The organism is Nocardia pseudobrasiliensis NBRC 108224 (genome assembly GCF_001613105.1).
Lineage (GTDB): Bacteria > Actinomycetota > Actinomycetes > Mycobacteriales > Mycobacteriaceae > Nocardia > Nocardia pseudobrasiliensis.
This window is the reverse complement of record NZ_BDBS01000002.1, coordinates 393,928-508,527: the sequence shown is the minus strand read 5'-3', so window position 1 is coordinate 508,527 and position 114,600 is coordinate 393,928. Positions and strand designations below refer to the sequence as shown.

The window sequence follows — 114,600 nt, the reverse complement described above, 5'->3', positions numbered from 1 at the left end:
AACCACCAGGTGATCACGACCTGATCGCGGATTTGCTGCAGATCTCGGCCCGATTACCGACTGGTCTGGATCTGATGTCCGAAAATCGGCTGCTCGCCACTCGGTTCGCTCGCTAGCATCGCCTGATGACTCTGCGCGCGATCCCGGACCCGATGGACCCCACGGTGGTGGGATCGATCGATGCCGAACTGGATCGAGTCGCGCGCGAGCATCGCGTCCGGATCCCATTGGCTATCGAAAGTGGAAGCCGTGCTTGGGGTTTCCCCTCGCCGGACTCCGATTACGACTGCCGGTTCGTCTATGTCGCGAGCCTGGAGGTCTATCTGTCGCCGTGGCGCACCCGCGATGTGATCGAGACGCCGCTGGTCGGTCTGCTCGATGTGAACGGTTGGGATCTGGCCAAGGCGCTGCGACTGCTGGTGGGCGGCAACGCGGTTCTCATCGAGTGGCTGATGTCACCGATCGTCTACCGCGGCGACGCGTCGTTTCGCGAGCAGCTGCGGGCGCTGGCCGAGGAGGTCGCCGATCGCCATCAGGTGGCGCGGCACTATCTGCATCTGGGGGCGCGGCAGTGGCGGCTGTTCGGTGGGAGTGGATCGCTGAAGAAGGTGTTCTACTCACTGCGTCCGGCGATGGCGTTGCGCTGGCTGGCCGAGCATCCCGGGGCGTCGGTGGCGCCGATGCATCTGCCGACGCTGCTCGAGCAATGCGAGCTTCCGCCGGATCTGGTGACGGCCGTGCGGGAGCTGACCGAGCTGAAGTCGCGCACCCGCGAGATGGGCCGTGGTGGCGTGCCCGCGCCGATCGCGGCGTTCATCGAGGCCGAGTTCGAGCGCGCGGCGGACGCCTATCCCAGGACCTTCCGTGATCTCACGTACGCGAAGGCGGCCACGGCGGCGTTCTTCCGGCAGCAAACTTTTGTCAGCGCCGACGACTAGCGGGAGTTAGCCAGGTCGCGCCCATATTTCCATGGGCATCGGATCCGGCGGTCCCGTGATTATCCCGTGATAAGTGTCACGCCCTCGAAACCGGAGGCGCGAGAGCCGTATATGGAACGGTCCGACCATATTGACCCCAGAAATAGGGCTGCCCCGGGCAGATGCTGCCCGGGGCTGGCCTAATAGTCGCCTATGCGACTATATTCGCAGCTCAGCGACCGAAGGAGCCGGTCCACAGGGTGTCGAGAATGCCGTGGAAAGCGGCACCGAAGGTGCTGAACAGGCCGTTCAGAGCGGCGCTACCGGTGTCGATGATAACGGGGATCATAAATACCTCTCCTTGATGAAAGACCAGATTGACTGGCTGTCATCCACCATATCGAGAGGCCGTCGCCAGCCGTTAACAGAAAATTTCAGACGGTGATCCGGGCAACATTTCCCGCATTCGGGTGAACGGAGTCACCCCGGCAGGATGCGCACGTCCCTGGCCTCGGGACCGGCCTTGGCGCGGCGGATGTCGAACTCCACCCGCTGGCCCTCGATCAGCGAGCGGAAGCCCTCGCCGACGAGTTCGGTGTAGTCGACGAAGACGTCCGGCCCGCCGTCGTCCTCGGCGATGAAGCCGAAACCCTTCTTGCTGTCGAACCACTTCACGGTGCCCCGTGCCATCTCATGTCCTTCACGCGTCCGAGCTGTCGATCCCATCGATCCGGTCCTCGGCCAGTGCCTGCTCATAGGCCGCGCGTAACCGCTGCGAGGGCGGCGGACCACCGCGTTCGGGGCGCGCGAGACCCAAATGCAGCTCGCGCAGTTCGTCCATGAACTCCTCCCACAGCGCCGGCCCGCCCGCCTCGAGCAGCTCCGCGCGCACGCGCAACCGCTTGGTGGTCGGCCGATGCCGCAGGCCCCAGCTGCCCAAGTGTGCCATTACCGGCACGAGTTGGATGGCCGCCTCGGTGAGTCGATATTCGGCCTTCTGCCCCGGCCGGGCCTCGGCCCGGGTCAGCAGCCCCGCCGCCACGAGACGTTTGAGCCGGTCGGACAGGATGTTGGTGGCAATGCCCTCCTCAGATCCGGCCAGCAGCTCGCGAAAGAACCGCCGATTTCCGAACATCACATCCCGCAGCACGAGCAACGTCCACCGATCCCCGATCACCTCGATCGAGGCATTGATGGGACATCCGGACCGCGCATCCATCGCACACCTCCACAGCGTCCAAACCGATTGCGCTATGCAATCGCTGCGCCTATAGTACCGGGTGATTGCAAAACGCAACTGCTTTGAGAGGTGTAGGCCATGCCCAAACTCCGCGTCCACAACATCGCGATCTCCCTCGACGGCTACGTCGCAGGGTCGGATCAGAGCCTCGACAACCCCGTGGGTGTCGGTGGCGAGAGTCTGCACGAGTGGATGTTCCAGACCGCGTACGGCCGCGCGATGACCGGCGAGGCGGGCGGGGAAACCGGCGTCGACAACGACTTCCTGCACGCCGGCGACGAGAATATCGGCGCGACGATCATGGGCCGCAATATGTTCGGCCCGATTCGCGGCGAATGGCCCGACCACACCTGGAATGGCTGGTGGGGCCCGAACCCGCCCTACCACCACCCCACCTTCGTCCTCACCCACCACCCGCGCCCCGCGGTGGAAATGGAGGGCGGCACCACCTTCCATTTCATCGACGACACCCCGCAGGCGGCCTTGAAACGCGCCTTCGACGCCGCCGACGGCAAGGACGTCCGCCTCGCGGGCGGGGCAGCCACGATCCGCCAGTTCCTGCGCGAAAACCTGGTCGACGAACTGCATCTCGCGGTCGTCCCCCTCCTACTCGGCGCGGGCGAACGCCTGTACGACAACCTCGGCAATCTGCCGAATTACGAACTCGCCGAACATGTTTCCTCCGAGAGGGTGACCCACGTCCGCTACGTGCGCATCGCACACTGAGAGTGACAGGTTCGAGCGAGCCCTCGCGCCGACCTCGACTGCCTCCGGGGCAATCGAGGCGGCCTGGTTCAGCTCACCGCCTTCGCTGTATTCGTCTTCGCTACAGCGATTCCGCTGCATCGCGCCTTGATCGCTCGCGGGCACGGCGCTCGCAGCGCCGACGGGTTCGGGGGACGCTAGCGCAGTTCGACGGGGAGTGAATGGAGTCGGCTGCCCATGATGCCTCCCGGAGAGCTGTGCCGGAGGTCGGCGAAGGCGGTGCTGAGTCGGGCGCGGGGGTAGGTGGTGCGGAGGGTTTCGGCGAGGGCGCGGAGTTCCAGGTGGGCCAGTTGGGCCCCGATGCAGTAGTGCGGGCCCGCGCCGAAGGTGAGGTCATTGGCTTCGGGGGTGAGGTGGGCGTTGATGCCCTGGATGTCGATCAGCACTGGGGTATTGGCTGGTAGGCGGATGCCCGCGAGGTCGAGTTCGGTTGCAGTGAAGCGCCACAGGGTGAACGGCGCCGGTGGGTGTTTGCGCAAGGTCTCACGGACGAGTTGGTCATTGTCCGGAGAAGCCGTGGGATCGCCGAGCAGTCGGGCCACCAGGAATCCGACGGTCAGGTCGGTGGTGAGCTGTCCGGCGAACAGGAGGGTGAAGATCTGGTAGTGCAGGTCACGCGGGGTGCTGTCCGCGGGCATGCGTTGCGCGAGTTCGGTTGCGGGCCCGTCGGTGTGGTCGAGCGCTATGCTCGCGAGCTCCGCGAAGCCGCTCATCGCCCGGCCGACATTGGCCGGGTAGTCGACGTGCATGAGGTGGCAGGCCCCGATCGCGGCGTCGATGTGGCGCGGCGGAATGGCGAGTAGATCGCACAGGATGGTCAGCGGATATCGGGTGGTGAAATCGTCTACCAGGTCGACCTTTCCGGGCCCCAGATCGTCGAGCAGATTCTCGGCGACGGCCTTCATCCGCGGATAGGCCGCCCGCATACGAGCCGCACTGAACAGCGGCGCGAACGCGCGCCGCAATCGCATATGCGACTCCCCGTCGAGCGTGGTCACCGACATTTGTTCGGCCGCAGTCGGTTCCAGACCCGCCGTGCGGGCATCCCACCGCTCCGGCGCGAGCGCGGGATCCTTGGCGAACCGAGCGTCGGCCAATACCTCGCGCGCCAGCTCGGCATCGGTGACGATCCAGACCGACCCGCCCGCCGGGGCCTCGGTCCGAACGACGGGACCCCCTCGGCGCATCGCGATGCGTTCCGGGTCAGGGACATTCAGCGGACGGGCCTGGGTCGAGAACGGGCAACTCACGGTGGGCGAATTCGGCATGGCGACTTCCCTGTTGACGATTGCGACCCTCGAAAGATAGCTGCGTTACGCAGCGACTGCAATACACAGATTGTGCGTACTGCATCGACTGCGCAGCACAGTATGCTGACACACTCGAGGAGGCTTGATGACGCAATCGCAAAAGAACCTACGCACCGAGGTCCTGCGGGCCATCGCCCGCTGGCAGATCCCGATCGTCCAGCTCAACGGCATGATCGCCGAACACGTCGGCCTGAACTGGACCGACCTGCAGGCGCTCTACGTCCTGGCCAATCAGGGACCCGCCACCCCCGGCGAGCTGGCCCGCCGAGTCAATCTGACCAGCGGTTCGGCCTCGCGCATGATCGAGCGGCTGGTCCAATCGGGCTTCGTCCGCCGCATCCCCGACCGACACGATCGCCGAAAGGTCCTGATCGAACCGGACGACAAGGCGATCGAACGAATCGGCGCGCTCTACGACAACCTGAACAACAGCCACCTCCACGATCTGGAGGGCCTCGACCGATCCGAACTGACCACCTTGCTGCGATTCATCGAAGCCGCCACCCAGCGAACCGAAGACGAGATCCGGGACTTCCCGCACCAGTCCTGACCTGCGCGCAGAGATGCGGGAATCGGCGGAGCTCGCCAGGCTCGCCGATCAGGGACGGAGGTGTCGGATCTGATCGGGTTTCGACTGTTCCAAGGACGCACGGCCCGAGAGATGTTCCGGGACACCGACTTCCCACCAGGCGCCGGATTCGGTCCAGGCGGAGGGTTGGGTGCGGATGATCACGACAGCGGGCCGGGATTGGGCGACGGCGGCGGACCGGGCGTGGGCGTAGGCGTTGCGGAATCCGTTCAGGTCGGCGGCGGTGAAGACCGCGCAGCCCAGCGAGTGGGCGTGGGCGGCGAAGTCGACCCGCGGCGGGCGGGTGTGATTGGTGCGGCAGTCGGGATAGAAGTTGTTGAACGCGTTGCCGCCCTGATTCTCCTGCAACCGCGCGATGACCGCGTATCCGTCGTTATCGCAGACGACCGCGACCAGCGGATGTCCGGCGAAGGCCGCCGAGAACAGCTCGGAGTTGAGCATCAGATACGACCCGTCCCCGAGCATGGTGGTGACCAGTCCGCGCCGATGCGCCAGGGCCGCGCCCCACGCACCGGCGAGTTCGTAACCCATACAGGAGAATCCGTACTCCACGTCCATCGTCGGCTCACCGCCGTGCGCACGCCAGCCGCCGATCAGTTCCCCCGGCAGACCACCCGAGGCGGTCATCACATAATCGGTGGGTTCGCTCAGATCATTGACGGCCCCCACGATCTGGGCATAGCTCGGAATCCCCGCGGCCGGTGCCCGCAGCTTATCGATATAGCTGTCCCATTCGCCCCGTACCGCGGCGGCCCGCCCGGTCCAGCCCCGATCCACCTGCCAGTCGGCCATCGGCACAGCCAAATCCCCCAGCGTCGCACCGACATCGCCGACCACCGCCAGCGCGCCGTGTTTGACGGCATCGAAGCGGGCGGCGTTCACGCTGACCAGCCGGACATCCGGCGCGAAGACCGTCCAGGACGCGGTCGTGAAGTCCTGCAACCGAGTTCCCAGCGCAAGCACCAGATCCGCTTCGGCCGCAACGGTATTCGCCGAGGCCGATCCGGTGATGCCCAGCGGCCCGGCGTACAGCGGATGATCGTGGCGCACGAGTGTGCGCCCCGCCGTGGTCTCGGTGATGGGAATTCCGTGGCGCTCGGCGAAGTCCACGGCTCGCTGCCCCGCTCCGGAATAACGCACTCCGCCGCCGAGTACCAGCAGAGGCCGCTCCGATGCCCGCAGCGCCAGCGCGGCCTCGGCGAGCACCCGGTGGTCCGGTCGCACGCGCTGTACGCGATGTACGACCGGTTCGAACAAACTGTCGGGGAAATCGAAGGTTTCGGCCTGTACATCCTGCGGCAGTGCCAGGGTGACAGGTCCCGCGTCCGCGGCATCGGTGAGCACGCGGGCCACCTGCGGCAGGGTCGCGATCAGCTGTTCGGGCCGGGTGAGGCGATCGAAGTACCGGCTCACCGCCCGGAACGCGTCGTTGACGGTGGCGGTCGCGTCGCCGAAATGCTCCACCTGCTGCAACACCGGATCCGGCGCGCGGCTGACGAAGGTGTCGCCCGGAAGCAGTAGCAGCGGAAGCCGATTCGCATGGGCGACACCGGCGGCGGTCACCATGTTCAGCGCGCCCGGCCCGATCGAGGAGGTCGCGACGCCGACCTGACGCCGATGCGTCGCCTTGGCCAGACCGACCGCGGCCAGCGCCATCCCCTGTTCGGTATGCCCGCGCCAGACCGGCATCACATCGCGCCGCTCCTCCAGCGCGGTACCCAATCCGAGCACATTGCCGTGCCCGAAGATCGCGAAAACCGCCGGGAACAGCGGCACCTCGCGACCGTCCAGAGTTTCGGAATGCTGAGCGATCATCCAGGCGACGAGTGCTTGCGCGGTGGTCAGTTTCATCGGAATCGCCCCTCGTTCATGGAGTAGTTCGTCCGCCGGCATCGGTGACGGGGCATCGGATATCGGTCGCTACACCGGCCCAGCTGTCGCGTACCCAACCGTGCGCCGGATCGTCACAGAACGCCATCGACCGCTCCGGCGCGGGCCCGGCGAGGATGTTGAGGTAGTACATCGGATAGCCCGGTGCGGCGATGCAGGGACCGTGATAGCCGTGCGGCACGAGGAAGACATCACCGTCGCGGACCGCCACGTTCTCGTCCAGTGTGCCATCCGCGGTATAGGTGCGGTGCAGGCCGAAACCCTCCCGCGACGGGGTGATTCCGTCACGCCCGGCAATGCGGAAGTAGTAGATCTCCTCGTTGACCACCTCGCACTCGTTCGCCTCGTCGTGCTTGTGCGGCGGATAGGACGACCAGTTTCCGTCCGGGGTGATGAGCTCACAGGCGTTCAACTTGTCGGCGTGCTCCCACACCCCGGGCACCCCGAAATTGGTAACCTGCCGACTGGCCTGCCCCGCGCCGCGCACCTCGACCGGAACATCCTCTGCGGCACCGTATTTCGCCTCCAGCCGCCGCGTGCAGCGCGCCATCGGCAGCGCGATCTCGGCGTCTCGATCGGCCCACAGCTCCACCTCGGCCTCGCGCGGCACGTAGGCGAAATCGGTGACGCGGGTGAAAACCGAATCCCGCCCGGCCAATTCGAATACCAGACCGTCGACCCGCACGGTGCAGGAACCCGCCAGCGGCAGAACGAATGCCTCGTACTCCCCCGTGTGCACGACCCGCGCCCGCCCCGCCGTCAACCGCAGCACCCTGAGGCCGGTGTAGTTCCACCCCGCGCCCTCGGCGCTCAGCAGGATGGGATCGTCCCCGTCGCTCAGGGTTCCGTCGGGATGATGCAGTGTGCTCATTGCGCCTCCTTCAACACCCGCGCCGCCGCCTCGACCGCCCCGGCGACATCGCCGTCCGGCGGGTACAGCAGGCTGCGGCCGATGACCAATCCGCGAGCGACATCGTGTCCCAGGGCGCTACCCCAGGACGCCAGGTCGGCGTCGATATCACCCGATGGCGCGCCGCCTAGTACCACCACCGGAAGCGTGGTGGCGTCCAGTACCGAAAGATCCTCCGGAGCCGGGATTTTCAACCAGGTATGCGATGAGGTGACGCCCAGCCCCGAGGCGATGGTGATCGCCCGCTGCAGTGAAGCGGCGTCCTTGTGCATGACCAGCGAGCCGGACGAATCCCGGTGATAGGGCAGCGGTTCCACCATCGCCATCAACCCGTGCACGGCCAGTTCCGACACCGCCCGCGCACAGGCGTGCAGGGTGGGTATCGTCCCCGGATCCGAATCCACCAGTCGCAGCAGCATCTTTCCGCCGTCGAGACGGAATTGAACCAGGGATTCGGCATCGTAGCCGGTGAAGCGATCGTCGATCTCCCAGTCCGCGCCCGCCAGCCCGCCCCGGTTCATCGAGCCGATGACGACCTTGTCGTGCAGCGCGTCCAGCAGCAATAGTTCCTCGACGATATCCGGGGAGCCCAGCACCCCGTCGACCGCCGGATTGTCCAGCGCGATCAGCAGGCGCTCCAACAGCATTCGCCGATCCGCCATGGCCGTGCGGTCCGACCCCACCCCCAACGCGCCGCGCGCCGGATGGTCGGCCGCCACCAGGAACAGCGTCCCCTGCCCCGAAGGCAGAACGGGCCGTCGTCGCCGGTCCGCATAGGCCCGCTGCACCGCCCCGGGATCCGCGGCCCGCACGCGCAACAGTTCGTACCACCGTTCATCGGTCAGATACATGCCACCTCCCACGACCGCACCGTCAAGGCCGTCTCCTCTCCGCCACCTCGCCACCACATCGTCAGCCGCACAACATCTCCTCGATCTCCGCGGCGGTGGGCATCGCATCGGCGCAGGCCAATCGCGCGGCCACCAGCGCTCCCGCGGCATTCGCATACGACGCGATACGCCGCGGCTCCCAACCCGACAGCAGCCCGTGCACCAGCGCTCCCCCGAATCCGTCGCCCGCACCCAGCCCGCACACCACCTCCACCCGGCACGGCGACACGGTCCATCGCTCGGACGGGGTCGCGACCAGAACGCCGTCGGCGCCCCGTTTGATCACCGCCAGGTCGACCCCGCGGGCCAGCAGACGGTCGGCGGCCTCGTCGGGATCGGCACTGCCGACCGCGACCTCGACCTCGGTGCGATTGCCGACCACGGTATTCACGTGATCGAGCATCCAGCCGATCTCGCGCCGCGCGGTCGTCGCATCCGGCCAGAACATCGGCCGATAGTCCAGATCCAGCACCGTATGACCGAACTTCCCGCGACGCTCGAGAATCCGCCGCTGCGTCGAGCGGCCGGGTTCGGCGCTCACACCGGTCCCGGTCACCCACAGCAGCGGCACGGATTCGACCACGTCCCACGGCACTTCGTCCTCGGTAAGCGTGAGATCCGGCGCGATCGGGGCCCGATAGAACAGCAGCGGCGGATCGGCGGGCGGATTCAGCTCGCAGAACACCACGGGCGTCAGCAGATCCGGCGCGGTGCCCACATAGCGGGCCGAGACGCCGAAATCCTCCAGTGCGCCGCGCACATAGTCCCCGAACCCGTCGGGCCCCACCTTCGTCAGCACCGCGCTGCGCCGTCCCAATCGGGCCGCGGCCACCGCCACATTGGTCGCGGTCCCGCCGAGTGATTTCGCGAACGACTGCACCCGCGCCAGGCTCACCCCACTCTGTTGCGGATACAGGTCCACCCCGACCCGCCCGATCGTCAATGCCTCGAGGCCGGTCACTGCACAACCCTTTGCAATTCGTGCTGCAGCGCGTCCAATTCGGCCCCACCGGCCATCTGCCTGGTCAGCTCCGGCAGATCGATATCGGACTTCTCGTAGGCGCCGAGCATCGCGCCGCGCTTGAGCAGCAGGAACCGATCGCCGACCGGATAGGCGTGGTGCGGATTGTGAGTGATGAGCACGACGCCGAGCCCGCGGTCACGAGCCTGTACGACGTAGCGCAGCACCACCCCGGCCTGTTTGACGCCGAGCGCCGCGGTCGGCTCGTCGAGGATCAAGACCTTCGCGCCGTAGTGCACCGCCCGCGCGATCGCGATGCACTGACGCTGACCGCCGGACAGCGTGCCGACCGGCTGCTCCATATCGCGCAGCTCTATACCCATGTCCGACAGGGCCTTCCGGGTGATCTCATGGCCCTTGCGTCGATCCAGAAATCGCAGCGGACCCAGGCCGAAGGTGGGTTCGGACCCGAGCACGAAATTGCGCCACACGCTCATCAACGGCACCACCGCGAGATCCTGGTACACCGTGGCGATGCCCCGGTCCAGGGATTCGCGCGGGGAGGCGAACTTCGTGACCTGGCCGTCGATCTTCAGCTCGCCCGCATCGTGCTGATGCACCCCCGCCAGAATCTTGATGAGCGTCGACTTGCCAGCGCCGTTGTCACCGAGCACACAGGTCACCTCGCCCGCGTTGACGACCGTGGACACATCCTGCAGCGCGACCACGCCGCCGTAACTCTTTCCGATACCGATGGTTTCGATCAGCGGAGCCGTCATCGACGTACCCTTTCCGCGCGCTTCTTGAATGCGTTGTTCACCAGCACCGCCGACAGCAGCAGTACGCCGAGGAACAACATGAACCAGTCGCTGTCCCAGCGCGCGAATACGATGCCCTGGCGCGCCATGCCGAAGATCAACGCGCCGATCGCCGCGCCGATCACCGACCCGAAGCCGCCGGTCAGCAGGCAACCACCCACCACCGCCGCGATGATGTACTGAAACTCCAGTCCCACACCCTGATTGGCCTGCACGCTCGCGAACCGCAGGATATTGCAGGAGCCGACCACCCATCCGGCGAAGGCGGTCGTCATGAACAGCAGGATCTTCGTCCGCACCGCCGGAACACCGACCGCGCGAGCACTGACCAGCGACCCGCCGACCGCGAAGATCCAGTTGCCGAACCGGGTTCGCACCAGTACCAGCGCCGCGATGGCGGTGAGCACGATCCACCACACCACCGACGCCTGGATGCGGGCGTCGCCGATATTGGTGGTGGAGGCGAAAACCCATCCCGCCGAGGAATATCCGGGGGCCGATCGAATACCGGAGACCTGCACGGTGCCGGTGATCAGCCGGGTGACGCCGAGATTGAGACCCTGCAGCGCGAGGAAGGTGCCCAGAGTGACGATGAAGCTGGGCAACCCGGTCCGCATCACGACCCAGCCGTTGAGCGCGCCCACCGCCAGCGCGAACAGCAGCGAAACCAGGAGCGCCAACCAGACGTTCCAGCCCGCGTGCACCGCGAGCAGCGCGGTCACCAGTGCGGTGGACGCGGTCATCACACCGGCGGACAGATCGAATTCGCCGCCGATCATCAACATCGCGACCGCGACGGCCATGATCCCCAGCGTCGACGCGTCGTCGAGCCAGGTGGCCACGCCGAGCGCACTCAGGAATCGGTCGGTGATGATCGAGAAGAACAGGAACACCACCAGCGCACCGAGCGCGGACCCGATCTCGGGTCGCACGATCATCCGGTTCAGCAGCGACGGTCCGGGTTCCGGTTTACTGGGTGCCGGCTGGGAGACCGTTGTGGCAACACTCATTTCATCCACTCCTGTCCTCAGCGGGTGCCCTGGGCGACGAGCTTGGCGATGGCGTCGACATTGCCCTTGTCGACGAAGGCCGGTCCGGTCTGCACCGGCGCACCGCCACCGACCGTATTGAGATTGGTTCGGTAGGCCTGCAGCATCACCACCGGTAGATAGCCCTGCTCGTACTGCTGCTGATCCACCGCGAACAGCAGTTTGCCCGCCCGGATCGCGTCCACCACATCGGAGTTGAGATCGAAGGTGGCCACCGTGGCCGTGGCATGCGATTCGTCGACCGCCGACACCGCCCGTGCGGCGATCTGCGAATTGAGGGTCAACACCGCGTCGATGCCGCGGTCGGCCTCGAGCGCGCCCTTGATGCGCGATTGCACATCGGTGGGGTTGTTGATGTCGACCTGCAAGGTGGCGGCATTGCCGAAACCCTGGGTCGCGCCGGCGCAGCGATCGTTGGCGCCGATATTGCCCGCCTCGTGGATGACGCAGAGCATCTTCGTCTTCCCGGCGTCCTTGAGCCGCTTACCCGCCGCCTGTCCCGCCGATCGCTCACTCTGCCCGACATGGCCGATGGCGCCGAACGCCGCACTGTCGGATTCACCGGAGTTGATGGTGACCACCGGGATTCCCGCGGATACCGCGCGCTCCACCGACGGGCGCAGCGCCTCCGGATTGGCCATCGACACAACCAGACCGCCGACGCCCTGGGCTATCGCGTTATCGATGAGCTTGGCCTGCTGACCGGGATCACCCGCGGAGTTGTACTCGACGCGCACGCCGAGATCCTTACCCGCGGCCTCGGCGCCGTTCTTGACCACATTCCAGAAGGCGTCGCCGGGCGTGCCGTGCGTGACGACCGCGACCGAGCTCAATGTGCCCGCGGCGACGGGGGTCTCGGTCTGGTTGACAGGCGCGTCGGCACCCGGTCCGCTGCATGCGGCGAGTACCACACCGACGGCCAACCACGGCAGGCTGCGCCACCGGCGGCGCGCTGTCGACATCGTTGTCATGGATTCCTACTTAACTGAGTGCGGATTCGCACGCCGCGCCGACCCCCGCCAGATAACGCAGACTGCGTTCGGCATCGCGGCTCGAGCCCTCGGCCGAATCGCCCGGGTCCAGGGCCGTGTCCTGTTCGATCACAAACCAGCCCCGATAGCCCGCCGCGCGTAGGCACCGCACCAGGGACTCGATATCGACATCTCCCTCCCCGAGCGGGGCGTACAGCCCCCGCCGCACGGCGTGGCTGTACTCCATTCTCCCGCCCCGTATCTCGTCGATGAGGTCGTTTCGCACATCCTTGAGGTGGATGTGGCCGATCCGAGCGGCGTGCCGGCGGGCCAGTGCGACCGGATCCGTCCCGCCGATCAGCAGATGTCCGGTGTCGAGGCAGATGTCGAGATCGGAGTCGGCGAGGAACCGCTCCACTTCCGCCTCGGTCTCGACATGGGTGCCGACATGCGGATGCAGCACCGCGCGCAGACCGTGTTCGATCGCGATATCGCGAATGGTCGCGGCCGTATCTATGAGGGTGCGCCATTCGTAATCGCTCAGGGCGGGCCGGGAGTCATAGCCGTCGAGGCCGGTAGCGGCGGCCAGCACCAGCACCTCCGCGCCCGCGGCGGCGAACAACTCGGCGCTGCGGCGGGCCGCGGTCAGTGCCGCACCGGGCGCGGCGTGCAGCGGCAGCGCGAGGAATCCACCGATCGCGGCAATACCATAGGGGCCCAGCAGCTCTCGCAGTTCACGCGGCTCGGCGGGCAGATATCCCGGCGGGCCGAATTCGGTCGCCGTGAGTCCGAGGGCGGCCATCTCCGACAGGACGGTCTGCGCCTCGAGCACATGCCCCCAGCCGGGAACTTCGCACACTCCCCAGGAGATCGGTGCGGCGGCGACGCGCAGCGGCTGCAACGTTTCGGACATCGGGATCACTCCGCCCTGTCGATGCGATTGGAGCGCTCCAACGCGTTGGAGCGCTCCAACTATGTAACCTGGATCACGGAAGTGTCAAGAGCCGAATGTCTCTCGAAAACGGCGTGTCTACCTGGCGCGACAAGGACTTCCAGGTCGCACGCGGTGTTACCCACCGGAAAAGAATGTCCGATTAGAGCGCTCTATTGATTGGAGCGCTCCAACGCTGTAACGTGCGACACACGATCCGGCGCGCTACCAGGAGGCCACCCACCATGACGCGACCCACGATGGAGGACGTTGCCGCCCGGGCAGGCGTCTCCCGCGCGCTGGTCTCGCTCGTCATGCGCGGATCGCCGAAGGTCAGCGAGCACCGCCGCAACGCGGTCCTGGCCGCGGCCAAAGAGCTGGGCTACCAACCGCATGCGATGGCCCGCTCGCTGGCCAGCCGCACCTCCAACATCGTCGGCGTCATGGTCTCCGATCTGCGCAACGCGTTCTTCGCCGATGTGGTCGACGGTATGGACGCCGCCGCGCAGGAGGCGGGGCTGGAGTTGATCCTGAACACCGGCCGCCGCAGCGCGTCCCGCGAACGCGCGGCTCTCGAAAGCCTGCTGGCCTTCCGGCCCGGCGGCATCATCCTGCTCTCCCCGGTACTACCCGCCTCGGCGATCCGCGAGGCCGCCGAGCAGTGCCCGCTGGTGATGGTGTCGCGTAGTTCGGTGGCCAGGAATATCGACACGGTCAACGACGACGGCATGACCGGCGTCCGGCTGGCCGTGGATCATCTTGTGGCACAGGGGCATCGCAGGATCGTCCACTTCGACGGCGGCGCCGCGTTCTCGGCCGCACCGCGCCGCAAAGGCTATCTGGCCGCCATGGAGCGCCACGGCCTCGAACCCATGGTCATCGCCAGCGAGCATACCGGCGACGCCGGTATGGCCGCGGTGCACAGACTGTTGAAACTGTTCCCGCGCAACAACTTTCCCACCGCCCTGGTCTGTGGTAACGACTTCAACGCGATCGGCGCAATGTCCGCGCTCGACGATGCCGGACTGCGCGTCCCGCACGACGTGTCGGTCATCGGCTACGACAACTCGTCGCTGGCCTCGTTGCGAAATATCGCACTCACCACCATCGACCAGCCCCGCATCCAGATGGGTCAACTGGCCATCGATGCGCTGGTCGAACGCCTGCGCGACGGCCGAACCGAACCGGTGCGCAGCCGGGTGATGCCGTTGCTGGTCATCCGCTCCACCGATGCCCCACCCGCCAAGTAGATCCGCACTCGATCCTCCACCGACAGGAGCTCTCATATGACCATCAGGTTGGGCCTCGCCGGCACGGGTCGCATCGGCGCCTCACACGCGGAGACGCTCAAGGCCCTGCCCGGCGTCGCGAGCGTCGTCGTCGCCGACGCCGATCTCGAGCGCGCCCGCACGACGGCCACCAAGCTCGGCGTCGAATTCGCCCCCGATATCGAGACCCTGCTCGACTCCGATATCGCGGGTCTGATCGTCACCACGGCCACCGATTCGCATCCGGAACTGATCACCCGGGCCGTCGACCGCGGGATCCCGGTGTTCTGCGAGAAACCGGTCGCCGCCGATATCGCGGGCACCCTCGAGGTCATCCGACGTGTCGGCAGTTCCACGGTGCCGGTGCAGATCGGCTTCCAGCGCCGCTTCGACGCCGGATACCAGGCTGCCCGGCGGGCGGTGTCCTCCGGCGAACTCGGTTGGCTGCATACGCTGCGCGCGACCACCCTGGATCCCACGCCTCCACCGGCGGAATACATCGCGCGGTCGGGCGGGCTGTTCCGCGACTGCGGCGTACACGATTTCGACATCATTCGCTGGGTGAGCGGACGCGAGATCACCGAGGTCTTCGCGTTGGGAGCCAACCGCGGCGAACGCTTCTTCGTCGACGCGGGCGATGTGGACACCGCGACGGTAGTCATGCGCCTGGACGACGGCGCGCTCGCGACGGTCTCGCTCGGGCGCTACAACCGCGCGGGTTACGACGTGCGGCTCGAGGTGCTGGGCTCGGAGGGCAATGCCATTGTGGGCCTTGACGATCGCGCTCCGCTGCGATCGGTGGAACCGGAGTACCCCGCCTCGCCGTATCCGGCCTACCCGGGTTTCATGGAGCGGTTCCGCAGCGCCTATACCGAGGAGCTCGCGGTCTTCCTGTCGGTAATCGCGGGCAAGGTCGACAACCCGTGCACGCCGACCGATGCGCTCGAGGCCTTCTATATCGCCGAGGCCTGCGAACTCTCGCGCCGCGAACATCGGCCGGTATCGGTGGAGGAGGTCCGGGTCTGATTCCCGGTCACATTCCGCTGAACTCGAGATCGGCGACCACGCCGTAGTGGTCGCTGGCCTGCACCCTTTCGTCGGATTTGTCGAATGCGAGTGCGGCGCTGTGGATTCGGGCGTAAGGCTCGGGATGCGTGTAGGGCCCGCCGACGAAGATGTAGTCGATGCGCCGACGGTGTCCGGGCTGGCGGACCAGCTTTCGATATCGGCGGCGGCGTTCAGGTTGTCTGCGGTCCAGGTATGTCCCGGGCCGTCTCCGACCGCTTCCCAGACGTCGCGGTAGTAGACGCCGCGGCCCGACAGTGATTGACGACCGGTGAGGAATCGAATGCTCGCGGTGTCCGGTGCGGCGTTGAAATCGCCGGCCACAAGGGTGGGAAGTTCGGTGCGGCGCCTGGCATCCAGATCGGTCAGCGCCAGCGCGCGCCGTTCCCGTTCGGCCGCGCCGTCCAGGTCCGGCAGTGGCATCAGCGCTGCCAGGATGAGCCGAGGGATGTGGGGTGCACCGGTTCCGCGTAGATCCAGCGTCTCCACGACGCGATATGGCCGGCGGCTGGCCACGACGGTGCCCCCGTCCCTGTCCCCGCCGGGCGGGGTCGTCACACGCACCTGTGCCTGGTGCGTGGCGTGCAGATCGGTTCCGGCGAACAGCAGTGCCAGCTGCTCGGACAGAACCTCCTGCAACGCAGCGAGATCGGGGGCCGGTCGCCGTGATTCGGTGTTGACGGCCGCCGGTCGCGCCGCCGCGTCGCCCTCGTCGTTCCAGATGTCGAGTGTCACGACTCGAAGCTGCAAGGCGATCGGATTGCCGCGGCGCGGTACCCGAAACCGCCGCGGCGCGACCGGAAGTCGGCTACTTCTCGATGTTCTCGAAGTCGAACAGGCCACTCCAGGCCAGCGGCGCCTTCTTCACCTTGTCGGAGTGTCCGGCGTTCGAGACGTAGTTGAGCACCGGAATATCGGGCATGTCCTTGAGCATCAGCGTCTGCGCCGCGGCGATCTGCTTGTAGGACTCCTCCGGAGTCGGCGCCGCCTGGGCGGCCGCGATCAGCTTGTCGTACTCCGGGTTCTTGTACCCGACGTCGTTGGTTTCCGAGTCCGACAGGAAGTTCGAGGTCAGGAACTCCAGCATGGACGGGTAATCGCCCTGCCAGCCGTACCGGAACGCCTTGCCGATGGTGTGCGAGGTGATCGCGTCGCGCTGCTGTTTGAACGTCGGGTACGGGGTCGCGACGGCCTCGATGCCCAGGGTGTTCTTGATGCTGTTGGCAACCGCCTCCAGCCACGCCTGATGACCGCCGTCGGAGTTGTAGGCGATCTCGTAGCGGCCCGACCACGGGGACATCTCGTTGGCTTGCGCCCACACCTTCTTGGCCTCGTCCGGGTTGTATACCAGGACGTCGACGCCGGGCAGGTTGTTGTTGAAGCCGGGCAGGGTGGTCGCGGTCCAGTCCCGAGCCGGGGTCTTGGTGCCGTTCCAGATGGTGTCGCAGATCTGCTGGCGATTGATCGCCATCGAGATCGCCTTGCGCCGCAGCACGCCTTCGGGACCGCTGAAGTGCGGCACGTTCGGCTGGATGCCGATGCGCTCGTTCTGTGCGGTCGGCTTGCTGATCGCGCGGTCGCCGAGATCCTTCTTGTAGGTGGCCAGCGCGCTCGAGGGCATGGTGTCCAGGGCGTCGAGGTTGTTGGCGAGCAGATCGGCGTAGGCGGTGTCGTAGGACTGGTACATCACGAACCGCAGGCCCTTGTTCTTGGGCGGGCGGCCGCCGTGATAGTCCGGATTGGGGACGACCTCGATCTTGACGTTGTGATCCCAGGTCGTGAGCTTGTACGGGCCGTTGCCGACCGGGCGCTCACCGAAGGCCTTGAGATCCTTGTACGCCGACTCCGGCAGCGGATAGAACGGCGAGAAGCCCAGGGACAACTCGAAATCGATCGACGGCTGCTTCAGGTCGATGGTGAAGGTCTTGTCGTCGACCACCTTCAGGCCCGACATGGTCTTGGACTTGGGCGGATCGGCCGAGACGTCCTCGTAGCCCTGGATATTGGTGAAAACCCAGTTCATCAGCTGGGCATTGCTGCCGAGCGCGCCGTAGTTCCACGCGTCGACGAAGGATTTGGCGGTCACCGGTGTGCCGTCGGTGAACTTCCAGTCCTTCAGGGTGACCTTGTAGTGCTGCCGGTCGGTGGTGTCGATCGATTGCGCGACCTCGTTGTAGGCCTTGCCGTCGGCGTCGTAATACTTCAGCCCGGCGAACAGCCGGTCGACCACGCGACCGCCCATGTTCTCGTTGGTGTTGGTAGGCACCAACGGGTTCTGCGGCTCGCCGGCGTTCACGGTGACGAAGCTGTCGTCATCGCTGCTGCCGGACGAACATCCGGCTACGGTCAGACCGGTCGCCACCACCAATGCGGCGACCAGCGCACCCCATCTAGTGAATCTCAACTCTCTCTCCGTTCTCGAGATGGTCGAGGCCCTGCCGGACGGCCCCAATTGATCTCGGACAGTAGCCATTTGCCGGATGGTTGTCATGCTTATCGACAGTTTCCGACAAGTCGTCTGCTCAGTATGACCACCGTGATCGCTCTCACCCTTCCACAACAACTAGAGCGTGTGTTCCAATTCGATATAGAAGGTTCGCTCCAGAAGAAGGGGCCATCATGGATGTTGTCAACGTTCACACGCGACGGCTAGCAGGGACAGAGGCCGAGGCCGGGGCGCTACTCGACGGGCTCGCCGGTGAGCACGACCGGCTGTGGCCCACGGACCACTGGCCGCGAATGCATTTCGATCGACCGCTCGAGGTCGGCGCGATCGGCGGTCACGGCCCCGTCCACTACACGATCGAGAAATACGAGCCCGGTCGGTGGATCCGGTTCCGCTTCACCGAACCGCGCGGTTTCGACGGATTCCACGAGTTCACGATTACGCCGGACGGTCCGGACACGGTGACCCTGCATCATCTGATCGCCATGCGAGTTCACGGATCCGCGCGGCTCATTTGGCCGCTGATGATCCGCTGGCTGCACGATGCGTGTGTGGAGGACGCCTTCGACCGTGCCGAGCGAGCGATAACCGGATCGGTGCGCCGCCCGGCCAGGTGGAGCCCGATCGTGCGGGCGCTACGCGCGCTCCCCCGGCCCACGGGAGGTTCGTGATGACCGTCGGTTTTCTCGCCCTGCACTATCCGGCCCCCGATCACCTCGAGGAGTTCGTCGATCGCGTCCGCGCGGTGCGTGAGGTCCTGCGTGCGACACCGGGTTGCGTATCGGTCGACTGCTGGGTCAGCGATGACGGCACGGCCGTCGTATCGGCGGCGCATTGGGATTCCGAGCGGGCCTACGCGGCGGCCCTCGCGACCGTGCCGACCGCGAATGTGGATGTGGCCTTCGACGATCGCGAGATTCGCCCGCGCGAGATCGTCACACTGCGTTCCCGCTGACCCGCGTCGACCGAGCCGTCACGAGCTCGGCGCGACGAACCGCAAAGCCGCGATGAACCAGGTGAAGACCGGTGCGACCTCGGGCGGCGCGGGCCAGCCGTTCACGGTGGAGAGTAACCGCCAATAGCGTTCCACGCGTGGATCGTTCGCCACCTCGAGCCGTTCCAGGACCCACCGCCGCAGCGCCGGATCGTCGGGGTGGTCGAAGGTTCGGGCGTAGCGGCGCATCAGGTCGTCCACCACCGCTGCGCCCGTGACGGATTCGGGCGACGCACCCGCGGCGAGCGCTCGATTCACCTGTGCGGTCACCGCTTCGGTGAGCTCGTGGTGCAGGCCGGTGGTATCACCGGCGGCGCGTTCGCGGGCCTGATATTCGGCCATTCGCCGCACGGCCGCGCGGAAATCCGCGTCGCCGAGCAGTTCCGCCAGCTCCATCCAGGCGCGAAGCTGCCCGGGCGCGGGCTCGTCGGGTAGATCCGGTAGTGAGGACCGGATCAGTTCCACCAGCGCCGGATTCGCGTCGAGTCCGTCGAAGGCGGCGCTCACGAAATCGTCTACCAGGCGACGTCTTTCGTCGTCGGTCAGTCGCGCGAGGCGATACATCGTTCCCATCTCTCCTGTGTCGGTTCGGTGTTCGGCCACCGCTCGCAGTACCGAGCGGCGCAGCCGCAGAATTCGGATCTGGACGTCCAACGCGTCGGCATGCTTCGCGGCGACCGCGGCCACGTCGGTTTCCCGCTCGACCACTCGCCCGATCGTCGCCAGGTCCAGTCCGAGGTCGCGCAGGGTTCGCACCAGCTCGAGGCGCGCCAGGGCGGCCGTGTCGTAGAGCCGGTAACCCGCCGCGCTGTGGCAGGTCGGCGGCACGATTCCACGATCGGAGTAGAACCGGATCGCTTTGACCGTGGCTCCGGTCAGCGCGGCCAGTTCACCGATCGTGTAGAGCTCGTCGTCGTCCATGGGTTCAGCATCGTGGCTCCCCCAGGGGGAGACTCAACTGGATCCGCCGCGAAGTGGCGAAAGTTCGGGTCGGCAACCCCTATTGCCGATCTGTTTTCGTTCTGCGCGAAGGGAATTGAGGATTGGTCACGAGGCGGCGAAGTTAGCATGGGTGACGTTGCCGGGCCGGGCCGGTCCGGCCGTCCAGCATCCACCCCTCCGCATTTCCCTCCGAAGCGAGGTCGCTGTGAAACGACAACATCTACTGTCCGCGGTCATCGCCTGCCTTGTCGTGTCGCTGGGGCCCGGCTCGCTCGCGATCGCCGAACCCCAGCCTGCCGCTCCGGCACCAGGCGCCCAGGCCGAGCCCTATTGCTATGACGAACCCTCCACGCCCACAGCGGATCTGAGTGATCTACGCGCCAAATTCAACCGTTCGAACTGGATGCAGACCCTGCAGGCCATGTATCAGCGGCGCTGGCCCAGCGGCCAGAAATTGGCGATCGCGCAGGCCCGCGACCCCAATTGGAATCAGTTCGTGGAGACCAGCAGCTTCGAGGCCTTCGCCGAGTCGATGATGGTGGCCATCCACGAGGAGACCCATATGTGGGATCTCGACGCGGCGCGCACCGAATGGGACGATCACACCGCGGCGTGGGTCAACGCCTCCCAGCAGATGACCGGCATACCGCTGTTCAACGGTTTCCCGCGCCGGGAGATCCTGCCCTTGATCAAGGACAATCTGAGCAAGGATATGGATGACATCTACCTGCGCGATCAGGAGCAGGGCGATTATCACCTGCAGGGTGTGACCGCGGAACTGAACGCCGGGCTCATGGGCCTGCCCGCGGTCACCGTCGTACAGGAGTACATCAAGGGCATCGGCGCCAGCAATGCCCGCGATATCGCCGCGGCCAACCTCCGCTATCTACTGCTGTACCTGCGCGTCGCCAAGTCCAAGCACGCCGACTACTGGGCGAAGATCAAAAACGAGCCCAAGCTGCGCGATTTCGTACTGACCGAATTCCTGCGCACGGCCTACTGGCTGGAGAAATCCGCGCCCTACGGCAGCAAACTGGGCAGCCCCGCCGCCGATAAGATCGCGCAGCAGAACTATTCGGCGGAGAACATCTCGATACTTCAGGAGTTCACCGGCCGCAAGGTTCGGACGGACTCGCAGAAGAACTGCACGGCCTGAGAAACCCCGTCGGCGCGACCATCGCCCTGGGGCGTGGGGGCATTGTCGCCACGCCAGCGCGCCGACCGACCGGAGCCCGGAACGGATCCACCGAACCCGTTCCGGGCTTCGCGGGTCTCACCCGCCCGCGATCTCCCGCCGCGGACTCTGCCGAAAGTTCTTCTCGTCGAACAACACCCACTGCCCGACGCTCACCTCGTACATCCGCGACGCGGCCTCCGGCATCGCGCCGAGCACACCTGCGGCCCCCGGCCAACGCCGCGCGAATAATGCGATCTCCCCATCAATCCCGGTGCCTGGCAACTCCTTTGCGTAGCCGGTGAACGACACCCCGCGCCCCGTCAGCCCCAGTTCCGCCGGCGGATCCTTCAAAATCGCGCCACCGACAGCCCGATCACGCCGAATATTGGTCGAGTGCAACCGATCCCGTCGAGAGATGAATAACAACCGATCCGGCCGAAACATCGCGACATACCAGACCGTGCACACACTGGGCATCCCATCCTCCCGCACAGTCGCCAGTTGCATCAGCCCACCATCGGCGACGTACTCCTCCAGTAGCTCACGTTCGTCCATATGTGCATCATCCGGCTGTTCGGGAGGTTCTCGAAATCGAACAGGCTGGGCCTGATCGGCGCCGGTTGTTCGATCATCGCGAGCGGGCCCCGGCGGCGTAGTCGTCGACGGGAATGTCGACCATCACAGCCGAGATGGCACACTTCCCCAGTGGACAGCAATGACCCCGAGATGATCTTGCGTACGGCGATCTTCAAGCATCTCGACAAATTGGTGCAGGAGACCGGCGGTGTCGTGACGCGAGACCAGCTCTGGGACTTCACAATCGACGGCGAAACCCACCGGCTTGTGGATCGGAGCCGCGGAATCAGAAATCCGAGCAATCTGAAGGCCACGCTTTCGATCCTTTCCGATCCGAACGGCCGGTATTCGGACGAAGAGGTCGAGGGGAACCTGTTCGCATACGCATATCGAGAGGGCAGCACACAGGGAGACAATGCCAAGCTCCGGCGCGCATACGAGCTACGCGCGCCACTCATCCTGCTTCGCAAGCTGCGTGCGGGCCACTACACGCCGATATTCCCTGCGTATGTGGTGGCAGACGATCCGGAGCAGCGACGCTTCCTCATCGGGCTGGACGAGGATCTCTATTCCCTGCACGACCCACTCGAGCTCGAGCCCATCGAACGAAAATACGTCTCGCGGATGACCAGACAGCGGCTGCATCAGCCGGAATTCCGCGCGCGGGTGCTGCTCGCATACCGATTCCGCTGTGCCGTATGCGAAATCGGACACGGAGTGCTGCTGGAGGGTGCCCACATCATCGCGGACCGCAGGGAGCACGGCATTCCGCGGGTCGACAATGGTCTGTGCCTCTGCAAGATTCATCATGCGGCATTCGACTGCAACTATCTCGGCATCACCCCGGACTACGAGGTCCGCATCAAAGACTCACTGTTGCAGGAGGAGGACGGGCCGATGCTGCAATACGTCCTGCAGGACATGCACGGGCGTCGGCTCTCGGTACCGCAGCGCGTCGCGGAGCAACCCTCCCGGGAATTTCTTGCGGAACGATTCGCCGAATTCAGCTCAGCCGGCTGAACCCCTTGACCTGAACCAACCTCGAGGTTCTACGGTTCGGCCATGACCTATACCGAAGTCGAACGTGCTTACCTTGCCGGCCAACGCCTGGCCCGCCTCGCTACTGTCAGTCCGTCCGGGAAGCCCCAGATCGTCCCTGTCGGATTTCGGTTGAACCCCGACGGCACCATCGACATCGGTGGACCTAGGCCTACTGCCGCGCGTTATCGCAATGTGCGGGCGAATCCGAATGTCAGCCTGGTGATCGATGATTTGACGCCGGATGATCCGCGGGAGGTGAAGCCCGGGTGGGGGCGGGGGGTTGAGATTCGGGGGGTGGCGGAGGTGCTCAGGGTGGAGGTTCCGCCGGTGGCGCCGGAGTGGTTCTGCAAGGAGGTCATTCGGGTTCGGGCTCGGCGGGTGCGGAGTTGGCATATTGATCCAGGGAAGCCGGAAGGGGAGGTCAGGGACGTGGGGTGAGGTGGGGTCGGGGTCTTCCCCGAGGGGGGTCATCCCGGGGGATGAAATGCACCCGGACCTCGTGCCAACACCAGTGACCGACGCTGCGCGCTGCGTCAGAGTGGTTGCAGCGGAAGAGTGTTGGGAGGTAACCACCTTGTTCTCGAATTCCAGGCGCGCGGTGGCGCGAGTGATGGTGGCGGGGGTGCTCGCGGCCGTTCCGGTTGGGGCGCTTGCGGTTTCGGCTCAGGCCGAGGCTACGCCGCCGCCGACCGCGACCGAGATCAGGCATGACCATTGGAATAATCCGTGGGACCAGCCGGGGTTGTGGGACTGGGACCGTAACAATCGTCGGGACGACTGTGATCGCCGTGATCGGCGCCACCACCATCCGGGTCAGGGGTGGCAGCGGGTCGTTCCGCCGGGCTGGTTCGGCAGTAGCTGAATCGGCCGTCGACGGCCCGGCGTTCCCATCCCAAGCAGGCGCCGGGCCGTTCGGCCTTTGCGGAGTTCAGACGAAGGTCGCGTCGATTTCCTTGATGAGGCCGCCGGGGACCTCGAAGCTTTCGGTGACCTCGGCGGTCTTCAGCTTGACGCCGAACAGACCGGTGTCGAGCCAGTAGTGTGCGTCCACGTGGGTGCCGTTGGCGGTGACGGTCAGGTCGTGGATCGCGGTGATGATCCGGTACTGCGGGCCGAATTCGAGTTGAAACCGCAGGTCCGCGGCGGAGAAGCCGGTGGGGACGCCGTTTTCCACGCGGTGCGCGTCGGGGGCGAAGGGGACGTTGGCGGCGTTGTGCGACAGCAGCGCGGCGATGTAGGCGCGGGCGGCCGATTCGGCGGGCGAGATATCGGCGTGGGCCGTTCCGGGCACGACGGCGAGCCCGGCCAACGCCGCAATTGCGAGGGATTTGCGGATCATTCGCGTAGTTTAGACAAGCGACCACTTTCCTGCGCATCGGTGATCCTACGGAATGAGACAGGTCACGCCATACGCACAACGGCCCGGCGCCCCATCGGGCGTCGGGCCGTTGAAGGTCGAACGTCGTTGTGACGCAGGCCCTTACGCGGTCTCGGTGATGGGCCGGTCGACCCAGCTCATCAGGCCCCGCAGCTTCTTGCCGGTGACCTCGATCGGGTGCTCGGCGTTGGCCTTGCGCAGGGACTCGAGTTCCTTGTTGCCGCCCTCGACGTTGGCGACCAGGCGCTTGACGAAGGTGCCGTCCTGGATGTCGCGCAGGATGTCCTTCATGCGCTCCTTGGTGCCCGCGTCGATGACGCGCGGACCGGACAGGTAGCCGCCGAATTCCGCGGTGTCGGAGACCGAGTAGTTCATGCGGGCGATGCCGCCCTCGTACATCAGGTCGACGATCAGCTTGAGCTCGTGCAGGACCTCGAAGTAGGCCATCTCGGGGGCGTAGCCCGCCTCGATCATGACCTCGAAACCGGTCTTGACCAGTTCCTCGGTGCCACCGCAGAGGACGGCCTGCTCACCGAACAGGTCGGTCTCGGTCTCCTCTTTGAAGGTGGTCTTGATGACGCCCGCGCGGGTGCCGCCGATGCCCTTGGCGTAGGACAGCGCCAGCGCCTGGCCCTCACCCTTCGGGTCCTGGTCGATGGCGATCAGGGCGGGAACGCCCTTGCCGTCGACGAACTGACGACGGACCAGGTGGCCCGGGCCCTTCGGCGCGACCATGCCGATGGTGACATTGGCCGGGGGCTTGATCAGGCCGAAGTGGATGTTGAGGCCGTGACCGAAGAACAGGGCGTCGCCGTCCTTCAGGTTGGGCTCGATATCGGTGCTGAAGATCGACGCCTGCGCGGTGTCGGGGGCGAGCAGCATGATGACGTCGGCCCACTCGGCGACCTCGGCGGGGGTGCCGACGGCCAGACCGGCCTCCTCGGCCTTCTCCCGCGACTTCGAACCTTCCTTGAGGCCGACGCGGACCTCGACGCCGGAGTCACGCAGGCTCAGCGAGTGTGCGTGCCCCTGGGAGCCGTAGCCGATGACGGCGACCTTGCGACCCTGGATGATCGACAGGTCGGCATCGTCGTCGTAGAACATCTCGACTGCCACTGTTGTTGTGTCCCTTCTGGATTTCTTCGATTAAGCGTTATGGGTCCCGGCCAAGAGCATGCCGGGATGGCGGGGGGCGACGGGCCCCTGCGCCCGGTTACTAGCGCGTAGCCGTGATCGACTTGGGGCCACGGCCGACCGCGACCACACCCGACTGCACGATCTCCCGGATTCCGAACGGTTCCAGCATCCGCAGCAGCGCGTCGAGCTTCGACCGGGTGCCGGTCGCCTCGATGGTGAGCGCGTCGGGCGACACGTCGATGACCTTAGCCCGGAACAGGTTCACCGTTTCGATCACCTGGGTGCGCACGCTGGCGTCGGCGCGCACCTTCACCAGGATCAGCTCGCGGGCCACCGAACCGTCCGGGTCCTGCTCGACGATCTTGATGACGTTGACCAGCTTGTTGAGCTGCTTGGTGACCTGTTCGAGCGGCAGATCGTCGACCGTCACGACGATCGTCATGCGCGAGATGTCCTTGACCTCGGTGCCGCCGACCGCGAGCGATTCGATATTGAAACCGCGGCGGGAGAACAGGCTGGCCACGCGGGCGAGCACACCGGGTTTGTCCTCCACCAGCACGCTCAGGGTGTGTGTGGTGCTCATGCCTCCACCTCGCTGGCGCTCGGTTCCGGCATGACCACCAAGGTGGCTGTACTCATGTCTCGCTCGCTGCGCTCGCTCATTGCTGGATCCCCTTCTGGCCGTGCGACATCGCCTCGTGGATGACGGCCGGTTCCGCGGCCGACTCGTCGTCGTCGAACAGCGGGCGGATGCCGCGGGCGGCCATGATCTCGTCGTTGGAGGTGCCGGCGGCGACCATCGGCCACACCTGGGCGTCCTTGCCGACGATGAAGTCGATCACCACGGGACGGTCGTTGATGGACTGCGCCTCGCGGATCGCGGCCTCGACATCCTCTTCCTTCTCGACCCGGATGCCGTGGCAGCCCAGGGCCTCGGCCAGCTTCACGAAGTCGGGAATGCGCAGGGTATGGGTGCCCAGATCGGTATTGGAGTAGCGCTGCTCGTAGAACAGGGTCTGCCACTGGCGGACCATGCCGAGGTTGCCGTTGTTGATCAGCGCGACCTTGATCGGCACGCCCTCCACCGCGCAGGTGGCCAACTCCTGATTGGTCATTTGGAAGCAGCCGTCACCGTCGACCGCCCACACCTCTTTGTCGGGCATCCCCATCTTGGCGCCCATGGCCGCCGGGACCGCGTAGCCCATGGTGCCCAGGCCGCCGGAATTCAGCCAGGTGCGCGGCTTTTCGTACTTGATGAACTGCGCGGCCCACATCTGGTGCTGGCCGACACCCGCGCAGTAGATCGCGTCGGGACCGGCGAGCTGGCCCAACTTCTCGATCACGAACTCCGGCGACAGCGAACCGTCGCTCGGCGGGGTCCAGCCAAGCGGATAGCGGTCGCGGGCATTGCCCAGATAGGCCCACCACTCCGAAAGTTCCAGCAGCGGAGCGCCTTTGGCGGCCGGATCGGCCTTGAGGGTCTCGATCAGCTCGGTGATGACCTCGCGGCAGTCGCCCACGATCGGCACATCGGCGTGGCGGTTCTTGCCGATCTCGGCCGGGTCGATATCGGCGTGGATCACCCGCGCATTGGGGGCGAAGGACTCCAGCTGGCCGGTGACGCGGTCGTCGAAGCGGGCGCCGAGGGTGATCAGCAGATCCGAACGCTGCAGTGCCGCAACGGCTCCCACGGTGCCGTGCATACCGGGCATGCCCATGTTCAGGTGATGACTGTCGGGGAATGCGCCGCGGGCCATCAGGGTGGTGACGACCGGAATGCCGGTCAACTCGGCCAGTTCCAGCAGTTCCTTGGACGCCTCGGCCTTGATCACGCCGCCGCCGACGTAGAGCACCGGTGCCTTGGCGTCCATGATCATCCGGGCGGCCTCGCGGACCTGCTTGCCGTGCGGCTTGGTCACCGGACGGTAGCCGGGCAGGCGCATCTCCGGCGGCCAGCTGAAGGTGGTCTGGGCCTGCAGCACGTCCTTGGGGATGTCGACCAGGACCGCGCCCGGGCGGCCGGTCGCGGCGAGATGGAAGGCCTCGGCGATCGTGCGCGGGATATCGATCGCGTCGTTGACCAGGAAGTTGTGCTTGGTGATCGGCATGGTGATGCCGGAGATGTCGGCTTCCTGGAAAGCGTCGGTGCCGATCAGGCCGCGGCCGACCTGGCCGGTGATGGCCACCAGCGGAACCGAATCCATCTGCGCGTCGGCGATCGGGGTCACCAGATTGGTCGCGCCGGGGCCGGATGTGGCCATACACACACCGACCTTTCCGGTTGCCTGGGCGTAGCCGGTCGCGGCGTGACCCGCGCCCTGCTCGTGGCGGACCAGGACGTGACGCACCCGCGTGGAATCGAAGAGTGGATCGTAGACGGGAAGAATCGCACCGCCCGGAATGCCGAAGACCGTGTCGACGCCGAGCTCCTCGAGGGAGCGGACCACCGACTGCGCGCCCGTGACCCGCTCCGGCGGGACCTGGCGGCGGTTGGAGGACGCGGCGGCTGCCGGCGAAGCCGGCTGATTGGCCGAGGGCGCGGGCCTGCGGGCCGAGGGCCCGGGCCGAGCGGTAGGTGCGCTCACCGTCTTTTCCTTACTGCTTGTCGTTCCAGTACAGAACTTGCCTGAACACAAAAAAGCCCCCGACAGCCAGAGGCTGATCGAGGGTGGCGCGTCGCAGCTGCGAGCTCGAGTCGTAGACCGATCTCAGCGCTGGACGCGCCGGCCGATTACGAGAAGCTCGATTCGATTCACGCGGACGACGGTAAGTGCGCGAGAACCGATCCGTCAAATATTTTGACATTTGGGTCCCATCATGTGAGACGGGGCGGTTTCATGGGTATGTCTACCGTGATGCGAGGATGGATGTATGCCATCGCCGCATCGGTCCGTGCCACCTGCTCGATCGTCCCATACGCCCGACACCGGATCCGATACGGGTCGGGTGATCAGGATCTCCCGACTCGGCCATCTCGGAGTGTTCGTCCTGCTGTTCTGCGTGATGTTCGCCTTCTTCGGATGGCCGCAGGTGCTGTGGGTGCTGTTCGTGATTCCGATCGCGATCGCGGTGTGGGTCGAGCGGACGCGGACCACGGTGTCGGCGGCCGGTCTGGATCTGCGGACGGTCTTCGGATCACGGCATGTGGACTGGGATCAGATCAAGGGCCTGCGGATCCCCAAGCGGGGGTTCGTGCGGGCGCATCTGGCCGACGACTCCGAAGTGGCGCTGCCCGCCGTGGCGTACGACCGGCTGCGGCTGCTGATCGAGGCGTCCAACGGGCGGATCCCGGACCTTTTCACCGAGGCTGAGGACGCCGAGCGGGAGAAAGCCGCGCGGGAGCGGGCCGAGGCGCAGGCCGAACGGGAAAGCGCCGCGCAGAAGAAGGCCGAGGCGGAGGCCGAACGGGACAAGGCCACGCAGGACAAGGCCGACGCGGAGCCCGACCGAGAGAAGGCCGCGCAGGAGAAGACCGAGGGCGGATCGGATCCGACCGGTAGCGCGGCGGAAAAGTCGGAGAAGTCCGAGACCGACGCGCAGTAGGCTGAAACACATACGTGGCCGCCGGGAACAACTTCGGCGGTTGCGACGCTTACCTCGTTACCGCGAGTCCACTCCCCCGCTCGGCGAGCCGCCCACCGGCGCATTCGCCGTCATCGTCGCGGGAGTAACGTTGAGTAGCCGCCGTGATCTTGCGGTAGTCGCCGATCAGCCCCGACGACGCCAGGCGAGCCGACGGCCCCGAGCCGACCACACGAGGACCCAAACCCATGCCACCGCTTCGTTCACGCACCACGACCGCCGGACGCAATGCCGCGGGCGCCCGCGCTCTCTGGCGGGCCACCGGGCTCACCGATTCCGATTTCGGTAAACCGATTGTCGCCATTGCGAACTCCTACACCCAGTTCGTTCCGGGACATGTGCATCTGAAGGACGTCGGCGAGATCGTGGCCGCGGCGGTGCGGGCCGCGGGCGGGGTGCCGCGGGAGTTCCACACCATCGCCGTCGACGACGGTATCGCCATGGGCCACGGTGGCATGCTGTACTCGCTGCCCAGCCGCGAGATCATCGCCGATTCGGTGGAGTACATGGCCAATGCGCACACCGCCGACGCACTGGTGTGCATCTCCAACTGCGACAAGATCACCCCGGGCATGCTCAATGCCGCGATGCGGCTCAACATTCCGGTCGTGTTCGTCTCCGGCGGGCCGATGGAGGCCGGTAAGGCGGTCGTGGTCGGCGGTGTCGCGCAGGCGCCCACCGATCTGATCACCGCGATCTCGGCCAGTGCGTCGAGCCAGGTCAGCGATGAAGGGCTGAGCGAGGTCGAGCGCAGCGCGTGCCCGACCTGTGGTTCGTGTTCGGGCATGTTCACCGCGAATTCGATGAACTGCCTCACCGAGGCGCTGGGTCTGGCGCTGCCGGGCAATGGTTCCACCCTGGCCACCCACGCCGCGCGGCGCGCGCTGTTCGAGCGCGCGGGCACCACGATCGTGGAGATCGCCAATCGCTGGTACCGCGAGGACGACGCCTCGGTGCTGCCGCGGAATATCGCCAACGAGAAGGCCTTCCGCAATGCGATGGCGCTGGATGTGGCGATGGGCGGCTCGACCAACACCGTGCTGCACACGCTCGCCGCGGCACAGGAGGGTGAGATCGACTTCTCCCTCGAGACCATCGATGAGATCTCCCGGCGCGTGCCGTGTCTGTCGAAGGTCTCGCCGAACTCCGACTATCACATGGAGGATGTGCACCGCGCCGGTGGCATTCCCGCCATCCTGGGCGAGCTGCGTCGTGCGGGTCTGCTGGAGACCGATGTCAGCACCGTGCACACCCGCAGCTTCGACGAATGGCTCGACACCTGGGACATCCGTTCCGGCAAGGCTTCCGACGAGGCGATCGAGCTGTTCCACGCCGCGCCGGGCGGGGTGCGCACGACCGAGCCGTTCTCGACCGAGAACAGGTGGTCGTCGCTGGACACCGATGCAGAATCCGGTTGTATCCGCGATCTCGAGCACGCCTACACCGTCGAGGGCGGGTTGTGTGTGCTGCGCGGCAATATCGCACCGGACGGGGCGATTCTGAAGACCGCGGGTATCGATGAGGATCTGTTCACCTTCGAGGGACCGGCCGTGGTGGTCGAATCGCAGGAGGAGGCGGTCTCGAAGATCCTGGGCAAGGAGATCAAGGCCGGAGATGTGGTCGTGGTTCGCTACGAGGGTCCTTCGGGCGGTCCGGGTATGCAGGAGATGCTGCATCCCACCGCATTCCTCAAGGGCGCGGGTCTGGGCAAGGTGTGCGCGCTGATCACCGACGGCCGGTTCTCCGGTGGTACGTCCGGGCTGTCGATCGGTCACATCTCCCCCGAGGCGGCCAGCGGTGGCACCATCGGGCTGATCGAGAACGGTGATCGCATCCGGGTGGATGTGCATACCCGGGCGCTCGAATTGCTGGTCGCCGATGAGGTTCTCGCCGAGCGGCGGGCGAAAATGGAAGCGTCCGAACGGCCTTGGCAGCCCGCGCATCGGGATCGTCAGGTCACCACGGCATTGCGCGCATATGCGGCATTGGCGACCTCGGCGGACAAGGGCGCGGTGCGCCGCGTGCCGTAGGTGAGGCATTCGAAGGCCGGAATTCGCAATGGATTCCGGCCTTCGTCGTATTCAGCCGATGAAGCCGTCGAACGGATTGCCGCCGTGCAGGTAGACCCAGGAACCCGCGGCGGCCAGGAAGGCCAGGACCAGCACCGCCGCCGAGCCCCACGCCGGGCGGACCGCCCAGCCGCGGTTGCGATCGAAGGACAGGCGACCCGGGCCGGTGAGGATCAGGGTGGCCGACAGTGCGATCAGGATGGATTCCAATTCGACGGTCTTGTATTGGAATCCGGGGGCCATGCCCTGTTTCCAGAGCCAGGCGTCGGTGATCGAGGCGAGGACCGCGCCGGCGGCCAGCGGGGTGGCCAGGCCGAGCACGATCAGGACGCCGCCGCCGACCTCGGCGACGGTGAGCATGGCGCTGGACAGTTCGCCGTGCTTCCAGCCGCCCTGCTCGAGCATGTCGCGGGTGCCGTCCAAGCCCGGACCGTGGAACCAGCCCGCCAGTTTCTGCAGGCCGTGGTACAGGAAGGTGAGACCGACGACCAGGCGTAATGCCAGCAGGCCCAGATCCGTTGTGCCCCGCTGATATTCGCCGCGGCGGCGGAGCCGGGCGGTATCGCCCGAGGCCGTCGGTACCGGGGGGATGGTGGCGAAGGCGTAGGTGGGCGCGGCCGCGGTATCCGGCTCGCCGACGGCGGGAACCTCTGGCTCCAGGCCGAGTTCGTCGTCGGTGCGCGGTATGGGCGATCCCTGCACCACGGGCAATTCCCCGGTCGGGTTGTCGTAGGGGCTGGTGGCCGTCTGACCGGAGTTGGCGCCCTCCGGCTTTTCGTTCGGCTTGTCGGTCACGGGCTCAGAGTATGACGCGGCGAGCGCGTTCGTGCCGTGTACCGACGGCGTGTCCGGGCGAAGGGCGCGCCCGGAGGTGGTGGGTGGGGACGAGGGTGGTGGGGCCGGGAATGGGAGTGGGGACGGTAACGTCTGAAGCATGAATTTGGTTGTCGCCGGTCGCGTCGCGTCGGTCGTTGCCCTCGGCGCCGGGCTGCTGGCCGGGTGTGCGAGCTTCGACGACTCGGCGTCCAAACCGTTCACCCCCGCGCCGACCATTCAGCCCGAGGGGATGGGGCCCTCCTCGGCGCCGAAGACGCCGCCGTCGGCCGCGCCGCGGCCGACCGGGCCGTGTATCGATCCGGATCCGCTGGTGGTGGCGACATGCCTGGATACCACCGGTGGGGTGACGGTATTGCCGGACGGGCAGCAGGGGCTGGTCACCGAGCGGGTGAGCGGGCGGATTCTGCGGGTGACGGCCGTGACGCCGGATCAGCCGCAGCCCGAACCGGTCGAGGTGGCGCGGGTGGATGTGGATGCCGCCGGTGACGGCGGGCTCAGCGATGTGACATTGTCGCCGAGCTACAACCAGGATCAGTTGATCTACGCCTATGTCACCACGCCGTCGGACAATCGGGTGGTCCGGATCGCGCCGGGCGGCGCGCCCAAACCGATTCTGACCGGAATTCCCAAGGGCCCCACCGGTAATCACGGGGCGATCGACTTCGTCTCGCCGACGCAGATGCTGGTGCTGACCGGCGATGCCGGAAATCCCGGCGCGGCGGCGGATCGCGGATCGCTGGCGGGCAAACTGCTGCGCATCGATAATCCGGCCCCGGGCAATGCCAATCCGCAGGTGCTCGCCAGCGGGGTGGGCGTCGCCGGTGGCGTCTGCCCGGATCACAAGGACAGCATCTGGTTCACCGACCGCACCGCCACCGAGGACCGGCTGCAGCGCGTCGGCCCCGACGGCACGGTGAGCACGGCGTGGACCTGGCCCGACCATCCGGGCGTCGCGGGCTGCGCGGCAGCCGTCGACGGCGTGGCGATCGCCATGAACAATGCCAAGGCCCTCGCCTTCGCCGACGCCGATCCGACCACCCACGCCATCACCACCGCGCCCGCCATGGCCGTGCAGGACAAATACGGCGCGCTCAATGGCGCGTCCCTCGGCCCCGACGGTTTCGTCTGGGTCGGCACCACCAACAAACTGGGTGGCAAGCCCGGCCCGTTCGACGACCGTGTGGTGCGCATTCCGCCGCCGAAGGGCGGAGCGGGCGGCGGACCGGACTGATCCGAGCGGATCACGGCCCTTCGCGCACCGCGCGGGCGGCGTTGTCGAGCCATTGCACCACGCACCGCTTCGCCTGCTCGAGTTCGGCGCGGTGCCGTTCGATGAGCCGGTTCTGGTGCTCGGACAGGACCGTGACCCAGGTGTCGAGCAGGTTGGTACCGGCCCGGCATTCGGCGTCGGCCGCGGCCGTGAGCTTCTCGGCTCGGGTCGGATCCGTGTGATACCAGCCGTCGCGGCCGCGACGCCAGGCGCCGTTGCCCTGTTCGGCCAGCCAGGGGGCGTCGAATTTCATGCCCCGCTTGCGCATACACGCGCGCCAGTTCCCGATGGCGTCACCCACGCGCGGGTCCTGTTGCGCACGTTGTTGGGCCTCGGCGCCGAGCAGACGTGGATCAATCGGTAGATCGCCCGCGCCCTCCTGCAATTCCCGCAGGGCCGCGCCGGAACACCCGCCCTGCGGTACCGGGCGGTCGTTCACCGTCGGCACACTGCCCGCCATGGCCGATCGCTCCCGCGGATCGCGCGCGACATCGCGCTCGGCGGAGTCGGCAGCCGAGGCACGGTCGCCCGGCTGGTGATAGCCGTTCGCGCGTGCGGCGGCGGGGTCGAGAAAGCCGAGCAGCTGGTTCTTCGGCGTTTCGTTGTAGTCGACCGCGATGAGCCCGGCGAAATCGTCGCCTCGGAATCCGAGGCGGTGCATGCACCGGATCTCCAGGACACGACGCGCCGACAGAATCGTCCTCATCTCCGAGTCGGGCAGCTGATAGGACTCGAGCGGATAGCGCAGATCGGCCGCGGTGCGGATCTGCGAAACGGGTGCGGTGACGGGCCGTTCGGGCTCGTCACCGCAACCGGACACGGCCACCGCGGAACTCAGCGCCAGTCCCAGCCCGAGGTATGCGCAACGGCGAATCCACGGTGTACGCATGTCCTGGATCCCTACGTCAGTCCCACAGCTGGCTGTTGCACGGATCGCAGTCGCTGCGCACGATGACCTGGGCGTTGGTACCGCCGGACTGCAGGTACTGGCCGTGCGCCTGGTTCTGCAGATACCAGTGCCCGTTGGACTTTCCCTCTTTCCACTGCTGATTGCTGCCGCCGTTGCACTGCCACTGGATCACGGCCGCGTCGACCCGGCCCCCGGACGCGTCCAGGCACATCGTGAAGTTGCCGCTGCTGTCGGTGGTGTTCTGCGGCTGCTCCAGGAAATTGCCATTGCTCAGGCGGTGATCGCGCCAGGTCTGATTCTTGCCCCCGGTCTTCTTGTAGGTGATCACCCACGCGCCGTTGCTGTGGCTGTTCCCGGCGACGTCCAGGTACTGGTTCACATCGACGTTTCTCCACGTCACGTTTCCATCGGGCATGGGCGCCGCATTCGCCGTTCCCGCGACCAGCACGGTCGCGCACGCGGCGACGAAAAGACTTGTGCCGAAGCCCAAGCCGGACAACTTACTGAACACTGGTATTTCCTTTCCGAGATCCGGACGGCCTCGAGTGGGCCGCCTTCAGCCTCGGGTCGGCCCGCGGCGGCGACAAGGTTTCCCGCTGTTCGGATGTGTTCGGAACACGACACGAACGCATCCGAACGCGCGAACGCCCAGTCAGCTACCCCTATCTCGAATCCGTTGCGGCACAAGATCTCTGCCAACCAACCTCCGACGAACGCGGCGATCGGCCATGCTTGGACCATGGGGCGAGGGGAGGAAAGCCGCCGGGGCTCCCGGCGTGCGGGGGCACCGGAGCCGAACGAGATCGACTCCGTGACAAGTTTCGTCGCGGCGCTGCGCGGGCTGCGCACCTGGTGCGGGCTGACCTACCGGCAGTTGGAGGGCAAGGCGGCGGCGGACGGAAACGTCCTGCCGTCCAGCACTATCGCGACCACGCTCGGGCGCGCCACGCTACCGCGTGAGCCGTTCGTGGGCGCGTTCACGCGCGCCTGCGGACTCGACGAGGACGAGGTGAACCGCTGGCTCGACGCGCGTCGGCGCATCGCGGTGGGCCAGGAGTCGCAGACCGATGGCGCCACCGCACCCGAAGCCGCCGAACCCGTTGTCGCGCCGCCGGTTACGTCGCAGCGCCGACATTCGACATGGCAGCGTCGCTCGATCACATTGGTCGCTGGCGTGGGCGCGGGCGTCGCGGGAACGCTGGGCGCGATGTCCGGTCTGGATCGTTCGTCGAATGCTCCCATCCCGGATCCCGTTCCGGGACTACGCCTGCTCGCCGTGGGCAGCTGGGCGCGAATCCAGCCCGCGCGCACCCCGGAGCTGTGTGTCACCGAGGGGCGAGATCGCACCCAGCGGTACGGCACCGCCGTCGCGGTCCAACGTCCCTGCGATCAGTCGACACTGCCGCATGTGTACATCCGGCCGCTCGACCACGCGAACGTCCAGATTCAGTGGCACCACCCGAAATACGGCATCGGCTGTCTGACCGTCCTGCTCGACGGACCCGGCCGCGACCTGATCGAACCCCGCGACGACTGCGCGGAAGACGATCCGGCACAGCGCTTCCGGATCGAACCGGTCGGGCCGCCGCACGCGGGGCGCTTCCGCATCCGTCCCGACGCCACCGACGAATGCCTGGCGCTGCGCGACCAGGACACCGTCGAGAACGCGGAGATCGTTCAGGGCCGCTGTTCCGGTGCGCGGGATCAGGAGTTCCTGATCGAGCTGATCCCGCCCGGATGAACCGTCAGGCGACCCCGCAGGCGGTGAGGACCAGTTCGCGGACGCGGGCGGCGTCGGCCTGGCCGCGGGTGGCCTTCATGACGTCGCCGACGATCTTGCCCGCGGCCTGGACCTTGCCGGAGCGGATCTTGTCGGCGATATCGGGATTGGCGGCGAGGGCCTTGTCGACCTCGGTCTGCAGAGCCGAATCGTCGGAAACCATGCCCAGGCCCTTGGTTTCGACGATCTGCTTCGGGTCGCCCTCGCCCGCGAGGACGAAGTCGACGACCTGACGGGCCACCTTGCTGTTGACGGTCTTGGCGTCGACCAGGGCGACGACCTCGGCCACCTGGGCGGGGGTGATGGCCAGCTCCTCGAGGGAGACCTCGCGCTCCTTGGCCTTTTCGGTGAGGTAGTTGACCCACCAGGCGCGGGCCGCGTCGACCGAGGTGCCCGCGTCGACGGTCGCGATGATCAGGTCCAGCGCGCCGGCGTTGATCAGATCGCGGAACACCTCGTCGGACAGACTCCATTCGGCCTGGATGCGCGCGCGGCGCAGCCAGGGGTACTCCGGGATCGTGCCGCGCAGTTCCTCGACCCAGGCCGGGTCCGGGGCGATCGGCTCGAGGTCGGGCTCCGGGAAGTAGCGGTAATCCTCGGCGGACTCCTTGAGGCGGCCCGCGGAGGTGGAGCCGTCGGTCTCGTGGAAGTGGCGGGTCTCCATGGTCACGATGCCGCCGGTGGACAGCACCGCGGCCTGGCGGCGCATCTCGTAGCGCACCGCGACCTCGATGCTGCGCAGCGAGTTGACGTTCTTGGTTTCGGTGCGGGTGCCGAATTCCTTGGCGCCCTTGGGCATCAGCGAGACATTGGCGTCGCAGCGCAGCGAGCCCTGCTCCATCTTCACATCCGATACGTCGAGCGACTTCAGCAGATCGCGCAGCGCGGTGACATACGCACGGGCCACCTCGGGCGCGCGCTCGCCCGCGCCGGTGATCGGCTTGGTGACGATCTCGATGAGCGGCACACCCGCGCGGTTGTAGTCCAGCAGTGAGTGACTGGCGCCGTGGATGCGGCCGGTCGACCCGCCCACATGGGTCGACTTACCGGTGTCCTCCTCCATGTGCGCGCGCTCGATCTCGACCCGGAAGGTGCTGCCGTCGTCGAGCAGGACGTCGAGGTGACCGTCGTGTGCGATCGGCTCGTCGTACTGGCTGATCTGATAGTTCTTCGGCTGATCCGGGTAGAAGTAGTTCTTGCGCGCGAACCGGCCCCACGGGGTGATCGAGCAGTTGAGCGCCAGGCCGATGCGGATGGCCGCCTCCACGCCCCGCTGGTTCACCACCGGCAGCGAACCCGGCAGGCCCAGACACACCGGGCACACCTGGGTATTGGGCTCGGCCCCGAACGTGGTCGGGCAGCCGCAGAACATCTTGGTCCGCGTGCCGAGTTCGACATGCACCTCCAAGCCGAGCACCGGCTCGTACTTGTCGATGACATCGGCGTAGTCCATCAAGTCCACGGTGGGCGCGCTCATAGCCTGTAGTTTATGAGCCGCCCCCGACGCCCTCGCGGACGGTCCCGGACTACTGCTCCCCGCGGGCGAAGGCGGCGGCGGCCTGGATCGCCTTCTTGTCGACCCGCAGTTCGGGATTGCGCTCCTGGGCCTCCTGGAAGGCCAGGATGGTGTCCAGGTAGGAGTTTCGGTAGGCGGAGGTGATCAGTTCCTGGCGTAGGTAGTCGTCGAGCGACAGCTCGGCCGCCCGAGCTCGCTTGCGCATGGTGTCGACTACATCCACGGGCAGATCACGAATCGCGAAGTCGGCCATGCGGCAACAGTAGTCAGCGGGTGTCCCGGGGGCCAGTGGCGGTGCCGGTGCACACAGCATGTTCACAGCGTCAATCGGCGGCAATGGCCTCCACGATCGGCATTCGCGCAGCCCGCAGGGCCGGGGGGATCGAGCCGAGCATCGCCAGGATCAATGCGGCGACGGCATAGACGAGCAGCATCGGGCCCGCCTGATAGGTGACGTCGATGCTGGTGGCGTTGCCGAGGGCGAGGGTCGCCAGATAGTGGACGGCCGCGCCGATGCCCAGGCCCAGGGCCGCGCCGACGACGCCGATTCCGGCGGCCTCGGCCAGCACCGCGCGCAGCAGGAACCGTCTGCTGGTGCCCATCGCGCGCAGTACGCCGAGTTCGCGGCGGCGCTCCAGGACCGACAGCATCAAGGTGTTGAGCAGGGCCACGGTCGACACCAGCACCACGATCCACAGAATCTGGCCGCTGAGCGCCGTGCCCTGTTTCACGCCTCCGGAGATCGCGGCCACGGCATCGCGACCGAGGTCCACATGAATCTCGGGTGGAACGGCCGCGCGGATCGCGGCGGTCACGGCGGTCCGATCGACACCGGGGGCGAGATCGACGGCGAGGATGGTCTCGCCCGGACGCTGATACCACTGCCGCATGACGTCCAGATTCAGCACCACCACCCCGGCGATCGCCGAGAAGTACGGAATCACCTGCAGCACTTCGGTTTTCTTGACCCCGGTCGGGGTGGGCAGGCTCAGTGTCGAGCCCACCCGCACATTCTGGGCGCGGGCGACATCGCGGGAGATCACCACGCCCTCACCGCGCACCAGCCGATCGCGCACCGACCGATCCAGCGCCACGGGATAGGACTCGTCGTCATCCGGATAGCCCTGCAGCATCACCCGGCCGCCACCGAGGGTCGCGAAGGCCATCTGCGCGCTGCCCACCCGCGCGACGCCCGGTATCGCGGCGACCTTGTCGCGCAGATCCGTGGGCAGGATGGGCCCGGTCGGAAATTCCGCCCATGAGGTGGGACTGATGAATACATCGGAGCGACTGAGACTGTCGAAGCTGGCCCCGGCGGAATCGGCCAGATTCTTCGAGGCGCTGCCCATCGCGACGACTGCGGTGATGCCGATCATCACGGTCATGGCCGTTGCCCACACCCGACGCGGCGCGCGTTCGACCGTGGTGGCCCCCAGCGCCCCCGGTGCGCCGAACACCCGCGCCACCGCCGCCACGCTCCGCACGATCGGGGTGGTGAGCGCGAAGCACAGGCAGACCGCACCGGCGATCGAAATCGAAATGGACGCAATGGAATAGCGTCCGACATCGGCGCGCGCCAAGACGATCGATCCGCCGACCAGCGCCACACCCAGTACGACCGACCCCCAACGCAGCAGCGGGCTCGCCGTATCCGAACGCGACACCCCGATCGGCGCGAGCGCCTCGATGGGCGCGACCTTGTAGACCTGCCGCGCCGCGATCGCCGCCGCCAGCACACTGGCCGCGATACACGCCGCCACCGCGGCCGGTACGGCATAGGCCGGGACGATGTACTCCGGCCGCGCGTCCACCGACTGCACTATCGCCGACGGCAGCGCGGAAATGGCGTTGCGCCCCAACAACATTCCGATCACAGCCCCGACCAGACCGCCGAGCAGACCCAGCAGCGCCGCCTCCGCCAGCAGATCGCGCACCATGGACCGTCGCCGCCCGCCGATCGCGCGCAGCAGTGACAGCACCGGACGCCGTTGCGCCACCGCCATACTCATCGCGTTGTAGATGAGAAAGCCCGAAACGATCAGCGCCGCCGCCGAGGCCATGATGGTCGAGTACCGCACGAGCACCACCGCGCCACCGGCCTGGGCGGTGCGCAGGCTCGGATCGGCGACCACGGCCCGCCCGTCCACCGCGGCGGTGAGATCCGAACGCAGCCGCGCCACATCGGCATTCGCGGTCGGCACGATCTCGATGGTGTCGAGCTGACCGGTCCGCCCGACCAGTTGCTGGGCCACCGGCAGCGGCGCGATGACGATATGGCCCCGATCGAGTTTGTCCGAGGCCGCACCATCGAGGACACCGGCCACGGTCACGATGGTGTCGCCGATCCGGAACCGGTCACCCTCGCGATGGCCCATCGCCGCGCCCACCAGTACGCCGTGCGGCACCGTCAGTAGGCGGGTGGCCTGTTCGCGCAGCGGCCCGTCCAGTTCGCCGCCGAGCGCGGACACGCTGGCATCGGCGCCGACCAGCAGCGCGCGGTCGTCGTCTGCGCCGATGCGCACCCGCAGCATGGGCACCGCGGCCGATACGCCGGGCACGTCCCGAACCCGCTGCAGCAGTTGCTGATCGAAGCCCGCGTCGGTGACGCCGGTGACCTCGAGCGCCGCCTTACCGCCGAGGCTGTGGGTCAACCGGTCCACCGACCCGGTGATCGACTCGGAAATGCTCAGCGTCGCCACCAGCAGTCCGGCCGAGACGCCCATCACGACGAGTGACAGCAGCGTGCGGCCGCGGTGGGCCAGCAGTTCGCCGACATTGAACAGCCGCAACCGATCCCAGGCGGCGATCATGCGCGCACCGCCGACGCGTGGTTGGTGGAACCCGTGTGCTCACCGGCGGTGATCGAGCCGATCTTCCCGTCCCGCAATGTGATCACCCGATCGCAGTAGTGCGCCGCGCCCATGTCGTGGGTCACCATCACCACCGAATTCCCGGCGCTGGTGATGTCGCCGAGCAGCGACAGGATGGCCGCGCCGGTCTTGGAATCGAGGTTGCCGGTCGGCTCGTCGGCCAGGATCAGCGGCGGATCCATGATCAATGCCCGCGCGACCGCCACCCGCTGCATCTGCCCGCCGGACAGCTCGGCGGGCCGGTGCTCGGCGCGCTCGCCGAGACCGACCAGATCCAGCAGCTCCAGCGCACGGGGCTTGGCCTTACGTAATCCGGTGCCGTCCAACAGCTTCGGGATCGCCACGTTCTCCCATGCCGACAGCGTGGGCAGCAGGTTGAAGAACTGGAAGACGAAACCGACGCGGTGCCGCCGGAATTCGGATTGCCGATCGTCGTCGAGCCCGGCGATCTCCTCACCGCGGAAGGTGATGGAGCCGGAGTCCGGGGAGTCCAGCGCGCCGAGCAGATGCAGCAGCGTGCTCTTTCCGGATCCGGACGGGCCGATGATCGAGGTGAACTCCCCCGCCTCGATGCGCAGATCGATGCCGTCCAGGGCGCGCACGCGTTGGCGGCCCACCCGGTACTCCTTGATGACGTCGGTCAGTTCCAGCACGGCGTTCCCCGCCCTTTCGTAGTCGAATGATCAGTGGGTCAGCACGCGGCAGTCCTGCCAGCGGCCCACATCCTGGGCGTCGAGCACCGCGCGCAGCACCGGCTGTTCGGCGGCCAACTCCAGATACGCCTCCCGTGCCGACCGGCCCTCGAGCAATGCCTGATCGAGTTTGGCGTTCAGATGGTTGTCCCACTGGTACCGCAGGGCGGCCAGGATGCCCTCGGGCCCGCCGAACAGCAGATCGCTGTCCGGAAGGTCGTGCAGCAGCGCGGGATTGGTCGGATCGACGGCCGCCCGGGCGAGTACCTCGTGCAGGATTTCGGTACGAGCGTGCTGATTGCGCCACGACATCGGACCACCTCCTCCATTCGGGTGCCCGGCTTTCGGTCCCGGGCACTGTGCCACAGACGCTACGGCCGGAATCGGCCGCTGACGTCGTGCCGGGGACGCGACTTGCCCTCCTACCGGGGTAGGAGGGCCGCCCCGCTCGCGGGACGATGTACCTGCCCGAATCGAGTGGTTAGCCTTGCTCCATGGAGGTGCTCAGGGCGGTCGTCTACGTGGCCTGTGCCGGGCTGCTGCTGGGGGCCGCCTGGAAGGTCGTCGCCGGGTGGCGGTTCGCCCGCCAGCGCGCGGTCGACTTCTGGCGCGATCCGCGCGGCACCTTCCTGCGGCACCTCGAGGAACTGCCGTTCGACTATCCGCCCTCGGTGATCATGGTCGCGGATCTCGCGCTGTGGATCGCGGCCATGGCCGCGGTGTTGCAGCGCTGGGATTACATCCCCAGCAGCGTTCCGCTGATCGCCCTGCTCGTGGTGACGTTCGCCTTTCCGATACTCACCCTGTTCGGGGTCTCGCCCCGGCCGGTGGCGCTGTGCGTGGTCGGATTGATCGCCCAGGGCATGTTCCTGCTCCAGCCGGTGCCGCTGGATGTGTCGCCGTTCGTCTTGGTCGTGGTGGCGGGCGAGGTGGCGGCCATCGCGCCGAAGCGAATCAGCCTGCCGTTCACCGGTGCGTCCATCGGCGAGTTGCTGCTGTTCCACTTCGTGGGCCCGGGGCTGGACTCGCTGCCCAACTACATCGTCGGCATCATTCTCGGCGCCTTGGTCGGCCTCATGATGCAGTACCAGCGGATGTATCTGGGGCAGGAGCGGGCCAACCAGGAGATTCTGGCCGTGCAGGCCGCCGACGACGAACGCCGCCGCATCGCGCGCGAGGTGCACGACGTGATCGCGCATTCGCTGAGCATCACCCTGTTGCATCTCACCGCGGCCCGCCATGCCCTCGAAACCGACCGCGATGTCGACGAGGCGGTCGATGCCCTCGTCGACGCCGAACGACTGGGCCGCCAGGCGATGGCCGATATCAGGCATACGGTCGGGCTGCTGGATCAGCGGCCGTCGAGCCAGACACCGGAACCGAGCCTCGACGATATCGAAGCGCTGGTGGCGGATTTCGTGCGCGCCGGACTGTCGGTGGACTACGCGCTGACCGGCGATTCCGAGACCGTGACGGCGACAACCGGACTGGCGCTGTTTCGTGTCAGCCAGGAGTCGCTGGCCAATGTGGCCAAGCACGCCCCCGGCGCGCGAGTCGATCTCGCGATCGCGGTGGCCGAGGACGAGATCGCGGTGTCGGTGCGCAATACGCTGCCGCAGGGCGTACAGACCAAGCGGGGGCGCGGTATGGGCATTTCCGGAATGCGGCAACGGATCGGGCTGCTCGGCGGCACCCTCACCGCCGGACCGGACAGCGGATGCTGGCAGGTGCGTGCGCGCATACCGACCGACAGCGCGAAAACGGAGCCGGTATGCCCGACGACCGTGACCGAGGACTACATCCGCATGGTGCGCGGGGCCGTGACGTCTCTGACCCGGAAGATTCAGGAGGGCATGTGAGTTCGCCGACCACCCCGGCCATCGAGGAGGACACCGTCGCCGTCCTCGTCGTCGACGATCAGGAACTGGTGCGCGGCGGATTGCGCCGGATCCTGCGGCGGCGCGATGGATTCGTGGTCACCGAATGCGCCGACGGTGACGAGGTGCCCGCGGCGGTCGCCGCGCAGCGACCCGATGTGGTCCTGATGGATCTGCGGATGAAACGAGTCGGCGGTATCGACGCCACCCGGATGCTGCGCGCTCGCCCGGACTCGCCGCCGGTGCTGGTGCTCACCACCTTCGACGACGATCAACTGCTGTCGGGCGCGCTGCGCGCGGGCTCGGCCGGATTCATTCTGAAGGACTCTCCCGCCGAGGATTTGATCCGCGCGGTCCGCACGGTCGCCACCGGCGGCTCGTGGTTGGACCCTTCGGTAACCGGACGAGTGCTGTCTGCCTACCGGTCGGTTCTACCGGCGCCGGCCCAAGCCCGATCACGGCTGGACGAGCTCACCGCGCGGGAGTTCGAGGTGCTGAAGCTGATCGGTCGCGGGCGTGTCAACTCGGAAATCGCCGCACAGCTCGGAATTTCCGAGGGGACCGTAAAGAGCCACGTAGGACACATATTCGGCAAGCTCGGACTGCGCGATCGGGCGGCCGCGATCGTCTTCGCGTTTGACCACGGCGTGGTCGCACCCGGAGAATCGGCACTGTAGAGGGGCAGGCAACCCCGGTGTTACACCGGGCACGGGTTTCGCACCCTGCCCAGGGATGTGGAGGTTTCACCGGTGGACGCACCGCGGTCCCGGGCCGGGAGTAGATTCGGCCCGTACGAGCTGCGCTCTTTGCTCGGCAGGGGCGGGATGGGCGAGGTCTACGAGGCCTACGACACCGGTCGCGGCCGGCTCGTCGCTCTGAAGTTGCTGTCCGAGCAGCTCGCCCACGATCCGGGCTATCAGGAGCGGTTCCGCCGGGAATCGCACGCGGTGGCCGGGCTGAGCGATCGGCATATCGTCTCGATCCACGATTCGGGTGAGATCGACGGGGTGCTCTATATCGATATGCAGCTGGTGCGCGGGCGGAATCTGCGCACGCTGCTGCGCGAGGAGGGGCCGATGGCCCCCGATCGTGCCGTATCGATCCTCGCGCAGGTGGCCTCGGCGCTGGACGCCGCGCATGCGGCGGGGCTGGTACATCGGGATGTGAAGCCCGCGAATGTGCTCGTCACCGAGGAGGATTTCGCCTATCTGGCCGACTTCGGCATCGCCCGCAGCGACGGCGACACCGGAATCACCCTGGCGGGCACGGCCGTCGGCTCCTATACCTATATGGCCCCCGAGCGGTTCGACGCCGGGCCGGTCACCGGGCAGGCCGATATCTACTCGCTGGCCTGCGTCCTGCACGAATGCCTCACCGGCGCAACGCCGTTCCCGGTGCAGAGCGTGAGCGTGCTGATCCGCTCGCATCTGTCCGAACCGCCGCCGCGTCCGAGCCTCGAGCGTCCGGACGTACCCGCGGCTCTCGACGCGGTCATCGCCCACGCCATGGCCAAATCGCCCGCCGACCGATTCGCCACAGCCGGGGAGTTCGCGGGCGCGGCCCGCGCGGCCCTGGGCCTGAGCGCCGAACCCGAACCCGCCGCGGCGGATTCACAACCAGCGGTTGACAAACTGTTCCTGTTCGGCGAGCCCCTCACCGCCGACTCCCCCATCCCGGGCGCGAACCCCGCGGCCCGTCCGGTCCGGTCACTTCTCGGCCCGCCCCCGGCGCGACCCGCGGACCCGACCGCCACGACGTTCCTGCCGACCGGTCCCGCACCGAGCGGACGGCCCGACGAAGCGAGCGCTCCCGCCTCGGCGGCACCAACCCAGCGGTCCCCACAGGGTTATGAGCCCGATGAAACGACCGGTCCCACACCGGCCTATCGGCCCGATGAATCGACGACCGCTCCCGCGCCGACCCGTCGTTCAGACGATCCGAACACCTTCCAGCCCTTCGGACCCGAGGGCCCCACGATTCCGGCGCAGATGCGGCCGCGCGGTCCGGTGGCTCCCTCCGATCCCACCCGCGTCTATCCCACCCAGGCCCCGGCCGCGCAGGGCTATCCGGTCGGCGAGGACTCCGAGGAACCGACGATCGCTCAGCGGCGCGAACCCCCGGCCGCCGCCGGTTCGCCGACCATGGTCATGCGCACCGGCGCGGGTACCGGACAGCCCTCGACCGCGGATTCCGCGACGACCTTCCTCTCACGCGAGGGTCTGCCCGACGCGGAACAGCCGGGGGCGCAGGGCGATCCGGTGGAGTCGATCACGCGCGGCTACGAGACCACCGGCACGCTGCGGATCATCCCGCCGTCGGATCCGGATTCCGAGCACGACCCCACCGGTGATCTGCCGGTGATCCATCCGGCCGATCCGACGCTGGTGCGGCCCGAGGAATTCCAGTTCACGCCGCTGCCGCCGCAGGCCCAGGCCCGCCCGCCGGCGCCGTGGGAATTACCGCCCAGCCACGAGTTCCAGCCGCGCGGCGAGTACGCCTACGACGAGGACTACGACGACGCCGAATACGACCAGGAGGGCTACGCCCAGCAGGATCGACGGGAACGCAAGCGGTCCATCGCCGTTCCGATCGGGCTGGGCGTGTGCGGCGTGGTGCTGGCCGCCATCGCCGCAGCGGTCGGCTGGCATGTGGTGAACAAGCCGGACGACAATCGCGCCGCGGTCGCGACCGGTCAGCCCGCCTCGCAAGCGCCGCAGACGCGTACGACCGCCGCGCCCACCACGGCCGCGAGCCCGACCACATCCGGCGCCACCAGTGGGGCCGCGACACCGCCGGTGGGCGCGACCACCTGCCCGTCGACGTCCGCGGGCACGGCGCGGTTCGGCAAGACGGCCACCGGATCCTCGGTCACCAGTTGCCAATTCGCCGAGGAGGTCCGCAAGGCCTACGCCAAGGCCGCGGATCCGCAGGCGTCCAACTCCCAGTCCGCCGGAGCCAGCGGCTCCACCTCGGTGGTGGCCGTCAGCCCGGTCACAGGCCGCTCGTACACGATGACCTGCACGACCTCGGGTCAGCTCGTCACCTGTACGGGCGGCGAGAACGCGGTGGTGTATGTCTATTGAGGTGAAGACGGTCCGCCGCAAAGGTTTTCGACGGTCGTTGCTGGTGGTCGCGGCGTTGGCCGCCGCCGGATGCACCGCACACGCCGGGGTGCCCACCCCGGAGGTCGCGGCGATTCCGGCCCCGGCGACCACCCTCAAACCCGCCGCGGGCGCACTGTCCGGCGGCAGCGCGCTGGCCGCCGATTTCGCCCAGCTGCAAAAGGAACTGCCCGGCAGCGTGGGCCTGGCGGTAATGCCCGTCGGCAGCGAACACGCGCTCACCCTGGGCAATTGGAGCTCCGGCATCGCCTGGTCGACCATCAAGGTGCCGCTGGCCCTGGCCGCGCTGCGCCGCGATCCGGTCGGATTGTCCGATACCGCCTCGGCCGCGATCACCGCCTCGGACAACGATGCGGCACAGGCGCTGTGGGAGGCGCTCGGCAGCGGCGATCAGGCCGCCGAGGCCGTCGAGGCGGTGCTGCGCGAGGCCGGTGACGCCACCACCGATGTCGCCGACCGGCACAATCCGGAGGCGCGGGAGTCGGTGAACGATCCACTGGCCTTCGGCGCGACGGTGTGGACACTGCTCAATCAGGTCCGCTTCGCCGCTCGCCTGCCCTGTCTGCCGCACGCGGTCCGGGTCGTGAATCTGATGAGCGAGATAACCTCCAGCCAGAGTTGGGGTTTGGGCTCCTTCGTCGGCGCCGAATTCAAGGGCGGCTGGGGACCCGACGATGTGACCGGCGCGTATCTGGTGCGCCAATTCGGCCTCATCCCGACCTGGACCGGACAGCTCGCGGTGGCCATTGCCGCCCAACCGGATTCGGGCAGCTTCGACGATGCCACCGCCATGCTCGACAAGATGGCCGCACTGCTGGCCAGACACGTTTACGAGCTCGGCGGCGGAGAGTGCAAGCGGTGACCGCGATCTCGTCGCATATGTGACACCTCCGGTCACGTTATTTGACCCCGGCCGCGATCACGGCGAAGAATGCCTCGATTAGTGGGTGGCGCGGCAACGCCGCCATCCAATGATGTGGAGGTGAGCGGGTGGAGAGACCGCGAAGATTTCGGGCTGTGGCCGTCCTGTGCGGTATTGCGCTGGCGGCCGGAACCACGGCCTGTTCCTCGGCCTCCGACGGCCCTGCGGCCGAAACGATTTCGCGCCCGTCGACCATCGCGGGCAGCGCGGTGGTCGCCCTCCCCGGTTCGCTCGCAGCCGATTTCGCCGATCTGCAGCCCGGTCTCGGCGGACGCGTCGGCTTGGCGGTCGCCGCGGTCGGCGCCGATCGGGTCTCGGCCATGGGCGATTGGACCGACGGTCCCGCCTGGTCGACGATGAAGGTTCCGCTGACCCTGGCCGTACTGCGCAGCAACGGCAACACCAGCACCTGGCAGATGTCGGCGGCCATCACCGAATCCGACAACACCGCCGCCGACGGTCTGTGGCAATCGCTGGGCGCGCCCGACGCCGCGGCCCAGGCCGTGCAGTCCGTGCTGCGCGAGGGTGGCGATCCGACCACCACGGTGCCCGCCGCCCGGGCGCGCGCGGACTATTCGGCCTTCGGCCAGGCCGATTGGTCGCTGTCGGATCAGGCCCGCTTCGCCGCGAAACTGCCGTGCCTGCCCGACGCCGATTCGGTCACCACGCTCATGAGCAAGGTGGTGTGGGGCCAGCAGTGGGGACTGGGCCGCGTGGACAGCGCCGAATTCAAGGGCGGCTGGGGACCCGATGTCAACGGCAACTATCTGGTCCGCCAATTCGGCGTGGTGACAACGCCCAGCGGACAGGTCGCTATCGCGCTTGCGGCCCAGGCCGCCTCGGGCGGTTTCGACGACGGCACGCAGATCCTCAACAAGCTGGCGACGCTGGTGAACAAGCATCTGGGCGATCTACCGAGCGGTCACTGTCCGACGGGACGCTGATTTCTCAGGGGCCGGGGCTGCGCTCTCGCCGCGCGCCCGGCAAGATAGCCGGTATGCGCATCGGAGTCTTGACCGGAGGCGGGGACTGCCCAGGCTTAAACGCGGTCATCCGGGCCGTCGTTCGCACCGCGAACGGCCGCTACGGTGACGCGATCGTCGGGTTCCAGGACGGCTGGCGCGGCCTGCTCGAGGACCGCAAGATCAATATCCTCAACGACGACCGCACCGACCGGCTGCTCACCAAGGGCGGCACCATGCTCGGCACCGCGCGCACCAATCCGGATGTGCTGCGCGCCGGACTCGGCCGCATCAAGCGAACCCTCGACGACAACGGCATCGACGCGCTCATCCCGATCGGCGGCGAGGGCACCCTGACCGCCGCGAGCTGGCTGGCCGACGAGGGTGTGCCGGTCGTCGGCGTTCCCAAGACGATCGATAACGACATCGACTTCACCGACACCACCTTCGGCCACGACACCGCGGTCGATATCGCCACCGACGCCATCGACCGATTGCACACCACCGCCGAATCGCATCAGCGGGTGATGCTCGTGGAGGTCATGGGTCGCCACGCGGGCTGGATCGCGATCAACTGCGGTATCGCCTCGGGCGCGCATCTCACGCTGGTTCCGGAGGTGCCGTTCGATGTGGACGAGGTGTGCACCATGATCAAACGGCGTTTCCAGCGCGGTGATTCGCATTTCATCTGTGTGGTGGCCGAGGGCGCCAAACCCGCCGAGGGGTCGTTCACGCTCCGCGAGGGCGGGGTCGACGAGTACGGGCACGAGCGGTTCACCGGCGTCGCCCATCAGCTGGGCGTGGAGATCGAGCGGCGCATCGGCAAGGAGGTGCGCACAACTGTGCTCGGCCACGTGCAGCGCGGCGGTAAACCCACCGCCTACGACCGGGTGCTGGCGACGCGATTCGGCGTCCACGCCGCGGAAGCCGTACACGACGGGCAATTCGGTCAAATGGTGGCCCTGCACGGCACCGAGATCGATCTGGTTCCGCTGTCGGAGGCGACCAAACAACTGAAACTCGTCCCGGCGGACCGCTACAACGAGGCGGCCGCTTTCTTCGGGTGATGGGACGAACGCCCGAGCGTTAATCGGCCTGGCACGTTCCCGGCACATAAGTTTTCCCTGTTCCCGGCATGTCCTCCGCCGCAACCTCGTTACGATTTTCGGTGTCGGTTCACGCATTTGCACGGCACGCGAAGAACGCTGGGTTGTCACGATGATGTACATCTTCGACTGCACACTCGATCCCGGTCCGCTCACGCCCGAACAGGCGCACGAGGCGATGCAGATTCATATGTGCTGCACCGTCGACGATTGCAGAGTGCGAAGACGGGCCCGCCATATCCTGGTCGAGGGCGGGCATATGGTCCTCGACGAACGCGCTACACCGTAACCGCGACGCTCGCCGGATTCGATTCGGCGAGCCGACGGGTGCGATAGCGCACCAGCGCCCACAGCAGCAGCGCCTCGACAATGGCGGTGAACACCGTGAGGAACTGGCTGAAGTAGCTGGCCAGCACGTTCACCACGGTCAACGACATCACATCGGACCAGATGCCCAGGCGCACACCGAGTTCCTCGCTGCCACGCAGCCACGCGATCGCGCCGGCGGCGCAGCCGGCCGCGACCATCACCTCCGCCCCCGCGGCGATTCCCAAGCCGGTCAACGACTTCCAGCCATGCCCCTGGGTGACGTCCAGCATCCGATCCAGTTCGGACCACGGCGAATGCCAGCCGGAGATCACCACCAGCGCCAGCGCCAGCCGCACCGCGGTCCAGGCCGCATGGCCGATCAGAACCGCGATCAGCACCACGCGCAAGCCGGACAGCGGCACGTACCGATCCTCGAAGCGGCGACCGAGGCGGGCCAGGCGGCTGGTGAGGGTCGGCGCTTCGACGCACGGCACCGAATTCAGATAGTGCGCGAGGGCGTCGGCGAGTTCCCGCTGCGGCGACTCCAGCCGATCGCGATCGACCCGCTCGAGTTCGGCCAGCAGCACCCCGCGCCGATGCACCGACATGCGCGCGGCGACCATATCGCCGACCTCCTCGGTCAGCGCGCCCAGCGCCAGCTCCGGCGAATGCACCCGCCGCCGCGCGGCATAGCGGGCGACGGCCACGGTGAGTAGGAAGGCCAGATAGATGATCGGCGCGGCCAGCGGAAAGAAGTAGTCGTTGTCCGCGGTGATGAACTTGCCGACCTCATCGATGAACAGGCCGAGCCCCACCCCGGCGAAGACCGCGGCCCATACGATCGCCGTGCGCCCGGACGACAGCAGCTGCAGCACACACGCGATGACCAGCAGCAACCCGCCGAACAGCGCATGGGCGATGTGGTAGGTGGTCCCGCCGATCTTCGGATAACCCGAGGCCATCAGATACAACCGGGTGATCACCACGGTCAGGCCGAAGCCCACCGCCATCAGGGTCACCAACCGGCCCGCGTCCGGCCGCCACTGCACTCGCATCACCCGTGCGCCGATCATGAGACATCACGATGGCATGCCCGCGCGCCCGGCGCGAGCCCGGAAGACCACTCAGGTCCCGGTGGCGCTCAGCACAACGACCACGATCACGATCACCACGACCGCGACGATCCCCACGACCGCCAGCACCCAGCCCAGTGACCGACCCGATCGTCGCGAGACCTGTTGCGGCGCAGCGTGATAGCCGGGCGGCGGTGAATACGTTTGGGGCACGGCCTGATTGACGGGCGGATTCGGCGGCGGGGGCGGCGGCGCGCCGAAGGCGGGCGGACCCGGCCGCATCGACGGATGCGCTCCCAGGGCGACCGTCGCCTCCATCGAATACGGGATCGCCGGAACCGCGACAGATTGCGGCGGCAACATCGGCGGCGGCATCGGCACCCGTACGGTCAGCGCGCGCTTGGCGGCGGACGCGAAATCCGAACAGGTGGCGAAGCGATCGATCGGCCGCTTGGCCATGGCCCTCGCGATCACCGCGTCCACGGCCGGGGACAGTCCCGGCCGCCGCGCACTCGCCGAGGGCACCGGTAATTGCAGATGCCCGCGGATCACCTCGTCGGGATTATCGGAATCGAAGGCGCCCACGCCGGTCAGCATCCAATACAGCGCACACGCCAGCGAATACTGATCCGAGCGGTGATCCAGTTCGGCCCCGGTCATCTGCTCGGGCGAGGCGTAGGCCAGCGTCGCGGTGAACATACCGGCCTGGGTCAGATGGGTGGAATCCTCACGCAGCCGGGCGATTCCGAAGTCGGTGAGGAACACCCGCTCGCCCTTGCCACCGCCGGAACGGGCCAGCATGATGTTGGCGGGCTTCACATCCCGATGCAGCACACCGTTGCCGTGCGCGTAATCCAGTGCGGCGGCGACGCCCTCGATGATCTGTACCGCGCGTTCGGGCGGCATGCTGTACGGATTCACCGTGGCCGCGTCCACGCCGTCGACGTACTGCATGCTGATCCACAGCAGATCGTCCTCCACACCGCGGTCGTAGACGGCCACGATATTGGGGTGGTCGAGCTGGGCGGCCAGATCGGCCTCGCGGTCGAAGCGGGCGCGAATCTCGGCGTCGGTGAACAGCTCTCGATTGAGCAGCTTCAGCGCCGTGAGCCGGGGTAGTCGCGGGTGGCGCGCGAGGTAGACCGAGCCCATGCCGCCCTGGCCGAGCAGCCGCTCGATGGTGAAGCCGGCGAACACGTCACCGCTGTTCAACACCCTGCGCTCACCTTCCGTCGTCGGCGTGGAGACCGCGATCCTACCCGAGCGCGTCGCTCACCCCGGGGTGACCAGTCCGGATTCGTAGGCCAGGACCACCGCCTGCGCCCGGTCCCGCAGATTCAGCTTCGAGAACACCTTGGACACATGTGTTTTCACCGTCTGCTCGGCGACGAACAGCGCCTCGGCGATCTCGGTATTGGACATGCCCTTCGCGATCAGTTCCAGCACTTCGCGTTCGCGCGGGGTCAGCGCGTCCAGGGCCGGTGCGGGTCTACTGCGCGACCGGCGGCGCATGACATCGGCGATGAGACGGCGGGTGACCGTCGGCGCCAGCAGCGCCTGCCCCTCGGCGACCACCCGCACCGCGCGCACCAGCTCGTCCGCGGGCGCGTCCTTGAGCAGAAATCCGCTGGCGCCCAGGCTCAGCGCCTCGTAGACGTAGTCGTCGATATCGAAGGTGGTCAGCATCAGCACCCGCACCGGCGGGTCGAATCCGGCGGCCAGGATCGAGCGGGCGGCGTCCAGGCCGTTCATCTCCGGCATGCGCACATCCATCAGCACCACATCCGGGCGCAGCCGTTTGGCCTCGGTGACGGCGATCTTGCCGTTGGGCGCGTCGCCCACGACGCTGATATCGGGTTGCGCGGCGAGCAGGGCTCCGAAACCCTGTCGCACCATGGCTTGATCGTCGGCGATCAGAACGGTTATCGGCACAGGACGTCCTTACGCGAACCGGATGACGGACGCCAGCCCGACGACCAGGCAGTACACCGCGAACGGCAGCAGCGTGCGGGTTTGGAAGAACCGCTCCAGGAACCGCACCGCCAGCCATGCCGACAGACCCGCCACGATCGCGCCGACCAGCGCCTGGCCGTGGATCTGGGAACCCTGCGGGCCGAACAGCTCCGGAATCTTGAGCACACCGGCCGCGAGGATGACCGGGGTCGCCAGCAGGAAGGCGAATTTCGCGGTGTCCTCGTGGTCGAGTCCGCGCAGCAGGCCGCCGACCATGGTCAGGCCCGAGCGGCTGAATCCGGCCAGCAGCGCACCGGATTGGGCGAAGCCGATGCCGAGGGCGTCCTTGACGCTGAGCGAGGCGAGCCGTCGCTCCGATTCCAGGCGGGTGTCGTCCTCGAGGGCCACACCGCGCGCCCGGGCCTGGTCGCGTTCCTCGTTCTCGGCGAAGCGGCGGCCGTAATCGGCCAGGGTGGGACCGTTGCGCCGCTTCAGACCCTCGCCGACGATCAGCACGACGCCGTTGAGGGCGAGGAAGACGCTCGCGTAGATCGGCGTCGCGAACATCGTGCGCAGCGGATGTTCCAGCAGCAGACCGAGAATGCCGACCGGAATCGTGGCCAGCACGATCAACCAGGCCAACCGCTGCGCGGAGGTCTCGATGCGGCGGGTGCGCAGCGTGGTGACGAAGCCGATGATGATCTCGACCCAGTCGCGCCAGTAGTAGCCGATCAGAGCCAGCGCGGTGGCCACGTGCAGCGCGACCACGAAGGCCAGATACGGGGTGCCGTTATCGGAATCGCCCTCGGTGACGAGCTTTTCCCACGAGCCGCCGATCCAGGCCGGAACCAGCACCGAATGTCCGAGACTGGAGATGGGGAACAGTTCGGTGACGCCCTGCAGGACGCCGATGACGATGGCTTGGAGGTAGGTGAGCATCGAGACGAGTCTCCCACGGGCGCGCCGAGCCCGCCGCATCCGATCCGGGCTCGCCCGGCCCCCGATTACCGGGTCGCCGAATCCAGGGTCTCACCCGGCAGTACGGCGATCGCCCGGTCGTCGGCCGCCAGCGGTAGCTTCGCCCGCACCTCGAATCCGCCGTCCGCGCGCGGACCCGCGACGAGGGTGCCGCCGATGGCCTCGGCCCGAGTCCGCATACCCGCGATACCGGTGCCCGGCACACCCTTCGCGGCGGCCTGGCCGCGTCCGTTGCCCACCACCAGATCCGCGGCATCCGAACCGACCACCAGATGCACCAGCACCTGGGCATGCGGGGCATGCCGGGTGGCGTTGGACAGCGATTCCTGCAGGATCCGATACAGCGCCAGGCCGGTGGTATCCGGAATCGCCTGCAGCGCACCGTCGATGGTCCACTCCACCGCGACCCCGGCCCGGCGCACACCGTCGAGCAGGGCGAGGATGTCGACGGCGGCGGGCTGCGGCGCGTGTTCGGGCAGCTGACCGTCGCTGCGCAAGACCCCGAGCATGGACCGGATCTCGTTGAGCGCCTCGCGCGCCGAGGCCCCGATCGCTTCGAATTCCGCTCGCGCGGCCGGTGATACGTCGGCGACCCGATAGGGCGCGGTCTGCGCCTGCACCACCACCATCGACATGTGGTGGGCCACCACATCGTGCAGATCGCGGGCGATGCGGGCCTTCTCCTCGAGGATCGCCCGCCGAGCGCGTTCGAGTTCGTTCTCCTCGGCCTGCTGGGTGAGGGCCCGGCGCGACAGAACCAGCCAGCGGACCAGCAGGCCCAGTGCCACCAGGCCGGTCATGGCGATGGGCCAGCCGAACGCGGCCTCGGCGAACGAATCCTGGGTCGCGGCCATGGTGGTGGCCATCAGCAGGCTGCTGGCGGCCCAGGCCACCAGCACGATCTGCATCGGCGCGCGCACCGCGACCGCGAACAGCAGCGCGAACAGCACGAGGACGTGCACGACCTGGAACGGGAGGTCGTTGCCGGGTTGATGCGGGATCGCCAGCGCGATCAACAGCGCCGATCCGGCCGAGACCGCCCAGCCCAGTGCGGGATTGGCCCGGATCAGGGCGAGCGGGAACACCGCGAGACCGGCGATGAACGGCTGCGCCGCCACGGGAACCTGATGGGTGATGTGCAGCGTCGGCCACGCGATCGACATCAGGATGCCGAGGACGAGGACCGTGCCCACGTCGAACCACATCCGCCGCCGATTCGCATCCCGCGCCGTCCGCGTCACCTGCTGCGCAGTCCGCGCAATCCGAGCCATGATGACGACCTTAGAAACCCCCGCGCGCCCGCGTCCTCATACCCGCGGGTGAAATGCCACCCCATACCCCGGTACGAGAGACGACCGGAGCTCACCCGGCGCGCCGGTCCGGGAATCTATCCGCAGCGTGAGGCCCGGCTCGGCGGCCGATTCATAGCGTCTCGGGACATGAGCGAAGCAGTTTCGAACCCGTCGCCGTCGAGCACCGAGCGCGGTCTGCTGCGCCGCCTCGCGGGGGCGGCGGCGGTGGTCGGACTCGTCGGCGCGTCGGCCATGGCCTTCGTTCCGGCGGGTGCGGCCGCCGCGGCCGCGGTCGCACCGGCGGCGGAGAACGCGGACGCGCGGCGTGTGGTCACGGAACTGGGCGGTGTCAGACCGTGGTCCGCGGTGGTGCCCGGGGATTTCGCCGCAGGGGCGGGGTATCGGCCGACGGTGCGGGCGGGTCTGCTGGTGGATCCGGCCGGTGACTGCTCCTCGCCGATTCCGCTGCCCGCCGAATTCGATATCGCCTGCCAGGCCCACGATCTGGGATACGACCTGCTGCGCTATGCCGAGCGGCACGGACAGCCGCTGGGGCCGTGGGCGCGGCAGAGCATCGACGCCGCGCTGGAGCGGAATATGCACGCGGCGTGCGAGGTGCGCGCGGACGTCTTCGATCGAGCGCAGTGCAATGTGCTGGCAACGGTCGCGAGCACCGCGGTCGATCTCAACTCCCGCCGACAGGACTATGCGGCGCCGATGCCCGAATACCTGTTCGGCACCCAGCTTTCCGGCTCCGAGCTGGGCGCGCAGCTGTTTCGAGTGCTCGCACCGGCGGCGCTGTTTCTCGTCATTCTCGCCGCGCTGTTCGCCGTGCGGCGGCGCATCGACACCGTGAGGGGTGCCAAGTGACTTCGACCATTACCTCCGTGGCCGTGCGGCCGGAGCCCGTGCGAGGACCGTCGCGGCGGCCGAGGGCGCCGCGGATCGGGTCGAGTCTCGCGGTCACGGTCGGTCTGACCGCTTCGCTGGCGCCCGGGCTGTTGCCGCGAACAGCCGAGGCGCAGGCCGTGGTGAGCGGATTGCTGGTGGCGGTGTGCGTGGCCGTGGCCGGGGCGGCGCGAATGGTGTTGCGGCGCTGGGGCTTCGATATCAATCGGGCGTGGGCGCGTTATCGGCTGCCCGCGGCGTTGGTCGGGGTGGTGGTCGTGACGGGCGCTGTCACGCACGCCTGGCATTGGCAGAACGGTTTGCGGGCGGCCATGGATTTCGCACCCGTCGGGTTCGGGTACTGGGTGCGCTGTGGGTTGCTGACCGCGGTGATCGCCGGATCGTCGGTCGGTCTCGCGCGTGGATTGCGTTGGCTGGCGCGGCGTTTGGGCTTCGCTCGCAGCGCCGGGCTGGCGGTGGTGGCGGTGCTGGCGACCCAGTTCGCGCTGCTGCCGGCCGTGGTCGATTGGCGGCGTTCGGCCTATGCCGCCGCCAATGCCGAGGTGGATCCGACCTTGGTGCAACCGGTGTCGCACACCCGTTCCGGGAGTGCGGATTCGGCGGTCAGCTGGCCGTCGCTGGGTGCCGAGGGCCGCAAATTCGTATCCGGACAGCCCGCTCGAGGGGTGCGGGTGTACGTGGGCACGGAGTCCGCGCCGGATCTGAATTCCCGTGTGGCCCTCGCACTTCGCGAATTGGAACGTTCGGGTGGGTTGGATCGCGCCCATCTGGTCATGGTGGTGCCCACCGGATCCGGCTGGATCGACGCCAATGCCGCCGCGGGCCTGGACCAGCGTTTCGGCGGCGATGTCGCCCTGATCGGCCTGCAGTACTCCGAGGCGCCCAGCTGGGCCACGTTCATCTTCGGCCGCGCGGCAGCCGAACAGTCCGCCCGCGCCCTGTTCACCGCACTGGAACAACGCCTCTCGATCATGCGCCACCCACCCCGCCTCTACCTCTACGGCCAAAGCCTCGGCGCCACAGCGGGAAGCGCCGTCTTCACCGACGACCCCGATCAGCGCCACCGCCTCTGCGCGGCGCTCTACGCGGGCCCGCCCGCCGACCGCGTCCACCACGCCGGCGCCACCATCCTCGCCAACTCCTCCGACCCGGTAGTCCAGTGGTCCCCCCAACTCCTCTGGCGCGCCCCCAACCTCACCGACACCCGCCCCGACGCCCCACACCCCCAATGGCTCCCGATCCTCAGCTTCATCCAAACCTCCGCCGACCTACTGTCCGCCCTCGCCCCGTCCGCGGGTCACGGGCATCGGTACGGGACAGATCAAGGTACCGCCCTGGGCGCCTGCTGAGTCTTTGCCCGAGCGAAGGAAAAGACCAAGAGCACCACGCCGTTCCGTTAAGCGCTCATCACACCCCTGGCCAGCGATGACTCCATCCCGGACCAGCGCCCACTTCATCCCGGACCAGCGCCCACTTCATCACTGGCCCCGGCGCGCAGCGCCGGGGCCAGTGTCGTGGCTAATCCCGCACGGACACCAAGCCTTCCGGCGAGTCTTTCTGGTCGGCCACCGCGGGTACCGCGCGGCGGACCGGGATGGTTGTGGCGATCAGCGCGGCTACCACCGCGATGCCGCTGCCGATCAGCAAGCCGGTGCGGAAGCCGCTTTCCGTTGGGATGCTGTGGCCGCCCAGGGAAGTGCTCATCTGGGCGAGGACCGCGCCGATCACCGCGGCGGAGACCGACGTGCCGATGGAGCGCATCAGGGTGTTGAAGCTGTTGGCGGAAGCGGTTTCCGAGAGGGGAACCGCGCCCATGATGAGGGCGGGCATTGCGCCGTAGGCCAGCCCGACGCCGCCGTTGATGATGCAGACCGCGATGAGCAGGCCCCAGGTGGAACCCATGAGCAGGGCCGAGGCGCCGTAGCCGAGGGCGATGACGAGCGCGCCGACCGAGAGGGTGACCTTCGGGGTGGTCGCCGCCGACAGGCGCGCGCCGACCGGGGAGACCAGCATCATCACCAGACCGCCGGGTGCCATCCACAGACCCATCGCCAGCATCGACTGCCCCAGGCCGTATCCGGTGATCGTCGGCAACTGCAGCAGCTGCGGCAGGATCAGCGAGGCGGAGTACATCGCGAAACCCGTTGCCAGCGAGGCGGCATTGGTCAGCAGCACCTGCGGCCGGGCGGTCACGCGCAGATCGACCAGCGGATCCGAGCACCGCAGCTCCCACCAGCCCCACACCAGAGCCACCACCACGGCCGCCACGAACAGCCCGATGATCGAAGCGCTCCCCCAACCCCATGTGGCCCCCTTGGACACGCCGAGCAACAAACACACCAGCGCGACGCCCAGCCCCAATGCTCCCAGTGGATCGAATCTCCCCTTGGCCGCCACCACGGTCGGCGGCACAACGGCCCAGATCGCCACGGCCACAGCCACACTCAGCACCGCGGTCGCCCAGAACAGCACCCGCCAGTTCGAATGCTGCGCCACCGCCGCCGCGATCGGCAGCCCGAGCGCGCCGCCGATACCCAGCGAGGCGCTCAACAGCGCGATCGACGACCCGAGCCGCTCAGCGGGCAGCACATCACGCAGCGCGCTGATCCCCAGCGGCACGATGCCCATACCCATCCCCTGCAACCCGCGTCCGATGAGCATCGGCAGCAATGAACCCGCCAGCGCGCACACCACCGACCCGACGATCAACGGCACGGCCGAGATCAGCAACAGCCGCCGCTTGCCGTACAGATCCCCCAGCCGCCCGGCCATCGGCGTGGTGACCGCACCCGCCAGCAGCGTCGCCGTGACCACCCACGACGCATTGGCCGCCGAGGTATGCAACAGCTGCGGCAACTCACCGAGCAGGGGCACCACCAACGTCTGCGTGACCGCCGCGGTGATACCGGCCAACGCCAGCACGCCGACGATCCCGGTCCCGGATCTACCCCTGTCCACGCGAATCTCCCTAACCGTCGAAGCGATGATGTGCACAATACACATAGCGTGCATAATGCATATCCATGCCGTGACAGATATCGCATAAGGTTCATCCGAACAAGGGACCACCCGACCACACCGGAACGAGCCCGACGAACGACCGTTCGCGGCCGTCGCGAAGCGGAGGCCAAAATCCAGCCGAACATCAAGCCAACTCATATGGTCGAATTCGAGACCATGCTGCTCGGTCGCTACAGCATCGCCCAGCGCTATCGTCGCGGCGGCACGCGGCTGGATCGCAGTGCCTACATCCTGCTCAGCCGACTGGCCATCGACGGCCCGATGTCCCTCGGCGAACTCAGCGAGGCCTTCGGCCTGGACGTCTCCACCCTCAACCGCCAGACCGCCGCCCTGCTGCGCGCCGACCTCGTCGAGCGCATCCCCGACCCGCAGGGCGGTATGGCCCGCAAGTTCCGCATCACCCCGCACGGCGAGCAACGCCTCGACGAGGAACGCACCGCGAATATCGAAGGCCTGGAACGGGTCATGCGCGACTGGTCCCCCGAGGATGTCGCCGCCTTCGCGGGCTACCTCGAACGCCTCAATACCGATATCGAACGTCTCGACGGTCGCCCCTGGCCCAGACCCTGACGAGAGCTGTTCCGCCCCTTATGTTTCCGGCTCACGATCCGGTCGCGGTCCGAGCCACGACGGCACGACGGCACGACGGCACGACGGCACGAACGATCCTCCCCCGCCCGACCGATTCGCCTACTCCACTATCGAATACATGATCGTCGGCACGATTCTGGACCAACGATTCGGCATGCCCTGAGAAACGCTCAGGCGCACAGCGCTTTTCACGCCGCCCCGAATGACCTCGGCCGGTTTCGGCGCACCCGGCGATCCGGCGACGATCGACCCGCACTACCCCACCGATTTCCCCGCACGGCCCGCACCGCCCCACCGATTTCCCCGCACGGCCCGCCAGGGCCGTGCAGGGATCCCACTGCGGGACTAAGCGATCGGCCCCCGCGCGGCCTCATATGCCGCGCCCACTCGATACAGCCGATCATCAGCCAGCGCCGGGGCCATGATCTGTAGGCCGACGGGAAGATTGTCGTCCTGACTCAGGCCCGAGGGAACGGACATACCGCAGTACCCGGCCAGATTGGTCGGCAGCGTGCACAGATCCGACAGATACATCGACAGCGGATCGTCGACCTTCTCGCCGAGCTTCCAAGCGGTGAACGGGCTGGTCGGGGAGACCAGCACGTCGACCTGCTCGTAGGCCCTGTCGAAGTCCTGCGCGATCAGCGTCCGGACCTGGAGGGCCTTGCCGTAGTAGGCGTCGTAGTAGCCGGCCGACAGCGCGTAGGTGCCGATCATGATGCGGCGCTTGACCTCCGGGCCGAATCCGGCCTCGCGGGTGGCGGCCATGACCTGTTCGGCGCTGTGCGTGCCGTCGTCACCGACGCGCAGGCCGTAGCGCATGGCGTCGAAGCGGGCGAGGTTGGACGACACCTCACTCGGCAGGATCAGATAGTAGGACGGCAGCGCGTACTCGAAGTGCGGGCACGACACCTCGATCACATCGGCGCCCAGATCCTTCAACACCGCGACCGCCGCGTCGAAGGAGGCGATGACGCCGGGCTGATAGCTGTCGGAGTGAAGTTCCTTCACCACACCGACTTTCACGCCCCGCAGATCACCCTGCGCACCCTGGCGCGCCGCCTCGACGACCGGCGCGACCGGAACATTGCGCGAGGTCGAATCCCGCGGGTCATATCCGGCGATGACCTCGTGCAGCAACGCGGTATCGAGCACCGTGCGCCCGCACGGGCCGCCCTGATCCAATGAGGACGCGCAGGCGACCAGGCCGTAGCGCGAGACCGTGCCGTAGGTGGGCTTGGTGCCGACGGTGCCGGTCATCGCGGCGGGCTGGCGGATCGAGCCGCCGGTGTCGGTGCCGATCGCCAGCGGAGCCTGACCCGAGGCCAGCGCGGCCGACGAACCGCCGCCCGAACCACCCGGAATCCGTTCGGTATCCCAGGGATTGCGCGTCGGACCGTAGGCGGAGTTCTCCGTCGACGAGCCCATGGCGAACTCGTCCATATTGGTCTTGCCGAGAATCGGAATGCCCGCGGCGCGCAGCTTCGTGGTCAGGGTCGCGTCATAGGGCGACACCCAACCCTCGAGGATCTTCGACCCGCAGGTGGTCGGCATATCCGTGGTGGTGAAAACGTCCTTGAGCGCCAACGGAACTCCGGCCAGCGGCGAGGCGACCGTCCCGGCCGCGATGGCCTTGTCCACCTCGGCGGCCGTCGCGCGGGCCTTGTCACCGGCGACGTGCAGGAAGGCGTTGATATTGCCGTCCACCTCGGCGATGCGATTCAGGAACGCCTCGGTGACCTCCACCGAGGACATCTCGCGCGCGTGGATCTTCTCCGCCAGCTCGGCCGCGGACAGCTTGGTGACCTCGGTCATGCTGCGCCTCCTCGCGAATGAGTGGGGGCCTGCGTGGTTACACTCCGCTGCCGCTTACGGCCCTGACCACTCATTCGCCCTCTCCCAGAATCTGTGGAACCACGAACCGCTGTTCCTCGACCGCCGGCGCGCCCGACAGCGCCTGTTCGGGCGTCAGGCAGTCGTCGACCTCGTCCGGGCGGGTCACGTTCACGGTCGGATTCGGCGAGGCGGTGGCCGGAACATCGGCGGCGACCTGCGAGATGACCTGCACGTGGCTGAGGATGGAATCCAACTGGCCGGCGTAGCGGTCGAGTTCTTCCTCGGTCAGGGCGAGCCGGGACAACCGGGCGAGGTGAGCGACCTCGTCGCGGGAGATGGCGGGCACCGCGGGAACCCCTTTCGGCAGGATCGAGCAAACGATTCGCCCGGGGCGCCGGGCGAGACGGAATACAGCCTATCCCGGGGAATACGCGCCGGGATCGCGGGGGAAGGCAGGCAGGGAACATGAGCGCGAGGCAGTCCCCATCGCGAGGGAAGGCAGCGCCGGATCGCGAGGGAAGGTGATGACCTGGATCACGTGGGTTCGGGGCCGAATCATGGAGTGGGGCGGCCATAATCGTGGGGGCGGGTAGGGTACCGGGGTCGTGGTGGTCGGGTGGGCCGAACGCGCGGGGCCACGACTTGACAGGTCGATGTCCGCTGGCTTCCACTGGCACGATCCGGCCGGTTCGGCCGACAATGACCAATGGTCGCCGCGAATGGCCGGTCGATGGGCCAATCGCGGGTGTAAGTATCGCGAGACTCGGGTACCCGTCCGAGAGTCTCGGTCGCACAGGAAAGAAAGGAAGGCACGTGTCATTTCTGCTTCGCGTGCAACTTCCGGATCGCCCAGGAAGTCTCGGTTCACTGGCACTCGCGCTGGGCTCCGTCGGCGCCGACATCCTCTCGCTGGATGTGGTCGAACGCGGCGCCGGCTATGCGATCGACGATCTGGTGGTGGAGGTCCCACCGGGCGCGCTGCCGGATACGCTGATCACCGCGGCCGAATCGCTGGCCGACGTCCGGGTGGATTCGCTACGTCCCTATTCCGGGATGCTCGACACCCATCGTGAACTCGAACTGATCGACCAGGTGGCCAGCGCGCGCGACGACCGATTACAGGTGCTCGTCGACGGCGTGCCGAGGGTGCTGCGCGTCGGCTGGAGCACGATCATCGATATGGGCCCGCAGGGCGCGCACCGCGTGGTGGGCAGCCCGAGTGCGCCTGAGACACAAGCGGGTTCGGCTCCCTGGATGCCGCTCGAAAAGCCCGCGATCCTCGATCCGGAGGCCGACTGGGTGCCCCAGATCTGGAAGGATATGGACACCAAACTGGCCGCCGCGCCGCTCGGCAACACCGGTAAAGTGCTGCTGCTCGGCCGCCCGGGCGGACCGGATTTCCGCCCGTCGGAGGTCGCGCGCCTGGGCTACCTGTCGGGAATAGTGGCCACGGTTCTCACCTGACGCCACGTCACAGCCCGTAGCGCATCACGGGCAGCACCGGAACTCCGGGCCGTGGCGACCAATCCCGTTCGGGCACATGGACGAAGCCGAGCCGTTCATAGATCCGCCGGGCATCGGCCATCGGCGCCATGGTGGTCAGCACGATCGCCTCGAAGCCCTCGGCGCGGCCGATCTCGATCACCTCGCGCACCAGGGCGGTTCCCACGCCGAGTCCGCGCGCCCGCTTACCGACGGCGAGCATGCGGAATTCGAGCTCGCGTTCGCGCGCGACGGCCGCGTACGACGTGCCAGGCCGCGCGACCGTCAACGAGCCGAGCACATCACCGGCACGCACCGCCACCAGAACATCGACCACCGCGGCGCGGGTCTCGGTATCGGAAAGCTCCGCGACATAGGGACTTTCGGGATCTATATAACCCTCACCGACGTAGACGTCGAGTGTGAGCGCACCCACCGCCTCGTACTCCTCCGGCCGCGCCAGCCGTATCTCGAAGTCCGCCGCACCCACACTCACCACTCCATCCGAACCTGTGAACCGATAAATCCTCAGCGACCGTAGGACTTATCCCACAGCCTCGGGCCCGCCGTCCAACAGTTTCCGGAACCCGTCCTCGTCGAGAATCGGCACACCCAGTTCCTCGGCCTTGGCGGCCTTCGTGCCCGGGGCGTCGCCGATCACCACATAAGCCGTCTTCTTCGACACCGAACCCGCGGCCTTACCGCCGCGCACCAGAATCGCCTCCTTGGCCTCGTCGCGCGAAAAACCTTGCAGCGAACCGGTCACCACGATCGACAGACCCTCGAGATTGCGCTCGATCGACTCGTCGCGCTCGTCCACCATGCGCACCCCGGCCGCGCGCCACTTGTCCACGATCGCGCAGTGCCAATCGACCTCGAACCACTCCGTCAGCGCGGCCGCGATCGTCGGCCCGACGCCGTCGACGGCGGCCAGTTCCTCGGCGGAGGCGTTCTCGATCAACGCCATATCGGCGAAGGCCGCGGCCAGCGCGCGGGCGGCGGTCGGCCCGACGTGGCGAATCGACAGCGCGACCAGCACCCGCCACAGCGGCCGATCCTTGGCCGCCGCCAGATTGTCGAGCAGGCGACGACCGTTGGCCGACAGACTGCCGTTCTTGTTGACGAACAGCGTGGTGCCGAGCAGTTTGTCCTCGGTGAGATCGAACAGATCGCCCTCGTCGTGGATCGCACCCGACTTCAGCAGATCGACCGCGGCCTCATACCCGAGCGCCTCGATATCGAAGGCCCCGCGCCCGGCCACATGGAACACCCGCTCCCGCAACTGCGCCGGACAATCGCGCTGATTGGGGCAGCGGATATCGGCGTCGCCCTCCTTCTCGAACGCCAATTCGGTGCCGCATTCCGGGCAGTGGGTCGGCATCACGAATTCCCGCTCACTGCCGTCGCGCACATCCACCACCGGCCCGAGCACCTCGGGGATGACGTCACCGGCCTTGCGGATGGTGACCGTATCGCCGATCAGCACGCCCTTGCGCTTGACCTCCGAGGCGTTGTGCAGGGTGGCCATCGAGACCGTCGAGCCCGCGACGGTGACCGGCGCCATCACCGCGAACGGCGTGACCCGTCCGGTGCGCCCGACATTGACCTGGATGTCGAGCAGTTTGGTGGTCGCCTCCTCCGGCGGATATTTGTAGGCGATGGCCCAGCGCGGCGCGCGCGAGGTGGCGCCGAGGCGACGCTGCAGCGACATCTCGTCGACCTTGATCACCTGGCCGTCGATCTCGTGCTCGATATCGTGGCGGTGCTCGCCCCAGTAGCGGATCCGCTCGATCACCGCGTCCACGCCCCGCACCCGCAGGGTGTGCTCGGAAACCGGCAGCCCCCAGGCCGACAGCGCGCGATAGGCCTCGTACTGCGACGCGGGCGTGAAACCCTCCATGCGCCCGAAGCCGTGACAGATCATGCGCAGCCGCCGCCGGGCCGTGACCGCCGGATCCTTCTGACGCAGCGAACCGGCCGCGGTATTGCGCGGATTCGCGTACGGGGCCTTGCCCTCCGCGACGATCGCGGCATTGAGGTTCTCGAAGTCCTCGAGTCGGAAGTAGACCTCGCCGCGCACCTCGAGCAGTTTCGGAATCGGGAACTCGTCGCTGTCGGCGAGGCGTTCGGGCACATCGTCGATGCCGCGGGCATTGAGCGTGACGTCCTCACCGGTGCGGCCGTCGCCGCGGGTGGCCGCGCGGACCAGTCGACCATCCTCGTAGACGAGGTTGAGCGCCACCCCGTCGATCTTCACCTCGCACACATAGTGCAGATCGGGACCGGTTTCGGCCTCCACTCGGCTCGCCCAGACGCGCATCTCCTCCTCGTTGAACACATTGTCCAGCGACAGCATTCGCTCGAGATGGTCGACCGGGGCGAATTCGGTCGCGAAACCGCCACCGACCTGCTGGGTCGGCGAATCGGGCGTGCGCAGATCCGGATGCGCCTCCTCCAGGGCCAGCAGCTGCTGGAACAGCTTGTCGAACTCGCCGTCGGAGATGATCGGTGCGTCGCGCACGTAGTAGCGGAACTGGTGCTCGCGCACCTCTTCCGCCAGACGCTGCCACTCCGTCCGCTCGTCGGCCGACGCCGCGGCCATCTCGATCCCGGGTTCGTTCACCTCTGGCACATTAGCCCAGCCCACCGACAACCCCGAGACCCCAATTGCGCACGTCGCCCGCGTTTCGCGGCGGGGAACACCCGGTCCGGACCCGGGGTTGGATTCGGTATGGAACTCGATACCGCGCTCGACTTCGCCCGCACGCAACGGGACTCGGTGCTGACCACGATCCGCAAGAACGGCCGCCCGCAGCTGTCGAATGTCACGCACTGGGTGGGCCAGGACGGCGTGATCCGGATCTCCATCACCGCCGACCGCGCCAAATACTTCAATCTGCGCCGCGAGCCCTGGGCGGCGCTGCACATCACCCGCGCGGACTTCTGGGCTTACGCGGTACTCGAGGGCGAGGTGGAGCTGTCCCCGATCGCGGCGAGCGCCGACGACGCGACGGTGGAGGAGCTGATCGCCTACTACCGCGCGCTGTCGGGCGAGCATCCGGACTGGGACGACTATCGCCGGGCCATGGTCGCGGACCGCCGGGTGGTCGCCCGCATCACCCCGAACCACGCCTACGGCATGCTGAACCGATAGGGGTATCCGCAGGCCGCGGCGACGACCTCGCGCCGGATTCCGGCGACGCCCCGAATCCGGGGCGCACTCCAGACAGCGGTGGGCGAAAACTGTTTCGTTCGGCTACTTTTCGATGCCGTAGCCGCTCGCCTTCCGGCGCGTCGGGTCAGCACATCTGCGAGTACGACGCAATGACCGACTCTCCGTACCACTGCCCCGAAACGGACTCGAGAGTCTTTGCATCAGACCATAACCACGCCGCCGCGACGCAAACGGTGATGTAGCGCAATTTGTTTCGCTCATCATGTGCAGACCGCCGTGTTTCCATCTAGAAGCATGAGAGCAACACGCAAACGGGCGACCCGGTACGCCGCCCTGTCGATAATGACCTTGGCCACAACGATATTCGCCTCCACCACGGGAGCCTACGGTGAGCCGCCGTCGGCGCCGCAACCACCGTCCGGCAGCTCCGATCTGGTCAAGGCGCCCAAGCAGATCCTGAAGGATCCGCAGGGCACGGTTCGCCAGGTGGTGCCACAGCAACCCCTACCGGTACCGTCGGGCACCCCGCAGGGCGCGCCACAGGCCGCCCAGGCCCATACCCGGGGCGTGGAGCAGGTCTTCACCGGCGAGGCCGTCGGCAAACTCGTTGTCGACCAGGTGCTTCCGGTGGGCAAGGGTTCGACCGTGCGGCTGCGTCAGGAGATCGACTCGGTTCCGGTATTCGGCGCATCGGTATCGCAATCGCTGAACAAGGACGGTTCGCTGCTCGCGGCGACCGGCTCGCTGACGCAGAAGTCGCAGGGGAAGTTCGCCACCACCAAACCGTCGCAAGAGGTTTCGACCACCGCGCTGAAGGCCATCGCCGATCAGACCAAGTCCCCGCTGGACAAACTCGCCGTCGACGGGGTCAAGGCCTACTGGTACGACCCGAAGCTGGCCGCGGTCCCGGACGGTAAGAGCGTCGCGGTGCCCGCGTTCAAGGTCGATGTCAAGGGCGACGGCAAGGGTGACGCCAAGAACGAACCCGGCCGCTGGGTCGTGTTCGTCGACGCGAACAACACCGCCAAGGTGCTCGACAGCTGGAGCGACGCAAAGCATCTCAACCGGGTGATCTGTGACGCGCAGGATCAGCAGCTGGATCTGAACAGCCCGTACGATCCCACCCAGTGCGGCACCTCCGACGGATTCCAGGCCGTCCGCACCGAGGGGCAGCCCCCGACCGGCGTCCAGGACGTCGATCGCGTCTACGACTACTTCGGCAATACCGAGGGCTTCTACACCAAATACACTCAGCTGCCGGGCAATCTGACCGAATACATCGGCAACGACACCGGCGACGGCAATGGCAAGGCCCTGCGGGCCACCGTCCGGATCTGCGATCTGTCGGCATGCCCGTACGCCAACGCGTTCTGGAACAACGACCACATGGCCTACGGCGACGGCGTCACCACCGAGGACATCACCGGCCACGAGCTCACCCACGGTGTGACCCAGAACGTCAACGGTCTGGTGTACCGCAACGAATCCGGCGCGATCAACGAGTCGATGTCGGATATCTTCGGTGAGTTCGTATTCCTCACCGACACCGCCAACAGCTGCAACACCCCGGCCAACCGGTGGAAGCTCGGCGTCTGCAGCTCCCTCGGCGTCATCCGGGATATGAAGGACCCCAAATCGCATCGTCAGCCCGACACCTACCGCGGGACCTACTGGTACACCGGCAGCGGTGACCAGGGCGGCGTCCACACCAACAGCGGCGTCGGCAACAAGGCCGACGAGCTCATGGTCGACGGCGGCAGCCTCAACGGCGTCACCGTCAGCGGCATCGGAATCGAGAAGACCGCGGCGCTGTACTGGACCACGCAGACCATGCTGACGTCCAACGCCACCTACAGCTCGCTGGGCAGCGCCTTGAATTCGGCGTGCCGGACCAATGTGCAGAACGGCGTCGCGGGCACGACCGCGGCCGATTGCACCCAGGTCGCCAACGCGGTCAAGGCGGTCAAGATGCCCGTCCTGAACGTCGCGAGCTAGTCCCTTCGAAGCCGAGCCGGACGTCTCGTCGCCCTGGGCGAGACGTCCGGTTCCCGTTTCGGGCAGTAGGGGTTCCGGAATCGACGAAGATCATTGCGCGCGGAGAGTCGATGATCTAGGTTGCGCGACGCGCGCCGGTCTCGTGTCATGAAAGCTGTTTGATTCGACCAGCTCTCGCTCACATAAGCCCACGTCAGCTGGCCGGATGAGCCATTCTACGCGCGAGTACGCGACATTGATCCCCTCTTGATTTCACTGCGTCGAACCCGTTGCGGCCGAGGATATTTGCGTAACCGGCAAGTAACCCCCGATGTCGCGCAAGTGATTTCACACACAGGGCTTCGAGGCCCGTGCTTCCATCTAAAAGCATGAACCCAAGAAAACGGGCGGTGCGTTACGCCGCCTTATCGGTAATGACCTTAGCCACAACGATTTTCGCGTCGACGACGGGTGCCTACGGTGAGCCGCCCTCGGCCCCGCAGCCGCCGTCGAGCAGCTCGGATCTGTCCGTGGTGCCCAAGCAGGTCCTGAAGGACCCCGAGGGCACGATTCGCCAGGTGGTGCCTCAGCAGCCCGTGCCGGTGCCGGCCGGTACGCCGCAGGAAGCGCCCTCGGCCGCACAGGCGCACGCGCCGGGCGTCGAGAAGGTGTTCACCTCCGATCAGGTCGGCAAGCTCGTCGTCGACCAGGTGTTGCCGGTGGGCGAGGGCTCCACGGTGCGGTTGCGCCAGGAGATCGACTCGATCCCCGTCTTCGGCGCCTCCGTCTCGCAGCTGCTGGCCAAGGACGGTTCGCTCGTCTCGGCGACCGGATCGCTGACCCAGAAGTCGCAGGGCAAGTTCTCCTCCACCAAGGCGGCCCAGGCCGTGACCACGACTGCGGTGAAGGCGATCGCGGACAAGACCAAGACCCCCGCCGATCAGCTGGCCGCCGATGAGCCGCAAGCCTTCTGGTACGACGCCAAGCTGGCGTCCGTGCAGGACGGCAAGAGCGTCGCGGTGCCCGCGTTCAAGGTCGAGATCAAGGGCGACGGCAAGGACAAGGAGAAGCCCAGCAACTTCGTCGTCTTCGTCGATGCCAACGACAACGCCAAGGTGATCGACAGCTGGGATGCGGCAGCGCATCTCAACCGCGTCGTCTGCGATGCCAAGAACAAGCGCGTCGACCTGAACAGCCCCTACGACCCGACCGAGTGCGGGACCGCGCAGGGCTTCAAGGCCACCCGTTGGGAGGGCATGGGTCCGGTCGGTGTCGCCGATGTGGACAACGTCTTCAACTACTTCGGCAACACCGAGGGCTTCTACACCAAGTACACCCAGCTGCCGGGCAACCTGACCAGCTACATCGGTAAGGACACCGGCGACGGACACGGTAAGGCCCTGCGTGGCACCGTCCGGATCTGTGACCTGTCGGCATGCCCGTACGCCAACGCGTTCTGGAACAACGGCCACATGGCCTACGGTTCCGGTGTGACCACCGAGGACATCACCGGCCACGAGCTCACCCACGGCGTGACCGAGAAGACCAACGGTCTGATCTACCGCAACGAGTCGGGTGCGATCAACGAGTCGATGTCGGACATCTTCGGCGAGTTCACCTTCCTCACCGATACGGCCAACTCCTGCAACACCCCGGCCAACCGGTGGAAGCTCGGCGCGTGCAGCTCCCTCGGCGTCATTCGCGATATGAAGGACCCCAAATCGCATCGTCAGCCCGACACCTACCGCGGGACCTACTGGTACACCGGCAGCGGTGACCAGGGCGGCGTCCACACCAACAGCGGCGTCGGCAACAAAACCGCGCAGCTGCTGGTCGACGGCGGCAGCCTCAACGGCGTGACCGTCACCGGCATCGGCCTGGAGAAGACCGCGGCCCTGTACTGGACCACGCAGACCATGCTGACGTCCAACGCGACCTACCGCACCCTCGGCAGCGCACTCAACAACGCGTGCAAGGCCAACGTGCAGAACAAGGTCAAGGGCACCACAGCGGCCGACTGCACCCAGGTCGCCAACGCGGTCAAGGCGGTCAAGATGCCCGTCCTGAACGTGGCCAGCTAGTCCCTTACGAAACAGAGCCGGACGTCTCGCAGCCCTGGGCGAGGCGTCCGGTTTGTTTTGCGCCCCAAAGGTAATGCGCGAATACGACGGCTGGGAGAGCGTCGATTTCAACGCCCACGTGCAATCGGCATGCCGCGACGTTCGATGAGTTGGACCGTCCAGATGCCTGCGGCGTCGGTGGATTCCAGCAGCGCCGCGAGCAGTGCCAGACCGACGCCTCGGCCGCGGGCATCGGGGTGGACGTGACGAAGTGCTCGAAGGTGGTGCCTTCACGAACGGCGTCGGCGTGCGCAAGAGGGTTGTCGGTCATGGCGGTGCTCCGCGTTCAGTGCGGGGTGGTGATGCGGGAGAAGCGGTTTCGTAGCGCGAGGGAGACGTACACCAGGCCGACGAGGACGGGGACTTCGATCAGCGGGCCGACGACTCCGGCGAGGGCTTGACCCGAGGCAGCGCCGTAGGTCGAAGGAAGCGAACAGCCGGTGCGACCGACCCACTTGCATACGGATCAGGAGCAGCAGCTCGCACCGGAAGCGACAGCCTCTTCCGCAGTACCGCAGCACGTCTGCAAGGCCTCGGCATCGCCGAGTTCCGGTGCGGTGCCGAAGGATTCACCGTCGGCGAGCACGGTGTAGACCTCCCAGCGCTCGGTATCCGGCGCGGTGACCCAGACCTTGTCCTGGGTGGCGAAGCAACACGTGGTCGCGATCTGCTCCTCCGTGAACAGGCCCGCCTGGGACAGGCGCGCGATCTCGGCGCGCACATCGTCGGAGGACTCGACCTCTACGCCGAGGTGGTTGACGGTGCCGCCGTGCCCGCGGTTTTCGATGAGCACGAGCTTCAGCGGGGGCTCGATGACGGCGAAATTCGCGTAACCGGGCTTGCGCTTGGCGGGTTCAGCGTTGAAGAGGGTCGAATAGAACGTGACCGCCTGATCGAGGTCGTCGACGTTCAGAGCGAGTTGAATGCGGGACATGACGGGATCCTCCAGCTGTGAGACATATATCGAAGAACTGACGACAGGAGTGTGCACCGCCTCTTCGACATATGTCAATGAAGTCGGTAGAGTTGCCTCATGCCCAAGGCGCTGCCCGTGATCGATATGTCCGCCCCTGTCTGCTGCCCACCCGTGGCAGCCGCACCGGTCGACGACGCCGCCGCGCTCGAGGTGGCGCTGCGGCTCAAGGCGATCGCCGACCCGGTGCGAGTGAAACTGATGTCACTGCTACTGACCAGCACGACCGGAGAAGCGAATAGCGGAGACCTCGCCGCGACGGTCGGCTTGTCGGAATCGACCGTCAGCCATCACCTTGCCCAACTCCGCAACGCCGGGCTGATCGAGTCCGAGCGCAGAGGAATGAATACCTTCCACCACGCCCGTCGCGACGCACTGTCAGCGCTCTGCGCAGTCCTGGACCCCAACTGTTGCGGCTGACTCCGGCTCGTTCTTCGATCGTTCGCACGAGACGGCGGCAGCAAGATCAGGACTTGCCCGAAGCTTCCGGCTCCGGCAGCGTCTCACCGGTTTCCAGCAGAGTCTTGAGGTTGGCCAGGATGCCGGGCCAGCCCTGGCTGATGCCTAGCAGCACACCGCTGCCCGGCGCGAAACCGTCATGCACCACAGTGAGTTTCACGATCTCGCCCATCGGTTCGATCTCGAAGGCCACCTTCGAACGCGGCTCGCTCCCCCACGCAGCAACATCATCCGGATTCATCCGCATCGCCTCGGCGAAGGACGAATCGAAGGTGTGCCAGGTGTAAGACAGCCTCCGGTACGGATCGGCCTCCAGCACCACCTGCGCCGCGTCCTTACTGGACCAATCCTGTTGGTGCCAGACCATTTCCGAGCCGACCTTCCAGTCGGTGTCGAACGTCGCCCCCCAGTACCGCTTGGTGAACGCCGGTTCCGTAAGCGCCTGCCACAACAGGCGATCCGTGGTCTTGATGTAGGTCGTGTAGACGAATTCGTTGGTCATGGCCGTGCTCTCCAATGCGGTTTTCAGGTCGGCGAGGGCGTGGATGCGCCCGCGGTCGTAGCGATTGATCCAGCGGTCGGCGATGGCGTTGATGGGTTCGGCATTGAGGTAGTGCAGCTTCTCCCGGCCGCGACGACGGGTCGTCACCAGGTTGGCCGCCGCCAGTACGGCCAGATGCTTGCTGACCGCCTGCCTGGTCATCTCCAACCCCGCGCACAACTGGCTCAGAGTCTGGCCGTTGTGCGCGTTCAGGCTGTCCAGCAGCAAGCGGCGGCTCGGGTCGGCCAGCGCCTTGAACACCTCGTCCACATCACCATCCTCCATATGCAACCCCTTGGTTGCATAACTAGACAATAGGCATCCGTTTGGTTGCATGTCAAGCCGATGTCGCGCGATGTGGGCGCGGACGGCAGGATGGCACGGATGCTGCGCAGTTTTCAGGTGACCAATCACAGATCGCTGGCCGAATCGCAGGAACTGCGGTTGATCGGCAACCGGGCCGGCTCGCTACCGGCGCCCGTCACGGCCGTGCACGGGGCGGCCGCCAGCGGTAAATCCAGCCTGATCGATGCGCTGGCGCAGATGCGCGACGCGGTCCTGAATTCGGTCACCGGATGGGATCCCTACGCCGGACCGGTGCGCGCGCCGCATCTCGGATTCGCGGATCGCCCTTCGGAATTCGTCGCGACCTTCGTCGCCGAGGGCATTCCCTACAGCTACGGCTTCCGGCTCGACAACGCCGATGTGACCGCCGAATGGCTGCACAGTCATCCGCACAATCGCAAGCGCATCGTCTTCGAGCGCGAGGACGATCAGGTGCGCATCGGCCCGATGTTCGAGCCGGTTCGCTACGGCATCGGCGCGCTGGTGCCGCTGGTGCGCCCGAATGCGTTGCTGCTCAGCCTGTCCGGGCAGATGTACGCCGAGGCGCTGGTCCCGGCCTACCGCTGGTTCGCTACACAGTTGGAAGTGCTTCGCGGGCCCCAGGATTCGAGTGAGATCGCACACCGCCTCGGCAGTCACATCACGCGCTCGGCCGACAACGCCGCGCGGCTGCTACTCCTGCTGCGCTCGGCCGAGCTGGGGATCTCGGATCTGCTGATCGCCGACCACGACCCCATGTACGCCGACTACCTACGCGATCTCGACGGCGAAATCGCCACCCTGGCAAAGGAACTCGACTCCGCCATCGCCTCCCCCTCGCACGCCGCACAGCTCGAGAGCGACCACGGCCTCACTCCCCTGGCCCTGGAACGCGAGCTCGCCAATCTGCGCACCGCCCGCGACACCCTCTACGCCCGCATGGTCGCCCGCCGCGGCGTCGGGCTCGGCCTGGTGCACGAGGGCATCGAGGCGAGTTTCGACATCGCCGACGAATCCACCGCCACGCTGGCGCTGCTGCGGCTGCTGCCCGCGGTGCTCGACGCCCTGGACACCGGCCGCGTCCTGGCCGTCGACGATATCGATACCCATCTCACCGGCGATACCGCCGACCGCCTCATCCAGCTGTTCCAGAATCCCGAAACCAATTCCCGCGGTGCGCAACTGGTCTTCACCACCCGCCACCGCACCCTCGTCGACCGCGGCAACGGTCGCTCGCAGTCGCGCCGCACCACGGTCTGGCAACTGCGCCGCACCGCCGCCGGGACAAGCGAGCTGACCGCGCTGTAGATCGGCGGCCGCGGGGCAGCGCATAGCATGGGGGCATGCTGGAGTTCGCGTTCATCGTCATGCTTGCGCTGGTGCTGATCGGGCTGTTCACGGTGTATCGCCGCGGCCGGGTCGGCAAGGCGCCCGCACAGCCCGAGACCGGGACTCTGCGCGTCACCGGCGTGAGCCCGCGCCCGGCGGCCCAGGGTGAGCAGTACGTCACCATCACCGGGACCATCACCGGACCGACGGTCCCCGGTGAAACCGTCTACGGACGGTTCGCCTGGGACGTCAACCAGTGGCCCTCCCCCGGCGAGGACATCACCGTGGTCTATCCGATGGGCAAACCCGACCGCTGGCAGATCAACCACCCCGGCGCCCGGCCGTATCTGGGGTCCTGATCAGTCCGCGAAGGACAGCTCCTCCGGCTCCTCGCCGAACGCGCGGGCGACGTCGGTGGCCAGCGACAGCGAGCGGCGAGCCCAGCTCAGCGGGGCGGTCGACAGGCCGCAGGCGGGGCTGATCAGGATCCGCTCGGCCAGGGTACGACGGCGGAACCCGAGGCGGTCGATCAGGCGGACCGCCGGTTCGGCGACGGCGCGCCAGGTCGGCGGCGTCGCGGGCGCCTTGGTCGGAACCAGGCCCAGGGCCAGGAATTTGCCGCCGTCGAGCAGTTCGCCGACCGCGTCGAGGTCGCTCGTCGCGATGGTGGCGAGATCGAAACCGATTGCGGCCGCGGCGCTTCCACGAAGGAACTCCAGGGGCGGTGCGCCGGCGCAGCTGTGCACCAGGACGGGGGCGGACTGGGCGGCGATCACCGTGTCGAGAATGTGCAGGGCCTCGGGGCCGGGGAGGGCGGGCACGGTGTCCAGTAGGCTGGTGCCCTTCAGTGAACCGTTCAGGACATCGGTCAGTGACGGTTCATCCAGCTGCACAACGACATTCGCGCCCAATCGGCGGGCGACCTCGGCGGCGTGCCGGGACACGCCCTCGGCCAGTGATTCCGAAAGGTCGCGCACCGCACCGGAATCGGTGAGGATACGATGGCCGCCGGACAGCTCGACCTGAGCGGCCAGCGTGAGCGGGCCCGTCGCCTGCACCTTGATCGCGCGGCCGCTGTCGCCGAGACCCGCTGTCTCCCAGGCTTCTTCGAGCGCGTCCAGATCGGTGCGCAGCAGATCGTGGGCGCGCCGAGACACCGAACCGGGCCGCGGCGCGAGCCGGTAGCCCCGGGTCGTGGTATCGAAGCGCAGATCGATCAGCAGGGCGGAGGAACGGCCGATCATATCCGAACCCGTTCCGCGGCCGGGCAATTCGACCAGGTGCGGGAGATCGGACAGTTCACCGACGATCGTCGCCGCGGCCTCCCGCGGATCGACGCCGGGCCAGGAGCCGACACCGGTCGCGATGCCGCCGCGCAGGATCGGCTGTTCGTCGGATACCCGCACAGTCCCACCTCCCCGCGCGGTGTCGATACCGATCACCGCGCGCTCTCGGGCATCAGCTCGCCCGCGAGATTCTCGGCCCGATCACCGCTGGTTCCGCTGATCGTGCCGCTGCCGATCACCTGATCCCCCAACGCATCCGGACGATACAGCACCACGGCCTGCCCGCGCGCCACACCGGTCAGCGGTTCGCGCAACCGGACCACCAAGCCGCCTTCCACATCCTCGGCGACCGCGGGTGCGGTGCCGCCGTGCGCGCGCACCTGCGCGACGCATTCGATCGGGCCGGACGGTGTCGCGCCGGAGGTCCAGATCGCCCGATCCGCCAGCACGGTCCACACCTCCAGCTCCTCGGCGGGGCCTACGTGCACGGTGCCGGAGTCGGGGTCGATGCCGGTCACATAGCGCGGGCGGCCATCGGCCGCGGGTCCGGGCAGGCCGAGTCCCTTGCGCTGGCCGATCGTGAAGCCGTGCACGCCTTCGTGTTCGGCGATCTTGTGTCCGTCGGAGTCGACGATCGCACCGGGCCGGATGCCGATCTTCGCGCCCAGGAACGCGCGAGTGTCTCCCGACGGGATGAAACAGATGTCATGGGAGTCGGGCTTGTTCGCCACCGCCAGCCCGCGCTCGGCGGCCTCGGCGCGAATCTGCGGCTTGGGTGTGTCGCCGACCGGGAACATGGCCCGCGACAGCTGATCCGCCGTCAGCACGGCCAGCACATAGGACTGATCCTTGTCGGCGTCGACGGCTCGGCGCAGCACGCCGTCCTCGAGGCGCGCGTAATGTCCGGTGACCACGGCGTCGAAGCCGAGGGCCACCGCGCGGTCGGCCAGGGCGGAGAATTTGATCTTCTCGTTGCAGCGCAGACACGGGTTGGGCGTCTCACCGGCGGCGTAGGCGGCGACGAAGTCGTCGATCACGTCCTCTTTGAACCGATCGGCGAAATCCCAGACGTAGAACGGAATTCCGAGCACATCGGCGGCACGCCGGGCATCGCCGGCATCCTCCTTGGAACAGCAGCCGCGCGAACCTGTGCGCAGCGTTCCCGGATTCGCCGACAGCGCCAGGTGCACCCCGACCACCTCGTGTCCGGCTTCGACCGCGCGCGCGGCGGCAACGGCGGAATCGACTCCGCCACTCATCGCGGCGAGCACTCTCATCGGGTACCTCCCTTCGCCCCGGCCAGTCCGGCGGCCTTGGCGCGCTCCACCACCGGAGGCAGCGCGTTCAACAATGTCTCGACGTCGGCCCGAGTCGAGGTGTGCCCCAGCGAGAAGCGCAGTGAACCCCGCGCCTGCCGGGCATCCGATCCCATGGCCAGCAGCACATGACTCGGGGCGGCCACGCCCGCGTTGCAGGCCGACCCCGTGGAACATTCGATCCCGGCGGCGTCGAGCAGCATCAGCAGCGAATCACCTTCGCAGCCAGGGAAAGTGAAGTGCGCGTTACCCGGTAGCCGCCGCTCGCCCGGGGGGCCGTTGAGTATCACGTCGGGCACCGCCGCCCGCACTCCGGCGATCATGTCGTCGCGAAGTCGGGTCAATTCGGCTGTGCGCGTAGGCATTTCCGCGACGGTTTGGCGCAGCGCGGCCGCGAAGCCCACGGCCGCGGGCACATCCGAAGTGCCCGAACGCAGGTCGCGCTCGTGTCCGCCGCCGTGCAGCAACGGCACGCACGGCACCTGACGACCGAGGAGTAGGACACCCGCGCCGTGCGGGCCGCCGAGCTTGTGACCGGCGAAACTGGCCGCGGCCAAACCGGTTCGGGCGAAGTCGATGGGCAGCTGAGCCCCGGCCTGCACCGCGTCGCTGTGCAGCGGAATATCGAATTCCTGTGCGACGGCGGCCAATTCGGCGATCGGCTCGATCGTGCCGACCTCGTTGTTGGCCCACATGACGGTGATCAACGCGGTCTCGTCGGCATGGTCGGCCAGCGCCGCCCGCAGGGTGCGCGGGGACACCACACCGTCGCCGTCCACCTCGAGCAGCGTCACCCGCGCGCCCTCGTGCTGTTCGAGCCATTCGACGGCATCGAGTACGGCATGGTGCTCGATCGCACCGACCAGGATCCGATCGCGCCGCGGATCGGCCTCCCGCCGCGCCCGATAGATCCCCTTGACGGCGAGATTGTCGCTCTCGGTCCCCCCCGAGGTGAAGATGACCTCCGAGGGCCGCGCCCCCAGATCCGCCGCGACCGACTCGCGCGCCTCTTCCAGCAGCCGCCGCGCCGCCCGCCCCGACCCGTGCAGCGACGAGGCATTACCGGCCGTCCCCAGCACAGCAACCATCGCCTCGACAGCGGACGGGAACATGGGTGTCGTGGCCGCGTGATCGAGGTAGACCGTCTTGGGCACCGCACCGACCGGACCCGGGAAAGCCGACTTCATGACCGACAAAGCCTATCCCATCGTTGACCTGCGAATCCTTGGGGTCTCCCCCGGGGATCTACGAATTTTCTACGATTTACCCACGAGTCGTAACGGGGGTGCGGGGGCGGGGTATTCCCCGAGGCCTGGTCGAGGTGTGTCTTCGGTGGTGAACGCTGCGGGCTCGGTTTCGGTCGGGCCGCGAGCAGATCGGCTATGGGACGGCTGCCGTGCCGTGAACCATCTCTCGACATTCGACGGATACGCCGTGAGATGACGCATCACTACTACTGCGCATTCCACAGGAATCGAACGCGCGTTCGATAACCTCCAATCGGCGATCGAGTCCGCCTGACAGTCAGCGACGTACACGTTTTCGAGGCAGCCGAGCATCTTCCATAGGATCGATCAACCTGGTTGCTTGCGAAACGAACGACAATCATCGCCTACCGAGGACCGCCAGAGAGACTCGACCAGGACTCAGAGAGCCGATGAACGCCCGTCGGGAGCGGTGTCCAATCGTTTCGCCCGCCGAGCTTCACTGGGCACCGACAACTTCGCAATAACGCCGACGACGCCACGGAGCTGGGACGGCCTGCGGAAGGCCAGATCGAGCCTCAGGTGCACGACCGACCGGCTCATCACTTCGCCCCCTGCGGTCCACGACACGTCGAAAACCACCCCGCGTGCGCCACAGCACGGCCGATCACGAACACCATTACCGCCGCCACGATCACCAGTCACGACGGTCTGCCGTGCCCACCTGCGACGAACCCGAGCACCCTCACCGCTGGTAGCAGAAAAGGCTGACCGCGAGTGGAGCCGCGCGCACCCCGGCCCTGATGAGATCCAGGGGTCACCACGGCACTCGCGAGCGCGCCGTCCTTCTCAGCCGCCAGCGCCTTTCGAAGATGCCCCCGACCACGACCACCGGTCGCCCCCTCCCCAACAGCGGCCGTATCCCGTCCGAGCACCATGGCGACACGCTCCCCGACTCGACCCACGTGGAGGCTGTACACCGAATCTCGCCGCGAGTTACTCTGCGCGCGTGTCGATTTGACCGAGACACACGCGGACATGATCTTCCACCTCGGGAAGCTCAACAAGCCGAGGATGCCGAGCAAGATCGCGAGGCCGGAATTCGCCGATATCGACGATGCGGAGGCCGATGAAGCAATCTAGTTGTGGCACAGCACATGTGACCAATCATGCGAGGTCGCCGATCCCTGCGGCCGCCGACTTCTTTGGCCTCTAGGAGCCGGCCTCGCCGAGGGCTACACCCCGGAGAACGAAACCAGCCCGGCGAACGGTACTACGAGCGGCCGGCGATGCTGGAGCTCGCCGGAGACGTGGCCGGACGGCGGATCCTGAACGCCGGCTGCGGGTCGGTTCAGTTTCGCGGTGGTCGGCGGCAGCGGGAAACCTGTGGGTCATGTGACGGCGAAAGTTGTTGCCTCAGATGTCGCCGACGTCGCTATTGGACCGCAACCCCGCGCGCGGTCGAGGTGTCGCCGCCCGCGCCTTGGAGACATTGTCACAATGGGCGTTGGACGAGCAGCGCATGGTCGACCTCACCAGGCTCGAGCTGCTACGTGAGGAGGGCAACCACGCCTCTTGCCGAATGGCGGAGAAGTCCGGCTTTACTCTGCATGAACTGCGACCGGATCGGACTGCACGAACCTGCCCAGAATCGGCAGTTATGACCGAGCTCCCATTTCAATGGCTTGCTGACCGCCCAAGGCTGCGCGAGCTGATGGAACCGCGGATCTCGTCCGGTCCGGCGACATTCCAAACGGTCGCCGGGATCGACTCGGCCTACGACGAGGACAGCAATGTCGTCACCGCCGTGGTGGTATTGGATGCCACAACACTCGAAACTGTGGACACCGCCACAGCCAGAGGGCGCGTCACCTTTCCGTACGTGCCGGGGCTACTCGCCTTCCGAGAGCTGCCGGCCACCATCGCCGCACTCGAAAGGCTCGGAACCACACCGGATTTATTGCTCTGCGACGGCCAGGGGATTGCCCATCCTCGACGATTCGGACTGGCCTGCCATCTCGGGGTCCTGACCGGAACGCCGACGATCGGGGTGGCCAAAACCGTCTGGGGCGAGCACACCGCGCCCGGACGCAAGCGCGGCGCATCCGCCGATATCACCCTCGACGGCGAGGTGGTCGGCCGCGCGCTGCGCACCCGGGACGGCGTCAAACCGGTCTATGTTTCGGTCGGACACCGGATCGATCTCGACACTGCCTGCGCCGAGGTTCTTGCCCTCACCCCTAAGTACCGTCAGCCCGAGACCACACGTCGCGCAGACCACCTCTGCGGAACGTTGTTGCGCGGACGGTAGTAAGTGGAAGACTCTGGCCGTCGCGGTCGGGCACTCACTCCACCACCCAGTCCTTTAAAGCTCGTGCCGATTACACCGAATCCGACCGAAGCGACACCTGAAAAACTTTGCCGAGTTGGCCACCCAACGCGCACCAGCGATCTGGAGCGGCACATACCCGCCCGGTCACACCACATGAATCATGTGAATATTACAGGCGCACCGAGTGCGCTTAGAATGGCAGTCTCGAGTCAAATCGATGTCCGATGAAGGTGGATAATGAACCGTATCGACCTGACTTTCGATGAGGTCAGCTGGGATGATGATCTACGCCTGACGTACTGCGGCGAGCCTTACACCGGCGAGGCCATCGAGACGGTGGGCGGCGCGCAAGTGATTTCTCGAGACTTCTACGTCGATGGCGTTTTGCACGGCCCAACAAAACAGTGGTGGGCAGATGGACGAATCATGACGGAGGGTCAGATGCGTCACGGCCTCGCGGTGGGGGTCTTCCGCACCTGGCACAACAATGGTCAGCTCGGATCCGAGGTCGAGTTTTCCGACACTGGACAGGAGATATCCCGCAGAGAATGGGATGAAGCCGGCAAGCCAATACAGCGAATCAGCAGAATGGAACGATACATGAAGAGCAATGATCCTAGCTCTAGTTGTTTTCAACCTGGATCCCTTCGGGCCTGACAATATATAGACCGACAAGACCCTCCGACTGCGCGAGGGTCACGGTCTTGCTTTCGTAGAACCACTCCATTCGAGGCATATCGCCTTCGATATTCGATATCGGCGCACCCGACCCTTGCGCCCACTCTGTCTCGTCCGTGAATTCTTCGAAAGCGTTTCCGCGCGTCGATAATCCGTCCGAGCGGGACTACTCGCCGCTCGGGGATCGGCCGATCGGCGACTCGTCAGCGCACACGCGCCCACGACGCCCACGACGCCCAGTCTCCGAATAGCCGGAATCGACATTGCGGGCATTCGGCAAGCTGAGATGACCTCTGCCCGTCCCTGGATGGCCATCGACGAGATCCGGTCCGAGTCCTACTCGAGCGAGGGCGGGCGGCCTGGGCGACCATGCACGGCAACACATCTCGACGTATGCGATGCCCCGTGTCATTATCAGGGAATGTGGGATTTCGGGGTGGGATTTCTGGCGGGCGTTGTGCCACTGCTGCTCGTGCTGGCGGGTTTCGGCTTCCAGTACGGTGGCCCGCTCGCAGTGCTGACCGGCGAGCGCATGGTCCGGATGTTCGGGGCCGACAAGATCCGCTCCGGCTATTGGCTCTGGTTGAGAATCCTCGGTGCCACGCCCATCGTAAGCTGGGTCATCGGAATCGTTGTCGCCGCGGCTGCGCTATGGCAAGGCGGACTGGCTTTCGGTGCAGGTATGTTGATATCCCTCGCCCTGGTAGCCGCGCTCGCGGTCGCGGTCCACCCGCGGGTGATGCTGCACTACTTCTTCATGTGGACCGCGGATCCAGCACCGAACTCCTAACATCCCTGGGAGAGGACCTGTTTCGAGTGGCGGCCGTTGGCGGCGATCCTCAATCGGAAATATGGAGCCTTGAGCGGGCCGCGATGATCTGGGCCCGTTGCTCTTTCGGACGTGCCGCGTAGCCGCGTCGGAGCGCGCGGGATGCCGCTACTCAGTGTTGGCGTCAGGACCAGTTCCCGGCCAGGATCTGGTCCGGGTACCCGATGGGGGCGCTCTCCAAGCGGCTGCCCACCGTCATGTCCGGTGTGGCCCAATATCGGCTTGCCTTCCAACGGGTGCCGCGCCTGGAGTGGCTCTGAAGCCTCCTCACCACCGCGGCAGTCGCTCATGACTTCCCGATCAACAGCCAAAGACGCCAATGGAACGGGACCGCTGGCCGCGCCCTCGACGAACGAAGATCTCACTAGGGGTACTGCTCCCGTTCGGTAGAAACCGGGCGATTCGGGCAACCAGGGATTTACCGTGATCCTCGGACGTGTTCTGTTGCAACGGAACAGGTTTCGAAACCAACGTGGTACGTGCCTGCCGTTCGAGGTTATCAAAGAGGGGGACCAGTGATGTTCGTTGAGCAACCGCAGTCGCGGCGACGACCGGCTCGCGCAGCGCGCCTGGCGGCTGTCGCGGCGGTGATCGCTGCACTCACCGTGAGCGCAGTCGCGGCAAACGCGCAACCCCCCACCTCGAATCCATCGGGAACATCCACCACCGCATCCCCACCCGCGACGACACCACCGCCCCCTCCAACTACGGGCCCAAGCAGCACTTCCTCCGCGCCTCCCCGATCACGCTCGACCCAGTCACCAACGGCAGCGCCTCCGACAACCCCGCCGAGCACGAGCCCCTCGCAGACCACTCCAAAGACGACATCACCAACGATGCCAGCGCCGCCGTCGACGTCGAAAGCGCCTGTCGGTCGGTGGAAACCGACCGAGCATCCGAATGCGACGGTTGTGCCCGGGAAGATGCGGTCGGATCATGAACTGGTTCCCGGCGGATTCACCAAGGAGCAGGCCGACAAGGCCGAGACAATCGAAGCCGCCACGACCTCGCGCAATGCGCGGCGCCGGGTCACCGACGGGTGTCAGGTGTATTGGCCTGCACCGTACGAGGTGTGCGGGGCGATCCGCGACAAGTACAACGAGCTCGGCGGCCCGAACAGCTTTCTGCTGTATCCGACGAGCAACGAGCTGACCAATCCCGACGGTGTCGGCAAGCGGTCGACGTTCCAGAACGGCCCCATCTACTGGTCTTCCGAGGGCGGCGCGCATCCCGTGGTGAACCATTTCTTCGCCGCCTGGCAGCGCAACGGCTGGGAAGCCGGCCGGCTGGGTTATCCGACATCCGATGAGATCGTCAATCCGGACAACGTCGGTCGCCGCCAGTACTTCCAAGGCGGCACCATCTACTGGAAACTCAACGAGGCCTACTACGTCGCTGGAGCGATCCGCGACAAATGGGGTGAAACCGGTTGGGAGGGAGGTTTTCTCGGCTATCCGATGAGTGATGAGACCGGGACGCCGGACGGAATCGGCCGGTTCAATCGCTTCGAACACGGGGTCATCTACTGGACCGGCGCCTACGGCACACATCCGGTCAGCGGTGGGTTGCTGGACAAATGGGCAAAGTCCGGATACGAGAAGGGGCCCTACGGCTACCCCACCGCCGACCAGTACCAACGGGGTACAGCCTGGTATCAGGACTTCCAGTTCGGCACCATGGGCTGGCCCATCGATCCGGTCGCGACCACTGTCCCCACCGAACCCACGGTCGACGGCCGACCGAACACGGATCAGGATTTCGCCGTCGACGCCGCGCAAGGCACCCACAACGATCCGGTCTTCTCTGGACGTGCCTATACCGAAGATCCCTGCAACAAAGACACACCCTGCACCGGGCCGAGCGTCGCGTCGAAGGCGGCTCCCCCGCGGGGAGAAGACCTCTCGCCACGGGACAACGGCCCCGACGTGTTCATTCCGGACTGGTGCCTGAAGGGGCCCGGTGACGGGACCTGGGGGGTGGGAACGCAAGAAGGCGTGCACTACTTGGAACAGTTCTTACAACGTGTTCGACTCCAAAACCCACGAGATGCTCGGGAACATCCCGTACCACGTGCAAACCGGCGTCCTGTCCTCACATCGCACCGGTGAGATGCATCAGGAGTTCAAGATCTCTTTCGACGAGTTCCGGGGTGAGGTCGGCTCGCCGACGTTCAAATACAAGCCCGAGTACGTGGGTTTCGGCAGCGATCAGTTCAGCGTTTCCGGACCGGCCAGCGGAACATCGATCACAGCGCGCACCACGGTCACGCTGGTGATCGTGTGGAAAGAACACGACATGGCCGACTACGACATCGTCAACCGCGTCATGCGTCTGCACTGGAACTTCGGTAACCACGCGTCCAACATCTTCGACTCCACCTCCGGTCATCTGGAGGTCGATCAGTTCCGGTGCGACACGACGTTCAAGAACAACCAGCAGCGGCTGCAGCAAGGTTGCGTCGTGCCGAAACTGACTCCGCAATTCGAATTGACCGGGACGACACCCGAGTTGACCGGTCACGTGGAACGAGCGATAGCGTCCGGCCTTCCCGGCACCGCCGCCCGCCCGCTGCACCGGCAGACCGACCGGACAACCATCGATATCAACCGGCAAACGTCGTGCCCAGCCTCGGGACCCGTCCGCGACGGCCGCAGAATCGGAGACCGCCAATGCGACGAATACCCGATGGCCTCAACGACCGAAGGCGCAGCCTCGACCAGAGGCCCCGGCCGCACGTTCAACCCTGAATGCCACGTCCCAGACCTCGGCGCCAGCACCGATCCCAACGGGTACAGCGTCTGCATGATCAACAAAGATCACAACCAGGACGGTGGCCGCGCCCTGGGGACGTTCTACGCCGACAACCGCGTGGTCAACCAGGACCCGTTCACCGTCCACGCCTCCGGCGGCGTCCTACCCCCGATACCGTGACCTGACCTGCGCAGGCGGTCCCCGGTCCTACAATCAGGGCGGGGACCGCCCACCAAGGAGAGAACCGTGAACAGACGACACCTCTATCTCGCTCTCGCGGGAATCGCGGTCGTCGCGGCCGGAATCGGGTTGTGGACACAGTCGACCCCGAACGCCTCCCACCCACCCCGCAACGATTCAGCCCAACAAGAGAGTGGAGCCCCCATCCCCGCGCACCACGACCCCGGTTTCGACGAACCCACCATCGAGCCCGGAAAACCGTCCACCGCACAGGAATTCTACGAAGACTCCCGAAAAGGCGTCAGCCCCAACCAGCCCCCAGGCTTCGGCGGCTCCGTAGACACTGGCGACCTCGACGCCACGACTACGCCGTAGCGTCAGCACCAAATCGGATCGGCGGACATTCGCGAGGAAGTACGCACTCGCACCGGCACGGTTGACCGACTGCCACCACCCATACGCAGTCTGGCCAGCCCGCGGGCGGCCGGGTCCGCTACCGGCGCGTGCGCCACCACCACAGACCGAGTCTGTGGACGCTGTGCGAGGTCACGGCGCACTCGCGTCATCGCGGCTCGCCAATAGTCGGCCTATGGACGCCCTTGCGGCACACCGAGTTCCCGCCTGGCACGGCGCAAACACGGAATGCCGTAGAACGCGCCGCCGCGCTGCCGGGCGCTCTCGCCCCGCGCAGCCGCCGCATCTCAGAAGAGCCAGGGCCAGATACAGGCCTAGGGGGCGGCAGTACCGCGAATCACCTCTCAATGAGATGACACATCAAGAACCCAGCGTGTCACACACAGGTCGAACACGGGTTCGAGTATTCTCCAGCGCGTGGTAGAGGTCGGTGATCGAGTCCGCCTGACAGCCGGCGGCGTGCATGTTTTCGAGGTGGTCGAGATCGAAGACGAGCAGCGCGCGGTGGTCGTCGCCGTCGGCGACGCACCGGGCCGCTACCCCTTCAGCACTCAGACGAGATGGCTCGTCCCCGCAACCGACGAAGGCTGACCACGCAAGCACCACGACAGCCACATCAAGCGCCCCGAAGCCAACCCACCATGTCCGGCATATCTCCGCGGTCAAGCAAGTCCATCGCAACGCCTTGTTCAGCGCACCGTGCTGACCTGGCCGCGAAATGACCGAACACGCCCGGTTCACCGTCGTCACCGGGATCCCGGTCTACTTCCGCGACCCGAAAAGTCCCTGGCAGCGCGGTAGCAACGAGAACACCAACGGTCTTGTCCGCCAATACCTTCCCCGTACCGTCGACATGCGCGACTACACCCGAGCCGACCTCGACGCCATCGCCGACGAACTCAACCAACCACCTCGACAAACCGTCGGCCACAAGACACCATCAGAAGCACTCAACGAGGCGTTGCGATGACCGCCTGAAGCCGCAACCGGATGTTGGTGTGGTGTGAGGTCAACGGCCGGTGGGCGGCCCGCGCCGACGAGCAGGGCGCTCGCCGCACCGAGCAGGCACAGTGCCGCCGACAGGGTGAAACCCCACGCATAGCCCTGATGCGGGGTGGGTGCGCTGCCCACCAGATGTCCCATCAGGGTCGGCGCGCACATCCCGGCCAGTGCGTTCGGCACCGAGAAGGCGATGGTCAGCAGGAGTAGTGCGGTGAGCGTCCAGGTGCCTCTGGTCGTCGGCAGTGCCGCGCCTGAGCGAGCAGCGAGATCACGAACCATTAGGTAAGACTAACCAAAGTTGCTTGACGGCGTGCACTTTGGTTCGGCGGGCGGTGCGGTGCGTTTACGGGTGAGATCGACTGCGCCGCAGAACGTCCGGACATCAGCGTAAGTCGTTTTACATCAAGCAGTCATGCCGTCCCGGCCCCTGACTTCAGTCGACGCAAGTGCACGCACATGCCGCTTCCCGCGCTGTTCGCAGCGGGCTGCGCGGGCCGCCGAAAGATCAACAGGCCGAGGTCATCTCGACCTCGTGAACACACTGAAAGGCCGATACCCGCGCGTTTGTCCGCCGCGTGGATGCGGTGTGTCCTGTTGTCGCGGAACACTGGTGGTGGACCGGTCCTGGACGGCAGGATCGCGCTGACACATCGAAAAGTGTTTCAGCAGGTCCAAGCCGAGGCCGTCCTCTGGCGGTGCATTGTCAGGCGTTGGTGGTGCAGCCGGGGGGAACGAGGTTTGCTGCGAGCAGTTGCCCGGTCCAATCGGCGATTTGCGCGGTGGCTTGGGAATGGGCGCCGACGATGAAGTGCTCACCGGGCAGTATCTCCAACCGGGTGCGCGCGCCCTGACGGCACCAATCGTCGTGGAGGTTGCGCGCCCCGGTGAGGGGGATGAAGGTTTCGTCGGCGCCGTGATAGATGAATACAGGGGTCCCGGGCGCCGTGGCACCGAGGGTGTTCTCTGTCAGGATCTGTTGCACCCACGGCAATTTGAGCGGGTCGGGCACGGTAGTGAGCTGTTCGAGCTTGATCTCGCCCACCATACCGAGCGCGCCTACTTCTTCGACGCAGCTGTCGCGCAATGCGTGCGCCAGCCGCCACCCGTTGTCGTTGAGCAGTGTCAACAACTCTGGGTATTCCCGGGCCAATCCCAATGCAGCGGAGAGGAAGACGCCGGCGGCGAGATTGCCGTCCATGGCCCGCCGCAGCAACCGATAGTCGGCGGGCGTACCACCGGCCAGTGCGCCCGCCAGGTTCAGTTCGGGGGCGTAGTCGGCGGCCAGCTGCGCGGCCCAGCCGGTGGCGATGGCACCGCCGGAGTACCCGGTCAGCACGATCGGCGAGTCCGGCCGTAGATCGCCGAGCCCGATACTGGTTACCGCGCGCGCGGTATCAAGCACCGCGTGCCCCTCCATCCGCCCGGCCGCGTACGCCTGCCGAGGGCCTTGATGATCGGGCACGACGACCGCGTAATTGCGGGCGAGCAGCGTCGCCATCGGCAGTTGGTCGAGCTGGACCGCTTGCTTGAACTTGCGTGAAGGGGCGCAGGTGTTTCCGAGGGAGGAGATCGGAGAGTTGTAGGACACCAGCGGACGTGACCCCGGCCCCGTCCAGGGGGTGTCGGGCACGAACAAGGTTGCCACCACCGGCACGGGATTATTCTTGGCGTCCGCCGAACGGATCACCAGCTCGGTCGAGCGCGCCGTCGGCGGAAATAAGACCCCTGCCGGGCGACTTGCGAGAATCGTTCCGGGCGCGGTCGTTTCGAATCCCGGCCGGGGCGCGTAGAACGGGTCCGACGGCGGTGTCGGCAGCACCGAGGCGAGTTCGTGTGGTGGATCGACCAGATCGGCGAGCGGGTCAGCCCACCCGAGCACCGGAGCCGCCGTTGAGATCACAGTCAACGCCGCTACCGCCCATTTCCGAGCAGCAGCCCGCCGCCTACCCGCCACGTTCCGATCACTCCTCGAACTCGTCGCACACTGTCGGCCAGCACTTTGCACCATTGCTCGATCACACCGGACCCCCGCGCGCCTCGCCCTCGCGCGCCGAACCGCCGCGGCCACCCTAACCTGCGATCAATCCCAGTTCGTCGAAGTGACAGCGGCGCGTCGAGGACAAGACTCTCCGCAGCGATCCCGTATCTTCGCTTCGGCCATGCCGTGCACCGAGACTCTGACCCACGAGAACGATCGTCGAGCTCGAGCCGCGCGGACGATTTGTCGATCGCCACTCGGGAGCTGTTCGGACCTCTCATTCCAACGCGTGACGCTGGCAATAGTCAGGTCGCGTGCGCGCTCAGGCCGCTGGGCGCGCGTTTCGACGCGACCACGCGGCACTACCGAAAGATCAACGGGACGAGATCATCTCGGCCCGATGAACGCACCACATAGCCGAGTTCCGGGCAGTCTCTTGCACGTGGTGCCCCGAAAGCGATCGGCACGAAGATAACTTCGGTTGGAGGTTCGTTTATCGTGGCTGGGTGCCGTGCGGGCAGTCCCTGGAGTCATCGCGGTAAGTCCAGCGTGCCGAATCGCTGGTCGCGCCAGAGCATTCGGGAGCGCTGTTCGGGGTACTCGACGACGCTGGCGGCAGGATCATAGACGCGTGTGGCTCGTGTGCGGGGTCGATAGCGCGCCCAGCCCGGGTCTCCCGTGGCCGCGAAACACAGGTGTTCGGACCGCATCGTATTCGACAGCTTCCGGGCTTCGGCCTGAGTGTCCGCGCCTGTGGCGGTCAGACCGGTATCGATGTGCGCGGTGCCGAATACGAGCAGGGTATCCAGGCTGTGAGAAGCACCCTCGGGCCCGAATCCCCAGCGTAGTTCGTAGAGCCACACTCGTGCCCCGCCCGTGTGCGCTGCCTCGGCCAGGTGCAGTGCCGGCATCCGGAACAGCCAGTCCGACAACGCCGTCTCGCGCAGTTGCGGGGCAGACAGCAACGGGTACGTCGCGCGGTAGCGTGGCGCTCCCGGGGTCGGGGTCAGCCCGGCGATCAGGGCGTCGACTTCGGTGTCACCGATGTCGTCGAGCCGGGCGGCAAACAAGCTGAATTCGTCACGGGTGTGGCCGATGAGCAACTCGACCTCGTGGGCCGCGCCCCGGGCGAGCCCGGCCCACGGCGACACCGGCAGGACGGTGCCGTCCATGACCGGGGAAAACGGTGTGGGCGTGCTGGTCACCGCACCCCACCGGTGTGCGTATCGCGGAAGGCGCTCGGTCACCGACCGGGTCGCTGCGACCAGCATCTGCGGCGGTAGGTCGACGAGGTCGTCGACGCACGGACGGCGACCGAAGCCGGCGGTGATCTCACCGGCGATGTCGGCGGCGAGCTCGCGGGTGAAGTAGGTCCCGGGGATGCTCTGCAAGACGGCGCGGCGGAATAATCCGGACGCGGTCGGCATCACCAGCAGCGCGGCGATCGACCCGGCACCCGCGGACTGGCCCAGCACGGTGACGTTCGCCGGGTCGCCGCCGAAGGCGGTGATGTTATCCTGCACCCAGCTCAGCGCCGTGAGCTGATCGAGCAGGCCGCGGTTGCCGGGTGCGCCGTCGAGCTCGGCGAAGCCTTCGAATCCGGTCCGGTAGTGGGCGCTGACCACGACCGCGCCACCATGGGCCAGGGCCGCGCCATCGAGGTGTGGATTGGCGGTATTGCAATTCAGATACGTGCCGCCGCTGATCCACACGATCACCGGGAGTCCGGTTCGCCCAGGAGACGGAGTCCACACGGCCAGCGTCAGCCAGTCATCGCCCGTGGCCACGCAATTCGGCTGTGGCGGTGGCGGTCCGAACGCCGTGACATCGCGAATCCCGTCCCACCCCACTGCGGGAGCGGGCGCGGCGAACCGATGCGGTCCAACTGGCGGGGCAGCGAAGGGAACACTACGAAACACCGCCACCCCGCCTTCCCAACCTCCCCCGACCATTCCAGCGCAGGTGCGCACCCGAATATCCATGTCCTGCATCCTCACACCGGCCTGCAATGGCAGTCACGCGAATAATCCGACAGCTGACCTCACATACGCTGGTCGCAAGCACACCAGGTTGGGCACCAAACGATCTCACCGAACACACGGAAATGCCGCATGGAGCGCGGTTCGCATGTGACCATGCGGTAACCCCGGAAGATCAACGGGCCGAAATCATCTCGGCCCGCCGAACGCATCATATTGCCGAATGCCATACGGGCGCTGGTCGGGCCGACGGTGAGAGGATGCCCGAAAGATGTTGAACACCAACCGTTTCTGACATTCGTGTCGAGGATATCTGAAGTGGTAGACCTGGGATCCTGTCCGGCTGGGCAGTGGTCAACAACCGCCGCTGACCAAACGACATCTGTCAGGCCTGTCGTGCTCGGCACATCGTCAGACACACCCGCACCCGCAGGCCGCAACTCATCGAGTTGTATCGGGGTTGTCCGGAATATCGGTGGACAACTCGATGACCGAGGTCGTTGACCCGATAGGCTTCCATGCCGTCGTGCTCGTGGTCTCGATCTGTTGGTCAACGGTCAACCGATGATGGGCGGCCATCGGCAGCAACTCGGGATCGAGAGGGTGGGTTGCGTTGGGGTTGTGATAGACATCCATGCCTTCGGCCCAGGATTCGGGATAACCATCTGCCACGAAGTGCAGGAATGGGACCGGTGTCGTCGAGTCGGGATTGGGATCCCACGACATCCCGCTGCGGATCAGGACGACATCCTCGGATCCGAATCCTGCGGCTGTGCCCATCCGGTTGAATTTGGAAATGGTTGGTGCCCGGCAGCGTGTAATCGGGTTGTGGTGACGACAGGGCGAGGCTGCCCGTGATGAGCGACGAGATCACCGGTGGGTGTCTCGATGCCGCCTGGGGCTCGCCCCGACGTTCCACTCGACGCCCGCCGGTCAGGCGGCTACCGTCACCCATGGAACGTCCTCCTTGGGAGATGGGACACCAAGCCCGACAAGCGCGGGCCGAGCGGTTTACGGGTGAGATCGACTGTGTCGCAGAACATCCGCACATGCCGAATATCGTGAGGTCGACAAGGCGAGATCCGTTGTCGGGGATGACATTTCGGTCTGTGATCCACACTCTGGAGATGGACAGAGCATCCGCCGCTGCGGCTGAGCCGTCACCCACGTCGAGCGAGCTGCTCGGGCATCCTCCCGACGCGCGAGTACTGATCGTCAACTGCGACGACTTCGGGATGCACCAGGACATCAACACAGCGGTGATCGACTCGATCGAACAGGGGATCGCCAGCTCGTGCAGCCTTATGCGGGTGTGTCCCGCGGCACCGCAGGCCGTGGGGCTGTTGCAGAACAGACCACATATTCGGTTCGGGATCCACCTCACACTGGTCCGCGACTCCGCACAAGACCACTGGGAACCGCTGAGCCCGAACACGGCGGTACCCTCACTGCTCGACGACACCGGCCTGCTGCGCACGTTCACCCCCGCAGGGCGCGCCGAGTTGCTGGCGCGCGCCCGCCTGCCGGAGGTCGAGGCGGAGTTCCGGGCACAGATCAACGCCGTGGTGGACACCGGGCTCATGCCGACACATCTGGACTTCCACTGCTTGGCCGACGGTGGCCGCGCGGACATTCTCGAGTTGACCATGACACTGGCGGCCGAGTATGGCGTCGCCGTCAGGGTCTGGCTCGAACCAGGGCGACGGAAGGCCCGGCAACGGGGCCTGCCGGTGGTCGACCACGATTTCTTGGACAGCTTCGCTCTCGATGTCGCGGGCAAAGCGGCTCGGTACACCCAGCTGCTTCGCGATCTGCCCGCCGGGCTCACCGAGTGGGCGGTGCATCCCAGCATGGGCGGCGAGCAGTCCCAGATGATCGGCAGCGGATGGCGCGTGCGCCGCACCGACTACGAGTTCCTGGTTTCCAGGCAAGCTCGGGAACTTCTCGACCGGGAGGGCATCGTTGTGATCGACTACACCACGCTCCGCGATGCGTGGGTCCAGGCAGGCCCAACACCAACCGAGCGGTAGCACGTCGTGGATCAACGTCCCTTCTGCGGTTTGCGGGCGGCCATTGCCGCCGCGATCGACTGCGGCACAGAACATCTGCTATTGCTGCGGGTCGATCGGTTATACGGGTGAGATCGACTGCGCCGCGGAATCGGGCCCATGCCGAGCGTTGTGCTGTGGTTCCGATCGAGCACCGGACTCGCGGGTTCGGGCCTTTTCCGCAACAACAGGGCGCGTCGGGGTCCCGGTCTACGAATCACGTGAACCAAGGCCGGGACGCCCGACCGGATGTCGTCGGTCGCGCCTGTACTGGAAAGGCCCATACTGTGATGGACTCCTCTACGTTGCGCCGCAGGGCTGCTGTCGGTTCGCTGCGCGGTGTACTCACCATTCTGCTCGTCACGACAACCGCGGCCGTCGGTCTCGTAGCTCAGGCACCCGTCGCCGCCGCCGGTGTGTTCCTCGCTCCGGTCTTGGTCGGCAACAAGATCGACGAACCCGGCATACACGTCGCGCCGGACGGCACCCTCTACATCGAAGGGCCGGCCGGCATCCTGAACGGAATCCCCTCCGCCAGCACGATCTTCCGCTCAAACGACGACGGCGCGACATGGGCGCCCACTCCGCCCGGCCTGCGGGCACTGCTCCCCGGGGGCGGTGACTCGACACTCGCGATCGCACCCAACGGCGACCTCGCCTTCGCCGATCTCTGGGCGGGCAGTTCGACGGTTGCTCAGTCTGCCGACCGAGCCGACGGGTGGCTGGCGGTGCCCGCGGCCGGGCTGCCTATTCAGGACCGACCCTGGCTGGCCAACGCCGGGGGCTCCGATTACCTTGCCTATCACCAGCTTCCGAGCGGTGTCGCCGTCTCCAAGTCGATCGGCGGCGGTCTGGTGTATCCGCAGACTACCGAAGCCGCGACGATTCTCGATCAGGACGGATGTATCACCTGCGCGGCGGGCGGGATCATCGCGACCGCCGGTGGGACTGCGCTGACCGACCGGGTCGGCGTCATCTTCAGCGCACAGAACGGTGGGGTCAAGTTCAGTCGCTCCACCAACAGCGGCCTGACCTGGACGGTGAAAACCATTCAGCCCGGCGGGATCTCGAACGACACACTCGTTTTCCCCACGATCGCCGATGCCGGTGGCGGCCGCCTCGTCGCGGTCTGGTTGAACGTGACCGATACCCGCAGCACCGTCATGCTGGCAACCTCGACCGACTGGGGCGACACCTGGTCTGCGACCGACGCGATCGTCACCTCGGGCACTTCGGTATTCCCCTGGGTGGCCGCAAAAGGGGAGAAGGTAGCGATCTCGCTGTACTGGAACGCGAGCCAGGCCACGCCCGATACCAGCCCCGCGGATGCCGCGTGGTACGAGTCCTATCTCGAAAGCGCCGACTTCGCAACAACTTTCAGCCCGTTGACGCCCGCTGATCCGACACCGGTCAAGGTCGGCCCGATCTGCACCCAGGGAGCCCGCTGCCAGGGCAACCGCGAACTCGGCGATTTCCAGTCGGTGGCCATCGACAACCAGGGACGCGCCGACCTGGCCTACAACCGCTCCGTCGACGGTGGCGATGTCGAGGTCCGCTTCGTGCGCCACCGTTGAACTCATCGTCCTCGTCTGGCCGATCTGCACAGCGGCGACACATCACGTAATGCCGCTGGTCTGCGTGCCAGATCGACTGCGCCGCTGAACATCCGCCGGATGCCGAGCACGCTCACACGGGAATGGCGTGCTGGGTGACGTAATGCAGGATCAGCGTTTGGATCGATCGGTGGAAGGAACCCTGCTGCCTTTCGCTCAAAGTGCTTGCCAGATCGCCGATCTCGGCTCGGACCGCGTCGCGCACCAGATGCACGACGGCTCGGCCGGCGGCGGTGACGGTGACATGGACGGCGCGCCGGTTTCCGGGCACGGCGATCCGTCGCACCAGGCCGCGCCGCTCGGCACGATCGACCAAGCCGGTGACGCTGGACTTCTCCAGTTCCAGGATGCCGGCCAGCTGCTGCATGCCGATCTCGCGATCGTCGAGCACTGCGAGCATTCGCAACTGGGTGACCGATAGCCCCTGCTGGCCGGCGAGCCGGCCCAGGACCGCCTGAAGGATGAACGAGAGCTGGATCAGTCCGTCGACCAGGTCCGGCGCCGGGTCGGGTGCGTCAGTGGTCACAGTCAGTCACATTAGCTTGATACGGTTCGCGATACCAACTATTTTGATTCGCGACACGAACAGTATGTGTAACGAACATTCGAGAAGGTACGCAGGGATCGGCCGCACGCGGCGCCGCCGGGCTCGATACGACCGAGGAAGAGATAGTCCTATGACGGACAAGAAACGCGTCGCCGTCCTCATCGGCAGCACCCGCCCCACCCGTATTTGCGCCGGCATAGCCGCCTGGGCACGCGACGCCCTGCAGGAGCAGAGCGACCTCGACTATGACCTGCTCGATCTTGCCGAGGTCGCGTTGCCGTTCCTGGATGAACCCTGTCAGGCCGCGCTGCGGCAGTACGAGCTTGAACACACCCGGTCTTGGAGCCGGCTCGTGCAGAGCTACCACGGCTTCTTTTTCGTCTTCCCGCAGTACAACTGGGGCTACCCAGGGGTGCTGAAGAACGCGCTGGACTATCTCTACTGGGAATGGCGCGACCGGCCCGCGAGCCTGCTGACCTACGGCACCCACGGCGGCAGCAAGGGCGCCGAACAGCTCATCGGCGTCCTGCGCGGACTGCACATGCGCCTGCTCGATACACACGTCGAAGCGGTCATCACCGAGCGGGACGTGGACGAAAACCGGCAACTACGCGACCTCGACGCCACGCTCCACCCCAACCGAAAACTGCTGCGCACGATCGGCGCGGAAATGTCCCGCGCACTCGACAGCAACCCATGACCGCAGTCCTTGCGGAGAACGGAGAAACAATCATGACAACTCGCCAGGTGGGCTTCATCGGTCTCGGGAAGATGGGCGGTGCCATCGCGGGCCGACTGCTCGATGCCGGTTACGAGGTCACCGTGTGGAGCCGGACCGCCGCCAAGGCGGACGACCTGCTGGCGCGAGGCGCGACGCTCGCCGACCGGCCCGAGGACGCGATCGCCACCGGTATGGTCTTCTCGATGCTGAGCAACGAGGACGCGGTGCGGCAGGTCTTCACCGCGGACCGAATCCGCTCCGCGCCGGAGGGCTTCGTGCACATCAACCACGCGACCATCAGTCCGGCCGCGGCTCGCGAATTCGCCGCGGCCGGCGCGGGTTATCTCAGCGCCCCGGTAGTCGGCCGACCCGAGGCGGTGGTGGCCGGGAAACTCGCCGTGCTGATCTCGGGCGACGCGGACGTCCGAGCCGCGGCGGCACCGATGCTCGCCGCGATCGGCCGACGGGTGTGGGACTTCGGTGACGCTGTGGATGCCGCACCGACGGTGAAGATCGCGGTCAACTACCTGATCCTGCACGCGTTGCAGGCCCTGTCCGAATCGATAACCCTGCTGCAGCACGCCGAGTTGAACGCGGGGCGGTTCGTCGAGATGATCAACGATTCGATCTTTCCGGGTGCGGTGTACAGCGGCTACGGCGACGCCATCACGACTGGCACTTACACGCCGCCAGGATTCACCATCGCCCTGGGCTTGAAGGACCTGAACCTCGCGCTGGGCGCCGCCGATGAACTCGGCGTCGACCTACCGACCGGACCGATCCTGCACGACGTGTTCGCGACCGCGGTCGAGCAGATCGGCGCGGATCTCGACTGGGCGAGCGTCGCCGAAGTCACCCGGCAACGGTCCACCGGCCGGCGTCGATAAGCGGCTGTTCCAGCTCCAGGACATGCTCCGCAGGAAGGGTCTCGCCTAATCGCGTATCACCTCACCGAATCCCGCGATCGGACAACAGCATTGAGCGAGGCGATGCGAGTATCGGGGCCGGTGTCGTGCAGTCGTTCGGCGGATCTGTCTCACGGCAGGCGTTGGTCAATCGACCAAATTGACTGTCCGGCAGGGCTTCTCAACGTCCGGTATCGCCTGCGATCACAGGATGCCCCCGGAGAGCGTGATCGATTTCACCGTTGCGCCGCAAGCGGGTTCGACAGCGGCCAAGACCTGACGACCGGACATGGCCACACCTTCGAGGACCGCTCGGGACATGTCCCGGCGTGTGGTTGTCGCGCTGAGCCCGAGAAAGCTGCCACGCACGGCCGCGTCCCACAAGGTGCGCGTTCCCCCGACAGGTGCGGGGTGAATGCGACGCCGGACCCGTCGCGTGCGGCCTCGGCGTCGGCCGACACCTGCGCGACCGTCCGGCCGCACGTGCGACTCCACCAGTCGGCTGATTCAGTCCTCGCGGCGGCTGGCCGGTTCGCAGGAGAGTCGGATGCCGGGTGCGGCTGCTTGCTTAACCACACCCCGGCCTGCCGGGCCGCGGTCGCTTACCCGGCCGAGACCCGACACCATCGACATAACCCGCGCCACCGGTTGCCATGCACGACAGCCCGAGATTCTTGAAAAACCATGCAGCGGAGAAGGCGGGCGTCCGGCAGCGCGATACTGGTTACTGTGACCCCGCCCCCGCCCCCCGATTCCGGCGTGACCGCCGCGCCCCCCGGCCCGACGGTGGGCGGCTTCCAATTCTGGTTCGCCACCCAACGGTGGGAATGGTCAGCGGAGGTCTACCGACTCCACGGCTACACGCCCCGCCAGATCGAACCGACCACCGACCTGATGCTCGCCCACAAACACCCCGACGACCGCGACTCCGTCGGCGACACCATCGCCCGCTGCATCGAACACGGCGAACCGTTCTCCAGCCGCCACCGACTCATCGACACCACCGGCGCCGAACACACGGTGATGGTCCTCGCCGACCGCATCGTCGACGACCGCGGCCGCCCGGTCGGCACCGCGGGCTATTACATCGTCCTGGACGGGCTGCTGGCCGACACCGAACGCGAGGTCCTCGACACCGCGCTACCGCAACTCGTCGCCGACCGCGCGGTCATCGACCAAGCCGCCGGCGTACTGATGCGGGTCTACCGCATCAGCGCCGAACAAGCATGGAAAGTCCTGACCTGGCGGTCCACCGAAACCGGCGTGCCACTACACGCGTTCGCGGCGCAACTGCTCACCGACATCCAGCACGAACCGCCGCTGCCTTCGACGATCGTGACCGCCGCCGACCACCTGCTCCTCACCCTCCATCAACGCCTCCCAGCCGAGGGGTCGAGCTGACAACCCTGACCTGGCAACGAGTCCATCAGGACCGCAAGAGTTTTCCCATCGAGGACGACTGACGAGGTGTGGTCCCATACGCTCCGCCAGCACGTGCGCCGCCCGCGAGATCACCCCGCATCGATGCAAGGCCAGCATCAACAACTCGCGCAACCCTTCACGGAAGGGATGGGTTCGGCACAGCTCCATCAGTTCCGCCACTTCCTGTGCGTGGCGGCCCAATTCCAATCCGAACCGACAGTGCGCCTCCCGGATCGTCAGACACTTCTCGACCAGGCGGGTGCGCGGCGCCTCGGCCCACGGCGCGGCGATACCGGCCAACGGCTCACCGCGCCACAGCGCCAAGGCCTCGCCGAGCACCCGATCGGCCCGCCCGAGATCGCCGCCGGCCTTCGCCGCATCCGCTGCCGCCAAAGCGTTTTCGAATACAGGCAGATCGAACGAGCCCGCCGCCGGACGCCAGACATACCCACTGGCCTCGGAGAACAGCAGCGCGCCCTCCACATTGACGACCTTGCGCAACCGCGAAACATAGGTCCGCGCCACCTGCGCCGCATGCCGTGGCGGCAGCTCTCCCCAGAGCCCGTCCACCAGACGCTCGACACTCACCGGCCGCCCCCGTCGAGCAGCAGCATCGCCGCCACCGCCCGCTGCTGCGGCGACCCCAGATCCACCTCCACCCCGCCCCGCCAGGCCCTGACTGGTCCCAGTACCTCGAACCACATCTTCGAACGCCTTCGATGGCAGAGATAATGCGAATCGAAAGTAGTTGCTGTACTGGCTGATTGGCGCACATTCCCCGACATCGGACGGGCGCAGTGACGCAGATATGATCGCCCGACGAGCACGGGAGAAAAGGCAGCCGATCCGACGGCCTCCTGAGCGGACCCATCGCCATCGCCCGGACATCCATTACGTCATCGTGAGAATGCCTGTACCGCAGGCGCTCCGGCTGCCCAGGCGGGTGCGGCGCTGAATCGTTTCAGCGTCCGTGCCAGCTCGCGGTGCGGAAACACTCTGCCAGGCAGGCGATCTCACCGCGCAGGAAGGCGACGATCTGGGGTGTCGACGCTCCGGATGTGGAGTACTGCCAGGCGTTGGTCATGGCGAAGGCTCCGCCGGAGAGTTGATCCTGTTGGCCGGTCCAGGATTTCAGAACATCGTCGATGTGGGTGACCACCGATTGATACCGATCGAGTGAATCGGCGGGTCCGATCGACTGCACGAGACCGACCAGGGCGGTCAGGTAACCGCGGTAGAACTCCGACGGGCAGGTCGGATCGTAGCGGTCGCGCATCAAGGCACCGTCGAAGTGGGCGTAGTTCTGCATGGCGGCGATCTCGGCGTCGGTACACCAGTGATCGACCGTCACCGCGAAGACGGGATCCGCGGGCGGAGTCGCCGTTCCGCCAGGATGAACCGGTTCCGCAACGTCGCGCGAGCTCGAATGCGAACCCCGCCAGTCCTCGACGGTCCAGTCCGTGCCGGACTGGCGGCGGGCCTCCCGCTGGATCTCGATATCGATGCCGGGCGCGCTCGCCCGCTCCACACCGAGATATCCGGACGCGGCATTGACGATGTCCTGTTCGGACATATACGAACCGAGCGCCGAATCACGCGCTCGCTGGACGGCTTCCTGAATATCCTCCTGCACCCGAGGATCGCGTGGGTCCGGATACGTTGACATGCCCACCCTCCTTGCCTGGACGGGCCATCGAATTTCCTACCCCCAGCCTATCGCCGGACCGCTGCCGCTACCGCGTGTCGCGCAACCCGCACGAGTCCCATGTCCGAAGACCTGCACTCCCCCACAACCGACCGGGATGCCTCGGACGGTTAAGTTGTCAGTGGCGCGTTCACACTGCGCCGATAGGTGTAGTGGATGAGCCCCTCCTGAAACTTGCCCACCTTGTCGTACAGGGCACGAGCTGGGGCGTCTTCGAGCGTATTCCAGTAGAGGCCCGGGAAATCGTGATCCTCGGCGTCCTGTGCCACCCACTGGATCACCGCTGTCGCGACACCTCGTCGGCGAGCCTCCGCATCGACGAACAGGTCGGCCAGATAACACTTCCTGGAGTACCAGACGCTGGCGTGGAACACGTAGTGCGCGATACCGACCATCTGGCCGTCCAACCGGGCAGCAACCCCGCGTACCTGCTCATCGTCCAGTAGACGTCGCCAAGCGCGTTCGTAATCGTCGTCACCGCGTTGGACTTCGAAGTATGCGTCCTTAGCACGGGCCAGTGCTTCCCAGCCGGCACGATCGGATTCGGTCAACAGGCTGATCTCCACCACGGGATGAGTACAAGGCAAACAGTTCTGCGTCAAGCGAATTCCGACACATCCGCATGGTCGGCGACAGGGCGGGCCGAACCCATGGAGTGCCTCGAACGTGTTCCATGTGAAAGTGTTCGCTCACAGGAGGAATCATGAGAAGAATCGTCGCGGGGGCTGTGTTCGCAGGTGTGATCGCGGCGGGCGTCGCGATCACGGCGGGGGCGGCTGTCGCCGACAACGGTGTGATCCATATGGAGGGGACGGGCAGCCACTCGGCAGCGCCGCACGTCGCTTCGGCCACGCCCGATGCGACGGCGATCGAGTACGCAGGGCTTGGAAGGGTGTCGCGGTCGGGCTGCGCACACGGGGCGAGTGACGCAACGGCATGACCGTCATTCGCATGCGCGACTGGTGAAGTCGAAGGAGTCGCCGTCGATGCCCCAGGAGATGATGCGGTCGGGGTGAATTCGGATGACCGCGCGCTCCTGGATTCGAAAGGGCGGTTCCTCGTCGTCGAGAGCCGCGGCGGTGCCGCGCACCTCGATGCCGCGGATCACGTAGGGGTCCAAGGACACCTGCTGGTCGACGACGAAGGACACGCGGCTACCCGCCTCGACATTGCGGTATTTGCGACTGGTGCGCATACGCATACCGCCGATATCGATCGTGCCGTCGCTGTTCACGCGATAGTTGGTCGGGTTGTTCTGCACCACCCCGTCGGGCGACACCGTGGCCAACCGTCCGATTCCGGCCTCCGCGAGGAACTTCTGTTCGTTGGTGGTGTAGGTCATGTCGGCCCGCTTTCCAGAATCTAGCACTGTTAGGAACTGGAGCAACGGTAGCATTCGTCAGCTACATTGTCTAGCGCCGCTAGATTCCAGACCACTCCCGCACGAGCCGCCCCACCCACGCCCGCGGCGGCCGCGTCGTCGCCGTCGGCACCACGGTCACACGGGCCCTGGAGTCGGCCGCCGAACCATCCGGTCGCGTCCGTCCCGGGACCGGGTGGACCGATCTGGTTCTCGACCGCGCCCGACCTGCCCGGACGGTCGACGCACTGATCACGGGCTGGCATGAGCCGGGGGCCTCGCATCTGCACCTGCTGGAAGCGGTCGCGGGTGCGGAGTCGGTCCGCGCCGCCTATCGGGCCGCCCTCGAAACCGGTTATCTCTGGCATGAATTCGGCGACACCGCGCTGCTGTTCGCTCCCAGCTCCTGGCAGAGTGCTCGGATATGACTGCCTCCGACGCGAAAGCGGATCTGCATCGTTATCTACGCTCCGCGCGTGAAGCCATGCTGTGGAAGCTCGATGGTTTGTCGGAGTACGACGTGCGGCGGCCGATGACTCCCACCGGTACGAATCTGCTGGGCTTGGTGCGGCATCTGGGCACCGTCGAGTTCGGTTACTTCGGCGATACCTTCGCCCGGCCGTACGACGAACCGCTCACCGAACACGACTTCGAGGCGGACCCCACGGCCGATATGTGGGTCGGCCCTGAATTCTCGCGTGCGGAGATCATCGAGTTCTACCGTCGGGCCTGGACGCACGCCGACGCCACGATCGATGATCTCGACCTCGCCGCCGCGGGGGCGGTGCCGTGGTGGAACGAGGAGCACCGGTCCGTCACCCTGCACCGAATCCTGGTGCATGTGATCGCCGAGACCAATCGGCATGCCGGACATGCCGATATCGTTCGTGAGCTCATCGACGGAGCGGCCGGTCTGCGCGACGACAACACCAATATGCCCACCGGTGACCCGGACTGGTGGCAGCGCTACCGGATCGAGGTCGAGAACGCCGCGCAGCGAGCCGCCGGGCTCGCATGACTTCTCCCCGACAGTAGACGTTTGCACCGATCGTGGAGACCTGTCCCCCATCGGCCCGGCCCGGCGCTGAACCATTGTGGCGGGCACAACGTTTCATCAGCGAGTGGGTCGAGATCGGGGGATGATCATATGGCCGGATTCGTCGCGGGTGTTTGCCGGTTTCCCATTGCCTATGACGCCGGGAGCAGGGCCTTCTGGGTGTGTGGGCATGCCCTGCCGATCATCGCGCGGGGCGCTTCGCCGTATTGCGAGGAGATCTGTCTGGATCCCGACGCTCGGCTGCGTCGTCACGATCGGACGGCCGCGCTGCGGCGCGAGCGGGAATTACGGCCTGCCGCCGTCGATTACGAGCAGGCAATCACCGAAGTCAACAACCGATAGTCGCAACTGGAGAACGAATCATGTCCAGCTCAACCACGGATGAGACCACCGCGATCAGGAGCGCCGAGACGCCCGGCCGGGATATCACGCGCAGGCTCGCGGTCGAAGGGATCGGGACGTTCTTTCTCGTCTTCACCGTCGGAACCGCGGTGCACAGCGGGAATTCACTCGCGCCGCTGGCGATCGGCGCGACGCTCATGGTCATGGTCTACGCGGGCGGGCACATCTCCGGTGCGCACTACAACCCCGCGGTGACCTTGGCGGCGCTGCTGCGCGGCCGGATCAAACCACTTGCGGCCCTGGGGTACTGGGCGATTCAGATCCTGGCCGGTCTGATCGCGGCCGGGGTCGTTCACCTGGTCGTCGGCGGTGCGCGCGGCCACGCCGTGAATCCCTCGGGTCATATCCTCGCCGAGGCGCTCATTGCCGAACTGCTGTTCACCTTCGCCCTCGCCTATGTGGTGCTCAACGTCGCCACCAGCGCCGATCATTCACGCAACTCCTTCTACGGACTGGCGATCGGATTCACCGTCGCGGCCGGAGCGATCGCGGTCGGCGGCGTCTCCGGCGCCGTGTTCAATCCGGCCGTCCTGTTCGGCGGCATGGCGATGGGCCTGTTCGGCGCGTCGACGCTGCTCTACCTGATCGTGGAGCTATTGGGCGCTGCCGCAGCGGGTTTGGCATTCCGGCTGCTCAACCCGAACGATCCCTAGCGGCCGTTTCGATCGACTCACCGGCTCGTTTCGTCGGCCGCGGGCTACGAGCTGTTCACCGCCGTTCCCTGAATCACGCGGTCGGTCGGGGCATGATCTGAGTCGCGCCGATGAATTTCGTGCCGAGCCGTCGTCGATACCTCTGAATACAGTGGGCATGAGTGAGCAGGAGACGCAGTGAGCGACACACGAGTGTTGGTGGTTGGAGCGAGTATCGCGGGGCCCGCGCTGGCGCATTGGCTGCGGCGGCGGGGGGCCGAGGTGACCGTGGTGGAGCGAGCGAGCGAGTTGCGGCCGGGTGGGCAGGCCGTGGATGCGCGCGGGGTGACCAGGGAGGTCATTCGGCGGATGGGCCTGGATGCGGCCGTACGCGCGGCGCGTACCGAGACCGCCGGTGCGTACACCGTGGATGCGGACGGGAAGGTCTTGGAGACCTTTCGCGCCGACGATGACGGCGGCGACGGATACATCGCGGAGATCGAGATCCTGCGCGGTGATCTGTCCCAGGTGCTCTACGACGACACCCGTGACGAGGTCGAGTACCTCTTCGACGATCGGATCACCGAGCTCGAACAGGACGCGGACGGGGTCGAGGTGAGCTTCGCGAGCGGCGAGCGGCGGCGCTTCGACCTGGTGATCGGGACCGATGGGCTGCATTCGGCGCTGCGCGCGATGGTCTTCGGACCGCACGAGCGTTTCCTGCGCCACCTCGGGCTCGTACTGGCCTTCTACAGCGTGCCCAATGAATTCGGGTTGGACCGCTGGCTACTGGATTACCAGGAGTCCGGGCGCTCGGCCAGCCTGCGGCCCATCCGGGACGCCACCCGGGCGATGGCCGTATTCTCCTTCGCCTCGGGCGAATTCGATGTCGACTACCGCGACATCGAGGCCCAGAAGCGACTGCTGCGCGATCGGATGAGCGGCATGGGCTGGCTGACCCCGGACATCCTCGCGCATCTGGACGACACCCCGGACTTCTACCTCGACCAGGTCGCCCAGGTGGTGATGGACCGCTGGTCGAGCGGTCGGGTGGGACTGCTCGGGGACTCGGCGTTCAGCTCGTCGCCGATGTCCGGACAGGGCACCGGGTTGGCCCTGGTCGGCGCGTATGTGCTGGCCGGAGAGCTGGCCGCCGCCGGATGGGACCCGGAGGTCGGATTCGCCGAATACGAAAGGCGGATGCGCCCGTTCGTCGAGGCCAATCAGGAAATCGGCCGATTGCACGCGCACAGCCTGACCGCTCCCGCGGCGCAGGCCGAACCGGGTCCGGATTTCACCGGTGAGTGGTTCACCGAACTGATCGAGCGCGCGCTCAACGGCGTCGAACTGCCCGACTACGAGGGGATTCCGGACTCCGGGGTCGCGGCGTCGGCGTAGCGGCGGGCCAGTCGCGCGAAGGCGTCCTTCAGTTCCGGTGGCGAGACGACCGCGATATCGGCGTCGAACCTGCCGATGGCCGCTGCCAGACCGGGCCACGACCACGAACCCGCGGTGAGTCGGCAGCGATCCGGACCGAGATCCTCGACCACACCGTCACGGATGAACGGGGACACCTCGGCGGCGGGCAGGCCGAGGATCACCTCGCCGCGGCACGGCCACTCGCCGGAATCATTCGCGCCCCGGAATCGGGCTGTCACAAAGGCGGCCACATCGCCGCCGGGCACCTCGCGCGGAGTGAATCGCGGCCCGGTCGGGGTGCGCGGGGCGATCCGGTCGACGCGGAAGGTGCGCCAATCCTCGCGATCGAGGTCCCAGGCGATGAGGTACCAGCGTCCATGGCTGGTGACGAGATGATGCGGCTGAACCCGCCGCGGCGGCGTCCCGGGATAGTCGAAGCGCAACACCTCGCGGGCGCGCACGACAGCGCCGAGCACCGCGAGCTCCCGCGGGTGGACGTGCGAATTCTCCTGCCCGGCAACGGTTATATCGAAGGCGTCGACGCGGTGCCGCAATCGGGCGGGCATGACCTGTCGAATGGTGTTCAACGCGCGGATCGAGGCTTCGGCCATCCCGGGCGTGGCGGCCGCGGTCTGGAGCGCGACGGCGAGGGCGACGGCCTGCTCGTCGTCGAACAGCAGCGGCGGCAGATTCGTCCCCGCGCCGAGCCGATAACCCCCGTCCGGACCCTTGATGGTCGCGATCGGATAGCCCAGCTCGCGCAGGCGGTCGACATCACGGCGGACGGTGCGCGGGCTGACCTCCAGCCGCTGCGCCAACAGCGCCCCCGGCCAGTCCCGGCGCGCCTGCAACAGCGACAGCAGGGCCAGCAGTCGCGTTGAGGTTTTCGGCATATTTCTCATACTGCCCGAAGAAGAGGACACATCCTGGCCGCTACCTCTGTGACCGTTGCTCGGGTCAGACATCAGTCCGAAGGCGAGGAGCCGAACTTGTCCGTCACGACCACCACCCACCTGAACTTCCGCGGCGACGCGCGCACGGCGCTGGCGTTCTATCAATCCGTCTTCGGCGGCGATCTCGCCGTCGTCACCTACCGGGACGCCGGGAACATCCAGCGGGAGTCCGAGGCCGATCAGGTGATGTGGGGCCAGGTCCACGCCGGGAACGGCTTCCACGTCATGGCCTACGACGTGCCCTCGTCCATGAGTTACGGCCGGGGCGAGAACTCGTTCTTCGTCTCGGTGCGCGGTGCGACCGTCGAGGAGATCACCGGATATTGGGAGACGCTCCGCACTGGGGCGAATGTGGTGGTCCCGCTGGGTCCGGCGGGTTGGGCGCCCGCCTACGGAATGCTGCGTGACCGCTTCGGCGTGGTGTGGGTGCTCGATGTCGTCAGCGGATACGACGGCTAGTTCTCAGTGCGGCTCGGCCACGACGGCGGCGACCCCGTGGCTGGGCCGGTATCCGAGCTGACGTCCCGCCTTGCGCGAATCGTAGACCCGGTCGATCCTGGCCGGTAGCAACCAGCCCTGCCGCTGGAACAGGGCCACGGTCTCCGGTGATTTCCGGGCGAGGAGCGCCGGGGCGTCGAGCCACAAATGCCGAGTGTCGTTGGGGTCGAACAGCATCGGGCCCGCGATATTGAATATGCCGGTCACCCGCTGGTGTTCGGCGGCGAGCCGGTGGGCGTGCGCGACGTCGCGGACGTCGACGCCACGGTGGAGCCGATGCGCCGCGCGCACGGCGGGCGCTTCGGGAAAGCAGCGGGCGATGCGCAGCGCGATGGTGGTGAACGGATATGGGCTGTCCGTGACGAGAGTTTCGGCGGCGAGCTTGGTTTCGTCGTAGATATCGCGTGGTCGCGTCCGCAGTGATTCGTCGACCCAGACCGCCCGACCGTCGGGTACCAGGGAGTGGCCGTACACCGAGGTCGTGCTGGTGTAGACGATGCGCTGGACATCGCATTCGGCCGCGCAGTCGAGCAGCGCCGCGGTGGATTCGACATTGACGGTGTGGAATTCGTCATCGGCGACCGCACCGACATGCGGGGCGTGCAGCGCGGCGGTGTGCACGACGATCTCCGCACCGGCGACCGCGCGCGTCCGAAGTTCGGTGTCTCGTAGGTCGCCGAGGTGGGTTGTCCACGGTCCCGGGCGAAGGTCCCAGCCGCGCACTTGCCATCCCGCCGTGCGCATTTCGTGCGCGACCGCCGCCCCGACCACCCCGGACGAACCGGTAACCAACACTACTCCCAGCCCCATGAACGCCGACTTTACCCAAACGATCGATCCGTGATGATTCGAGCGGGCGGGTGGCCCGAAACTGCCTGTCCTGCCCGTACTTCGACGCGTGCGGCGGCTCCCAGATAGCCGAGACCGAATCCTGTGCCCGCGACCGCGACGACCACGGCACCCAGCTGTGCACCGCCCGGCCGATGATCGCCTGCATCATCGAACAGCTGCGCGGGCGCGTACCCGATACCGTGGCGCGGTGGCGGGCCAACGATCCGGCGTGAGAACGAGTTCAGTCTTTCACAATGGGCCCCACGGATATTCCGCGTGAATGTCGCCGCCGAACAGTTTCCAATAGAAGGCGTTCAGCTTCGCGGCGGCGGGCGCGTGCCGGGCCAGGATCTCGGCCATGACCGGCGGCACATCCTCCGGGATATGCCCTGCGGCGCAGCGACTTACGTAGGCGTTGCGGGCGACGGGCCCGCCGGTGGCCGGCATCGGTATGCCGCAGATATCGGTCACCAGCCAGTTGACCAGGCGCATGGCGGCGTAGTCGGCGTCATGGGTGGCATGGCGTTCGACGAACTCGCGCTCGGCGGTGGACAGCTCGAAACGCGATGAGGTGGCCAGCCCGAAGTCGGTGAGGTAGAGCCGTTCCCCGTCGCTGCGCAGATTGCCGAAGTGACCGTCCATATGCAGCAGCTCGCGATCGACGAGGAATGTCACCATCTCCGCGAACTGCCGCTCGACCGCGACGGCCTTGTCGATCGGGTTCTCGCGCAACCACTCCGATATCGAGTACGGGATGTATTCGCAGAACAGTACGAGACTGGCCGACGCCACAGCCAGCGCCTCGAGGCGCGCGCGCACGGCGGGACTGCCGCCCTGCGCGGCGACCACGGCATCGATATCGGCGTGTTCGGCCGCGGTCGGCGCTCGACCGGGCAGCACCCGCCAGTGATGCAGCCTCGGGAAAGACCGTGTCCGGCCGGACAGTACGCCGTCGGTGACGATGATGTTCGCGGCCAGCTCGCGCCACGCGTTGAAGCTCGGGCCACCGATACCGTACTGACAGGACACCGGCAGGTCGAACAGGTTCGCGGTGGATCCGTGGTGGGCGAGCTCTCGATCGGTGAGCGGGATGCGCTTGACGAATACCGGTACGCCGTCGACGTCGAGGACCGTCGCGTCCCCGCCCACTCCCACACCGACGGACCGGCCCGCGGCGATGAGCTCGGCGAGCTCGGTATCGCCGCGGGAAGCCAGATACACGCCTGTGGTCGAAAAAGAGTTGGCCCGGTCGATATTCAAGCTGATAGCCTCCCTGACACCGTGACAGTACGCGAGGAGGTGAGCCCCATGAACATTGCATCGATACGGGTGCTCCCTGTCGCCGTCACGGTTGGGCGAACGAGGTAGTTGTCGCCGGGAGCGCCTGAGCAACAAGGCAATCCCGAAAGGCGACAACCAATGAACTCTTCGAATTCCACTTCCGGTCGGGCCGAGCCCACCGCTGTGATCACCCGGGTGGGCCCGACGCAGTGGGACGCGGTGGCCGACGGCCGAATAGTCGGTCGCGGCGACGCCTCGCGGCGGCCCGACGGTCGGATATTCCTCAGTATCGATTCGTGGCACGGTTCGGTCTTCGACCGGCTCGCCGCCGTAATGCTGCCGGAGCTGTCGACGCCCCTGTACACCGTGGTCGACGAGGTCGACGCGAACCTGAGATCCGCTTGGGAGCGGGCCGGTTTCACCGTCCGCCGCCGCGAGTGGGAGTACTTCGGGTCCACCGATCCACGGCACACCGGGCTCGACTCGATACCGATCCCCGACGATGTGCGGATACTGCCGGTCGGCGCGGCACAGGAGGGTCCGCTCCTCGAGCTCTACACCACGATCCGCGCCGAAGTCGATATCGTCGCCTGCCCGGCCGGGACCGTCCCGATCGATCCGGCACGATATGCCGTCGCGACCCGGTCCGGCCGGTACGTCGGACTGCTCGGAGTCGCGACGCGACGCGAACACGCGCGTATCGAACTCGTCGCCGTTCACGCCGATGTTCGACGCCGCGGCATCGCCCGAGCGCTGCTCGCCGACGTGCTCGGTGCGCTGCACGGGTCGGGGATCGAGACGGTGTCGGCGTATGTGAACGAGGCCGATACCGCCGCCGTGGCGCTGTTCGACGGTGTCGGCCGTCGCGCGGGCAGCAATCTGGAATTGGTGCGGCGATGACGAATACGACGAACAGCGGCAAGGGCATCGAGATCGAGGGCATCGTCGTCGAATGCCTGCGTAATGCCACCTTCACCGTCGAACTGCCGAACGGGCACAAGGTACTCGCGCATATCAGCGGCAAGATACGCAAGAACTACATCAAGATCCTGCCGCAGGATCGGGTGCTCGTGGAACTGAGCCCGTACGACCTCACCCGGGGACGAATCCTGTTCCGTTACAGGACATAACGGCTACTCCCGGTCGAAGACGAGGTCGAAATCCTTACGCCACGTCGATCCGCGATCGTCCGACGCCTCCCAGCGGGCCACGATCCGATCCGGTTCGACGCTGGCGACAAACCGCTGGAACATATCGGGATCCTGGCGTTCGAGGGTCCAGGCCGTACCGTCGAATGTCATGGCGAAGACTCGGCAGACGCCGCGTTCGTCGTGGTACAGGGCGGTGTAGGCGTCGTTCGGATCGCTGCGGCCGAGCACGAGAACCATTTGGCTGGTGGCCTTTCCGACGTCCCCGCTCATGATCCAGCGGAAGACCACGAACGCGTCGGAGAGCCACTCGCCCGTCGCCGAGCCGGGCACCTCCTGATCGGCCGGGTCGAGGAACCACGCATTGCGCAGGGTCGCCCGCCACGAGCCCGTCAGGACGTCCAGCCGCTGGATTGCCTCGTTGCGCATTGTCACTCCTCAGTCGAATCCGCGAGCGGATCATATGCCGCGCCGCGCCGTATGACGTGCCACGCCGGACGATCCGGTGAACACGCCGATCCGGAGCGGACGTGATGAGACAATCGCGGCAGAACGGGATCGAGGACTGCCATGAAGACGAGGACCGGAACTCTACTTCTTGTCATCTGGTTGGTGATCGGGTTCGTCGCCGCGGCCCAGCGTCACTACTTCGACTCCGGCCCGATCACCTGCGCCAGTTTCGGCAATATCGCCCTGACGATCGTGTCCGGCCCGCTCAATTACATGGGCGTGAATCCGCATCTCGGCAATTGCGAACTGCCGCAACCGAGTCCGTGACCGCCGTGCCTCGGGCTAGACGATCCGAGCCTCGATCAGCAGATTCCAGATCTCGCCCTGGTCTACGACCTCGACACCGAGTTTCTCGGCCTTGGCCAGCTTGCTGTCGCCGACTCCCGCGCCGGTGATGAGCAGGTCGGTATTCGCCGAGACCGAGGAGGCCGCGGTAGCGCCCGCCTTCTCGCACAGGCGTTGGAACGTCGGGCGGGCGACCTTCTCGCCGGAGCGCGGATCGCTGATGGCGCCGGTGATCACGACCGTCTTACCTTCCAGGGGTGCACCGGCCGCGACGACCGGGGGCAGATCCTCCTCGCGCACATCCAAGGAGACGCCCGCGGCGCGCAGCCGTTCCAGTTCCGGGCGCAGCCGGGTGAGGTGCGCGACCAGTGAGGCGGCGACCTTCGGCCCGATGTCCTCGACGGCCACGAGTCGTTCCTCGCCCGCGTCGGCCACCTCTTCCAGGGAACCGAAACCGGCCCGGGCCAATCGCGCCGCGGTGCCGTCGGAGGCCATCGGAATCGCCAGACCGATCAGTGCGCGACGCAGGCCGACCCGGCGACTCGCGTCGATCGAGTCGATCATGCGCTGGGCGGAGACCTCGCCGATGCGGTCGAATTCGAGCAGGCGCTCCTTGGTCAGCGTGTAGAAATCCGCCGGACCTTCCAGGATGCCCGCCTCGGCCAACCGCTCGATCCAGACCTGTCCGATGGCGTCGATATCCGCGGCGGCCCGCGAGGCCCAGTGGATGAGCCGTCGTACCGTCTGCGCGGGGCAGGAAACATTGGTGCAGAACAGTTCTCGGCTGTTGCCCTGTTCGGTGACCGGCTGTCCGCACGACGGGCAGACCGTGGGCGGGACGATCTCGCGCTCCTCGCCCGTGCGCTTGGCGGCGTCGAGTACGCCCGCCACGAACGGGATCACATCGCCCGCGCGGCGCACCAGCACCGTATCGCCGACCTTGATGTCGCGGGCGCGGATCACCTCCTGATTGGCCAGCGTGGCCCGCGTAACCGTGGTGCCGCCCACGAATACCGGTTCCAGCCATGCGACCGGCACGATCTTGCCCGTCTTGCCGACGTCCCAGACCACATCGGCCAGCAGTGTGGTCTTCTCCTCGGCGGCGAATTTGAATGCCAGCGCGCCGCGCGGGGAATTCGAGCGCGTTCCGGCGGCGGCGTAGGCATCGCGGTCGGCCAGGCGCAGCACGGCGCCGTCGAGGTCGTAATCCAGGTCGTTGCGGCCGTTCTCGATCGCGGTGATCGCCGCCTGCGCCTGGTCGGCGTCGGCGCAGTGGCGCATCTGCGCGCCGGTGATCCCCAGCGCGCGCAGGCCCTCCTCCAGATCGGCCGCGGCGGCGTCGTCGGCGGTATCCAGGTCGAACCCGAAGAAGCGCAGCCGCCGCTCGGCGACCGTGGCCGGATCCTTCGCGCGCAATGTGCCCGCCGCGGCATTGCGCGGATTGATCAGGGGCTTGTCCGGATGCGCCGCGTTGTAGGCGGCGAAGGTCGAACGCAGCATCACCGCCTCGCCACGCACCTCCACCCGCCCGGGGACATCGATCCGCTCGGGCACACCGTCCACCAGTGCGCGTACCAGCGGGGTCACATCGTCACCGGTGGTGCCGTCGCCCCGGGTGACAGCCCGCGTCAGCCGACCGTCCTCGAAGACCACCGCCAGCGACAGGCCGTCGAGCTTCGGCATCACCACCACCGACTGACCGGGGAAACGATCGAAGAACGCCGCGACCTGCTCGGGTTTGGTGGCCTTCTCGAGCGACAGCATCGGACGCGAATGCCGAACCGGCGCATGCAGAATCGCGGGCGCGCCGACCTGCTCGAGCGGATTCGGATCCGGTGCGAGGTCGGGATGCGCCTCGACGAGGGCGCGTAGTTCGTCCTCGATCGCGTCGTACTCCGCGTCCGCGACCAGCGGCGCGCCCTGATAGTAGGCATCGCGCAGCGTCACGACGCGGTCGGCGAGTTCTCGGATCCGTTCCCCAGCTTCCACAGGTCACGACGTTACCGATACCCACCGACAGGTATGCGCGAGGACCGCGCACCGGCCCATCCAGGGCTCGGCCAGGAGCCGTCGGTCGGCCACAGACCCGGAACGCAGCGACCGATCGGCGGATGGTCGCCGGGCGGATCGATGCGCTGGTCGACGCCGGAGATCTTCTCGACCGTGTAGGTCGCGCCGTCGCGGGTGCGCAGGAAATCGCCCGAGATACGACCTCGCGCATCGGTAGGTTGGGCGAATGTCCGTACGTGTAGTGCATTTGAATCGCCGAGTCTTCGAAGCGCTTGCCGCAGGCGACCTTACGACCGCGAACGCCGCCAGCCCCGTACCTTTGACGGCTTATTTCGCCGGCCCCGAATGGCGTCGACTGTGGCTTATGCGCAGCGCACAGTCCGAACAGAATCCGGCCAGCGCCGACTGGGTGACCGGCGCCATCTGGGACGAGCAACAGCGAACGGCCGTGGGGCGGGCGGGTTTTCACGGACTGCCCGACGCTGCCGGAATGGTGGAGATCGGTTACGCGGTCGACCCGGTGTACCGACGCCGCGGCTACGCCCGCGCGGCGCTGGAAGCGCTGCTGCGCAGGGCTTCTCGCGAACCCGAGGTACGCACGGTCCGGGTGAGTATCAGCCCCGACAACCTGGCCTCGTACCGGCTGACATCGCAGTACGGTTTCGTCGAGGTCGGCCAGCAGTGGGACGAGGAGGACGGCCTGGAGATCGTCTACGAGATCGCCGCGGCCAGCTTGTGAGCGGCACGACCCGAGATCACGAGGCGCGCGAACTCGTCGCGCCGACCACCGATCTGCACGCGGCCTGGCTCGAGGCGCATGTCGAATGGGGTCCGGGCTTACATGAGGACGGGTTCGGGCTGTTGCCGACGGATGAGGTCCGGACCGCGGCCGGGTTCGCGCGGTGGGTGACGAGACTGGTCGGCGAGTCGGCGCGCGGTGACGCGGACGGTACGCGGTATCGATGGATTCTCGAGGGCGACGCGGTGGTCGGCGGGATCGCGCTGCGATATGGACCCGACGCGGTGACAGGGCATATCGGGTATGGGATTCGGCCGTCGGCTCGTCGGCGCGGGCTCGCCACCTGGGCGCTGGGACGGATACTCGTGGACGCGCGAGAGCTGGGGATGGGCCACGTGTCGGTCGTCTGCGCGGCGGACAATGTCGCGTCGGCGAAAACCATCGAGCGCAGCGGCGGGGTTCTCGAAGGTATTCGACAGACCGGACGCGGTCTCACACGGTGTTATCGGATCGAACTCACGCCACCCCTCGCGTAGGGTCGCCGACATGGCTTGCAGGATCACCGAACTCGTCATCGACTGCGCCGATCCGCAACGGCTGGGGGACTTCTGGTGCGAGGTGCTCGGCTATGTCGAACTCGGTTGGGAGGACGGCGCTCTGGAGATCGGGCCACCCGGAGTCGGATTCGGCGGGCCGCAGCCCACATTGGTGTTCAGTCCCGGCGACGAGCCCAAGCGCGGGAAGCTACCGCTGCATCTGGATGTGAATCCGACCGATCGCGATCAGGATTCGGAGCTGGCGCGTCTGCTCGCCGCGGGTGCGCGCCCGGCCGATGTCGGCCAGACCGGCGCCGAATCGTGGCATGTCCTGGCCGACCCGGAGGGGAACGAATTCTGTCTGCTGCGGCGGCGCGTCGAGGCGGTGGGCGCGCCGGGCAATCCGTAGCTGCCGGGTGGAACGAATATCGAACCCGCACCGACTATGTCGATCGCGCGAATCAGAGCCCGATGAACCTGGTCACCGTCGACGTGGCCACCGGCGGCGACGGCTCCTTCACCCTGTACGAGGACGCCGGACAGGGCATCGGCTACCGCGACGGCGAATCCGCAAGCACCGCAATCGGTTACGCCGATCCCATCCATACGTTGACGATCGACCCGGTCCACGGCGCCTACCCCGGCGCGGTCACCGACCGGGCCTGTTCCGTGGTCTTCCACGACGTACCGACGCGACCCGAGCGCGCGACCGTCAACGGCTCCGAGGCCCGCTGGTCCTACGATCCGGCCGCGCGCGCCCTGACCGTGACCACCGACGTCCGATCCGTCGCCGCCGCCACCTCGATCGGCTATCGCCAGCGCGCCGACCGCATTTTTGGTGTCGTTACCGAACGGCGTCCGCACTGATAAAGTCCGCACAACCATTCGCCACTCGTCGATTCGGGAAACACCGTGACCGATCCCGGTACCGCGCTGGACCAATTGATAGAACAGGCCGCCCGATTGCGGGCCCGACTTGTCCGAATTCGCGGCTGCGGGGAATCCCTCGACGGACAGGTGCGGGTGGAAGTCGACGCCGAGGGCGATATCGTGGAACTGACGCTGTCCTCGGAATTACATGCCCTGCATTTGCAGGATGTCGCCACCGCGGTGGCCGACGCGCATCGAAAAGCCCGCGCGCAGGCCCGATCTCTCGCCGCGGATGTTCACCGGGAATTGTGCGCGGATCCGAATATCGCCGCGGTCGCGCAGCGGGTGACGGCGGCGGAATGGCCGTCCGTCCCGATGAATTCCGCGCCCCCGCTACCGACTCCGACACCGCCGCCCTGGCCCCAGGGCGGCGAAACCTACAGTCCGGTCAGCGAATCCGGCTGGTGAGTCCGCCTCGGCTCAGCGCGGCGCGGGCGGCGGGGTGGGCGCCGGAGCCGGTGGCGGCATGGTCGTCGTCGTGGGCCGCGACGGCGGTGGCGGCGAATAGGGCTCGACGACAGGGGCTTTCGGCGGATGGCCGACATCACCGGCGTCGGTGGAGTAGTAGTACGGCGGATGCAGCGGACTGCCGTCGGTCGGCTGCGACGGATAGGTGTCCATCGGCGTCCGGACCGAGGTGCCGACCTGCGTCTGCGGTTTCAACAGATCGGACGCCGGGGCCGAGGGCGAGGTCGACGCGCGGTAGTCGATCAATTCCCGCGTCTCGCCGTCGGGCTTGTACTGATAGGCCTCCGTGCTGGGATATTGCGTGATGTGCCCGCCCGCGACGACGTCATTGCCGTTGCGACCGACGGTCATTTCGCCGCTGACGCCGACGACGGGTTTGGCGATCGCCGGTTCGAACGGATCGACGGCGTGATAGTTCACCCGCAGCGAACCATCGGACCCCTGAACCACACTCAGAGAGGGGCGCCCGGCCCCGGCGTCCTTGCCGTCGACGGACATGGTGGGGTTCTGCCGGGCGATCACGACGCCGTTGTCCATATCGGCGTAGAGCGATACGCGCGACGCCTCGGCGGCGGCATTCGCGGACGGACCACGATTATCGCCGATCATCGAGGGAAACAGCCCGCGGTCGAACCATTCCAGCGGATCGAGATCGAGATTGTCGACCGTCGCCGCCGGGATGTACATGTTCTGCCGGAACAGTCCCAAGCCCTTGACCGGATCGAAGGTCGCCATCACGATATTGGCCTTCATACCCCGATATTTGGGGTCGTAGGTATGCGGATCCAGGGCCTCGGCCATGCGCCAGTCGTTCTCCGATACCGGATCCCGATGGTAGACCGCCCGGAATGCCGCGATTTGATTGGCGCGACGGTCGATTTCATTATCGTCGGCGGTGGAGTTCGGCGGCGTCAGCGGCAATGTCCCGTCGGCGCCGTTGATCAATGCCGCGAGATCCTCGTCGAATCGACCGGCGGCGCTGATCACGTCGTTCACCCGCTGCTGCAGTGCGGCGATCCGGGCGGCGTAATCGTAGAACTCCTTGGTCGGATAGCGCTGGGCCGCGGTGAGCAGAAGCAGCATGAGCGGCGGATTCGGATCCGATACCCGGCCGGTGGCCGGATCGATGCGCAGCTTCGCCCTGTCCGCCTCCTGCTGAACCGCCAGGGCATTGCTCTTGAGTGTCACGCCCTCTCCGTAGCAATCCCGTGCGGCCGCGGCCACCTGGGCGACTTCCTGGCCGTGGGTGTCGATATCGACCCGGGCCTTACCGGCCGCGCCGCGCGCGGCCTCCGAACCGGGCCCCTGCCAGGTGTGCAGCGAATCCAGATTCCGCAGCGGCTCGGTCAGATCCGTGCACGTCCCGTGGGCGGAGGTACAGATACGGAAGATCTTGTCCAACTGCTCCGGATCGAATTGCAGCACTTCGCCGAAGGTCACCATGGCGTCAGGCCCTCGTATTCCCCGCGTCGGCGATATCGCCGCCGTTGCCGTGGTCGACCTCGCGGTAG

At 66.8% G+C, this 114,600-nt stretch carries 112 protein-coding genes and 5 pseudogenes (1 of these 117 only partly in view); 57 read left to right on the top strand and 60 right to left on the bottom strand.

Annotated elements, in window-relative coordinates; genetic code table 11:
- Window positions 1–125: 125 nt before the first annotated feature.
- A complete protein-coding gene (locus tag NP4_RS03755) occupies window positions 126–938 on the top strand; it encodes a nucleotidyltransferase domain-containing protein (RefSeq protein ID WP_067991705.1) in 813 nt (270 codons plus the stop codon).
- 459 nt (window positions 939–1,397) lie between these two features.
- On the opposite strand, the gene NP4_RS03750 is transcribed toward NP4_RS03755, so the two are convergent.
- Together NP4_RS03750 and NP4_RS03745 are read right to left on the bottom strand one after the other, a co-directional pair.
- On the bottom strand, window positions 1,398–1,607 hold the full coding sequence (locus NP4_RS03750; RefSeq protein WP_067991702.1) for a cold-shock protein: 210 nt from the start codon (window positions 1,605–1,607) through the stop codon (window positions 1,398–1,400).
- Between the two features lie 10 nt (window positions 1,608–1,617).
- Window positions 1,618–2,136: a winged helix-turn-helix transcriptional regulator gene (locus NP4_RS03745; protein ID WP_067991699.1), complete on the bottom strand. Its 519-nt coding sequence runs from the start codon at window positions 2,134–2,136 to the stop codon at window positions 1,618–1,620.
- 99 nt (window positions 2,137–2,235) lie between these two features.
- Between NP4_RS03745 and NP4_RS03740 the strand changes: the two genes are divergently transcribed.
- Window positions 2,236–2,883, top strand: coding sequence for a dihydrofolate reductase family protein (locus NP4_RS03740; protein WP_067991697.1), 648 nt, complete (start codon window positions 2,236–2,238; stop codon window positions 2,881–2,883).
- 176 nt (window positions 2,884–3,059) lie between these two features.
- Here NP4_RS03740 and NP4_RS03735 read toward each other — a convergent pair whose 3' ends face one another.
- Window positions 3,060–4,190: a cytochrome P450 family protein gene (locus tag NP4_RS03735; RefSeq protein ID WP_067991694.1), complete on the bottom strand. Its 1,131-nt coding sequence runs from the start codon at window positions 4,188–4,190 to the stop codon at window positions 3,060–3,062.
- Between the two features lie 127 nt (window positions 4,191–4,317).
- Here NP4_RS03735 and NP4_RS03730 point away from each other — a divergent pair, with 127 nt between their 5' ends.
- Window positions 4,318–4,782 carry a MarR family winged helix-turn-helix transcriptional regulator gene (locus NP4_RS03730; RefSeq protein WP_067991692.1) on the top strand — a complete coding sequence of 155 codons (465 nt, stop codon included), beginning with the start codon at window positions 4,318–4,320 and terminating at the stop codon, window positions 4,780–4,782.
- Window positions 4,783–4,830: 48 nt separating this feature from the next.
- Here the strand turns inward: NP4_RS03730 and iolD are convergent, their stop codons facing one another.
- From iolD to NP4_RS03690, 8 genes are all read right to left on the bottom strand, one after another.
- Complete coding sequence (gene iolD, locus NP4_RS03725; RefSeq protein WP_067992107.1) at window positions 4,831–6,672, bottom strand: 3D-(3,5/4)-trihydroxycyclohexane-1,2-dione acylhydrolase (decyclizing); 1,842 nt, start codon at window positions 6,670–6,672, stop codon at window positions 4,831–4,833.
- A gap of 16 nt (window positions 6,673–6,688) precedes the next feature.
- Window positions 6,689–7,582, bottom strand: a complete 894-nt coding sequence (gene iolB / locus NP4_RS03720) for a 5-deoxy-glucuronate isomerase (RefSeq protein ID WP_067991690.1) — start codon at window positions 7,580–7,582, stop codon at window positions 6,689–6,691.
- On the bottom strand, window positions 7,579–8,472 hold the full coding sequence (locus NP4_RS03715) for a Cgl0159 family (beta/alpha)8-fold protein (protein WP_067991683.1): 894 nt from the start codon (window positions 8,470–8,472) through the stop codon (window positions 7,579–7,581). Before NP4_RS03715 ends, iolB begins: the two co-directional genes overlap by 4 nt.
- Window positions 8,473–8,533: 61 nt before the next feature.
- Complete coding sequence (gene iolC, locus NP4_RS03710) at window positions 8,534–9,472, bottom strand: 5-dehydro-2-deoxygluconokinase (protein WP_067991680.1); 939 nt, start codon at window positions 9,470–9,472, stop codon at window positions 8,534–8,536.
- Window positions 9,469–10,251 carry an ATP-binding cassette domain-containing protein gene (locus NP4_RS03705; RefSeq protein ID WP_067991678.1) on the bottom strand — a complete coding sequence of 261 codons (783 nt, stop codon included), beginning with the start codon at window positions 10,249–10,251 and terminating at the stop codon, window positions 9,469–9,471. Before NP4_RS03705 ends, iolC begins: the two co-directional genes overlap by 4 nt.
- Complete coding sequence (locus NP4_RS03700; protein WP_067992104.1) at window positions 10,248–11,300, bottom strand: ABC transporter permease; 1,053 nt, start codon at window positions 11,298–11,300, stop codon at window positions 10,248–10,250. The genes NP4_RS03705 and NP4_RS03700 overlap by 4 nt, the downstream gene beginning before the upstream one ends.
- A gap of 17 nt (window positions 11,301–11,317) precedes the next feature.
- Window positions 11,318–12,310: a sugar ABC transporter substrate-binding protein gene (locus tag NP4_RS03695; protein WP_067991676.1), complete on the bottom strand. Its 993-nt coding sequence runs from the start codon at window positions 12,308–12,310 to the stop codon at window positions 11,318–11,320.
- A gap of 10 nt (window positions 12,311–12,320) precedes the next feature.
- A complete protein-coding gene (locus NP4_RS03690; protein ID WP_067991673.1) occupies window positions 12,321–13,223 on the bottom strand; it encodes a TIM barrel protein in 903 nt (300 codons plus the stop codon).
- Between the two features lie 263 nt (window positions 13,224–13,486).
- On the opposite strand from NP4_RS03690, the gene NP4_RS03685 reads away from it, so the two are divergent.
- Together NP4_RS03685 and NP4_RS03680 are read left to right on the top strand one after the other, a co-directional pair.
- Entirely contained in the window at window positions 13,487–14,491 is a 1,005-nt protein-coding gene (locus NP4_RS03685; protein WP_067991670.1) for a LacI family DNA-binding transcriptional regulator, read from the top strand.
- A gap of 36 nt (window positions 14,492–14,527) precedes the next feature.
- A complete protein-coding gene (locus NP4_RS03680) occupies window positions 14,528–15,535 on the top strand; it encodes a Gfo/Idh/MocA family protein (RefSeq protein ID WP_067991667.1) in 1,008 nt (335 codons plus the stop codon).
- A gap of 240 nt (window positions 15,536–15,775) precedes the next feature.
- Here NP4_RS03680 and NP4_RS43275 read toward each other — a convergent pair.
- Window positions 15,776–16,309, bottom strand: a pseudogene (locus NP4_RS43275) (endonuclease/exonuclease/phosphatase family protein); the annotation flags it as partial.
- Between the two features lie 73 nt (window positions 16,310–16,382).
- Complete coding sequence (locus NP4_RS03675; RefSeq protein WP_067991665.1) at window positions 16,383–17,978, bottom strand: peptide ABC transporter substrate-binding protein; 1,596 nt, start codon at window positions 17,976–17,978, stop codon at window positions 16,383–16,385.
- 215 nt (window positions 17,979–18,193) lie between these two features.
- Between NP4_RS03675 and NP4_RS03670 the strand changes: the two genes are divergently transcribed.
- Window positions 18,194–18,691, top strand: a complete 498-nt coding sequence (locus NP4_RS03670) for a hypothetical protein (protein ID WP_067991662.1) — start codon at window positions 18,194–18,196, stop codon at window positions 18,689–18,691.
- Complete coding sequence (locus NP4_RS03665) at window positions 18,691–18,975, top strand: antibiotic biosynthesis monooxygenase (RefSeq protein WP_067991659.1); 285 nt, start codon at window positions 18,691–18,693, stop codon at window positions 18,973–18,975. The genes NP4_RS03670 and NP4_RS03665 overlap by 1 nt, the downstream gene beginning before the upstream one ends.
- Window positions 18,976–18,993: 18 nt before the next feature.
- Here NP4_RS03665 and NP4_RS03660 read toward each other — a convergent pair whose 3' ends face one another.
- Complete coding sequence (locus NP4_RS03660) at window positions 18,994–19,935, bottom strand: MerR family transcriptional regulator (RefSeq protein ID WP_067991656.1); 942 nt, start codon at window positions 19,933–19,935, stop codon at window positions 18,994–18,996.
- A gap of 226 nt (window positions 19,936–20,161) precedes the next feature.
- Here NP4_RS03660 and NP4_RS03655 point away from each other — a divergent pair, with 226 nt between their 5' ends.
- Window positions 20,162–21,112 (top strand): hypothetical protein, encoded by a 951-nt coding sequence (locus tag NP4_RS03655; RefSeq protein ID WP_211335736.1) that lies wholly within the window; start codon window positions 20,162–20,164, stop codon window positions 21,110–21,112.
- A 117-nt stretch (window positions 21,113–21,229) separates the two neighbouring features.
- On the opposite strand, the gene NP4_RS03650 is transcribed toward NP4_RS03655, so the two are convergent.
- Window positions 21,230–21,688: a pyridoxamine 5'-phosphate oxidase family protein gene (locus NP4_RS03650; protein WP_067991654.1), complete on the bottom strand. Its 459-nt coding sequence runs from the start codon at window positions 21,686–21,688 to the stop codon at window positions 21,230–21,232.
- A 150-nt stretch (window positions 21,689–21,838) separates the two neighbouring features.
- Here NP4_RS03650 and NP4_RS03645 point away from each other — a divergent pair, with 150 nt between their 5' ends.
- Together NP4_RS03645 and NP4_RS03640 are read left to right on the top strand one after the other, a co-directional pair.
- Window positions 21,839–22,729, top strand: coding sequence for an HNH endonuclease (locus NP4_RS03645; protein WP_067991651.1), 891 nt, complete (start codon window positions 21,839–21,841; stop codon window positions 22,727–22,729).
- A gap of 42 nt (window positions 22,730–22,771) precedes the next feature.
- Window positions 22,772–23,188 carry a PPOX class F420-dependent oxidoreductase gene (locus NP4_RS03640; RefSeq protein ID WP_067991649.1) on the top strand — a complete coding sequence of 139 codons (417 nt, stop codon included), beginning with the start codon at window positions 22,772–22,774 and terminating at the stop codon, window positions 23,186–23,188.
- A 490-nt stretch (window positions 23,189–23,678) separates the two neighbouring features.
- On the opposite strand, the gene NP4_RS03635 is transcribed toward NP4_RS03640, so the two are convergent.
- From NP4_RS03635 to NP4_RS03620, 4 genes are all read right to left on the bottom strand, one after another.
- Window positions 23,679–24,089, bottom strand: a complete 411-nt coding sequence (locus NP4_RS03635) for a DUF8021 domain-containing protein (RefSeq protein WP_245996970.1) — start codon at window positions 24,087–24,089, stop codon at window positions 23,679–23,681.
- Between the two features lie 141 nt (window positions 24,090–24,230).
- Complete coding sequence (ilvC, locus tag NP4_RS03630) at window positions 24,231–25,244, bottom strand: ketol-acid reductoisomerase (protein WP_067991647.1); 1,014 nt, start codon at window positions 25,242–25,244, stop codon at window positions 24,231–24,233.
- 100 nt (window positions 25,245–25,344) lie between these two features.
- A complete protein-coding gene (gene ilvN / locus NP4_RS03625; RefSeq protein WP_062513120.1) occupies window positions 25,345–25,848 on the bottom strand; it encodes an acetolactate synthase small subunit in 504 nt (167 codons plus the stop codon).
- A 76-nt stretch (window positions 25,849–25,924) separates the two neighbouring features.
- Window positions 25,925–27,850, bottom strand: a complete 1,926-nt coding sequence (locus NP4_RS03620) for an acetolactate synthase large subunit (RefSeq protein ID WP_067991644.1) — start codon at window positions 27,848–27,850, stop codon at window positions 25,925–25,927.
- A 361-nt stretch (window positions 27,851–28,211) separates the two neighbouring features.
- On the opposite strand from NP4_RS03620, the gene NP4_RS39600 reads away from it, so the two are divergent.
- The gene (locus tag NP4_RS39600) at window positions 28,212–28,808 is read left to right on the top strand and encodes a PH domain-containing protein (protein WP_245996966.1); all 597 of its coding nucleotides are present in this window, start codon (window positions 28,212–28,214) and stop codon (window positions 28,806–28,808) included.
- Window positions 28,809–29,035: 227 nt separating this feature from the next.
- On the top strand, window positions 29,036–30,877 hold the full coding sequence (gene ilvD / locus NP4_RS03610; RefSeq protein WP_067991641.1) for a dihydroxy-acid dehydratase: 1,842 nt from the start codon (window positions 29,036–29,038) through the stop codon (window positions 30,875–30,877).
- A 51-nt stretch (window positions 30,878–30,928) separates the two neighbouring features.
- On the opposite strand, the gene NP4_RS03605 is transcribed toward ilvD, so the two are convergent.
- Complete coding sequence (locus NP4_RS03605; RefSeq protein ID WP_067991639.1) at window positions 30,929–31,711, bottom strand: DoxX family protein; 783 nt, start codon at window positions 31,709–31,711, stop codon at window positions 30,929–30,931.
- A 139-nt stretch (window positions 31,712–31,850) separates the two neighbouring features.
- Here NP4_RS03605 and NP4_RS03600 point away from each other — a divergent pair, with 139 nt between their 5' ends.
- Complete coding sequence (locus tag NP4_RS03600; RefSeq protein WP_067991637.1) at window positions 31,851–32,984, top strand: PQQ-dependent sugar dehydrogenase; 1,134 nt, start codon at window positions 31,851–31,853, stop codon at window positions 32,982–32,984.
- Between the two features lie 10 nt (window positions 32,985–32,994).
- On the opposite strand, the gene NP4_RS03595 is transcribed toward NP4_RS03600, so the two are convergent.
- Together NP4_RS03595 and NP4_RS03590 are read right to left on the bottom strand one after the other, a co-directional pair.
- Entirely contained in the window at window positions 32,995–33,912 is a 918-nt protein-coding gene (locus tag NP4_RS03595) for a hypothetical protein (protein ID WP_067991635.1), read from the bottom strand.
- A gap of 16 nt (window positions 33,913–33,928) precedes the next feature.
- Window positions 33,929–34,444, bottom strand: a complete 516-nt coding sequence (locus NP4_RS03590; protein ID WP_067991632.1) for an RICIN domain-containing protein — start codon at window positions 34,442–34,444, stop codon at window positions 33,929–33,931.
- Between the two features lie 300 nt (window positions 34,445–34,744).
- Here NP4_RS03590 and NP4_RS03585 point away from each other — a divergent pair, with 300 nt between their 5' ends.
- Window positions 34,745–35,674 carry an XRE family transcriptional regulator gene (locus NP4_RS03585; RefSeq protein WP_245996964.1) on the top strand — a complete coding sequence of 310 codons (930 nt, stop codon included), beginning with the start codon at window positions 34,745–34,747 and terminating at the stop codon, window positions 35,672–35,674.
- Between the two features lie 4 nt (window positions 35,675–35,678).
- Here the strand turns inward: NP4_RS03585 and gatB are convergent, their stop codons facing one another.
- From gatB to NP4_RS03560, 5 genes are all read right to left on the bottom strand, one after another.
- The gene (gatB, locus tag NP4_RS03580) at window positions 35,679–37,190 is read right to left on the bottom strand and encodes an Asp-tRNA(Asn)/Glu-tRNA(Gln) amidotransferase subunit GatB (protein ID WP_067991627.1); all 1,512 of its coding nucleotides are present in this window, start codon (window positions 37,188–37,190) and stop codon (window positions 35,679–35,681) included.
- 49 nt (window positions 37,191–37,239) lie between these two features.
- Window positions 37,240–37,482, bottom strand: coding sequence for a hypothetical protein (locus NP4_RS03575; RefSeq protein WP_067991625.1), 243 nt, complete (start codon window positions 37,480–37,482; stop codon window positions 37,240–37,242).
- A gap of 70 nt (window positions 37,483–37,552) precedes the next feature.
- The gene (locus NP4_RS03570; protein WP_067991623.1) at window positions 37,553–40,039 is read right to left on the bottom strand and encodes an ABC transporter permease; all 2,487 of its coding nucleotides are present in this window, start codon (window positions 40,037–40,039) and stop codon (window positions 37,553–37,555) included.
- Window positions 40,036–40,752, bottom strand: coding sequence for an ABC transporter ATP-binding protein (locus tag NP4_RS03565; RefSeq protein WP_067991620.1), 717 nt, complete (start codon window positions 40,750–40,752; stop codon window positions 40,036–40,038). The genes NP4_RS03570 and NP4_RS03565 overlap by 4 nt, the downstream gene beginning before the upstream one ends.
- 30 nt (window positions 40,753–40,782) lie before the next feature.
- Window positions 40,783–41,103, bottom strand: a complete 321-nt coding sequence (locus NP4_RS03560) for a hypothetical protein (RefSeq protein ID WP_067991617.1) — start codon at window positions 41,101–41,103, stop codon at window positions 40,783–40,785.
- A 182-nt stretch (window positions 41,104–41,285) separates the two neighbouring features.
- Between NP4_RS03560 and NP4_RS03555 the strand changes: the two genes are divergently transcribed.
- The 6 genes from NP4_RS03555 (at window position 41,286) to NP4_RS03530 (ending at window position 48,741) form a co-directional block, all read left to right on the top strand.
- Entirely contained in the window at window positions 41,286–42,650 is a 1,365-nt protein-coding gene (locus NP4_RS03555; RefSeq protein ID WP_067991614.1) for a sensor histidine kinase, read from the top strand.
- Entirely contained in the window at window positions 42,647–43,345 is a 699-nt protein-coding gene (locus NP4_RS03550; protein WP_245996962.1) for a response regulator, read from the top strand. The genes NP4_RS03555 and NP4_RS03550 overlap by 4 nt, the downstream gene beginning before the upstream one ends.
- Before the next feature lie 72 nt (window positions 43,346–43,417).
- Window positions 43,418–45,751, top strand: a complete 2,334-nt coding sequence (locus tag NP4_RS43145; protein WP_307596231.1) for a serine/threonine-protein kinase — start codon at window positions 43,418–43,420, stop codon at window positions 45,749–45,751.
- Entirely contained in the window at window positions 45,741–46,652 is a 912-nt protein-coding gene (locus NP4_RS03540; RefSeq protein WP_067991609.1) for a serine hydrolase, read from the top strand. The genes NP4_RS43145 and NP4_RS03540 overlap by 11 nt, the downstream gene beginning before the upstream one ends.
- Before the next feature lie 128 nt (window positions 46,653–46,780).
- On the top strand, window positions 46,781–47,656 hold the full coding sequence (locus NP4_RS03535) for a serine hydrolase (RefSeq protein ID WP_147287841.1): 876 nt from the start codon (window positions 46,781–46,783) through the stop codon (window positions 47,654–47,656).
- A 53-nt stretch (window positions 47,657–47,709) separates the two neighbouring features.
- Window positions 47,710–48,741 (top strand): ATP-dependent 6-phosphofructokinase, encoded by a 1,032-nt coding sequence (locus NP4_RS03530; RefSeq protein WP_067991606.1) that lies wholly within the window; start codon window positions 47,710–47,712, stop codon window positions 48,739–48,741.
- A gap of 317 nt (window positions 48,742–49,058) precedes the next feature.
- Here the strand turns inward: NP4_RS03530 and NP4_RS03525 are convergent, their stop codons facing one another.
- From NP4_RS03525 to NP4_RS03505, 5 genes are all read right to left on the bottom strand, one after another.
- The gene (locus NP4_RS03525) at window positions 49,059–50,162 is read right to left on the bottom strand and encodes a MazG-like family protein (protein ID WP_067991602.1); all 1,104 of its coding nucleotides are present in this window, start codon (window positions 50,160–50,162) and stop codon (window positions 49,059–49,061) included.
- A gap of 51 nt (window positions 50,163–50,213) precedes the next feature.
- Window positions 50,214–51,377, bottom strand: coding sequence for a serine/threonine-protein kinase (locus NP4_RS03520; RefSeq protein ID WP_082875482.1), 1,164 nt, complete (start codon window positions 51,375–51,377; stop codon window positions 50,214–50,216).
- Between the two features lie 57 nt (window positions 51,378–51,434).
- Window positions 51,435–52,094: a response regulator gene (locus NP4_RS03515; RefSeq protein ID WP_067991599.1), complete on the bottom strand. Its 660-nt coding sequence runs from the start codon at window positions 52,092–52,094 to the stop codon at window positions 51,435–51,437.
- 9 nt (window positions 52,095–52,103) lie between these two features.
- Window positions 52,104–53,054 (bottom strand): undecaprenyl-diphosphate phosphatase, encoded by a 951-nt coding sequence (locus NP4_RS03510; RefSeq protein WP_082875481.1) that lies wholly within the window; start codon window positions 53,052–53,054, stop codon window positions 52,104–52,106.
- Between the two features lie 65 nt (window positions 53,055–53,119).
- The gene (locus tag NP4_RS03505; protein WP_067991592.1) at window positions 53,120–54,364 is read right to left on the bottom strand and encodes a sensor histidine kinase; all 1,245 of its coding nucleotides are present in this window, start codon (window positions 54,362–54,364) and stop codon (window positions 53,120–53,122) included.
- 168 nt (window positions 54,365–54,532) lie between these two features.
- Here NP4_RS03505 and NP4_RS03500 point away from each other — a divergent pair, with 168 nt between their 5' ends.
- Both NP4_RS03500 and NP4_RS03495 read left to right on the top strand, forming a co-directional pair.
- The gene (locus NP4_RS03500; RefSeq protein WP_067991589.1) at window positions 54,533–55,255 is read left to right on the top strand and encodes a hypothetical protein; all 723 of its coding nucleotides are present in this window, start codon (window positions 54,533–54,535) and stop codon (window positions 55,253–55,255) included.
- The gene (locus NP4_RS03495) at window positions 55,252–56,643 is read left to right on the top strand and encodes an alpha/beta-hydrolase family protein (RefSeq protein WP_307596225.1); all 1,392 of its coding nucleotides are present in this window, start codon (window positions 55,252–55,254) and stop codon (window positions 56,641–56,643) included. Before NP4_RS03500 ends, NP4_RS03495 begins: the two co-directional genes overlap by 4 nt.
- A 169-nt stretch (window positions 56,644–56,812) precedes the next feature.
- Here the strand turns inward: NP4_RS03495 and NP4_RS03490 are convergent, their stop codons facing one another.
- Complete coding sequence (locus NP4_RS03490) at window positions 56,813–58,297, bottom strand: MFS transporter (protein ID WP_082875480.1); 1,485 nt, start codon at window positions 58,295–58,297, stop codon at window positions 56,813–56,815.
- Between the two features lie 156 nt (window positions 58,298–58,453).
- Here NP4_RS03490 and NP4_RS03485 point away from each other — a divergent pair, with 156 nt between their 5' ends.
- On the top strand, window positions 58,454–58,885 hold the full coding sequence (locus tag NP4_RS03485) for a MarR family winged helix-turn-helix transcriptional regulator (protein ID WP_067991584.1): 432 nt from the start codon (window positions 58,454–58,456) through the stop codon (window positions 58,883–58,885).
- Window positions 58,886–59,251: 366 nt separating this feature from the next.
- Here NP4_RS03485 and gatA read toward each other — a convergent pair whose 3' ends face one another.
- On the bottom strand, window positions 59,252–60,721 hold the full coding sequence (gene gatA, locus NP4_RS03480; RefSeq protein WP_067991582.1) for an Asp-tRNA(Asn)/Glu-tRNA(Gln) amidotransferase subunit GatA: 1,470 nt from the start codon (window positions 60,719–60,721) through the stop codon (window positions 59,252–59,254).
- A 70-nt stretch (window positions 60,722–60,791) separates the two neighbouring features.
- Window positions 60,792–61,088 (bottom strand): Asp-tRNA(Asn)/Glu-tRNA(Gln) amidotransferase subunit GatC, encoded by a 297-nt coding sequence (gene gatC, locus NP4_RS03475; RefSeq protein ID WP_067991578.1) that lies wholly within the window; start codon window positions 61,086–61,088, stop codon window positions 60,792–60,794.
- Between the two features lie 467 nt (window positions 61,089–61,555).
- Between gatC and NP4_RS03470 the strand changes: the two genes are divergently transcribed.
- Window positions 61,556–62,206 (top strand): ACT domain-containing protein, encoded by a 651-nt coding sequence (locus NP4_RS03470; protein ID WP_067991574.1) that lies wholly within the window; start codon window positions 61,556–61,558, stop codon window positions 62,204–62,206.
- Between the two features lie 7 nt (window positions 62,207–62,213).
- Here NP4_RS03470 and NP4_RS03465 read toward each other — a convergent pair whose 3' ends face one another.
- Complete coding sequence (locus NP4_RS03465; protein ID WP_067992086.1) at window positions 62,214–62,714, bottom strand: GNAT family N-acetyltransferase; 501 nt, start codon at window positions 62,712–62,714, stop codon at window positions 62,214–62,216.
- Window positions 62,715–62,768: 54 nt separating this feature from the next.
- A complete protein-coding gene (ligA, locus tag NP4_RS03460; RefSeq protein ID WP_067992083.1) occupies window positions 62,769–64,826 on the bottom strand; it encodes an NAD-dependent DNA ligase LigA in 2,058 nt (685 codons plus the stop codon).
- Window positions 64,827–64,955: 129 nt separating this feature from the next.
- Here ligA (NP4_RS03460) and NP4_RS03455 point away from each other — a divergent pair, with 129 nt between their 5' ends.
- From NP4_RS03455 to NP4_RS43140, 3 genes are all read left to right on the top strand, one after another.
- The gene (locus NP4_RS03455) at window positions 64,956–65,378 is read left to right on the top strand and encodes a PPOX class F420-dependent oxidoreductase (RefSeq protein WP_067991572.1); all 423 of its coding nucleotides are present in this window, start codon (window positions 64,956–64,958) and stop codon (window positions 65,376–65,378) included.
- Window positions 65,379–65,741: 363 nt separating this feature from the next.
- Window positions 65,742–67,394 (top strand): M4 family metallopeptidase, encoded by a 1,653-nt coding sequence (locus NP4_RS43270; RefSeq protein ID WP_067991569.1) that lies wholly within the window; start codon window positions 65,742–65,744, stop codon window positions 67,392–67,394.
- Window positions 67,395–67,807: 413 nt separating this feature from the next.
- Window positions 67,808–69,454, top strand: coding sequence for a M4 family metallopeptidase (locus tag NP4_RS43140; RefSeq protein WP_067991567.1), 1,647 nt, complete (start codon window positions 67,808–67,810; stop codon window positions 69,452–69,454).
- Between the two features lie 4 nt (window positions 69,455–69,458).
- On the opposite strand, the gene NP4_RS41955 is transcribed toward NP4_RS43140, so the two are convergent.
- The 3 genes and pseudogenes from NP4_RS41955 to NP4_RS03435 all read right to left on the bottom strand — a co-directional run bounded on the left by NP4_RS41955 (window position 69,459) and on the right by NP4_RS03435 (window position 70,427).
- Window positions 69,459–69,764 (bottom strand): hypothetical protein, encoded by a 306-nt coding sequence (locus NP4_RS41955; RefSeq protein WP_174556088.1) that lies wholly within the window; start codon window positions 69,762–69,764, stop codon window positions 69,459–69,461.
- Between the two features lie 15 nt (window positions 69,765–69,779).
- Window positions 69,780–69,917, bottom strand: a pseudogene (locus NP4_RS42340) (ACR3 family arsenite efflux transporter); the annotation flags it as partial.
- 42 nt (window positions 69,918–69,959) lie between these two features.
- Window positions 69,960–70,427: an ArsI/CadI family heavy metal resistance metalloenzyme gene (locus NP4_RS03435; RefSeq protein ID WP_067991561.1), complete on the bottom strand. Its 468-nt coding sequence runs from the start codon at window positions 70,425–70,427 to the stop codon at window positions 69,960–69,962.
- Window positions 70,428–70,526: 99 nt separating this feature from the next.
- On the opposite strand from NP4_RS03435, the gene NP4_RS03430 reads away from it, so the two are divergent.
- A complete protein-coding gene (locus NP4_RS03430) occupies window positions 70,527–70,886 on the top strand; it encodes an Rv2640c family ArsR-like transcriptional regulator (protein ID WP_067991559.1) in 360 nt (119 codons plus the stop codon).
- A 46-nt stretch (window positions 70,887–70,932) separates the two neighbouring features.
- Here the strand turns inward: NP4_RS03430 and NP4_RS03425 are convergent, their stop codons facing one another.
- A complete protein-coding gene (locus NP4_RS03425) occupies window positions 70,933–71,736 on the bottom strand; it encodes an ArsR/SmtB family transcription factor (RefSeq protein WP_067992080.1) in 804 nt (267 codons plus the stop codon).
- Window positions 71,737–71,850: 114 nt separating this feature from the next.
- On the opposite strand from NP4_RS03425, the gene NP4_RS03420 reads away from it, so the two are divergent.
- Entirely contained in the window at window positions 71,851–73,098 is a 1,248-nt protein-coding gene (locus NP4_RS03420) for an AAA family ATPase (RefSeq protein ID WP_067992078.1), read from the top strand.
- 35 nt (window positions 73,099–73,133) lie between these two features.
- Window positions 73,134–73,478, top strand: a complete 345-nt coding sequence (locus NP4_RS03415; RefSeq protein ID WP_067991556.1) for a hypothetical protein — start codon at window positions 73,134–73,136, stop codon at window positions 73,476–73,478.
- On the opposite strand, the gene NP4_RS03410 is transcribed toward NP4_RS03415, so the two are convergent.
- Genes NP4_RS03410 through NP4_RS03400 form a run of 3 tightly spaced genes read right to left on the bottom strand, consistent with a single transcriptional unit; the run spans window position 73,479 to window position 76,908 of the window.
- Window positions 73,479–74,525, bottom strand: coding sequence for a methionine synthase (locus tag NP4_RS03410; protein ID WP_067991554.1), 1,047 nt, complete (start codon window positions 74,523–74,525; stop codon window positions 73,479–73,481).
- 32 nt (window positions 74,526–74,557) lie between these two features.
- Window positions 74,558–75,682 (bottom strand): tRNA 2-thiouridine(34) synthase MnmA, encoded by a 1,125-nt coding sequence (gene mnmA / locus NP4_RS03405; protein WP_067991553.1) that lies wholly within the window; start codon window positions 75,680–75,682, stop codon window positions 74,558–74,560.
- Window positions 75,679–76,908, bottom strand: coding sequence for a cysteine desulfurase family protein (locus tag NP4_RS03400; protein WP_067991550.1), 1,230 nt, complete (start codon window positions 76,906–76,908; stop codon window positions 75,679–75,681). The genes mnmA and NP4_RS03400 overlap by 4 nt, the downstream gene beginning before the upstream one ends.
- A 1,438-nt stretch (window positions 76,909–78,346) precedes the next feature.
- Between NP4_RS03400 and NP4_RS03390 the strand changes: the two genes are divergently transcribed.
- The 7 genes and pseudogenes from NP4_RS03390 to NP4_RS03365 all read left to right on the top strand — a co-directional run.
- On the top strand, window positions 78,347–79,237 hold the full coding sequence (locus NP4_RS03390; RefSeq protein WP_342773407.1) for an endonuclease V: 891 nt from the start codon (window positions 78,347–78,349) through the stop codon (window positions 79,235–79,237).
- A gap of 258 nt (window positions 79,238–79,495) precedes the next feature.
- A complete protein-coding gene (locus tag NP4_RS03385) occupies window positions 79,496–79,915 on the top strand; it encodes a toxin-antitoxin system YwqK family antitoxin (RefSeq protein ID WP_067991539.1) in 420 nt (139 codons plus the stop codon).
- Between the two features lie 457 nt (window positions 79,916–80,372).
- Window positions 80,373–80,726, top strand: coding sequence for a hypothetical protein (locus tag NP4_RS03380; RefSeq protein WP_147287840.1), 354 nt, complete (start codon window positions 80,373–80,375; stop codon window positions 80,724–80,726).
- A gap of 950 nt (window positions 80,727–81,676) precedes the next feature.
- Window positions 81,677–82,873, top strand: a complete 1,197-nt coding sequence (locus NP4_RS03375) for an LGFP repeat-containing protein (RefSeq protein WP_245996959.1) — start codon at window positions 81,677–81,679, stop codon at window positions 82,871–82,873.
- Entirely contained in the window at window positions 82,788–83,696 is a 909-nt protein-coding gene (locus NP4_RS03370; protein ID WP_147287839.1) for a NucA/NucB deoxyribonuclease domain-containing protein, read from the top strand. The genes NP4_RS03375 and NP4_RS03370 overlap by 86 nt, the downstream gene beginning before the upstream one ends.
- An 831-nt stretch (window positions 83,697–84,527) precedes the next feature.
- Window positions 84,528–84,701, top strand: coding sequence for a hypothetical protein (locus NP4_RS40605; protein ID WP_156524877.1), 174 nt, complete (start codon window positions 84,528–84,530; stop codon window positions 84,699–84,701).
- A 118-nt stretch (window positions 84,702–84,819) separates the two neighbouring features.
- A pseudogene (locus tag NP4_RS03365) lies at window positions 84,820–85,080 on the top strand (IS30 family transposase); the annotation flags it as partial.
- Between the two features lie 735 nt (window positions 85,081–85,815).
- On the opposite strand, the gene NP4_RS03360 reads toward NP4_RS03365, so the two are convergent.
- The 3 genes from NP4_RS03360 to NP4_RS03350 all read right to left on the bottom strand — a co-directional run bounded on the left by NP4_RS03360 (window position 85,816) and on the right by NP4_RS03350 (window position 89,795).
- The gene (locus tag NP4_RS03360) at window positions 85,816–87,012 is read right to left on the bottom strand and encodes a lipase family protein (protein ID WP_245996956.1); all 1,197 of its coding nucleotides are present in this window, start codon (window positions 87,010–87,012) and stop codon (window positions 85,816–85,818) included.
- 608 nt (window positions 87,013–87,620) lie between these two features.
- A complete protein-coding gene (locus tag NP4_RS03355; RefSeq protein ID WP_245997031.1) occupies window positions 87,621–89,042 on the bottom strand; it encodes a carboxylesterase/lipase family protein in 1,422 nt (473 codons plus the stop codon).
- 468 nt (window positions 89,043–89,510) lie between these two features.
- The gene (locus NP4_RS03350) at window positions 89,511–89,795 is read right to left on the bottom strand and encodes a hypothetical protein (protein WP_147287838.1); all 285 of its coding nucleotides are present in this window, start codon (window positions 89,793–89,795) and stop codon (window positions 89,511–89,513) included.
- A 383-nt stretch (window positions 89,796–90,178) separates the two neighbouring features.
- On the opposite strand from NP4_RS03350, the gene NP4_RS03345 reads away from it, so the two are divergent.
- Window positions 90,179–91,099 (top strand): polysaccharide deacetylase family protein, encoded by a 921-nt coding sequence (locus NP4_RS03345; protein WP_218023975.1) that lies wholly within the window; start codon window positions 90,179–90,181, stop codon window positions 91,097–91,099.
- 323 nt (window positions 91,100–91,422) lie between these two features.
- Window positions 91,423–92,691, top strand: coding sequence for a hypothetical protein (locus NP4_RS03340; RefSeq protein ID WP_218023974.1), 1,269 nt, complete (start codon window positions 91,423–91,425; stop codon window positions 92,689–92,691).
- A gap of 112 nt (window positions 92,692–92,803) precedes the next feature.
- Here the strand turns inward: NP4_RS03340 and NP4_RS03335 are convergent, their stop codons facing one another.
- Window positions 92,804–93,256 (bottom strand): MarR family winged helix-turn-helix transcriptional regulator, encoded by a 453-nt coding sequence (locus NP4_RS03335; RefSeq protein ID WP_067991513.1) that lies wholly within the window; start codon window positions 93,254–93,256, stop codon window positions 92,804–92,806.
- A 151-nt stretch (window positions 93,257–93,407) separates the two neighbouring features.
- On the opposite strand from NP4_RS03335, the gene NP4_RS03330 reads away from it, so the two are divergent.
- Together NP4_RS03330 and NP4_RS03325 are read left to right on the top strand one after the other, a co-directional pair.
- Window positions 93,408–93,977 (top strand): NADPH-dependent FMN reductase, encoded by a 570-nt coding sequence (locus tag NP4_RS03330; RefSeq protein WP_067991510.1) that lies wholly within the window; start codon window positions 93,408–93,410, stop codon window positions 93,975–93,977.
- A gap of 32 nt (window positions 93,978–94,009) precedes the next feature.
- Window positions 94,010–94,885: an NAD(P)-dependent oxidoreductase gene (locus NP4_RS03325; protein WP_067991506.1), complete on the top strand. Its 876-nt coding sequence runs from the start codon at window positions 94,010–94,012 to the stop codon at window positions 94,883–94,885.
- 222 nt (window positions 94,886–95,107) lie between these two features.
- On the opposite strand, the gene NP4_RS43265 is transcribed toward NP4_RS03325, so the two are convergent.
- On the bottom strand, window positions 95,108–95,386 hold the full coding sequence (locus tag NP4_RS43265) for an FGGY-family carbohydrate kinase (protein WP_373863806.1): 279 nt from the start codon (window positions 95,384–95,386) through the stop codon (window positions 95,108–95,110).
- Between the two features lie 246 nt (window positions 95,387–95,632).
- Between NP4_RS43265 and NP4_RS03320 the strand changes: the two genes are divergently transcribed.
- Complete coding sequence (locus tag NP4_RS03320) at window positions 95,633–96,304, top strand: PAS and ANTAR domain-containing protein (protein WP_169813645.1); 672 nt, start codon at window positions 95,633–95,635, stop codon at window positions 96,302–96,304.
- Window positions 96,305–96,409: 105 nt separating this feature from the next.
- Here NP4_RS03320 and NP4_RS43260 read toward each other — a convergent pair.
- From NP4_RS43260 to NP4_RS03300, 4 genes and pseudogenes are all read right to left on the bottom strand, one after another.
- Window positions 96,410–96,808: pseudogene (locus NP4_RS43260) on the bottom strand (AfsR/SARP family transcriptional regulator); the annotation flags it as partial.
- A 478-nt stretch (window positions 96,809–97,286) separates the two neighbouring features.
- On the bottom strand, window positions 97,287–97,991 hold the full coding sequence (locus tag NP4_RS03315; protein WP_067991503.1) for a hypothetical protein: 705 nt from the start codon (window positions 97,989–97,991) through the stop codon (window positions 97,287–97,289).
- 149 nt (window positions 97,992–98,140) lie between these two features.
- Entirely contained in the window at window positions 98,141–98,599 is a 459-nt protein-coding gene (locus NP4_RS03310; protein WP_067991502.1) for a GNAT family N-acetyltransferase, read from the bottom strand.
- 374 nt (window positions 98,600–98,973) lie between these two features.
- Window positions 98,974–99,372, bottom strand: coding sequence for a PPOX class F420-dependent oxidoreductase (locus NP4_RS03300; RefSeq protein WP_067991496.1), 399 nt, complete (start codon window positions 99,370–99,372; stop codon window positions 98,974–98,976).
- Window positions 99,373–99,491: 119 nt separating this feature from the next.
- Here NP4_RS03300 and NP4_RS39575 point away from each other — a divergent pair.
- The 5 genes and pseudogenes from NP4_RS39575 to NP4_RS03280 all read left to right on the top strand — a co-directional run.
- Window positions 99,492–99,818: pseudogene (locus NP4_RS39575) on the top strand (S-adenosylmethionine:tRNA ribosyltransferase-isomerase); the annotation flags it as partial.
- Entirely contained in the window at window positions 99,815–100,408 is a 594-nt protein-coding gene (locus NP4_RS03295; protein WP_067991494.1) for a DinB family protein, read from the top strand. The pseudogene NP4_RS39575 and the gene NP4_RS03295, both read left to right, overlap by 4 nt.
- Before the next feature lie 129 nt (window positions 100,409–100,537).
- Window positions 100,538–100,789 carry a hypothetical protein gene (locus NP4_RS03290; RefSeq protein WP_067991491.1) on the top strand — a complete coding sequence of 84 codons (252 nt, stop codon included), beginning with the start codon at window positions 100,538–100,540 and terminating at the stop codon, window positions 100,787–100,789.
- A gap of 20 nt (window positions 100,790–100,809) precedes the next feature.
- Window positions 100,810–101,502 (top strand): MIP/aquaporin family protein, encoded by a 693-nt coding sequence (locus NP4_RS03285; RefSeq protein WP_082875472.1) that lies wholly within the window; start codon window positions 100,810–100,812, stop codon window positions 101,500–101,502.
- 177 nt (window positions 101,503–101,679) lie between these two features.
- Window positions 101,680–102,879, top strand: coding sequence for an FAD-dependent monooxygenase (locus NP4_RS03280; RefSeq protein WP_067991489.1), 1,200 nt, complete (start codon window positions 101,680–101,682; stop codon window positions 102,877–102,879).
- Here the strand turns inward: NP4_RS03280 and NP4_RS03275 are convergent.
- On the bottom strand, window positions 102,837–103,793 hold the full coding sequence (locus NP4_RS03275) for a helix-turn-helix transcriptional regulator (RefSeq protein ID WP_174556087.1): 957 nt from the start codon (window positions 103,791–103,793) through the stop codon (window positions 102,837–102,839). The genes NP4_RS03280 and NP4_RS03275 overlap by 43 nt on opposite strands.
- 96 nt (window positions 103,794–103,889) lie before the next feature.
- On the opposite strand from NP4_RS03275, the gene NP4_RS03270 reads away from it, so the two are divergent.
- Window positions 103,890–104,312, top strand: coding sequence for a VOC family protein (locus NP4_RS03270; protein ID WP_067991484.1), 423 nt, complete (start codon window positions 103,890–103,892; stop codon window positions 104,310–104,312).
- Window positions 104,313–104,315: 3 nt separating this feature from the next.
- On the opposite strand, the gene NP4_RS03265 is transcribed toward NP4_RS03270, so the two are convergent.
- The gene (locus NP4_RS03265; protein WP_067991481.1) at window positions 104,316–105,161 is read right to left on the bottom strand and encodes an NAD-dependent epimerase/dehydratase family protein; all 846 of its coding nucleotides are present in this window, start codon (window positions 105,159–105,161) and stop codon (window positions 104,316–104,318) included.
- Between the two features lie 50 nt (window positions 105,162–105,211).
- On the opposite strand from NP4_RS03265, the gene NP4_RS03260 reads away from it, so the two are divergent.
- Window positions 105,212–105,415: a hypothetical protein gene (locus tag NP4_RS03260; RefSeq protein ID WP_067991478.1), complete on the top strand. Its 204-nt coding sequence runs from the start codon at window positions 105,212–105,214 to the stop codon at window positions 105,413–105,415.
- 16 nt (window positions 105,416–105,431) lie between these two features.
- On the opposite strand, the gene NP4_RS03255 is transcribed toward NP4_RS03260, so the two are convergent.
- The gene (locus NP4_RS03255; protein ID WP_067991476.1) at window positions 105,432–106,442 is read right to left on the bottom strand and encodes a BUD32 family EKC/KEOPS complex subunit; all 1,011 of its coding nucleotides are present in this window, start codon (window positions 106,440–106,442) and stop codon (window positions 105,432–105,434) included.
- A gap of 159 nt (window positions 106,443–106,601) precedes the next feature.
- Between NP4_RS03255 and NP4_RS03250 the strand changes: the two genes are divergently transcribed.
- Window positions 106,602–107,363 carry a GNAT family N-acetyltransferase gene (locus tag NP4_RS03250; RefSeq protein WP_067991474.1) on the top strand — a complete coding sequence of 254 codons (762 nt, stop codon included), beginning with the start codon at window positions 106,602–106,604 and terminating at the stop codon, window positions 107,361–107,363.
- Entirely contained in the window at window positions 107,360–107,593 is a 234-nt protein-coding gene (gene infA, locus NP4_RS03245; RefSeq protein WP_067991471.1) for a translation initiation factor IF-1, read from the top strand. The genes NP4_RS03250 and infA overlap by 4 nt, the downstream gene beginning before the upstream one ends.
- A 3-nt stretch (window positions 107,594–107,596) precedes the next feature.
- On the opposite strand, the gene NP4_RS03240 is transcribed toward infA, so the two are convergent.
- Window positions 107,597–108,040 (bottom strand): hypothetical protein, encoded by a 444-nt coding sequence (locus NP4_RS03240; protein WP_067991468.1) that lies wholly within the window; start codon window positions 108,038–108,040, stop codon window positions 107,597–107,599.
- A gap of 141 nt (window positions 108,041–108,181) precedes the next feature.
- Between NP4_RS03240 and NP4_RS03235 the strand changes: the two genes are divergently transcribed.
- Complete coding sequence (locus NP4_RS03235; RefSeq protein WP_067991466.1) at window positions 108,182–108,388, top strand: hypothetical protein; 207 nt, start codon at window positions 108,182–108,184, stop codon at window positions 108,386–108,388.
- Window positions 108,389–108,403: 15 nt separating this feature from the next.
- On the opposite strand, the gene ligA (NP4_RS03230) is transcribed toward NP4_RS03235, so the two are convergent.
- Window positions 108,404–110,395 carry an NAD-dependent DNA ligase LigA gene (gene ligA, locus NP4_RS03230; RefSeq protein ID WP_067991462.1) on the bottom strand — a complete coding sequence of 664 codons (1,992 nt, stop codon included), beginning with the start codon at window positions 110,393–110,395 and terminating at the stop codon, window positions 108,404–108,406.
- A gap of 385 nt (window positions 110,396–110,780) precedes the next feature.
- On the opposite strand from ligA (NP4_RS03230), the gene NP4_RS03225 reads away from it, so the two are divergent.
- The 5 genes from NP4_RS03225 (at window position 110,781) to NP4_RS03205 (ending at window position 113,029) form a co-directional block, all read left to right on the top strand.
- Window positions 110,781–111,155: a GNAT family N-acetyltransferase gene (locus tag NP4_RS03225; protein ID WP_245996952.1), complete on the top strand. Its 375-nt coding sequence runs from the start codon at window positions 110,781–110,783 to the stop codon at window positions 111,153–111,155.
- Window positions 111,152–111,691 (top strand): GNAT family N-acetyltransferase, encoded by a 540-nt coding sequence (locus NP4_RS03220; RefSeq protein WP_067991454.1) that lies wholly within the window; start codon window positions 111,152–111,154, stop codon window positions 111,689–111,691. The genes NP4_RS03225 and NP4_RS03220 overlap by 4 nt, the downstream gene beginning before the upstream one ends.
- A gap of 10 nt (window positions 111,692–111,701) precedes the next feature.
- Complete coding sequence (locus NP4_RS03215) at window positions 111,702–112,100, top strand: VOC family protein (protein WP_067991451.1); 399 nt, start codon at window positions 111,702–111,704, stop codon at window positions 112,098–112,100.
- A 62-nt stretch (window positions 112,101–112,162) separates the two neighbouring features.
- Complete coding sequence (locus NP4_RS03210; RefSeq protein ID WP_067991448.1) at window positions 112,163–112,558, top strand: DUF5110 domain-containing protein; 396 nt, start codon at window positions 112,163–112,165, stop codon at window positions 112,556–112,558.
- A 45-nt stretch (window positions 112,559–112,603) separates the two neighbouring features.
- Window positions 112,604–113,029 (top strand): YbaB/EbfC family nucleoid-associated protein, encoded by a 426-nt coding sequence (locus tag NP4_RS03205; protein ID WP_067991447.1) that lies wholly within the window; start codon window positions 112,604–112,606, stop codon window positions 113,027–113,029.
- A 12-nt stretch (window positions 113,030–113,041) separates the two neighbouring features.
- Here NP4_RS03205 and NP4_RS03200 read toward each other — a convergent pair whose 3' ends face one another.
- A complete protein-coding gene (locus NP4_RS03200; RefSeq protein WP_067991444.1) occupies window positions 113,042–114,532 on the bottom strand; it encodes a hypothetical protein in 1,491 nt (496 codons plus the stop codon).
- Window positions 114,533–114,536: 4 nt separating this feature from the next.
- Window positions 114,537–114,600: the final stretch of a WXG100 family type VII secretion target gene (locus NP4_RS03195; RefSeq protein WP_067991441.1), read on the bottom strand. Its footprint extends 257 nt past the window's final position; only the last 64 of its 321 coding nucleotides appear in the window; the start codon falls outside the window, past its right edge — the gene reads right to left on this strand; its stop codon occupies window positions 114,537–114,539.

Bases quoted from the DNA above. Each gene is read 5' to 3' on its own strand.
- mnmA (WP_067991553.1), bottom strand. From the start codon at position 75,682: ATGAGAGTGCTCGCCGCGATGAGTGGCGGAGTCGATTCCGCCGTTGCC.
- NP4_RS03525 (WP_067991602.1), bottom strand. From the start codon at position 50,162: ATGATCGGCGCACGGGTGATGCGAGTGCAGTGGCGGCCGGACGCGGGC.
- NP4_RS03715 (WP_067991683.1), bottom strand. From the start codon at position 8,472: ATGTATCTGACCGATGAACGGTGGTACGAACTGTTGCGCGTGCGGGCC.
- NP4_RS41955 (WP_174556088.1), bottom strand. From the start codon at position 69,764: ATGACCGACAACCCTCTTGCGCACGCCGACGCCGTTCGTGAAGGCACC.
- NP4_RS03705 (WP_067991678.1), bottom strand. From the start codon at position 10,251: ATGACGGCTCCGCTGATCGAAACCATCGGTATCGGAAAGAGTTACGGC.
- NP4_RS03730 (WP_067991692.1), top strand. From the start codon at position 4,318: ATGACGCAATCGCAAAAGAACCTACGCACCGAGGTCCTGCGGGCCATC.
- NP4_RS03430 (WP_067991559.1), top strand. From the start codon at position 70,527: ATGCCCAAGGCGCTGCCCGTGATCGATATGTCCGCCCCTGTCTGCTGC.
- gatB (WP_067991627.1), bottom strand. From the start codon at position 37,190: ATGAGCGCGCCCACCGTGGACTTGATGGACTACGCCGATGTCATCGAC.
- NP4_RS43270 (WP_067991569.1), top strand. From the start codon at position 65,742: ATGACCTTGGCCACAACGATATTCGCCTCCACCACGGGAGCCTACGGT.
- NP4_RS03200 (WP_067991444.1), bottom strand. From the start codon at position 114,532: ATGGTGACCTTCGGCGAAGTGCTGCAATTCGATCCGGAGCAGTTGGAC.
- NP4_RS03745 (WP_067991699.1), bottom strand. From the start codon at position 2,136: ATGGATGCGCGGTCCGGATGTCCCATCAATGCCTCGATCGAGGTGATC.
- NP4_RS03330 (WP_067991510.1), top strand. From the start codon at position 93,408: ATGACGGACAAGAAACGCGTCGCCGTCCTCATCGGCAGCACCCGCCCC.
- NP4_RS03415 (WP_067991556.1), top strand. From the start codon at position 73,134: ATGCTGGAGTTCGCGTTCATCGTCATGCTTGCGCTGGTGCTGATCGGG.
- infA (WP_067991471.1), top strand. From the start codon at position 107,360: ATGACGAATACGACGAACAGCGGCAAGGGCATCGAGATCGAGGGCATC.
- ligA (WP_067992083.1), bottom strand. From the start codon at position 64,826: ATGGCCGCGGCGTCGGCCGACGAGCGGACGGAGTGGCAGCGTCTGGCG.
- NP4_RS03315 (WP_067991503.1), bottom strand. From the start codon at position 97,991: ATGTCAACGTATCCGGACCCACGCGATCCTCGGGTGCAGGAGGATATT.
- NP4_RS03575 (WP_067991625.1), bottom strand. From the start codon at position 37,482: ATGGCCGACTTCGCGATTCGTGATCTGCCCGTGGATGTAGTCGACACC.
- NP4_RS03290 (WP_067991491.1), top strand. From the start codon at position 100,538: ATGGCCGGATTCGTCGCGGGTGTTTGCCGGTTTCCCATTGCCTATGAC.
- ilvN (WP_062513120.1), bottom strand. From the start codon at position 25,848: ATGAGCACCACACACACCCTGAGCGTGCTGGTGGAGGACAAACCCGGT.
- NP4_RS03670 (WP_067991662.1), top strand. From the start codon at position 18,194: ATGGATGTTGTCAACGTTCACACGCGACGGCTAGCAGGGACAGAGGCC.
- NP4_RS03635 (WP_245996970.1), bottom strand. From the start codon at position 24,089: ATGATCCGCAAATCCCTCGCAATTGCGGCGTTGGCCGGGCTCGCCGTC.
- NP4_RS03505 (WP_067991592.1), bottom strand. From the start codon at position 54,364: ATGGCTCGGATTGCGCGGACTGCGCAGCAGGTGACGCGGACGGCGCGG.
- NP4_RS03285 (WP_082875472.1), top strand. From the start codon at position 100,810: ATGTCCAGCTCAACCACGGATGAGACCACCGCGATCAGGAGCGCCGAG.
- NP4_RS03485 (WP_067991584.1), top strand. From the start codon at position 58,454: ATGGTCGAATTCGAGACCATGCTGCTCGGTCGCTACAGCATCGCCCAG.
- NP4_RS03595 (WP_067991635.1), bottom strand. From the start codon at position 33,912: ATGCGTACACCGTGGATTCGCCGTTGCGCATACCTCGGGCTGGGACTG.
- NP4_RS03500 (WP_067991589.1), top strand. From the start codon at position 54,533: ATGAGCGAAGCAGTTTCGAACCCGTCGCCGTCGAGCACCGAGCGCGGT.
- NP4_RS03600 (WP_067991637.1), top strand. From the start codon at position 31,851: ATGAATTTGGTTGTCGCCGGTCGCGTCGCGTCGGTCGTTGCCCTCGGC.
- NP4_RS03385 (WP_067991539.1), top strand. From the start codon at position 79,496: ATGAACCGTATCGACCTGACTTTCGATGAGGTCAGCTGGGATGATGAT.
- NP4_RS03530 (WP_067991606.1), top strand. From the start codon at position 47,710: ATGCGCATCGGAGTCTTGACCGGAGGCGGGGACTGCCCAGGCTTAAAC.
- NP4_RS03420 (WP_067992078.1), top strand. From the start codon at position 71,851: ATGCTGCGCAGTTTTCAGGTGACCAATCACAGATCGCTGGCCGAATCG.
- NP4_RS03540 (WP_067991609.1), top strand. From the start codon at position 45,741: ATGTCTATTGAGGTGAAGACGGTCCGCCGCAAAGGTTTTCGACGGTCG.
- NP4_RS03455 (WP_067991572.1), top strand. From the start codon at position 64,956: ATGGAACTCGATACCGCGCTCGACTTCGCCCGCACGCAACGGGACTCG.
- NP4_RS03570 (WP_067991623.1), bottom strand. From the start codon at position 40,039: ATGATCGCCGCCTGGGATCGGTTGCGGCTGTTCAATGTCGGCGAACTG.
- NP4_RS03210 (WP_067991448.1), top strand. From the start codon at position 112,163: ATGAACCTGGTCACCGTCGACGTGGCCACCGGCGGCGACGGCTCCTTC.
- NP4_RS03640 (WP_067991649.1), top strand. From the start codon at position 22,772: ATGACCTATACCGAAGTCGAACGTGCTTACCTTGCCGGCCAACGCCTG.
- ilvD (WP_067991641.1), top strand. From the start codon at position 29,036: ATGCCACCGCTTCGTTCACGCACCACGACCGCCGGACGCAATGCCGCG.
- NP4_RS03215 (WP_067991451.1), top strand. From the start codon at position 111,702: ATGGCTTGCAGGATCACCGAACTCGTCATCGACTGCGCCGATCCGCAA.
- iolD (WP_067992107.1), bottom strand. From the start codon at position 6,672: ATGAAACTGACCACCGCGCAAGCACTCGTCGCCTGGATGATCGCTCAG.
- NP4_RS03650 (WP_067991654.1), bottom strand. From the start codon at position 21,688: ATGGACGAACGTGAGCTACTGGAGGAGTACGTCGCCGATGGTGGGCTG.
- NP4_RS03325 (WP_067991506.1), top strand. From the start codon at position 94,010: ATGACAACTCGCCAGGTGGGCTTCATCGGTCTCGGGAAGATGGGCGGT.
- gatA (WP_067991582.1), bottom strand. From the start codon at position 60,721: ATGACCGAGGTCACCAAGCTGTCCGCGGCCGAGCTGGCGGAGAAGATC.
- NP4_RS03295 (WP_067991494.1), top strand. From the start codon at position 99,815: ATGACTGCCTCCGACGCGAAAGCGGATCTGCATCGTTATCTACGCTCC.
- NP4_RS03250 (WP_067991474.1), top strand. From the start codon at position 106,602: ATGAACTCTTCGAATTCCACTTCCGGTCGGGCCGAGCCCACCGCTGTG.
- NP4_RS03680 (WP_067991667.1), top strand. From the start codon at position 14,528: ATGACCATCAGGTTGGGCCTCGCCGGCACGGGTCGCATCGGCGCCTCA.
- NP4_RS03685 (WP_067991670.1), top strand. From the start codon at position 13,487: ATGACGCGACCCACGATGGAGGACGTTGCCGCCCGGGCAGGCGTCTCC.
- NP4_RS03735 (WP_067991694.1), bottom strand. From the start codon at position 4,190: ATGCCGAATTCGCCCACCGTGAGTTGCCCGTTCTCGACCCAGGCCCGT.
- NP4_RS03350 (WP_147287838.1), bottom strand. From the start codon at position 89,795: ATGTCGTGGGATCCCAATCCCGACTCGACGACACCGGTCCCATTCCTG.
- NP4_RS03690 (WP_067991673.1), bottom strand. From the start codon at position 13,223: ATGTCCGAAACGTTGCAGCCGCTGCGCGTCGCCGCCGCACCGATCTCC.
- NP4_RS03435 (WP_067991561.1), bottom strand. From the start codon at position 70,427: ATGTCCCGCATTCAACTCGCTCTGAACGTCGACGACCTCGATCAGGCG.
- NP4_RS03665 (WP_067991659.1), top strand. From the start codon at position 18,691: ATGACCGTCGGTTTTCTCGCCCTGCACTATCCGGCCCCCGATCACCTC.
- NP4_RS03510 (WP_082875481.1), bottom strand. From the start codon at position 53,054: ATGCTCACCTACCTCCAAGCCATCGTCATCGGCGTCCTGCAGGGCGTC.
- NP4_RS03700 (WP_067992104.1), bottom strand. From the start codon at position 11,300: ATGAGTGTTGCCACAACGGTCTCCCAGCCGGCACCCAGTAAACCGGAA.
- NP4_RS03275 (WP_174556087.1), bottom strand. From the start codon at position 103,793: ATGCCGAAAACCTCAACGCGACTGCTGGCCCTGCTGTCGCTGTTGCAG.
- NP4_RS03235 (WP_067991466.1), top strand. From the start codon at position 108,182: ATGAAGACGAGGACCGGAACTCTACTTCTTGTCATCTGGTTGGTGATC.
- NP4_RS03750 (WP_067991702.1), bottom strand. From the start codon at position 1,607: ATGGCACGGGGCACCGTGAAGTGGTTCGACAGCAAGAAGGGTTTCGGC.
- NP4_RS03490 (WP_082875480.1), bottom strand. From the start codon at position 58,297: ATGTGTATTGTGCACATCATCGCTTCGACGGTTAGGGAGATTCGCGTG.
- NP4_RS03755 (WP_067991705.1), top strand. From the start codon at position 126: ATGACTCTGCGCGCGATCCCGGACCCGATGGACCCCACGGTGGTGGGA.
- NP4_RS03390 (WP_342773407.1), top strand. From the start codon at position 78,347: ATGTCGCCGACGTCGCTATTGGACCGCAACCCCGCGCGCGGTCGAGGT.
- NP4_RS03400 (WP_067991550.1), bottom strand. From the start codon at position 76,908: ATGAAGTCGGCTTTCCCGGGTCCGGTCGGTGCGGTGCCCAAGACGGTC.
- NP4_RS03695 (WP_067991676.1), bottom strand. From the start codon at position 12,310: ATGACAACGATGTCGACAGCGCGCCGCCGGTGGCGCAGCCTGCCGTGG.
- NP4_RS03265 (WP_067991481.1), bottom strand. From the start codon at position 105,161: ATGGGGCTGGGAGTAGTGTTGGTTACCGGTTCGTCCGGGGTGGTCGGG.
- NP4_RS43140 (WP_067991567.1), top strand. From the start codon at position 67,808: ATGACCTTAGCCACAACGATTTTCGCGTCGACGACGGGTGCCTACGGT.
- NP4_RS03555 (WP_067991614.1), top strand. From the start codon at position 41,286: ATGGAGGTGCTCAGGGCGGTCGTCTACGTGGCCTGTGCCGGGCTGCTG.
- NP4_RS03560 (WP_067991617.1), bottom strand. From the start codon at position 41,103: ATGTCGTGGCGCAATCAGCACGCTCGTACCGAAATCCTGCACGAGGTA.
- iolB (WP_067991690.1), bottom strand. From the start codon at position 7,582: ATGAGCACACTGCATCATCCCGACGGAACCCTGAGCGACGGGGACGAT.
- NP4_RS03660 (WP_067991656.1), bottom strand. From the start codon at position 19,935: ATGGACGACGACGAGCTCTACACGATCGGTGAACTGGCCGCGCTGACC.
- NP4_RS03355 (WP_245997031.1), bottom strand. From the start codon at position 89,042: ATGGTCGGGGGAGGTTGGGAAGGCGGGGTGGCGGTGTTTCGTAGTGTT.
- NP4_RS03240 (WP_067991468.1), bottom strand. From the start codon at position 108,040: ATGCGCAACGAGGCAATCCAGCGGCTGGACGTCCTGACGGGCTCGTGG.
- NP4_RS03300 (WP_067991496.1), bottom strand. From the start codon at position 99,372: ATGACCTACACCACCAACGAACAGAAGTTCCTCGCGGAGGCCGGAATC.
- NP4_RS03225 (WP_245996952.1), top strand. From the start codon at position 110,781: ATGCGCAGCGCACAGTCCGAACAGAATCCGGCCAGCGCCGACTGGGTG.
- NP4_RS03740 (WP_067991697.1), top strand. From the start codon at position 2,236: ATGCCCAAACTCCGCGTCCACAACATCGCGATCTCCCTCGACGGCTAC.